Genomic DNA, 115,343 nt, shown 5'->3' on the forward strand with positions numbered 1-115,343 from the left:
GTGGTTAAAGCACCTCATAGAGCGAGCCGGAGTACGCAAAGCCGCTGTTGCACTGGCGAACAAAACTATCCGAACCGCTTGGGCAATGCTCAAACATGGAGAAGATTATCGTTCACCACTAGCAGCTTAATCGCAGTACTAGACAGATAAATTAACAACAAGTATAGGTTACACGTTTTCATTTCCTGGATGAGCGAAATATAAATAGGTAAGACCGACCTTCAAGAGCCTGATCATTACAGAGGTACTTTAATACCATTTCGCCGGAGAGGCATGAAGGAGCGAATACATCAGGGGCCAGAGTTAGCCACTCGATAAGAGCCCGAATATGCGCATGCAATCTTCCAACTTATATTAAAAATATCCTTGAAATGAACCGGGAGTCCATATATGCAATGACGTTAGCTTTTTTCGGCCTCAGTAAATACGTAGCCTTAACGCATTATTTTCGCGGTTTTATTCCCTATTATTTTTTCAACACTATCCGGCCACTGACAGTAGAAATATCCACATTAGCCGAACCGCCATTATGCGAAAATTCTAACCAGCGGCGGGGGCCATATTTTGCTTTTTTCATACGATCTGAACTGATTTTATTGTCTATACTGCCTCCCGCGTGGGCTTCAATATCGAATCGAGCAGAAACGTTTTCTTGAAAAGAGAGTTCAATACGTCCCCCTACTGAGGAAGCATTTACATCACCATTTTCTAACAGGTTCATTGAGGCTTTTATTCGCCCATTAACCGAATTAAACCGAGCCTGTCTCACCTCGTTCAATTGTAAATTTAAGTCGCCATTCACCGTATCTACCGTGATATCAGGGCTAGTAGAATTAACATCTATTTCACCGTTTACAGACTCAAAACGTGCTTCCCGAGTACCAGTATGTTTACCACCGATATCGCCATTGACAGATTCCACCCTTAACAATGCGTCAATATTCTGCAAATCAATATCGCCGTTTACTGATTCCACATCTACTTTTCCGGTTAGCTTGAATAGTTCTACGTGACCGTTTACTACCTCGACGTTGGTCTTTCCCGTTATTTCCGATACTTTAACCGAGGCATTGATGGCGGTGTAACTTACTTTACTGCCATAGGGAACGTAGATAGTTAAATCATCGCCATCAATGTTGTTATTCCATTTCCAATTATCGTGGTGCCGCTTAACCTCTACCGCGATGGTTACTTCTTTCTTGTTACCCGTGAATTCAAACTCTTCTGTTTGATCCCCAAGCTCCCCCGTCACCCTGACCTCGTTTTTATCCCAACCTTTAATAACAGCTTCTCCGTTAACATGTTCAATTTCAACGAAGGGGTGATCTGTAGTGCTAATTGCCTGATCGATGTTTTGCCCAGCAGTGGTCATACAACTCAATAGCACTAGCCCCATCCCCAGTGCCCATTTTGATTGCACGACAATGTTTATTCGATGACTATTAAAGAAACTCATTTTATTCACCTTCACCTTAAATCTTTTGCCATTTGGGCGCGTGCACTCGCTCAACTAACATCATTTGTTGCTGATAGACGTTTTGTAACATTTTAAGTAATGCTGTGTTGTTTGGATCTTCTTCCAACGCCGCTTTTATTGCGCTAGCCGCACTGTCTAATTCTTGTAACTGTTGCTTCCAATTCTGGGTCATTGCAGGCTGCCCTTCAAACTTTACCAGCAATGCATTCATTTGTTGTTGATGCTGGTTGCTTAGCGCCTGAACCAACGATTGTCCGGTCAGATTTTGTTGCGTTTCTGGTCTCATCGGCTTCAGCGTAAACCAACTTAACGTTGCTACTAATACAACCGTGGCTGCCATAGCGAGGTGTTTTGTCTGAAAACCTGAAGCGGCTCGTTCCGTTGTGTTGGTTTCAAGGCTTAGCTCTATGCCTTTCCATAAATCCCGTTGAGGCTGTTTTTCCCGGGAAAGCGAATCTAACTTTTGCTGTAACTCTTGCTCAAACTTATTCATCACCATACCCCATCCACTCTTTCATCAACTGCTTAGCGCGATGAAATTGCGACTTACTGGTTCCTAATGCTATGTTTAGCATGTCGGCTATTTCCTCATGTCGATAACCTTCAATTGCATGCAAAACAAAAACCATTCGTGCTCGCTCTGGCAGTCTCACTATATACGACTCTAAATCGACTTCTGCACTTGAAGATTCAGCCAGCTCAAATTCAGCGACCGATTCTTCGATGTTAAACATGCGTTGAAACCAACCTCTTTGTTTACGCATATACGACACAGTTACATTTGCCGTTACGCTGTGTAGCCAGGTAGTAAACCTGCTTTTACCATCAAAATTACCTAACTTCCGCCACAGTTGGATAAATACTTCCTGAGTAGCATCTTCAGCCAATGCCTGGTCACTCGTGAGCCTATAGCACAGCGCATACACCCGCTTAACATGCATTTCGTACAACGCATGGTACGCTTGCCTATCTCCTTTTTGGGCAGTCTGAATAAGCGCTTTCTCTTTTGCCTGTAAGAAAGCTTCGCTGGCATCGACTACACTCGCGTGAGCATCAATCATTTCACTTTTTTTTATTATTGGTGTATTAAAGAGTTAGTCGTAGCCTACTGCATGATGGTTTAAATTGAAAAAAAGATTTTTTACTCTATACATAAAAGCCCCAAATTTCAGGTAGCTAACGTAACACTTACCCTTCGATGCCCCCGCCCCCATTTGATGTGCTCGGTGCGTTAGGCGATTCATCTAATTTCACACGCCACTTTTTAACCAAGAGCAAGCAGAAAACAATTGTTGGGGAGCTGGGGACAAAACAAGTCCTGGAGATTCGAAATTTTTTTTATCCATCTGCCTTAGAGAAACATCATCGTAATTCACCATAGAGCGTAAACACTCATCTGTGCAAATTGGTCTCGATACTCAAACATAAGCGGATTTCGTGGATAACACCTTTTTTGATGCTAGCGAATATCGTTGTTTACCTCCTTCTGTACGTACCTATACTATTGAACATTAGTCGGTGCACCATGTCTAATGATGTATAAAGGACAACAGGCCAAAAACATCCAATATTGTATATGATAAGTAAATACCTATATCTTTATATAGCTCCTGTGTGCGCAAACTTTTAAACGGTCCATATTTGGCGCTTAAATAATTTTTATATCGATAGTGGAAGATTTTTCTCATCATGCTATTGGTTGTCACATTGATCGAGGAGAGTTATGCCTACTCAAATTCAACTTTTCGAAGTAATAGCCATTCAGCGGGATGTGGCGAAAGTTGGAATGGACCTGAGCACGGTAATGGATTTGGTGGTCAAGCGTATTCTTAATTTGCTCAAAACAGATGGGGCGGCCATCGAGTTAAAAGAAGGCCACTCTATGGTCTATCGCGCTGCTTCCGGTATCGCAGCGGACCACCTCGGCATGCATTTTGACGTTAATGCAAGTTTGTCGGGGTACTGCGTTACTACGGGGAAAGCACAGTTTTGCGACGATGCTAACGACCACCCGCTGGTGGATAAAAAATTGGTACGTGGGGTAGGTATCGCCTCTATGCTGATGGTTCCTTTAATTCACCAAACTCAAGCGGTAGGTGTATTAAAAGTCATGTCTAAACAGCCGGCGGCTTTCAAGAAAACAGATTTGGTATTGCTTAATCTTTTATCGGAACAGATTGCTGCCGTGATTTATTTCTGCGAGCAGCTTTCAAAAGATAAACTGTTACGGCTGGCAAGTCGAGATGAAATGACGGGGTTAGCCAATCGCTCCGTGTTTATGGAGCAACTACGCGCGTTAATTAGTATTAATCACGATAGTCAGACGAGATTTGGTATCTTTATTATCGATATGGATAACTTAAAATTTGTTAACGACACGTATGGCCATCGTGCGGGAGATAAATTGATTATTGAATTTGCTACTCGTCTAACGCTTGCTTTGCCCCACGTGAATATTATTGCTCGCTTAGGTGGAGATGAATTCGGTGTAATAGTGAATAGTCTTGGCAATGACGAAAAGCTTAGCAAATTACATCAACAGATTAGTGAGTATTTTTATGACGACCTCGTTTTTGAAGGTAACGTATTGCCTTTAGATGCGAGCATTGGTAGCGCCATTTTTCCAGATGATGGCCTATCGTCGGCTATTCTTATTGAGAAAGCGGATCAACGTATGTATGAAAGAAAGCGTACAAAGAAAAGAGAAGTGCGTGTAGATGTAGCCGATAGTCGGTTTGCACTAGAGGTGACACAGCGGCATACAGAAAGAAAACTGAATTAAAAAAAACCGCTCTATTGAGCGGTTTTTTAATTTTTACTTTTTGATTTTTACTTTTTACAAAGTAGGAATTTTACGCTTCAGCGATGATCTGTAGTTTGATAGTTGTCATCACATCAGAGTGAAGTTGTATATCAACTTCGTGTTCGCCAGTTTCGCGCAACGTACCAGTAGGAAGTTTAACTTCAGACTTAGCTACTTCAACGCCAGCCGCAGTGATAGCGTCAGCGATGTCGCGTGTACCGATAGATCCGAACAATTTACCTTCGTCACCAGCTGGTGCAGCAATCGTTACTTCGCCAAGTTCATTTAATTTCTCAGCGCGATCTTCAGCCGCTTTCAACTCGTCAGCAATTTTTGCTTCAAGTTCAGCACGGCGAGCTTCAAATTTTTCAACGTTAACTTTGGTTGCAGGAACCGCTTTACCCTGTGGGAAAAGAAAGTTACGCGCAAAACCAGATTTAACGTTAACCTGGTCACCTAATCCGCCAAGATTGGCGATTTTGTCTAGTAGAATGATTTCCATTTGCTAGTCCTCTTTCGCCAATTACTTATGTGAATCAGTGTAAGGAAGTAGAGCCAGGAAACGAGCACGCTTAATAGCGCTCGAAAGCTGACGCTGATACTTAGCACTGGTGCCGGTGATACGGCTAGGTACAATTTTACCGCTTTCGGTGATGTAGTTTTTCAACGTAGCGATATCTTTATAATCAATTTCAGTCACACCTTCTGCAGAAAAACGGCAGAACTTACGACGTCTGAAAAAACGAGCCATGATAGTTCTCCTTACGCGTTGTCTTCAGTGGTTTCAGATGGCTTTTCTGCACGCTCAGTACGTTCTGTGCGAGGAGCAGAATCGTCACGACGCTCACGGCGCTCTTCTTTCATCATAGGAGAAGGCTCAGTGATTGCAGACTTAGTACGCATTACCATGTTACGCAGGATAATATCGTTAAAGCGGAACGCATTTTCAAGCTCAGCAACGGCTTCAGTTGTTGCTTCTGCATTGATTAATACATAGTGTGCTTTGTGAAGCTTTTCGATTGGATAAGCCAGTTGACGACGGCCCCAATCTTCTAAACGATGGATTTGGCCATCATCTTGCTTCAGAATAGTGGTATAACGCTCGATCATACCAGGTACTTGTTCACTCTGATCAGGGTGAACCATAAATACGATTTCGTAATGACGCATTATAGCTCCTTACGGTTGTAGTCTCGACAGTACAGCCAACTGTATTGAGACAAGGAACGAAGTTGTAGTAGCTGTAAGGGCGCGCATTATATAGGTCCCCCCACAGAAGTACAAGTATTAATCAATACCGACTAACCTCGCTGGGGCTACGTCGTGTTACTCGCGCTCTACGTCAGATAACCGAGTAAGTCTCGTTTCGTTCTTACTTATTCTTTCTCCAGCAATCGGCTTCACAACCCAAGGGGTTATTTTACCGGCAAGGACTAAGGCTAGCGCAATAACCATTCTTTGTGTGGGCACCTATCAATGAACGTATTGACGACCATATGCCGCCAGCGTCATAGGGGTGAGCACTTCATGTACGGAAAAGGTGTCTTTCTGAGAAACAGTTTATATATTGCTCGGCATTCCCCCGGTCTGACAAAAGGCGGCTACTATAGCTACTACATAGTCACGTGGTTCAATTAAAAACTGTTTCAGCAGCTCAGCAATGAAGCGAAAATAAACAAGCGTCTTTTTTCTGGCCCGTTAAGGTTATACACTCTCGGCTTTGTGTTCCTCTCGCGAGACGAAATCATGCTTGCACCCTTTTATACCGTATTAGCCAGTATTAGCAGTGCACTGGTCGATTACTTCCCAGAAATGAGTGTAATGCTGATGGCCACGCTATTGGTGATTTATGGCGACGTAATAAATGGCAGACTGAAGCGCTTACTCGCGCCCTATCATTTCTTGATCAGAACGCTACTATTTGTACTGGTGTGTGCTTTTGGCTATGGCGCTTTAACGCTTTATGGCGCGCCGTTAGTGCTGCATGTAATTAAATTTCTACCATGGAACTGGCAAGGGGTAGGCTTCCTCGCTGCATTTATAGCACTCGGCGTGATGGCTGAGCGCAGGCGATATTTGTGAATATGCATTAAAGATCGACATTAGGAAAGCCTTCATTTAGCGCATCTTGTTCAACTCTGCGTTATTGTAAAGATAGTGATTTTAACCAAAACCAGCGTTTTTAAGAGAAGCGCTCGGCATAATCACCGAGCGCGCAAGGTGGTTGGTTAAGACTTCTGTAGATACTGGCGAATGACATATTGCAAAATGCCGCCATGTTCGAAGTAGGTAAATTCATTGGCCGTATCGATTCGTACATCCACTTTAAATGTTCGGGTATTGCCGTCTGATGACTCAACGGTAACGTTCACATCCTTTTGCCCCCGTTCCACTTTTTCGATACTAAAGCGTTCATCGCCTTTTATTCCTAACGAGGAAGCTGTGTCGCCCGCCTTGAATTGCAGGGGTAGAATACCCATGCCAATCAAGTTAGAACGGTGTATCCGCTCGTAACTCTCTGCCATTACCGCTTTCACGCCTAATAATGATGGCCCCTTAGCAGCCCAGTCACGGCTGGATCCTGTGCCATATTCTTTGCCGCCAATTACCACCGTGGCCACACCATCGTTTTTATAGCGCATGGCCGCATGGAAGATCGACATTTCGTCTCCGCTTGGATAATGGGTTGTAGCGCTACCCGTAGTGCCTGGTGCTAACTGGTTTTTCAGCCTTACATTAGCAAACGTGCCGCGCATCATAACTTCATGATTCCCACGTCGAGAACCGTAAGAGTTAAAGTGTTTAGGCGCTATGCCGTTTTCTTGCAGGTATTCCCCCGCAGGGCTGTCTGGCGCAATGGCACCCGCTGGCGAAATATGGTCTGTGGTTATCGAGTCGCCCACTTTAACTAAGCATCGGGCGTTATCAATTGCATGAACGGGATCTGGTTGTGGTCCCATATCAGCAAAAAATGGAGGGTGTTTAATGTACGTCGAATCGGGCCAGTCATAAACAGCAGTGCCCGATACGGCCAGTTCGTTCCATACATCGTTCCCTTTAAATACATCTGCATATTTTTGTTTGAACAAATCGGCCGAGACGAATTGCTCGATATGCTTATGGATATCTTCTTCTGAAGGCCAAATGTCTTTTAAGTACACTGGCGTACCTTCTTTGTTTTTACCCAGGGGCTCACTTGAAATATCAATATTCATGTTACCCGCCAACGCATAGGCCACAACAAGCGGCGGAGAAGCCAGATAATTTGCTGCCACATCGGGGTGAATTCTGCCTTCGAAGTTACGGTTACCAGATAAAACAGAGGTAACGGTTAGTTTAGCCTGTCGGATTGCATTTGAGATTTCGTCGGGTAGCGGCCCGGAATTACCTATACACGTGGTGCATCCATAGCCCACAAGATTAAAGCCTAGTTCTTGTAATGGCGTCATTAAACCTGCGTTTTCCAGATATTGTGTCACTACTTGCGAACCAGGTGCCAGCGACGTTTTTACCCAGGGTTTGCGTGTTAAGCCTGCCTCGCGTGCTTTTTTCGCGAGTAGACCGGCTGCCATCAATACTGAAGGATTAGACGTATTGGTGCAGCTTGTAATGGCTGCGATCACGATCGCACCATCTTCTAAATTAAATTTGTTACCCTGAAATTCAACGAAAGACGCATGGTCTTCATCGAGTTCGGGAGTTGCCCCCCCTTCTGCCACAAAGTCGGTTCTTTCGTCGAGTACTTCAACGTCTATTTGTTTGCGGTACCAGTCATGAAACGCCGTGGCCGCTTCGTCTAACTTGATCCGGTCCTGGGGACGTTTAGGGCCGGCGATTGAAGGAACGACGTCACTTAATTCTAATTCAAGTGTTTCATGGTACTGGGCATCTTTGCTGTGGTCGTCATGCCATAACCCAGCCTTTTTCGCGTAAGCTTCCACCAAATTGAGTTGCTCGTCACTGCGACCCGTTAAGCGCAAATAGTCCATGGTGACGTTATCTATGGGAAAGATACCACAGGTGGCACCATACTCTGGTGCCATGTTAGCGATAGTAGCGCGATCCGCCACCGTGAGATGATTGATACCGGGCCCATAGAACTCTACGAATTTACCCACTACCCCGTGGTTTCTGAGCTGCTCAGTAATCGTAAGCACCATATCAGTGGCAGTTACCCCTGTGGGTAAACGACCCGACAACCTGAACCCTACTACTTTTGGCACCAACATACTGACTGGTTGTCCCAGCATAGCAGCTTCAGCTTCAATACCGCCGACGCCCCAACCCAAAATACCTAATCCGTTAATCATAGTAGTGTGTGAGTCAGTACCCACCAACGTATCAGGATAAACCCAATTTTTTTCTCCTTCTGCTTTGCTAAACGCACAGCGAGCCAGATATTCGAGGTTGACCTGATGCACAATGCCCCTGCCCGGAGGAACGACCTTGAAATTATCGAAAGATAGTTGGCCCCATTTGAGGAATTGATAACGCTCGCGATTGCGCTGAATTTCGACCGAGGTATTTTTTGCCAGTGAATCCTCGGAGCCAAAATAATCGACCATTACCGAATGGTCGATTACCAATTCCACCGGACTTAACGGGTTAATGTCTTGTCCCTCGCCCCCTAACTTCTGCATAGCATCACGCATAGCCGCCAAGTCGACGATCGCGGGCACGCCCGTGAAATCTTGCAAAATCACGCGGGCAGGGACAAAAGAAATTTCCTGCGTGATATCTGTCGACGTATCCCATCTCGCTATAGCTTCAATGTCCGCCTTATCGACAAAATCGCTTTGCTCGTGTCGTAGTAAATTTTCTAACAGAATCTTGATACAAAAAGGTAATCGCTCGACATCATACTTGTCTGCAATAGTGTCGAAACTAACCATCTGATAGTCAGTATTGTTTACATTTAACGTATCGATTTTTTGATAGCTCACAGGGACTCCTTCCATAATAGTTTGCCGTGGCGACCCTAAATACATGTCGCATCATCAGAATAAGAGTTTGTGATTGGTACGTAGAGGATGACTTAAATAGTTCACCCTCTACTTGAGGTACATTATAAGGAAGGCGTTCTGCTAATTATTGAAGCCACGCATAACTGAATTTCATGAATACCGATTGTTCGTAGGCGCGCACACCATCCAACGATCGCTCATCAGTTTGTGTATCTGTGGCCGCTGTCCCCACCCCGATAAAGAACTTGGTGAGTGGGTTAATCTTATAGGAGTAAAGTAACTGAGCGCCCAAATCCCGCGAGAAAGGCTCGACGTCATCAGTATAGTTCGCCTGATTGCGATGCGTATTATTGTAAATCATTATAAGGCGCAGAAATTGTCTGGCATCGAACTGGTAGGTGAAACGTATGTCACTAATGCGAGCAATAAATAATTTGGCGTTATCCACATCCAAGTCACTGTATATATGACGCGCACTAAGCTGTGCGTGATGGCCAATATTCAGGTCCATGCGCGACTCTACAAACAATTGTTCGCCTAGTCGATTGTTAGCAAAATCGATTTGATCCCCAAACCGGGTAAAAGTACTTACAAAAAGTAGCGAATTGGGGCGTGTTTCAAAGTAAATGCTGTTTGAAGACTCATCAAATAAATCGGTATTCCCGTGCACCCTAAGCGACGTTGGGTCATGACGTAAACCAACCCGCTGACGTTCCACATAACCCACTTCGAAGTATGACTGGTAAGTCCCACGAAGACTTAAGTAAGACTCGATTTCCCTTTCAAGCAACTCACCATTATCATTGTGAGTAATATCCCAATCCCCCTTCAAGCGAATCCGGTTCCACCAGCCGTCATCATTCCACCACATATACCCACCGCCAAGAATTGATTTGTGAAAATCAACCCTCGATTCGAATCCCAGGTCTGCGCGGAAATCTTTGTCATTGGCGAAGTGATCGGCGTTAAAATACCAGTTACGCTCATGGTGACTATAGTTGACCCGCCACGATTGTCCCGAAAACTCTTCCTCGGTCTGGGTCCTTAATGCTATTTCGCTACTGTCCTCCTTTTCGAGGCAATCGTTGTCACAAAAATCCTGATACAGTGAGGTTGGGTATTGAGTATCAGATATTACGTACTGAGCGCGTAATGTGTCCTGCTCCGAAATTCGGTATTTGATATCCGCACCGTTTACGTAGTTATGGTATTCGTTCGCATCACGGATGGTGGACACCCATCCCAGCGAAAGCGCATCGTTCACATCATAGCGGTAACGCAATGCCGTATTGACGGATTCAGTTTCTATCGAAGCCACGTTTGAGCTTAAGTTTCCCGGTACAATAAATTGGGTTGTATCATCATTGGCAACAAAAACGCCGAAGGTGTGGTCGCCCGTCTGCCCCGTTAGCTTTGCGCCATAGTCAGGTTGACTGATATTTCGGGTATAAACCAATTCTTGGTTAGAGGTGAAATAGCCGGCATTTTCCACAAAAAAAGGCCGAAGCTCATCAAAATAGAGCGAAAAGGTATTGTTTACACTCACCTGAGCCCCATCAGCTTCTACTTGGGAAAAATCGGGGTTTAGTGTGGCTTGCAATGACACTTGTGGGGTTATCCCCCAGCTTACATCCATCCCTACTTCTTGGCTGTTTACCCACTGCCAGTCTTCGTTTTCCGACGTATCACGCTCGCGTCCCGCTCCGACCACTAGGGTTGGAACCACTGCAAGATTATTGCCTTGAGTGGCCTGAGCAAACCCTTCGATATCTCCCATCTGACATAGCACACATTCATTATTGCGATCGAAGGGTAAATGAGAAATTCGGTAGCGCTCTTCCCGCGGGTAAAAACGCACAAATTCAACGCCCCAAACTTTACGCTCTGCTTGTTCGTCAAAATTCATGGTGCGTAAGGGAATAGCCATTTCTACCGCATACCCGGTTTCGGTGATTTGACCTGCGGAGCTCCAAATGGCATTCCAGCTATCGCTTTCCATTTTCGTCATTTCGTTTTCGATCCCATCTGCTTGTACACCGAAAGGATTAACAAAAAATTGGTACGCTAGGCGTTCATTATTAAAGGTGTCTAATTTGATGCCAACTAAATCGTTACTCCAGATTTTATCTCTATCGCGATAAAAACCAGTGATTTCAGCGGGGTTAGTATCGTGCGCGATAAAGCCTACGTAAAGATTTTCACCGTCTTCAAATACGTATACATCGGTAGCCACAGGCGCGGCGGTATTGTCGAATGGCTGAGTAACAAAGTCTAAAGTGAAATGATTGGCCTGTTGCCACTGTGGCTCGTCAAGCTTCGCATCTACCGTTATTTCTGCTTTAAGATAAGGAATAAAGGCTTGTTTTAGCTCGTTTCTACCAAACAAATTATCTGATCTGTTTGCAGACTGATCTATATCTCTTTCATCCCTGGGTAAATCCTCACCGGGGGTCGGATCAGGCGTTTGCTCGTTAGCACTTGCGCCTACAATGAACAAAAAAAACAAAATCCCACTAAGCCTTTTAAGCATACTTCGCTTCCTCAAATTTTTAGGGCGGGCGGAGTATGCCAGAATACTAATTTAAAAACGCTTTTTCGCGACGACTATACCTCTTGGTGCGATTAGATGAGAGGAAAATGGTGGCAATCACTTGCACTTTCACATGGAAAGAAATACCTGAGTGACGCCGTTGGGTCATTCGAAGCCTGATTGTACTTCGTACTCCTCCCCACCGGCTCGGGCAAGCGGATTAAGTAAATTGTACTTTTTCAATTATTGCGCTAAACCAAATGAAGTCATCTTCAACGCAGTCTACCCAGTTTCGCATTATCTGTGAGCCGGTTCACAATATTCGTGTTTAAACAGACCGCTCACCACACACCACCACAACGGGCACAGTTAATGGGTGGATCCCACTGGTGTTCACTTGTTTCTAAGGTGAAGCGCGTAATCCACCGGCTTTAAATGGCCGCTATAGCTAACCGCGCAGATTAAAATTAAGCGTGTTATACACCTTATATTAAAAATAAAGAGGGCGGAAACAACACATATTTCCGCCCAGCGCTCCTTCTCATCTAGTTCTGTTATGCAGGTTCAGAAGCTACCTGACAAAAAAGTGAGTAATTCTGTTTCGTCTTGCTTTCCTCCGGCGGCGTTTTAAATAAGACATACCAAGAGCGCAAATCTCTAACCACCTTATACCCGCATGCTTCCTCTACAACTTTGCCACGCACGACCTTACTTTTTCCGCTACGAGGAACTAAGAAGGTTTTCGCAGACGCCTTAGGTTTAGCATAACGTCCTGACAAATCTTGTTGAATAACATAAATTGCCGATTCCAACATGCCAGATAACACCTGATTGAGCTCGTCCGTTTCTGCCGAGAGAAGTTGCGTCTTTTCATCATCCGTCAAAACACGATCATAAACTTGGATTAGGTTTTGATATAAAGGTTTCGCTTTTCTGCTTTTCTCAGATTTTTCGTCTGGCACAACTGCAATTAATTTTAATGACAGTTGGTTCATAGCGGCATTGCTGAAGAATATGGGTTTCAGCATAACGGCTTTCGAACCTTTTTCTGCGGTTGAGTCACTTTCGTTAAACCTAGTTAACAAGCTAGAAAGTGTGACGTTTTCTGTTCGGGCGATAAGCGGAGAAACAAGAAAGTTAGCAGCCGATTGAGCTTCCGCTAATTTATCGTCTCGTGCAGAATCCACCATCAAAGCATGTACCCCAATTTGCGCGAACATGCCTACAAACCCTGCTCCGCCTTGATACAAAATACTCGAGTTGGATGCGGTATCGTCCTTATCGGCGATACCACGTAGTTCAACCATTTTATTTTCGCCAAAAGAAAAGTGAAATTTCTTCTGTGAAAATTGTTCGTGATCGATTCGATTGACATGCTTGGTATAGTCATCTCGCTTGGGCGTGCCACCACACCCCGCGAGTGTTATGCAAAGTAATGCTATAAAATAACGCATAACCACTACCTAGATGGCTGCGCCGGCAATTGCCGCTTTCAATTTAGCTTTAGTATTTTCTACTGCCTGATAATAAGACGTGGTTAAATTAGGAAATGTTGGTGGCTCATCCCACTCCCCATCAGGTTGTACTTTTTCATCAAACGTAAGGTATTGAAGATACGCATTAGTGTTTAAGTCTACTGTGTATAGCATTCCGGAAACGTGGCCTTGTGGGTCCCCGTTTGGAATATAATTGCTGAAACTGCGATACGCGCCGTGTCGATCCATTTGCAGTACTACCAATACATCGACTCCTAACGTTTCTTTAAGCGAACGGAAGTCTTTTTTAGCAAAACCTAATTCGCCTTTAAATTTCGGCAATTTAGCAATAGGTTTAGATAAGGTCACAACATCGATGTTTTGATTATGTTTTTGATATTCTGCGAAAACCAAATCGCGAATATTATTCATCTCAGAACCATCCACGGTGCCTTCCAAATGACCGTCCAGGGTGCTAGTTAAAGCGGATGCAACGCCGTAACATAATAAGCACCCTGCTCCAAAAATGTGTGTGGTTGCCTTTTCTTTTGGCCCGACATAAACATACCCTAATTTAATATTTTCATCGGCAAGCGTATTGCTGGTTAGGTTCACAGTAGGCTGTGGAGTAGAGCCGCACGCACCAAGTACTAATGCTAGCAGTGCAACCAATGTAGCTTTAAAAGATATCCCTTTGATCTTCATGACTTTTCTCTTTATATTTTTTATAATTTTTATTCGTTGGTCTGATTTATTATTGCATTCCATACGAAATAACAGTTTTAAAAATAGACAACTACAGACACGTAAAAAGGCACCTTATCTATCTTTATTTCGCTAGTGTAAGAAAGGTTGTGGTTAAAAACCAGCCATTTTTGGGGTTAATTTCTGTCAGATCAGCGTTAGTTTAGTGCACAATATCGATAGATATGCGAGAAGCTTACTCATCCACAGCCAAGTGCATTGTTTCACCAATCGGCTCCTCACTTTTGAAGGTTTTAACCGGCGTTACCTTTAGCTCAACAGGTAGTTTGGGATTATCAAGTTCCTGCATTAGTGCAGGATGCAATGGCTCACCCGATAGCCACTGCGCAATAAACTCTTGGTTAAAGGGAAGGAAAAAGGGAAAAGATTTTTCGTGAAACTGACTAAAACGCTCATGCGGCGGACGCGTAATTACGGCACTGGCATAGTGACCATTTTCAAAGGGACGATATAGTGCACCTAACATAAACGCACGCTGCCCTTGCATAAAATAATGCTGTTTACTTTTACCTACTGGATTCGACTCTCCCAGGGCAGTAGCAATAACAATACCGCGATGATGATTAAGGGCGTATCGCCAAAAACCGCTGTCCAGGTTTCGCGCATTAAATGTCGTTCGCTTACCTAGCGCCAGCGTGTCGCCATCTGGCTGACAATCAAACCACCAGGTCGCATCAATAACGTTGTTCGGGCCGGCGATAATTGACGTAAGCTGACGTGCGGCATTACCCCCGAAAGCAGGATAGAAATTCAACGTTTTTGGAGGCTGTTGAGAAAAATGTGGCACCAGATCGCCCAATCCCACGTCTTCCAGTAGGTCGATGATAGTCGGGTTGTCTGTCACACGTTGAATGAATCCACACATTTATAATTGCCCTGATGCTTTTTTAAAAGCGTACCTCATTCTTCGAGTTATTTCTTCCCCTCCCGAATTAACCCAGCTTTTTATTGAAATTCACCTTCCTGATAACCCGTTAAGTACTGAGTTAAAGCTAACCAGTGGTCAAATTTTGAGCTACACTTTTGAGCAAGGATGTTTAGAAGATTAACCATCCGCGCTTTAGGTTAGTCATGGTTTCACATGTAAGGACGTTATCATGCCAAAATTAATTTTGTCTCTTGATGGCGGTGGTATTCGAGGCGCTGCCACCACTCAATTTCTGACCCTTTTAGAAAATGAACTACAACAAAAAGAAAGTAAGTCTATTCGTGACTTCGTCGACTTTTATGCGGGCACCAGCACGGGATGTATTATAGCCTTAGCCCTGGCGACCACCCAACTGTCCATGGATGAAATAAATGACTTATATAATCCCGCTACGGCCAAAAAGATATTTAAAGAAAACAAAGGATTATTTGAATTGGATGGATTAAACGCGCCAAAATTTGAAGCGGGCGGAAAAACGTCTACCTTAAAACAGAAATTTGGTTCGGCCAAGCTAAATGATGTGCCGGAGGATAAACACGTACTTGCGGTGTCATACGATATTACACGTCGCCGTCCTGTCATATTGAAATCTACCCAAGCCGAACATACATTGCTTAAGTCTTATGCGGTGGCCGATGCATCAAGTGCTGCCCCGACTTATTTTCCCACCATAGAAATGAAGATAAAAGATACTGATAGATGGTTAGTAGATGGAGGAATTACCGCGAACAACCCTACTATGTGCGCTATCGCGGAAGCAAAACGCGTATGGAAATCGGAATCTATTAGTGACCTGAGGGTACTTTCCATTGGGACAGGATATCGCACCCGTAAAATTAACGGACCTGAATCGCAGCATTGGGGCAAAATAGGATGGATCACCAAAGGCGACATCATCAACCTGCTTGCCGATGAATTGGTGGTTGGTTATCAGGCCTTTACTATCTTAGACGCAGGCAATTACATAAGAGTCAACTCAGAAATGAGAGTACAACAAGGCTTACCTCATCCACCCGATGATGCCATGGACGATATTTCAACAAGCAATATTAAAAAGTTAAAAGACATGGGGAAGTGGTGGTTCGATATTTACGGAGATTCTGCCATTGAGCTTTTGTTAAATACGTATAACGGCAACTCTCTAGAACGAATAGATCCGCAAAATGGTAAGCCAATTACGGGTTAGGGCTCGGAATTATATAAGCTAGTTCATACCTCATCTGCCATACTGGGTCAGAAGTGCCACCCTAATCTGTAGGGCAATTATGAGCAATTTGCGTTCGTCAAAAATCTAAACTCGGACGTTTGCTCTCTGCGGTCACGCTGACATTTAATAAGAGCCTAGTAAACGGCACTTAAATAATTAGTAAATTTAGATAGGATCGCTCGCAGGCATACTGTTGAGCCTCCGTTCTAGCGATTGGGAGCTTTCACCTCTGATTAAAAGCGTATTAATTTCGTTCATTTTTTTACTTAACTGTGTTTCATCAATTATTTCTTTCTGAAAAGAGATTTCTAACTTCAAAAGGTTAAGTGTTTGTTCTAGAACTTTAAGATATAAGGTTGCGTTATTATCCCTACTTCTCTTGAGGTTAATCAATAGTTCATTCAAATCACTTAAAGCTGCACCAGATAAGTTCTTACTAACAATATTTTGCATTAGAAGTGTATCTAAATATGCAGGGTATGGGGGAGGGTTTTTGGCATAGAAATCGGCTTTTGAAACATTTTCATCTGGTAACTCTTCAAAATATTCTATCAATATTTTAGTGTATTCATGACACGTCTCAACTGATGAAATTGACGATGATAAAAGTTTTATTACATCTTTTTTCTCTTTCTTTTTGTCCTCGTAATTAGTTATCGATATGGCTAATAAAACCCCGACTAAAGTTGCTATCAACGTTAGAAAGAAGTTAATTCCCAAACTATAGCGCTCTATAATCCCTTTAAATTTTGGTAAAAAAAGCGAACGCACTTAGGGAAATCAAACCAATTGTAAGCACTGTATACAACATTTAACCCTCTTTAGAGTATTAAAATACGTCAATATCGGTGTTTCACTAAGAACGGCGCTACTTTTTTAGTGGCATGTTTGTTTATCACTGCCCGTCCTTCAGTGCGAGAATACGGTATTATTCATTAACCTCGCTTGCGTGATTGTATAAGGAAATTCACCAGTAAATAATCTGTCACTTGAGCCCTACCGCTGCCCTTACAATTAAAGGCCAAGCGATAACATGAGTAATCTGCGTAACTAGCCTCACAATAGTCACTGTCTTAGCTGACAAATTCTTTAACTCCGATTGACAAAAGCTTGGCGCTAATCAATGGGTTCATGTGCTAAATCCGGATATTTTTTAATATTTAAAACAATATCAAATAACAAGTGGCTAAATTTAACGATGAGAAGGGAAAACGCCAAGTTCAATATTTCTTAATAAACTTTTCTATCATGAGTTTTTTGGAGTAACGCATTTACTTTCGATACATACGTGTCGGGGTTATTTAATAAGCCTGCCACATGTTTACCCTCAATAACCCAAAGATTTTTTCTTCCGACTGCTTTATTATAAAGTTTTTTAGCCATTTCAAATGGAACCACCTTATCTTCAGCGCTATGGATAAATAACTTATTCGTTTTAATCGCTGAAATGAGCTCCAGGGAATTATATTCGTTTGAGACAATTAGATTAATTAATGATGAAATAGGCCAAGGGACAAAAGAAGCGGCTTCTTCGCTAAAGGAGGTAAACGTTCCTTCAGTAATTAAGCCATCAACAAGGTGTTGGTTCTTATATGTCACATAAATTGCAAGCTGACCACCATAGGACTGACCCATCACCAACAGAGGCTTTGTTTTAACCTCTTTCCTACTTGCCAAATAATTCAGCGCAGCGTTCGCGTCTATGGCTATAGAATTGTGGGTAGCATCACCTTCCGAAGAACCAAAGCCACGATACTCCATCATAAAAATTTGATACCCGTCTTGAATTAACGGCCTGATCACTTTATACCAATTTGCTACTGTTGAGCCACTCCCCTGAAAAACCAATATAGTTGCTTTTGAATTTTGGCTAGTGTTGAAGAAATAGTGAAACACTCTTTTCCCATCACTCGAATCTAACTCAACCGTTTCCATGTCAGTATTAACAGAAGCAGAAGGTCTCTCATCTACAGGAAAGAAGACGCTATTAAAAGAACAAGCCGATAAAAACAAAGCCAACAACAGAATTGTGAATCTAACAAACAAACTAGTACCTCTGTAAACTAATAATCCACGTCGAATGTGCCAGCGAATCTGGCGATTATGTCCAGGCGGCACTCACTAAAAGACCCTACCTCTCCGAATCGCTATTGATTTCATTGCAATAAAAGCGTACCTAATCTGGAAAACACAGATACTATAGCCCCCAATTAATATAGTACAAACTACAAAGTACAAAGTACAAAGTCGATGCATACTGTTACTTCCTTTGTAAGCCGCTTTTAACGTAGTCACTGCATCCACTTCGCTCAATTTAGTCACGCTAAACCTTGCCCCAGTGGGTACGGAAGGATTAAATACAGCAAAGCGGAACGAGCATATATTCTTGCAGTACTGTATCCGATAGCGCTAATCGACTTCGCTGGTTACGCCCGTTTTTTCTCTTCTGTATGCATCTCTTGATATTGAGTGGGACTCAGGCCATAACGTGCTTTAAAGCGAGAAGAAAAATAGCTAGTCGAGTTAAACCCGACATCTAGCGCAATCTGCGTAACTTGTTCGCCGCTACGAAGTAGTAATTTTGATTTTTTTAATCGGTAATTTTTAAGATACTCAGTAAAATTATGTTCCATCATAGCCGCTAGCTTGCGATTTAACTGACGTTCACTAACAGCTAACTCGTTAGCGGCTTGTGCGCGGTTAAATGTTTCTTCCTTATAATTTTTTTCAATGATGGAGATAAACCGTGCGTAAAACGCCTGATCTTTGTCGCATTCATAGGTAGGAATCTTTATAGGTTCATCGCCGGACATAGAAAGGTCTGCAGTGCGAGGTATCGCATCCATCCAACGTTGCCTGAGTGCCAATAAACTTTCAATTCTTAATAAAAGCTCGTCATCCGCAATGGGTTTAATTAAGCAATAATCAATATGCGCACTTAAACTTTGGGCTTGAGTTTCCCTATCACCCCGGGCGGTTAAAAGAATAATGGGTATATGGGCAGCATCTTTTCTTTTTCTCAACCTAGAGGCTAACGTAATACCATTCATCACCGGCATCATATAATCAGTTATAATCAAAGAAGGCGTCACTGTTTTAACTATATTCAGCGCTTCGATACCATGCCTTGCGAGTAAACATGTATATGTTGGTTTTAACAGCGAGTAATAATAGGCGCGCAAATCGTCATTATCTTCGATTAATAAGATAATGGGTTTATTTTCTGGCAGCGTCGTGAGTTCAGGGACGTCAATAGTAATAGGGCTTCGTGCTTCCTGTCTAACCGAACAACTCAACAACATAGCGGTATCTACTAACGGCAAGTAAACTGTAAAAACACTGCCTTTACCTTCTTTACTGGATACATCTATCCACCCTCGGTTAGCTAAAACCAGTTCTTTCACCAACGCGAGCCCGATACCGGTGCCGACTTCCTCAGTTTCATTGTCGACACGGGAAAACCGCTTAAATATGCGATTCACTTCAGATTCTGGAATACCGCAACCCGAATCTGATACCTTGATAACCAGATGTAATTCCTGACACGTTACACCGACTTTTACTTTACCTTTAGGGTCGGTATATTTGACCGCATTTGAAATAAGGTTGTGGCAAATTTTTTCCAGTGAGTCTGCTATCAGCGAAATCTCGCCCTGGGCTTTTACCGCGCGGATAAATTCCTGTTCTTTGAAATCGGCTAGTGGTTGGACATTCGCAATAATTGCACTTAAATCGTGTTTGATATCGTAGGTTTTACGTTCGTTTTCACATAAGGTTTCTACCTGCTCAATCTCTAGGAGCTGATCAACCAGCTTTTCCAACTTATGCGCATTATCTAGCGCTAAGTGTATGCGATGAGTGTTTCCACAATCAGTCGGCTTTCTCTGGACCTGTTTGAGCGGTCCTAAAACTAATGCTAGTGGGGTTCGGAGTTCATGGGAAATATTGGTAAACAACATTTGCTTACGTTCTAACAATTTACGAATAGACAAACTGCTATCAGAGAGCGCTGTTTGTTTTTCGTCTACCACGCCACTAAGTTCGGTACCATGGAGTGACAATTTCTGCCTATAGCGTCGATACAAATGAAACATCAGCAAGCACAATAATAAACTGTAAAGAATAAATGCTTCCAAAGAGAGCCAAAAAGGGGGAAGCACGCGAATATGCAATCTTGATATTGGCTGTACGGCGCTACTTCGTGTGTCAACCACGCGCGTTTCAAAAGTATAGCTACCGAAGGATAACGAGGAATATACGATGTTTGCAGTTGAATCACTTGAACGAGTCCACTCGTCGTTTAATCCAAGCAGACGGTATTCAATTTGTAAGCGTTCCCGCTCTAAAAAGTTTGCTACGGTCAAACCAACTTCAAACATAAACTCTTCGTTTGCTAATTCAAGTTCGTCGCCAGATTTCAGTGCGTTATAAAACCGAACGCCAGTGGGTACCAGAATATTTTTTTTCTCATCAAAGGAATTAAATGATGAAATAACAGCTTGATGTACTTTCTTAGCCGACTGCTCTATGGAGCTGATTAACTTTTGGTTATCAATAATATAATTTAAATTATCGCCTGCTATAAGCGTATGTGCGGGGGAGGTATAAATTCCTTTGTAAGCAAAATCAGTATCAGGAATGCCGAACTCATTACCCAAGTGGAAAGATTTATCTTCTTTTTTATTATATAAAAAAAGGCCAATATTAGTGGTAACCAACACCCATCGTTGGTCTATCGCGGCTATTGCTCTTATATAATTCGCCGGTATAGCACTTACCCGAGTAAACTTATTTTCACCTTTTTTGAGCTTGTATGCCCCCTCTCCAGAGGTACATGCCCAAATTTCGCCATCGGGATCTTCAAAAATACACACTACATTGCTTAACTCAAAGTTTGAATCTCTTCCTATTCTCTGTACCTTATCCTTCTCTTGAATCTTATATATCCCCTCGCCTGACGCGGCCGCAAGAATATCATCTGTGGCAGACACATGTAGAGTAGAGAATGCATTCGATAGCAGCTTTTTAAAAGAGTCATTGTGTTCACTAATTAGATAATCTCGCTCCTCTCCTTCCTCAATAAATACTAATTCCCCCGCGCTATCAACCTCTAGCTCAAGTATTGTGGAAGATTTATTCGTCAATACATTATTAAATGTAAAAATGTTTCCTTCACCAAGTCTTATCGAATATCGGCTTCCAGCTTGGCTCACTATTTCAATTTCGGATTTGGAGGTTTTGCCAATGAACATTTTTTCGACCGAAGGCATAGGATAGAAATTCATTTGATTAGACGTTAGATCGTAAACCCCCACCTTTTTTTCTGAAAGAAATAACAATGTTTCTTTATCGATAAACTTCGCTGAATTTATGTGTTCTCTGAAAATTCTTAAATTTTCATTAAGGTATGAGACTGCTTTCAATTGAGGAGGAACGATAACCAGTCCTTTGCTCGTGTCTATGGCCAGTAGATTTTCCTGGGTGTCAAAATCAATCTGCAAAACAGTATCTAACTCTCCTCTTGTCAAAAAAGGATAAAGTTGAGGTGCAGATTCGAAGGTTTGTTGTTCGAAGTTCACTTTATAAAGTCTTTCCGCTGCGACCCATAGATTACCAGCCGGACTTCTCTGAATAGACCGGATAGGCTTATGTTTATCGTGAACTACCCCAGGTCTCATGCTTATTAAAATTGAACTGTCTTTTTCAGCATCCAGCTCAAAAAGTCCTATCTCCGTCCCTATAAAAACCTTCTCTTTTTCAACATATAAAGCTGATATGCTATTACTACTTTCGAAGTATTCTGTGCTCGAATATGAAGTCCAATTCTCACTTACTAGCGAGTAAGAAAACACTCCTCTTTTTTCGTCTGTCCACCATACTTTCTGGCTTTCAGACTGGAAATCTACGTTAAACACTTTACTGCCAACGTTTATCCCAATGTCTCTGAAATCAGCCTCGATATCAAAAGTATGAATGTTTAAGAGATAAATGTTTGAAATAGTTGAAACTACAAGATGATCTTCAGCAAGGGCCAGTTTCCAGACGGCATTTAAATCTACATCTGATGGATGCACAATTTTGGTGAACGAATATTCTATAGTATCGAATATAAATAATCCTTCTCCGTATACAGCTACAAGTAATTTGTTCTCTTGAAGCTTTTCCAATGAAGAAATATAGTTTTTATTCAGAGATGTTTTTTTATCATAAAAATGAAGAAATTTTTTCCCCATAACCCCAAACAGCCCATTCTCGCCGCCAAGCCAAATTGAGCCATTTTCTGCAACAACTAAGGATGTGAGAACACCGGTAGCCTTTCCGTCGAATTGATTAGTGAATTGGAGGGGAGTTGACGAAACTGCAATTGAGTCAAAGAACGATAGAAATAGAATCGTTCCAAAAATTACGGTCTTAAGTCTCATTATTAACAATCCTTGTCTTACAACTGAATGAGTACGGCTTTAAAGTTGATAAAATCAATCGCGTGATTTATTTAAATACCAAATCACATTTATCAAATCAATATTATAAGGATATTCTTATGAAGGATAGTGAAAAAATTTCTTGTGAGGTTTGTCTGTTAAATAACGCTGAATTAGATCTTGTTATCGGAGGTTCAAAATGCCTAGGAGACCCACTCCAATATCACCTCGTTGACAAAGGCATGGTAGATATAGAGCTTCGAGAACTAAGGCCGCCAAAACGGCCTGTAAATTATTAAAGCTTAAAGGGCTGCTTTGCAGCCTTTTGTTCTCATAATAAGGAACTGTTCATTACCTAAATAACTGTTTATTTATACAGCACTGTGTGCTAACCTATCACCACACTATCCAATCAAACAGGTGAATCATGGCGATTACAATCAAATACGTGGTAACACATAAAGGGGTGGAAAAGCTGGTGACGACAGATAAAAAGGAAGCGGATCAGTTTGACAAAATGCTGGATACGGCTGATAACCTGGCAGCCTTTATTGAAGCCAAGGGTATTAAGCTTGATGACGCGGTTACTGAAGAGCTGTCGATTATGCTGGCGAAAAATAAAGACAGTGTGATAAAACTGCTTAAAGGCGCTCAGGCGGAAACCGTGTTAGAAAAAGATGCGGCGGAAATTGTTAAGCTGCAGGCAAATGGTTAAGTTTTTGAAGCTGGCGTCACTATAGTGAATGAACCCGGTAAGCGCTTAATTTTAATATCCACTTCGCCAGAGATGTTACAAGTGGATTGAAATGAAAATTGGCGCTCTAAAAAACCGAGATGGCTATTCCGTGCTCGATTTCATCTGCCGGAAGCGGCAGCCACTATCCGATAAAAACCGTTACCTGCCCAACTATATTCCGGATCTATTTAGCTTAACAATATTCACTGTAATAATATAAAACCAATGTAAAATTTCGAAAACTGATAGCTATACATATACCGCATTTGAGAGGTGTAGATAAAGGCTGTTCGCAGGTCTTAGCTTTTCCACGCGAAAACATACGACGTTCGTTGGCCGGCTATTCACTATTTTGTATTTGATACTTTAACTGCAACTTTCGCTTAACCGGCTCTACTTAATGGTCACTGGCGCACACCTTTAATTCTATACGTGTGACTGCTACTGGTTTGAAAAAGGCAAGTTGACCGTGGATCTTTGGTATTCAAACTGTATTTGGATCAAAAAAAGCCCCTACGAAGAGGGGCTTAATGAAAACGAGTAGAGCCGCTTAACCTTCGTCGGCTAGTCTGTCTAATAAGGACATTACCTGAGAGCTAGCTTGCTCCATTTCTTTCAGATACTTATCTCTACTTGCAATATCATTATCCCGATCCGCTTTCATGGCTGCAACACCTGCACTATGTACATTATTGTGTGGCCGTTCTAAGCGTGAGAACGCATCCGATTTAGAAACTGGTTTGCTCGTTGCCTCTTTTAACCACTTACCTAAGCGAGATGACACTGCGTCAGCAAAATCGGCAGGCGATTTATTACTTCGGCCGTTTATTACTGCATAGACTTCAGATTTCCACACCACATGATCTAGCTTAACCGTTTGGATAAAGGTTTCGTGTGAACCGCGATGAATAGTGTCTTTCATGCTAGTGCAATGACTGACCATTTTGTCATAAGATTTATTCAGACTGCCCACACCTTCAGCCAGGTGCGTATTGTTGGTTTGTATTTCTGTTACTGAACCTACTGCTGCGCGGGTAGATTGGATAATGCCCTGTACCAGCTCTGCCACTTCATTGGCTGATTTATTGGTTTCATTTGCTAGCGCACGAACTTCGTCGGCAACCACGGAGAAACCCCGCCCTGCATCACCTGCTCGTGCGGCTTCAATAGCGGCGTTGAGGGCCAGTAGGTTTGTCTGATCAGATATGCTAGTGATAGTACTAACGAACTTATTAATATTATCTGCAGTATCGGATAAACCAGAGATACGTTCGTTCATATGGCTCATTTTGCCACTGAGCTGATCCATGTCCTTTAAAATTTGAGAAAGCGCAGTTGCGGATTCAGAGAACAAAGTATTAATGTCTTCAATTGCGTCGCTTTCGCTTTCAATATGTCGGTACGCGCCCAGTACAGTATCACGTATACCTTCTACCTGACCTAACGCATCAAGCATTGACTCAGTCAACAAAGACTGACCATCTTTACCAGTGACTGCATTTAATGCCTGATTTTCTTCAGCGAGCATTTGATTTTGCTCTTCGAGCTGTTTTACTCGATTTTGTAAATCGGACTGTTCGCGCTTCAGCGCGCTAACTTCTTCTTGTTTTTCTTCGTATGTTGACTTAAGTACGAGCATATGGACCTCTGAATTCAGGCAAAGGATTAAAGCATGGTTTTTTCATAATAACCCGATATCGGCTGAAAAGGTAAAAAGCATTAACATTTGTTGTGTATTTAATTTTCTGCGGCCTGTTTTGTAGTACCACGAGAAATCAATTTTGGTTCCAATATATGGGTTAACTCCATCTTATGATCGCCATACGCGCGGTTTAGAATCCATCGTGCGGCCATAGCCCCTATTTCTCGCATGGGATAATCGATCGTGGTTAACCCAGGAGTAAGATAGCTGGCAAAATCGACATTATCAAATCCGACGACTGAAATATCCTCTGGTACATTTTTTTTCAATTCACGCAGCGCATTGATCGCGCCAGACGCCATTTCATCGTTCGCACACGCAACTGCACTGTAGCATTGCCCTTGCTTCGCCAACGCTTTTATTCCTGCTTCGCCCGATTGCGCCTGAAAATCACCTTCATACATTAAGGTTTCATCAAAGCTGATGCCCGCCTCTGATAACGCTCGTTTATGCCCCGCTAACCGATTTAAACCGTCTGCTTTAAATAGCGAACCTGCAAGATAAGCAATTTGTGTATGGCCCTGATCAATCAAATGGCGGGTAGCTAAATAACCGCCCAACTCGTTATCTAAACTGATACAGTTTTCTTCTATCTCTTGTATGTAGCGGTTAACGATAACCAGCGGTACGTCTTGTTGAGCCAGATGAATAAGATACTCGTCACTAACGGCTTCTACATGCAGAATCAATGCATCGCAGCGACGACTTAATAAAGCTTCGATCTCCTGAGTTTCCAGTTTTTCATCAGAGTGGCCTGTCGCCACAAACATATGTTTGTTTGCTTTGCGCAGAACTTTTTCAGAACCTGCCATCATGCTGCCAAAAAACGAACCGTGCAACTCTGGCACAACATAACCGATAGTATTCGTTTTATTTGAGGCTAAAGAGGCTGCAAGAACATTATGGCGGTAACCGAGTTTCGCCATTGCCTGCATCACTTTAACGCGAGTTTTTTCTTTGACGGTGTCAGTATTATTAATAACGCGGGAGACTGTTGCAGATGACACGCCCGCCATTTCACTGACTTGTTTTATCGTTACCATGTTCTTATTCCTGATACCGTCCGTGGGCTGCATCAAGCTTGATTGTCCGTGGGCTGCATCAAGCTTGATTTTTGTCAATCTACTTTACCTAGTGATAGTGATGCCTGGACTGATTCCATTTTTTGGTGGTCTAATGTATACCACCGCATAATAATCGCAACAACTAAGGACGCCAACGCAGGGAAAATACAGAAAGAAACGACAATGCCATCGGCAACGTTTGCGTCAAATACATTTGCCTGATAACCATAAATTGCTAGTAACCACCCTGCTAAGGCGCCTCCCACAGCAAGCCCGACCTTTATGAAGAACACCACCGTTGAATAAGTGATACCTGTCATTCGTACACCGGTTTGACTCTCGCCGTAGTCCACCACGTCGGCAATTTTTGCCCATAAAAGTGGTGTAGCCATTTGTAAAAACAGACCCCATAAAAAGTGGATACCCATTGCAAGCAACCACATATTGGAAGGTACAAAATAATTAAGCAAACAAAGTACAGCGCTTATCACCTGCAACATTATATAGGCTTTTACTTTACACATCTTTTTCGCCAACGGATTTGCCAGCGCGCAACCAATAATGCTACCAATCATGCCGGCGGTCACGAAAAGTGTGACATCATCGGGTCTTTGCAGAACATATTTTACATAGTAAATAGCCAATGTATTTCGCAGTACCATGCCTGTTAGCAGTATCACCGCGACTACGCATAACACACGGCACTGGTCATTACTCCATAATGCTTGAAGCTGTTCTTTTACCGTCACCGAATTTTGTGTTGCTGGCTTAACGCGTTCCTTTGTGCCGGCAAAGCACAACAGGAATAAGACCATTCCTACCATGCTCATGGCAATCATGGTACGTTGGTAACCTAATGCCTGATCTCCCTCCCCAAAATACGCCACTAACGGTAGCGTAAAGGTGGTCACCAATAAGCCACCGACCATGGCAAATACAAAGCGATATGATTGAATCGACACTCGTTCACTGGCATCAGCGCTCATTACCCCGCCAAGTGCTGAGTAAGGGATGTTGATTGCGGTATACATCAACATCAATAACGCGTATGTAAAAAATGCATATGCCAGTTTGCCGTCTTCCGGAAGGGCGGGAGAAGTGAAAGCCAAAATACTGCAAAGCGCAAATGGCAGCGCTAGCCATAACAGGTAAGGACGGTAAGACCCCCAGCGGGTGTGGGTTTTATCCGCCAGCGCCCCCATCAATGGGTCGGTAACCGCGTCAAACACTCTCACGACTAAAAACATAGTTCCTACCGCCGCGGGAGCTAATCCGATGATGTCGGTATAGTAAAAGGTTAAAAACAACATCACAGTCTGGAAAATAAAGTTACTAGCGGTATCGCCTAAACCGTATGCTATTTTTTCGCGAGCACTTACCATAAATGTACTTCCGATACCCAGACGACTACTGACGACTTAACAATGCGTTTCTAAAGGCTATCGCACTGTTTTTTAATGTACGCTTCTGCGTTGTGTAGTCAACATACACTATGCCGAAGCGTTTTTCATATCCTAAAGCCCATTCAAAGTTATCGAGTAAGCTCCAAACAAAGTAGCCTGTTATATTGACACCTTGCGCCATAGCTTCTGCCACCGCGTCCATGTGCGACTGTAAATAACGGATACGTTGCAGATCATTAACTTCACCATCAACTAAGTGATCATCACTCGCTAGACCATTCTCGGTTATGATTATAGGCGGTAAACGGAAATCTCGTTCTAGCTGCAAAAGTAAGTCTGTTAGTCCTTGAGGATAGACTTCCCAACCCATTGCGGTTTGTTCGCTGGTTTCAGGGGCAGGTAATAGAATAGGGTCGCGAGGTGCATCACTTTTAACTCTTGCTCTGGTGTAGTAATTCACGCCGAGATAGTCGATAGGTTGCGAAATAATATCTAAATCTCCGGGCGCTATTATAGGTCGGTGAGACTCAGGGATATCGTCTATTAAGGCTGGATACTCTCCCTCTAGGATTGGACGAATATACCAATCATTAAAATGAACATGAGCTAATCGTGTAGCGTGCGCATCTTCTTCGCTATTTGAAGCCGGATAGAAAGGTGTAAAATTAAGCACAATCCCGCTTTCAGCTTTTGGAGCATGTTGCCTGAGTACTTTCATAGCTAAACCATGTGCCAGCAATAAGTGATGAATGGCTTTTTTCCCATACTCTTTTTTGGCTTTACCTGGCGCGTGAATACCTACTTCATAGCCTAAGTACGCACTACAAAAAGGTTCGTTTAACGTGGCGTAAGAGTAAACCAAATCACCAAATGCTTTTACTACTACTTCGACATACTGTTTAAATGCATAGGCGGTGTCACGGTTTAACCATCCACCTTCATCTTCCAGGTATTGGGGAAGATCCCAGTGGTAGAGGGTGACATATGCTTTTATACCTTTTGCTTTTAGTTTGCCTAATATTGCCAGATAAAAATCCAGGCCCTGTTGGTTTAGGCTGCCATCAGCTCTGATAATTCGCGGCCAGGAAATCGAGAATCGATAGGCATCAACGTGTAAACTATCGATGATATCTAGGTCTTCCTGCCAGCGGTTAACGTGATCACACGCCTCGTTGCCGTTGCTACCATCTAATATCTTACCAGGCTGCTGACAAAATCGGTCCCAGATTGACTCTTCGCGGCTCTCTACCGCTCCTTCAATTTGAAAAGACGAGGTAGCAACGCCGAAAGTAAAGGTGTTGCTCTGAAACTGTTTCTTTAGTATTAAACGATTACTCATACATCCGGCTTAAATTGACGCTGTGTTTCAGCATTGAAAAAGATTAAAGAGAAAGCACAAAACTGGTTTCCTGAATCAGCCTCCAACCTCAAAAGAAAAACTGTAAGCGCTTTCATGACAGTTTTACAATGTTTTAACACAGGTTGGCAAGTAAAATCGCGGGTAAAGAAGTAATCACTTTTCTGTCGCTTTATTTAAAACGCCATAACCTATTGTTCTTTAGTGGCTTTTATTAAATTCATTAAAGTTAGGTTGAAAGTTTAACCTCTATGAAAAATTGTTTATCGCTAAGTCTCTGCCCAGTGAAATAAACGAAACCCCACAAATGTAAGCGCTTGCATTTTTTAAAAATGACTTTATACTCGCGTAATTTGTTAATGAAATGTTTGTTGCGCCTTTTATTTATGCTAAACCTGATGAAAGTAGATGCACAGGCAAAAAACAGGACCATCAGATGACTAACTCAACCTACGTGTCACCCACGCGTACAACTCCCACGTCATTCTTCGCATTAGCGACGCTTACTTCGCTCTTTTTCATGTGGGGATTTATTACTGCATTAAACGATATTCTCATCCCTCACCTTAAAGGACTTTTTTCCCTTAGTTACACACAAGCAATGCTAGTCCAGTCTTGTTTTTTTGGCGCTTATTTTTTGATATCTGTACCAGCAGGGAAATTAGTTAATAATGTGGGCTATCAAAAGGGAATCGGTATTGGGTTAATTACTGCCGCTGTAGGGTGTTTGATGTTTATTCCTAGCGCGTTAGCTGCCCAATATTGGATGTTTTTAACCGCACTCTTTGTTCTTGCTTCTGGCATAACCATATTACAGGTAGCGGCTAATCCACTGGTTACCATAATGGGTGATCCTGCTACTGCGTCCAGTCGTTTGACGATGACCCAGGCATTTAATTCGCTGGGCACCACAATTGCGCCGTTAGTGGGCGGTATGCTGCTTTTTTCCGCCCACGGCGAAGTGAGTGCGCAAGCCGAAGCCAACTCCACCATAGTGCCCTATCTTGGCTTAGCGGTTGTACTGGGCATTATGGCCTTGATGATGATCAAAGTTCAGCTACCTAAACCAGCCGAATCAGCTAATGTACCGATTGGCGAAATAAACGGAAACGTCCTGCAACATCGCCACCTGATGTTGGGTGTAATCGGGATATTTGTCTACGTGGGCGCGGAAGTATCTATAGGTAGCTTTTTGGTTAATTATTTTATCTCTGAAGAAGTGTTGAGTTTAACGGAGCGCGAAGCTGCTAATTTTATCGCTTACTATTGGGGCGGTGCCATGGTGGGTCGCTTTATTGGCGCCGTTGTTATGCAAAAAGTCAATCCAGGTAAGTGTCTGGCCTTCAACAGCTTTTTATCTTGCGTGCTAATTATTGTCTCCGTCAACAGTACTGGTCATATTGCAATGTGGTCGATTTTAGCTGTAGGACTATGTAATTCGATTATGTTCCCTACTATTTTCAGTCTGGCATTGAATGGTTTAGGTAAACAAACCGCGCAAGGATCCGGCTTACTCTGTTTGGCTATAGTGGGCGGCGCCATTGTCCCATTACTGCAAGGGGTGTTGGCAGATAGTATCGGGTTACAAATTTCGTTCTTATTACCCGTGATTTGTTATATCTATATAGCCTACTACGGACTATCGGGTTGCAAGCCAGTCAAGCAGGAGGTTCAGGCATGAAAAAAGCGATCCTTAGCTTAACCCTTGCGCTAACCTGTTCATCAGTATTGACCGCGTGTAATAGCTCTGAACCGCAAGAATCAGCTTCACCCGTTTCACAGAAGTCCGTTCCAGATTTTTGGCCAGATACGTCTTTTAAAAAGGCTAATCATGACAGGGTTGAAAAACGTGTAGCTGCGCTCCTGGAAACGATGACTCTTGAACAAAAGGTTGCTCAAGTTATTCAACCGGAGATTCGCGATATCACCGTCGAAGATATGCGAAAATATGGCTTTGGGTCCTATTTAAATGGCGGCGGAGCGTTTCCTAATAACGACAAACATGCAACAGTACAGGATTGGGTCGCTCTGGCTGAGAAAATGTATCAGGCATCGGTTGATGACTCTCTCGATGGCTCGACCATACCCACCATGTGGGGCACCGACGCCGTTCACGGCCACAATAACGTGATCGGCGCGACGTTATTTCCCCATAATATCGGCTTGGGCGCTATGAACGATCCAAGTCTCATCACTAAAATTGCAGAAGCTACCTCGAAAGAAGTGAAAGCAACAGGTATTGATTGGATCTTCGCCCCTACCGTTGCGGTCGCGAGAAACGATCGCTGGGGCAGAACGTATGAAAGCTACTCTGAGAATCCTGAAATAGTGGGCGCGTACGCTAAGGCAATAGTGACAGGAATGCAGGGTGATATGTCTGATGGGATCATAGATGAATATCACGCTATTTCTACTGTCAAACACTTCCTTGGCGACGGTGGCACAGAAGATGGGGATGATCAAGGCGACAATATCAGTACCGAGAAGGAACTATTCGACATTCATGCCCAAGGATATGTACATGGCCTTGCGGCGGGGGCGCAAAGTGTGATGGCGTCGTTTAATAGCTGGCACGGCAAAAAGATTCACGGCAGTAAATACTTACTTACAGATGTTCTCAAAAATAAAATGGGGTTTGATGGATTTGTAGTAGGTGACTGGAACGGTCACGGTCAGATTGCAGGCTGCACTAATGAAGACTGCCCCCAGGCCATGAATGCGGGTTTGGATATTTACATGGTTCCAACGAATGCCTGGAAACCCCTGTACGAAAACGTGATTGCCCAAGTTAAAAGCGGCCAAATTGCGCAGGAACGCCTAGACGATGCCGTTCGTCGAATTTTACGCGTAAAGGTTCGCGCGGGGCTATTCGAACAACCTTCTCCTGCAAATCGCGTGCTCGCAGGCAAAGAGGAATTAATTGGTGCTGAGGAACATCGCCAATTGGCCCGTGAAGCGGTACGTAAATCACTGGTAATGCTAAAAAATAAAAATAGTATATTACCGCTCTCACCCAAACAGCGAATCGGTCTGACGGGCGACGCCGCCCATAATATTGGTAAACAGTCAGGCGGGTGGACAATCACTTGGCAGGGCACGGGCAATACTAATGGGGACTTCCCAGGTGGCAGTTCCATTTACGACGGCTTTAAAACGCAAGTTGAGCAAGCGGGCGGGCAAGTAGAATTGGCCGAAAATGGCGAGTTTAAGCAAAAACCCGACGTGGCGGTGGTTGTTTTTGGTGAAAATCCCTATGCGGAAGGCAATGGTGATATTTCTAATCTGGAATATCAACGGGGTGAAAAAACAGATCTAGCTTTATTGAAAAAGCTTCAGTCTATGGGAATTCCAGTGGTTTCTATCTTTATTACTGGTCGTCCGCTTTGGGTTAACCCAGAGCTTAACGCAAGTGATGCTTTTGTCGTAGCATGGCTACCTGGTAGTGAAGGTTCGGGCGTCGCAGATGTTCTATTGAAAAACCAACGTGGCGAAGTAAATTATGCGATGACTGGCAAACTACCATTCAGCTGGCCTGCTGACCCCTCCCAAGACGAACTAAATCTTGGTGATGGAAATGAGCCGCTGTTCCCGTTCGGCTATGGCCTTACTTTTGAAGACAAAGATAATCTAAGCAATGATTTAAACGAAACAATTAAAAACCTTAACGACGCATCATTGAGTGAGCAGCCAATATACGTGCTATCTACTCAAAAGCCGTGGCAATTAGAAATTCGTGCCGAGGGCCAGTCTCGCATAATGAACAGTAACACAGCCTCTCTTAATGGCATAAACGTGCGTACTACTGACAGAAACGTACAAGAAGATTCGCTTTTCATGACGTGGGAAAGTGCCGGCTCAATCGGCTTTTACACGCCGTTTAGCGAAGATATGCGAAGCTTTAACATGCCTCAAGGTGCGATCGTATTTGATATTAAAGGTTCGTCTATTGACGGGACTCAGGCAAGCATCTCGTGTTTAGAAGAGTGCGCTACGGAGGTTAATTTAGCACATTTTGCGAATGATACTGTCGAATGGCAGGAGGTGGTCATTCCACTTCATTGTTTTACCGACGGCGGGGTAAACTTAGGTGCCGTGCAATCAGCGTTCGCGCTGGAACGCTCGACTCCAGGCTCGTTGACCCTATCTAATCTTCGTTATACACAGTACGAAGGTGAGCTACCTTCGTGCCAATAAACTCATTACGTGCGTTCTAATGATTATGCGAATGCTCGTGAGTCGTCTCGTCTCGACAAGACTCTCCGGGCATTTCTATTTCTATTGTCGTGTGCGCGAGTTCAAAAGGTGTCAAAGCGGCATCTATTGCCTGCTTAAGTTGTTTTAATTTTTCTGGCTGTAGGTCTGCATGGGTAACTAAATGAGCAGTCAAAACGTGATGTTCTCCGTCCAGTGACCAAAAATGCAAATGATGCAGCCCCTTAACTTCTTCAAGAGATAACAACCCTGATTTGATTTTTTGTTGTAAATCATCATCGGGCGTGGCCTGCAGAAATAGCTTCAGGGTTTGGGATACGTGTCGCACCACGTTAAACAAAATAAAAAGCGTAAAACCAATACTCAAAATCGGATCAAGAATAGGGAAATGAAAAAAGTGCAGAACTATCGCCACAATCAATACCGCTACCCAACCGAACATGTCTTCTAATAAATGCCAGTTAAGCACTTTTTCATTCAGTGTTTGTCCACCATGCAATTTAAATGCGGCGGCTCCGTTAACTACCACGCCTAATATTGCCAGTACCATCATCCCTTCTGTCATAGGCATTTGAGGATCCATCAAGCGCGGTAAAGCTTCGGTCAACACCCAAATAGAACCGCCTATTAGAATGCCTCCGTTGATTAATGCGCCAAACAGACTGAGTCGTTTGAAGCCGTAAGTAAATGTTTCATCTGCTTGTTGTTTTCCCAGCTTTGCTAACACCCAAGCCATACCAATAGACAAGGTATCGCCTAAGTCATGCACGGCATCAGCCATGATAGCCACACTGTTAGTTAACCAGCCGCCAATGAATTCAATAATAGTAAAAATAAAGTTGAGCCAAAAAGCCACTCCCATACGCGATGTATCGGAATGTGCGTGATGATGATGGTGTTGATGCACGGCTACATTCTTGTAATAAAAGCTAAAAGTTAGCATTATTTAATAGCATGCTGCGACGTGCTTTTAAAGCCTGAGCCTTTCATTGAATGGTAAAATTTATTTCTTAGTAATTGGTTAATATCGCGTGAGTAAACTTATTGGGTATTCATCATTTCTTGTAAAACAGGCTGCGCAAAAGCTCTGCGGCATTTAATTCTATCCCGTTACCATGATAGCGTGAGATGTGGGTATACCGTCGCAGCGCCATACTTCTGCCGACGTCAGTGCGTGCGAAAGCCTGGTATGCGTACAAGCAACTTAAGACGTTACCCGGTGCGATGGCTTAGGTATACGACATTCATTTGAATAAAAGCATGCATAAAAAGTGAATCTCACCGATGATCCGCAATGGTATGTAGCTCAACTTTACAGGTACGGCACTTCTTATAGGCAATTGTGAGGGCACGCATTGCAGCGGAAAAAGAATCACCGTATAAATGTCGCCAAACTCGTTTATCATTTTGCGCCTCACAGGCTTTCAACCCACCTATCATTTGCTCAATACAGGAAGCACTAATGGTTGTTTATCTGCGTTTTTAAACGTTGCATTCCTTTTGAAACGCTTATCAAGTGTCAGCTTTTTTTCCATCCAATCGCCCAAATGCAATTAATTGATTTAAATAACAACAACTTACACTATGGCTTGGAAATTGCAAAATGGATTTTCAACTTGTAACAAAACGCAAACAAAAATAAGTATCCTAAGGTGGTAATTGTGTTAAAAATTCTAAACGTAAAATTAATCTCTTTTATTCTTTGCACATTTTGTTCATTAACGGTGTCCGCAGCACCAATTAAGTGGGCGATTGATATAGAATTATTCGATGGAAGCACAGTGACCGGAAACTACGTTTACGACGCTGATACTAACTTGTTCTCAAATATTAATGTTTCTGCCGTTGGACCTACTTTTCCTGCATCCTCTTTTACTTTAGATAGTCTTCTTCTCGAATGGTCAGACGAGAGTCACCTGGATTTGGTTCCAGATGTTGCGGATTTAACGGGATATCAAGATGTTTATATCGCTCTTGATGGAGAGATGACGAATGAAGGTGGAACAATACGCATCGATGAGTTAACAACTTATGAGTGTTATAACGCAGTCTGCGATGATTATAGCAAGATATTCGAATTTGATTCGTTTGTTACTGCCTCTGTTTCGGTCTCAGAACCTTCAATTTTTGCGCTGATAGCACTTGGTCTGGTTGCGTCCCTGCGTAGAAAAGTAAAATAATTCACCGCTTAACATTGTAACCCTCAGCGGTATTACGTAAGCGTTCTAAGTTTCGGGGGCGATTATCCTATTTGGTGCGGATAAGGAAACGCCTCCAACTTTTCTTGAATATGGCTTAATATTTCAGGCAGCCTTGGGGTCTGGTGACCAACAACGAAGCGGTTTTCGTCTTCTTCGAAAACAAAGATTTCTGTGTTGATACCTTCATTAAGCAACCACTTGAATCCTTTGTACTCCACATCGCTGACCGTATTCTTTCTTGCCACCAACTGTTCCAACCTTTTCTTCTGCTCTCCGATAGGGAGTTTTACGTGGGTATCCACATATAAATCCAATGCTTCTTTCATCTCCATTTTAGTTAAGCGGGAGCGGTTCGGCGGCAAACTAACCGGAAGCAATCTGGTCCTGTGTAATTGAGCGTATGTTAACGTATGTTTTGTTAAGCACTTTTTGCAAAACTTGTCGTTTTTACTACCTGGACTGTGGCATTCGCCACACACATACGTATTCGATTTGTAGTGTCGCATTTCATCCGTGACAATCAGATAGTATCCGTACAGAATATTATCGGGGTGAAGGTGCTCATGCACTACGACAAAATCTTGCAGCCGTTCTCCAGCATTAGTTGGACTGTCATGTGCCACTTCCCAGTTTTTATACAATGGCATACTGGTTTCCAGCCATACTTCGCCCGATCGAATTGGATTTTTTTTATCGAAAAAGTGTGATTCTGGATAAGTATAATGCGGCTGATGGGGGCACGCTTCTTTGGCCGCCTTAAACCCTCTGGCACCTTCAAAGGCAACTACCTGTGTGGTGATGAGCGGCCACTTTGTTCGGTGAGTAAGCACTTTTTTAATTGCACTTTCTTCCAAGCAACGCTTGGGACAAAGCGACTTGCAATTAGGACAACTAATGATCAGGGTCTGATCATGATTGGTGTCGGTCGAAAACTGATGCGAACAGTCTGGACAAAAATAGCGTTTTGCAGTCTTTACAGTCATTATTACGTCACATGCAATTCATCTATAAAATTACGTAATACTAAAGCGTAAATTTAACAGCAGATGTCGTTTTAATAATATATCGGGTAACTACGTTTACACCCTTACACCTAATTCCAGTATGAATGTTTATACATGGATGGCAAGTTTTTTATCGTACAGATTATAGTTTACGCTTATATTACAAGGAGTGCCCTTGGTCGCTTTCATTGAATGGTTGGGCGCAGGTGAAATCCCGCTTGCCGTTATACTACTGCTAGCCCTATCATCGGCGGTGACATCGTTTGTAACAGCCGCCTTTGGAATAGGCGGTGGCATATTGCTACTCGCTATCATGGCGCACTACATTCCTATAGAAGTTTTGATCCCTGTACACGGGATGGTTCAGCTTGGTTCCAATGGATATAGAACGTACAAAACCCGTATTTATTTAGATAAAAACACAGTTACTTCATTCGGACTAGGCGCAGTAGTGGGAGCCATTGTTGTTTCATTTGTACTGATTCAACTTCCCTTGCAATGGATTCAGCTTACTGTAGGACTATTTATTTTATATTTATTGTGGGGCTTCAAACCCAGCCCCCACCAGATCAGTGCCAAGGGTATGTTTTCAGTAGGCACAATTACTACCATGCTTTCAACATTTGTTGGTGCGACTGGTCCCCTTTTAGCCGCGTTTATGCATCAAAACCAAATGGGTAAAATGGTGCATACAGCTACCTTTGCTTCCTGCATGAGCGTACAAAACCTATTAAAATTAGCTGTATTTTGGATAGCAGGCGTTTATTTCTTTGCCTGGTTACCTTTGACCGCAGTAATGATTGTTACCGGCTTTATAGGAACGAAGGTAGGTTTAATGACACTCGAAGGCTTTTCGACACAGCTTTTTAAACTTCTGTATACCACTGTGGTTACCCTATTGGCATTCCATTTACTGATCAAAGCCGCTTTTCAGATTTTCTAGCGAAGATATTTAACCCACTGGTCGCAGCTAATTTCTTCATTTTGGATTACTTCAACATGCGTTGAGGGGCTCGCAAAGACAAAGCCTGATTTTTCCAATACTCGACTAGAAGCGGGGTTGTTGCGAAGAACGAGCGCGGTAAGTTGGTTTAAACCAAATTCAGATATTGCGGTGCGACTTAAATAGTCGACGCCCAGACTGGCCAAACCTTTCCCTTGCTGCAGTTGAGCAATACGGTAGCCGACTTCCCCAATACCTGTGACGGGGTCAATATTTTTAAGATTCACTCGCCCCACGATAGCATTGTGTTGAATTAAGAGTGCGGGTAATGCCATCCCACTTTTAAAATCTTCTAACAGACTGTCGATATGTTCCTGCACCCCTGATAGCGAATAAAATTGCGCGGGGCGTGGAGTAATGAGCTGCTCAAAGAACTTACGATTACTAATTTCGAACGCTAATAATTCTGCTGCATGATGCGTGGTTAACCGTTCAATTTTTATATCGTGGGTACAGCTTTCAGTTTTCATCGACTTCTTCCCTGAACACGTATTCGCTCAATCGTCGCAGTTTACGCAAAAGACTAACCAGCGGCTAACATTTTTAAGCTGTGATTGGTCCCACCTATTTTGTACCTAAACCTTAGCATTGACCACCTAACTCCCTCTCTGAGGGATATTCTCAATCCTGTCTCTGGCGTTTTCATCGCGTCCCAGCTCCTTTTACAAACGCTATTGGCTATTGTCCCCCCGACAAACCACATCTGCCGCTAAAAAAAGTACGTGCGTTACAACCCCTATTCCTTCTTGGTTAGCCGTAATAACGCGTAAAGCCAACAGCCTACTCTGATGAGCCATCACCGTAACTTAGCGTGTTTAGTTACAACCGATTACGACGTCGGCTGCTGCGTTTAAAGCTAACAAACTTGCTTGGCTTGGTATGCTGCTGAAGGTTTTAATAAAAGTGACGCTTTGAAGGGCGTGAGAATCATCCCCATTAAAATCTCAGAGGTATGAATAATTTGACCGGATACTGCACACATTTCAGACATGGTTCACACACTTTGTTCGCAGGCGTTGTAATTCTTTTCACGGCCAAAATTGTGCGTTATTGGACCTATAGTACTGTGAGTGGTAGGGATAGCGCACTTCCTTTTGTTTGTAAGGCTCTCGCGCACTTATGCTAGAACATACAACTTATCTTTCAAATTCTGAATTTCAGCTTTTAGATATTTATTAAGTAGTTATCACCATGTTAAATACTTCGCTTAGCAATTATTAGTAAAAAGTATTAGCTAGTGGTGAAGCTGTTTTTAAAACTTAAGAAGTGAATTTTTAAGCTTATAAAATAGTTACATAAGTGTATGAAAAAAACGACGTTGTGATGTGAAAAAAATACACATTTATGTAAAGTGCAATCAGCCACTTTAAACAGAGCGTCACAATAATAGTTAATTTTCAATTAGTTACTTCTTTAAGAGATATCAATGCAAGGTTGGCATGCTTATAGCTTATTAAATAGCAACGGCAATAAGCGAAGCTGATTTGGAGCAGATGTCTACAAACCACTTGCTATGGATTAGCGGCATACGCTTGAAGGACTTACGTCAGTTAAAAACAGACTGGCCGCTGTAGCACCGGACGAATTTTGCAGTGACGGACGTGCGTTCGACGATGACGAGCAGGAGGCAATAAAACTAATTGCGATTGAATCGTAATTATTATTGAGTCAGATATTACTGGTGCTGACATTGATGTCTACACCAAACAAGGGAATGTTACCTATTTTCGGTGGGGCGAAATCCTTTCGCGAACAGAATTTCGCCTCACCAATGCGAAGAACACTGATGACGTCTACGACGTAATAAGTGAACTGTCGATAGACAGTTAATCTCCCCTAGGTCTTTAGGACCTAACAATACCTCTGATTTTCACCCGCCACCTGGCGGGTGCTTTTTTCTGTAGATGAAATTGGATTATGTAAACTGTGTTAAACTACATACTCATCTTTTCTACCAATCCATCAAAAGCATTATCTGATGATTTTTAGCGTATTGTTTTTAGCGCTTTTTACTACTGCCATCGGGCAAAGCGTTGTTATAACAACTTTACCTTCGTTAGGGCGTGAGGCCGGATTAAGCGAAATTCAGGTCGCGATTATTATGTCCAGTTCTGCGGTAATGTTTGCCATTGGTACTAATTTGTGGAGTCGGGTAGCCAGGCGGAAAGGTTATAAACGCACATTAATGATTGGGCTAACGGGTTATAGCATTGGCACACTACTGTTTGCCACTATGTGGTACTTGGGTATTCATTTCATTATTAGTGGCGTCAGTTTGTTTGTGGCGCTACTGATAACCCGCACGATGCAGTCAAGCATCATGTCAGCGACCCCTCCTTCAGCCATCGGTTATGCTATCTCTGACAGCTCTTATGCTGATAGAGTAAAAGCCATAAGTAAGGTTACGTCGGCAAATAATTTAGGCCAGGTGCTCGGGCCCACCTTCGCCGGTGCTCTAGTCGGTTTTGGTATACTGACCCCTCTCTATAGTGTGATTGTGTTAACTGTGTTTGCATTAATCGTGGTCAAACGCTTTTTACCGAATCAAACAGCTCCGGCTGCGCAAATTACACCCCAAAATAGCACCGATACAAGCAATAAAATTGTATCAGTAAAGCCGATCACTGCAATGTTGGTAATATTTTCGGCTTGTGTATTTTGTTCGATGGCAATGCTACAGCAAACCCTGGGATTCTTCTTTATGGATGAATATGGGGAATCAACTATTGCCGCTGCTCAGTCGGTAGGTATAGCGATGATGATTAGTGCAGCAAGTTCCTTTATTGCGCAAATCGGTATTATTCAACGTGCAACCTTACGCCCTGAAAAGTTGGTACAAATCGCGTTACTTTTATTAGTGGTGGCTTATTTGTTGTGCTTCATTCACCAAAATAGGTTAGTCCTTTACCTCGCAATGATTTTACTCGGGGCTGGTTTGGGAATGGCTTATCCCTCTATCGCGGCCATCGCTTCCAGCCGCTGTGAACCTGAAAAACAAGCCGCTATCACGGGGCTAATTACATCTACACCCGCAATGGGCTATATTGCTGGGCCGCTAATTTCTGCTGTTTTATATAGCGTTGATCATCGTTTTCCGTTCTTATTCGCCTGCTTATTGATTCTGCTTGTCTTTACCCTGGCATTTATAAAGCTCACTCCTCGAAAATAAACCTTTTGCATTCCTGTGGCGACTTAGTAAAGAGTTACCTGTTACTCGCAAGTGAATGTCTCTATGAGAGAGCGAAAAAACAATGTCTTCGCCGGTTCCCAGCATTTCATTGTATTACCTATTTTATGTGTCTTAATTTGCTGTTTAGCCATGTTTAGTGAGCAGGTTTTTGCTTTGGGTAATGACATGGACACTGCGTTTTCAACACCTCAGGTTTGGCTATCATCAAAGAATACTGAGGCGAGATAACGTACATAGCGGTTCGAAAGAACGAAATTTATACATGCAAATAAAAAAGCAATACCGTCAATGCCGCGCTAAGTAAGGCCAGCACTATGTTGACTGCCATTCCCCAGCGGGGTTTATATCCTGGCGGAATTTCATCCTCATTTAATGTCTTAAGCACTTGGGCAAACTGATAAGAGGAAACGAGCGCGCACATTCCCCCGAACACGATAAAAGCCATACCAAGTATGAAGGCGGGAGTGACCAACGACTCATCTACTTCATCTTGAAGCAACCTGACCAATAAACCTGCACGCTCTAATATAAAGCCAAAAGCAATGAGGCCCAAACTCGTGCGATTCCACGCCAACAGCGTTCGCTCGGCAGCAAACAATACTCTTGGATCTTGTAAGTAGCCCATCCGTTTCCTATTTATTTATCAAATTGAAATTGTTTTATCTTCATAGGCTCAAATCGCCACCCCCATAAGCAGCCTGATGCTGCTCGAAGGGTTATCGACCCTGCTATTTTTTCATCGTTTTCATGAGTAAGTACAATAACATAGTTAACAAGCCCCTCAGGCTCAACCTTAGTCAATTGTACATATGCGTCAACAATTGCAATTTGTGTAAATTGACTAAGATCGGCGAATTCTTCCAGTTGCGTGTATACCGTTTTTAATGAGGAAACAGGTGTTTTATCCGCAATATCCTTACACAATAATTGATGGGCGTTGTTGAAATCGTGTTGATGTAAATACAATTCAATAAAGTTATGTGCAGGCTCTTTGGTTCTAGCTATCGCATTATCTAAATAAGCTTTAGCGTCAAAGAGTTGCGAGGCATCTACCATACAACTCATTAACATGAGCACCGTAAGCACTATCCCTTTCATATAAAAGCCTTATTAAAATTTATAGGGCAATACGCCGTTGCCCACCATCCATTGGCTTATTATTCAGGCCATTACCAACCTGAAGCATATGCAAATAGTAAAAGTAGCGTCTATTTACCTTATTTGGCAAATGATAATCTTTTAATTTTACTCACAGCAACGGTAACAGTAGCAAGGCCCAGAATGATACGAAGGGGCATGAATCTATGTGCCCCCATGTATGCAGCTACCCATAAGAAAATAGGTAGGTAGAGAGGAATATGCCTTTACCAGGTCGCTGGTAAAACTGCGTTCCATAGCCGCTAGTCTTGCGTCAATAGCAGGTCTATCAAATATCTCATTAGAAGCAAGCTTAATTCATCCAATCTCGCCTAAACCCCGTAGGTTGACCCCCTAGCTAATATTAATAGGGATCCTTTCAAAATCAATTCCCTGTCTCATGCAACGTGGAAGTTTTTGGCATATTGATTAACCACTCTCGGGCTATGTTAATGGGGTTAAATAAAGAAATTTTTGCGCAGCGTAATAACGGATAGAAGTGTATTTACATAAAGACAGAGGAAGTGATGATGAGCCCACCCGTGTTAATCACTATCTTCAAGACTTTTGCCTAGATTTAGCCAGACGAGGATACCGATGAGCTGTTTATATCGACATCATTCATAATACCTATTGGCCTGACTATTGGCGCATAAATGAGGGGTGGAAGGATGGAGTAACTGTCGTTTGTTGTATAAGACGACTTTTCCTAGCCGTTAGATTAGCCGAAAATCTCTCTAATTCCACTTTTGACTTCAAAGCCTGATTGCTTGATATATCGTCGAGCAAAAAAATAACACTCTATTACTACTGCCAACGCCACTATACTTTCCATCTCACTTCTCACTTCTCACTTCTCGCTTCCCATCTCGTCCAAAAATTAGGTTAGCTGATGTCAAAGCTATCGATACCATCTTATTTGCAATAACTTGTATGCAATAAATGGGCCTGCTTAAAATCGCGCTAACGAGTTGAATAGGTTAAGATTTTTATCGGCGTTCAAAAATCGACCAAGACTAAATATTCCCATCTCTGGGAAAATTTTACTCTTCTCAGGTAGTCGATAGTACTCATAATAAAATGGGTATCAAAAACGTTATTCTTGAAAGTACTGCTATTAATTGTTCGCATGCATCCAGTATTTTTTGCTGAAATTCATACTAAACATACAAAACGAGAATAGTTTGAGGAGGGAATACTTAAAGAAAGACTAAGACAGGATAGAAGACTAAACAATCAGGATGTTCTATTTAACCAAAATTATTTACCCGACGATATACAAGGATACTACTCAGCTTTCCCATCCAGAAAAATAGAAAAACGCAACTCAATTAACCATTTCCCAACACCACATTCACGTCCCGAGCTACTGGGAGACTGCACATAACTGGATGTCTTGATGCGAAAATTTATATCACTTATTACCTTAACTTGCTTTTACTGAGCTTTATCGATTTCGTTATTGCTTCATCGCAGGCGTAAACCAGGGAAGCAAAGGAGCCGACGTTATTTGTGTGGGCTTTCAGAATGGCTCCCGTTGGGAAAGCGTTGCCGGAACAGTATTTAACGCCTTTGCAGACATTTTGGCGTTGGTTTCAGGTTCCGACTTCTAACGTTACCCACTGACAGTATTGCGGCGTTAAACTCACTTTCTACTGCAGGTAGCGCTCAGTTCAATGCTCGTTATCCTGAAGGTTTACCTAGTGGTTGCTGTGCTAACAATGGAGGAATGCTGGAAAGCAACGGTGTTTATTATTATTCCTAGGGCGGAGGCAATGCGAATACAACCCTTCTTAATATTGTTGGTCCGTTTATGCCACTACCAGGTATGGCGTTTGGTGGAACTAACGATGGTCTAGTATCGAGTTGTAGCTCTCGCATAGGGTATGTAATTAAAGACAACTACCGAATCAATCATTTAGACGAAGTAAATCACACCCTAAGCATTCATCACTTATTCGCGACGGATCTTGTTCAAGTATTCTTTGACCAAGCCAGCCGGTCAAGGTCTATGGGCTTGTAAAGCAGAAGAGTAATAGTTTATCTGGAAAATCCCTCGCTTTTAGATGGTGATTAACCCGCGGTCCCGTCTTAACCATAGACGGTTTTGCATTTTCATTCGTGCAAACACATTAACGTTGTTTCTCGCCTAAAGTTTAAGTACTTTGGCTAAATCTGACTTTAAAGAAAATAAGCTTAGGCACGTTGTACGAAAAACCCAGGAAACCACATTTATTCGCTTGGCCTCAACTCACTATGCGACCGGCTGACCGTTGAAATTGCGTCAATTAATAGAGGTCGAAGTGGTTCTGGTGTATGAAGCTGCTGGGTTGCGATATAGTCCTTATCTTTATAAAGTGACAAAATACCGCGATTTAACTCGTTTATAAGTTCTTCGTTTTGCGGAAATTTGTTGCACATTATTTTACCACCCACTATGGGTTGAATACCTTCCACACCATAAGAATAAAAGACTTCGTCATCTTCTAAGTGATTTGTCAGATACTCGTGCGCTTCCTGAGGATAAATAAGCGCTATTTGTGCTCGGTTTCTAAAGAACATTTCAGATATTTTATTATGTCTGTCTGCACTTGCACGCCATACGATATTGCGGCTGGGAATTTGCGCTATAAACCTATCCAGTTCGTCACCATAGGATATACTGTCTGTGAGCAAGATCACGTGGCTTGGGTGCGCTTGCACCATCTCAGTAAGCGATTTAATTTCTCCTTTTTCGTTCAATAAACTCTCGCTAACGGCTGCACGGGTGTAAACACGGGGAGAGGGCAGAAACGTTAGCGGTAAAGAAAATAGATAATGATTACCTCGTTCAGCATTTTCTAGTGCATAAAAATTACAAGCCGGTGCGTTACCTTGTAGAAATCTGAGGGATCGTTTAAATGGGGAATAAACAAATTTGATGGGAAAACTAATTTTAGGTAATAACAGACGGTAAGTTTTAGGCAAAGCACTTTGGACTGAGGGGTCCGCAACCTCTTGAAGAAACGACTCCTTGCCGTAATAAATGGGCGTGACCCGACTTTCTGCCGATGCATAAGATTTCACACAAAAACTCAGAAAGATAATCAGCAAAACGTGAGGTTTCATATGCGACCACTTACATTCCGAACTTCAACTACAGACAATTTAACCGCAGTGGTAGCTGAATAGCAATCGAAAACCGTTTTATGGAACGGCTTAAACGATCTTATGCATTTTTAACAACATTATGCGTCTTCTCGCTAGCCCAATTTGTTGGCAAAGGTGAAAGCGCAAGGGTCTAACTGTTATTTGCCGTATTGTGGGTTAGTGCTAAATAGCCACTAACCCTACCCTTTGATTATAAGTTGTCAGGTATCATGAAATAGAGGTCGAACCGAATGTGGGGATATCAGGATTACTATTACCTTGGCTTTAGCTATAGATAAAAGAGAAGAACCACCGTTCAGAAAGCTTCATATCAAACACAACCGGCCCGTTATTTATTGTTTCGTCATCAGCCATTTTGATGAGTTGCTGATAGCGATGAGTGGCAGAGTGATAAGGCCTGGGCTGATGTAAATTATAGCGATATACAAATTGCGGATGTTTATTTTCTGCCTCGCCTTCCCAAACGGGCATAGTAAGCTGACATTTTCCATTTGCCTCTTTATAACGGATAGCCTGGACATTTACACGTTCTGCAAGTTCCAGTAATATTTTTTCCTCATCTGTTTCACCCCTGATGGCATAAGAAGGTAAACCTGAAGTTTGGCCGAGTTCACACGCCAGTGTAGCGATCATTGAAAATGACGGCTTATTTTCATTAAAATTATCGACCATAAAGTCGTAACTTGGTTGCTGAGAGCATCCTGCTAATAAAACTGAAATAGTCAAAATTAGGGTAATACTTAATTTCATTACTCTTACTATGCCTACATTCTTAATTTTTTATTGTTATTTGTCTAAAACGTGTGAACCGACGCCATGATGCCAAACGGACTGTACATACGTCAACCGAAGTCGGGTTAGCAAGAACCCTCGCCTACAAATGAACAAGATAAGGTACGTGTTTGGAAAAATTAAGATCGGATATCTGCCCAGTCCTAAAATTACTTATATTTAATTTACTCCTAAGGCCCAAAAATATATCAGCGAGAAATTAGGTATAAGCTGCTCCTTCCCTTGTGGCAAGCGGCTTTGCTATATTTCCCTTCAGCGAAGTGAGATAAATAGTTTTATTAGTTTCACTTATCACTTTTCACTTATCACTTATCACTTTTCATCTTCATGATAATACCTTTGGAACGTCCGTGGACTATTCCGACCGTGAAGTGTAGGTGGGGAGCGTACTCTTCATGTTTTTTCTGTCACTATAGCTTTCCTATCTATGGCCTCGATGTGGTTTTGACTAACCGAACTGGCGTTATATGTATCTTCTATTTGTAATTGTTCACTAAGACCCGGCACGAGGTTCAGATATGATTCTTTATACCTATTTCTAACGTGAAGACTAAAGAATCAACAGGTTTTTCGTATAGTAACGCCTGATTTTAAAATAGTCGTGTTGAAGGATTTAATATGAAAGCGTGGGCCAATCGGTTAATTGCGCAGATTTCCAGTCTATTTACCTTGAGTGTGCTGACTTCTCCAGCTTACGCTGGCTTCGACGAATTATACGATTTTGTTGCGCAGCGTCCCCAATTCGCTTCCTACGTAGGGATTATTACGACTGGCATACTTGCCTTTTTGGTACTTATTCTCCTGATAAAACAATTTGTTACGAAGCGGAGGCTGGCGTCGCTCGCGGCCGTATCGACGACATTGCAAGCCCAGCTGAATGCCCTTCCATCTGGAGCTTTGTTTATAAGCAAAACAGGTGATGTACTCGCTGCCAATAGAACTGCTTTATATTTGCTTGGAATTAAAGAGGAAAATGTCAATAACGTTAATCTGCTATCGTTATTACCCAATGCTGACGAACCTGCATTGAAGTGTGCTTTCGCCAGCGCTAAAGAAACCCGTATACAGTGCACAATGCCTCGCCGAGACCGCGTTTATCAAGTAAGGGTATGCCCCAACATTGATGCCAGTCTAGGGGCTCACGCCGCCGTGATGCTCGAAGATGTTCACTTGTTTCAACAAACAATTGATAATTACAAAAATCACCTTTCCCATTTAACTACTGAGATAGGCACCAGTGGCCATGGGGTGATAACCATTGATTACACTATCGGTACGGTTGAAATTAATTCGGCTGTCGCCACTTGGGTTAATGCACAGAATAGCGCAGTATTCTCCCCTGACGAAATGTCCGCGTGGTTTAGCGAGCCAAGTTGGCAATCCCTCCATTCTGCATTAATGGGATTAGGCGAATGTCAGCAATTTGAATTATTAGCGGATCTAAACGAAGCAAATGAGCCTCGACCAGTTCGCGTATTAGGCTCGGTAATTCCGGTAAAGGGAGCGGAAAACGCGTCATGTGTACAATTAATTTTAATAGACTTAAAAACCGAAAATAATTATAAAAATCAATTGCAGAGCGCCTTAAAATTACATCATCAAACTACCAGTATAGCTCCCTTTGCAATATATCGCGTGGATACGGAAGGTACATTTTTAGAAGGTAACTTAGCTTTCGGTAAATTGGTTGGCGCGGATGTAAACAAATACAAAGGTAAACCATTTTCGACCCTACCCACTGTAAATGAAGACTGGGCAAAAGCACATCAGGGGGAACTTGGTTCAATGCCCGTTAAAGTGACTCTGAATCCACAAGAGAAGGTGTTTTTGACGCTTCATATGCAAAAAATGTCTAGCCCGGGCCTCCCTGTTTCAATAATCGCCATTGTGCACAATCAGTCTGAAGAAGTCGCAGCAAATGCCGCAAAATATGACGCAGAAACCAAATTGACCAGCCTGGTAGATTGTTCTCCTTCTGGTATTGTTGTCATGGATGAGAAATTCAAGGTTGTCGAAGTTAATCAAACGCTTGTTACTCAGTTGGGATACGAAGTGACAGAATTGACAGGCGTTGCCTTTCATACCCTGTTTAATGATAAACCTTCTGCCGATCAGGTTTTATCTCGGGTAGAACGTCATGAACGCTGTCAAAACGCTCCCGTTAAGTTGCGCACTCAGGACGAACGCTCACTTGATGTGACCCTGAACATAAGCAAATTAAGTGAAGTGCCTTGTCGCTATATTGCTTGGTTGAGTGACAGAGAAGAACAGCGCTATTTGAATAGCCGCTTCGATCGCCTGGTGAATTATGCCAGCATTCCGATGGCAATAGTTGAAGACGATGCCTTCACCCGTCTTAACGCTGCTGCATGTGCCTTTTTCGATATCGACGATGAACAATCATTATTGGGCAAAACTCTACACAGTAATGATCTAAATAAAACTGATGACAACGCTAATTTTCTTCGCAACAAACTAGATGCGGCTAAAGCCCATGGTCAAGCTCTAACATTAAACTGGCAACACCATTACCAGCAAAAGGCATTACCTTGTGAAATTACGCTCATCCCTGTTTTTAAAGGTACCGAACTATCTTGTATTCTTTGTTTATGGGTAGATTTACGTGCTTTAAAAGAAGCGAATGCGGCGCGTGCTCAAGCCCAGCAATTACGAAACATGGCGCAACAGGAGGTTGAGCGCAAAGACGCTGAGCTTTCCAGCAGCCAGGACGCATTAGCGAAAAAACATCTTACACTTACCCAAACCGAGCATTATCTCGCTAAAACACAAACGGAGTTAACCGCGGTACAAGGTACGCTAACGGATAAGCTATCCACGCTTTCTGCGTTGGAAGAAGCTCATCAAACCATCCGTGCGGACTTCGCCAATCTACAACAAGAGTATAAACAAAACCAACAGTGGTTAGATGAAGCAAAAACGGCAAACCGAGAACTGGAAGACCAGCTCAACCATAGCAGTGAAAAAGTCACTCGCTTAGAAGCGCAACGTCATCAAATCGCTAACGCTCTTCAGTATAGTGAAAAACAATATCGCCAAACGCAACAACAACTTGACAACAGCCGGATGGAATCTGAAAAGTTAAAACAAGCACAAGAGCAGCAAACGCAAGTAATGGCGCAGTCGGAACAAAAAATTGCCGCCCTGAAATCATCATTAGGCGAAAAAGATACGCAGTTACAAGATATTAATGATCAAATTCAGACGTTATATTCACAATTACAAAGCTCTGTTCAGGCCAAGGATGCCCTTAGAGAGCAATTAATTAACCAACGTAAAGCGAGCGAAAAAGCTGAAAATGAGCGTCGCTCGCTACAGGAAAGTTGCGAACGGGCGCAAACAGAATTAGCCGCGAAGGCTCGGCAAATAGACCACCTGCAAAACGAAATGCAGGCATTGGAAGCAATGTCCAATCAAAGCAAAGACGAAATGGAAGCACACCAACAGCGCCTGGAAAGTGAATTATTAGCCAAAGAAGCGCAGCTGGACGCGTCCAAACAAGATCTTGCCAAACTGAAACAGCAGTCAGAAGCAGTACAGATTGAAAAACAACAAAAACAAGAGGCGTTAGACAGGTTAGTCGAAGAACTAAACACGTTACAGGCAGCTGCAGAAGAGCAACAGCACTCTAATTCTGAAGCACAACGTAAATGGCATAAACACCAGCTCTTACTACTGGAAAGCTTGCGCGCTAAAGAATCACAACTAAAAGAAAGTGAAGCAGCGTTGCATCACACTATTGCTGAGAGTGAAGCAGAAAAAGCGGAAAAAGCCCGTCAACAGCAAGAGTTAGAAGAACTACGTGCTGAATGTGAACACATGCAAGAGGCAGCGAATACTCAGCAACAATATATCGTCCAAAATGAGCAAGAGTGGAAAACTACACAACAACACCTGGCCAGGTCTTTAGAAGCTAAGCAGGCTGAGTTAAGTCAGGCACAAAAACGTCTTGAAGACCATCAGCAACAAGTTGCTGCCGAGAAACGTGCTAAAGAAGAACAACAGCAGCGACTTGCTCAGTTGGAAGCAGAGCTCGCTGATGTCGCGCAACGTGCAGAAACACAAAAAGCCATGATGGAAGGAAGCGATGAACAATGGCGTAAGCACCGCCAAGAAATAGAGGCGCAGAAGGCACAGCTTCATGCAGCGCTAGAATCAGCAAAACAAGAAAATACTCAAATGCAGGAGCAGCTGCAAACCAGTCAGTCACACTTGGTGGATGCGGAATCTAAAGTGTCGCAGACCCATAGTGAGGAACAAAAGCTCAATCAAGAATTGAACTCAATCAAAGCGGATGCTGAAGCCCTTCAACAGCAGCTTACTGACAAACAAGCGAATGAAGAGAAGCTTCAGCAGCAAATTCAGTCACAACACAACACCTTACAGCAGCGAGAAGAAAGTATCGCCACACTGAAGGAGGAACAGTCTAAGTTAGAGCGGATGTTAAAACTAGCAGAGCAAGAATGTGCGCAAGCGAAGGACTTGTTAAGCAGTGCTGACGCCGACCAGTCAGATCTCCAACGTCAGCTAGCTGCTCTGGAGCATAGTCTGGATGACAGCAAACTCCAGCTTGCCAAGAAAGAGCAAGCATTGAACGGCGCACAGCAGAAAATTCAACAACAAGAATCGCAACTGCAGCAACAAGCATCAGCACTGGTGGAAGCACAGAAAGCACAGCTTCATCATCAGCATAACGAAACCCCTGCAACTAATGCAAAGGCGCTACCCGGGTATGCCAACTTCGAGATGCCGCTAGACTCATCGGTATGGTTCGACTTGTTGCCTTATTTACAAGCAAATAAGCAAGTGGACTCATTGGCCGTGTCTCTAAAATCGTTACTATCTGACCTAGAACATGCGGTTGAGGCTACAAGTGAAGCCATTTCCAATGATGACAGAAGTAAAATGCTGGTCAATACGCGTAAATTAATCGCCCTTATTCGTCCGGTTAATTCAGCGCCGTTAAATGACATGGCAAACCGTCTTGAGGCGGATATTGAACACGGTAATCTTGATAATATTTCAATATTCTGGCCGACAGCGCGACAAAATTTAAGTAAAACAATGAGGGTTATTTATGGGCATTTGAACGACTAGCCCCCTGCATTTAGCCCGTAACGTTACGGGCTAAATTACACCTTAAACGTAAAATTTAATATTCGTAAACTAGACTACTTCTAATTGACTGTGCTATCTCTATAAAATCAGCATTTCATCGTTTAGTTGTGGAGCAATGATCCTCACCATTCGCCCTGAACACCCAGAAGATATTCCTGCTATTCGTGAAGTCATTAAAGTAGCATTCAAAGCTGTGCCCCATTCAGAAAACAACGAGCACCTTATTGTTGATGCTTTACGTGACGATGATGCGCTGACAATCACGCGAGTAGCCGAAGAAGAAGATAAAATAGTCGGCTATATTGCGGTTTCTCCAGTAACCTTATCGAATGGCGAATCCGGATGGTATGGGATTGGTCCGCTTGCCGTTTCTCCCACCGCCCAGTCCAGAGGGCTCGGTAGTAAGTTGATGCAAAGCGCCCTTTTATGGCTAAGGGAAAACGCAAAAGGATGTGTGCTGTTGGGAGAACCAGAATTTTATTCTCAGTTCGGCTTTAAGGTGACAGATGGGTTGATCTTACACGGTGCGCCCCCTGAGTATTTTATGGCGCTCTCTTTTAATCACCATTACCCCAGAGCGGACATTACGTACCACCCCAGTTTTTATCCTAGCAGTTAATAGTTTTACCTGTGTACAGCAGGTCCAGTAGTGGGAGACGTCTGGGGGGCCAGTGCAAAATTAACATCGGGTAGCGCCGAAGCACTTTGCATACCCTCTAGGTATTCATTAAGGCACAATAGTCCCTCTATATCGTTGCACATCGCTTTCGGTGTCGCCGCCAAATGAAGATTTGGTTGGGTGAACCAGATGATCATCTTTTCATTGTCACCGTCAGACAACGCATATAGCAGATGATACAAACGAATAAAAGCAAGCTGAATTTTGGCTTCTGACGATTCAATTTCAAACCCCACCAGCGCCGTTTGTAATAATCCTTGCTCGCTAACGCCAAGCATGGCCGAAGCCTCATTAGGGGATAAACCCAGCTCTTCATATGCCCATGTGAATGCTTTCATTATTACAGCGGGTTGGTAATGCGCAATTGCCATTAAAGCCACCTTCTTGAATAACCTGTTGTTAGGTACGAAGGGCTACTGCGAGAATCGTTCCACAAATGTAGGCTGAATTACACCGTGTGAAATGTGCAAAATAATTTATTTAGTGCTTTCCTTTCGATAAGACGATTCCTGCCACAGCCTTTGTTAACAAAGCATTTACAAAAATTGAGTGAAGCGGTGGGTGAGGGTTATTACACAAAATCACAAAAAAGAGCGCTTATTTCTGCCAGAGGCTATATAAGAAAATTTTTCACTCAGGGCTGAATTAAATACTCGCGGCGACCTATCTCGCCAGAAGAAGTGGAAAATACGGCTGCCTTTGTTCACAAGTCGCTCGACTATGACGGTTAACCTATTGCAATATCCTCGTTACCCTTTTCTGCCGTGTACAACCCTCCTATTGCGGATTATTATTCTACGGCTGGTCGCTGGCGTAGGCTTTGGTGGGACGAGATAGTGCTTGTTTTTTGAAGAAGTTAAGACCTAACACTCCGCAAAAACAGGGCTGGCTTTCGTTGTTACCGCTCTTGCCTGGTTAGCGCCCCATTCTTTTCTCTCGGCGAAGAAGTGACACATGCATTGACATAGTGCACCGGTACAAAACTTTATACTTTGCCTGTTATTGATTGTTTTTTGACGACCTCTTTTTATTCCCACCGATGAAACATTCTAATTTTCAGAATCATCAGTTCAACAAAATGAAGTGTTTATATAGTCTTACTTCATCTATTGTACTAAATGAGAACTCCATTACGTGAGGAAAACCAATTGAGAAAATCGAATTCTGGCTGGGGATGGGTACTTATAACCCTGCATTGGGTAACCGCTGTCACGGTTTTTAGCATGTTCGCGGTAGGATTATGGATGGTAGACCTGAACTACTATAGTGATTGGTATAAAACGGCCCCGCATTGGCACAAAAGTGTTGGCTTATTACTGGCTGGGTTAACACTGTTTAGGTTTGTCTGGCGCATGGTCAGTCCTCGTCCGAAAAGGCTTGGCGGTGACTTGGAGCGCGTAGCGGCAAGTATTGCGCATTTATCAATTTATTTAATGTTGTTCTCTCTCTTTATTAGCGGCTACCTTATTTCCACCGCAGATAATCGAGCGATTGACGTATTTAATTGGTTTACCGTGCCCTCACTCGGAGAATTATTTGATGATCAAGAAGATATAGCCGGAAGTATTCACTTTTACCTTGCATGGGCGTTAATTATTTTTATTGGCGTACATGTGCTTGCAGCACTTAAACATCATTTTTTTGATAAAGACGCTACATTAAAACGTATGTTGGGCCTGCAATAAATACCTTAACCAGGAGAAATAGATGAAAAAAATAGCATTAGCATTAACATTGGCATTTGGTGCGACTGCAGCTAGCGCAGCAGATTATATTATAGACACCAAGGGCGCTCACGCTTCGATAAATTTTAAAGTTCAACATTTGGGTTATTCTTGGCTGACGGGAAGATTTAATGAATTCGAGGGTGAATTTAGCTACGATGAAGACAAACCTAAAGTCTCTAAAGTCAATGTAACTATTCAAACAGATAGTATTGATTCTAATCACGCAGAGCGTGATAAACACTTACGTAGTGATGATTTCTTAAATGTTGAGAAGTTTCCTGAAGCGAAGTTTGTCAGTACCACGGTTACCGAAGATAGCGATGGCACGATGACCATTATTGGTGATCTAACCTTACATGGTGTAACCAAGTCAGTCTCGATTGATGCGCACAAGGTTGGTGAAGGAAAAGATCCGTGGGGAGGCTACCGCGCGGGATTTGCCGGTACAACTAAAATTGCGCTGAAAGACTTTGACATCGACTACGATTTGGGTCCGGCTTCAACCGAAGTAGAACTAATGCTGCATGTTGAAGGGGTGAAGCAGTAGTTTTGGTGCTCCCGTCCTGCGACGGGATCCCCCTTCTCATCAGAAGCCATCACCCGCCTTTTTCCTCGTCATCACCCCGTTTTCCTCGTCATCACCGCGCAAGCGGTGACCTCCTCCCTCAACAGCGATAGCGAAAAAGCCCCAAAACTTTTCGTCGTCATCACCGCGTTTTTCCTTGTCATCTCCGCGCAAGCGGTGACCTCCCCCCTCAACAGCGATAGCGTAACAACCCCACGCTTTAGCGTGAGGAGGCGGCTATTAATGCAGCTTTAGCCGCATGCCAACGATATTCCCCAGCTTGCGACTGAGCAATACTACTACCCCTCGTAAATAACCATGAATGGCGAACTGATGCATATTGTATAGCGACAAATAGACCAGCTTGGCTAAACGTCCTTCAATAAACATACTATTGTTCGACAACGTCCCCATTAAACTACCTACGGTGGTGTAGCGACTGAGGTGCACCAGCGATCCATAGTCACGGTATTTGAACGATTCCAGGGCGATGTTTTTGAACAAGTTAACTAGGTTTTTACCCGCTGTTGTTGCCATTTGGTGAGCCGACTGTGCGCGTGGGGGCACCCAGCTATCGTCACTCTGCTTGAAACCACAACAGTCACCTATAGCAAAAATGTTGTCAAAACGAGTACTTTGCAATGTAGGTTTTACCAAAATTTGGTTTGCACGATTTGTCTCAAATAAGTCTAACTCGGTTAAAAAATCAGGCGCTTTCACCCCCGCCGACCACACCAACAAATCAGCATCAATTTTTTCTCCATCTGCGGTTTCAAAACCCGTTTCAGAGGCTCGTGCCACCCGCGTATTTTCCAATACATCTACCCCGAGTTTTACTAACGCTTTGCGTGCTGAATTGGCGATACGTTCGGGTAATGCTGGCAAGATACGGTTATCCGCTTCGATAATTGAGACCTTGATACGCTTTGAAGACATCTCAGGCATGCCATAGGCGCGAGCGAGGTTAGCCACATGATAAAGTTGGGCGGCAAGTTCAGTCCCGGTAGCCCCCCCGCCGACGATAGCAACATGCAATATACGCGCAGCTGTCGCATCATTATTTATTTTAAGCAGTTGGTTTAAAAGCGCCTTATGGAAGCGCTCAGCTTGGACCAAGGAATCTAAGAAGAAACAGTTTCGTGCCACACCTGGCGTACCAAAATCATTACTTTTACTGCCCAGTGCCATGACCAGATAATCATACTTAATCTGACGTTGCGGCAAAATTTGATGGCCTTCATCATCATGCAGCGCGCTTAACGTGATAGATTGATTCTCAGCATCTACACTGCTCATCTCACCCAGCTCAAACTGATAGCCATGTTTTACTGCGTGCATTCGGTAATCCACGCCATCAGAATATTTGTCGATTACACCCGCAGCAACTTCATGCAGCAGCGGCTTCCACACATGTGTGCGGCTTTTATCCACCAATATAATTTCGGCGCGTTGTTTTTTGCCTAACGTTTTAGCTAGTTGGGTGACCAGTTCAAGTCCGCCTGCGCCGCCTCCTACGATGACTATTCGCTTCATTTTTAAGTTCTCTATGTAATTGGAATCTGGTCATCACCACGAATACTCCGCTGAAATGAGAAAATGTCTGGGTTGGCCGGGAAAATATCGCGCACCAGTGAAGCTTGTAAAGTCAGCGCGTTCGGCGTAGCGGGTATCGAACAGGTTATAGACACGAAAACGCAGTGTAGTGTGCGGGTTGAGTTGATAGTGACTGCTTAAGTGCAAAACATCGTGTCCCGAATAAGTATGCGCGTTTTCCGCATCTGTGAAGTACTTACCGATATGCTGCCATTCAAGTGTAATTTCAAGGGGGGTTGCTGGCTCCCATGTTATTTGAGAATTGGCGATAGTGCGTGGAGCAGTGTCCATTTCATTGCCTATAATGGATGCATCAGAACTTTCCGCTTGGCCGATATAGGTATGCTCCGCATAGGTCATGGCAGAGCTCAGGGACCATTGTGGATGAAGCTGCCAGCGCACCGACAATTCGATCCCTTCATGCTCTGTCTCACCATTGCTGACGTTGAAGAAGTCATCGTCACGATAAATTACGTTTTGTTTGGCTAATAAATAATAGGCAGCTTTCAGGGAAAGAGTGGGGCTATTGAAGTGGGCACCCACCTCCCTATGAAGGCCTGTCTCTGGTGATAGTTCGGCAACGGTTTGCTCCCGCTGTAAGCGAAAAAGCTCAGAGGCTTGCGGTATCCTGTAACCATCGGCGAGACTAGCGAATATGGAAAGTTCATTTGAGACAGCATACGTTACCCCGAGCTTGGGTGAAAACCTGTTAAAGTCAACACGTTTATCACTGGGCCTTGAATAGCGACACCCACCAAAACCACATTTTTCTCCATTTTCTTTCGTTCTGCCAGGAAGCAACAAGGTTCGATAATCATAAGTCATGGCTTCGTAGCGGGTACCCGCGGACAAAGTCCACCTACCCCATTGCTGTGAGACTTGCGCAAAGGAGGCGAGCATCAGGGCATCAACCTGATAATTATAGTGTTCTCCCGCGGGTATAGTTTCACGTAAAAAAGCCGAACCTTTGGTGGGCCCCTCCTGAAACTGTTTCAAGTTACCTTCAGTAAATTCGGCATCCGCTCCCACGATAACGCTCAGCCCATCCTTCCAGTATTGCCACGAAGATTGTACACCTCCCCCCTGTTGACCGTTTATTTCTATAGGCTTCCCGGGCAAAAAATGCATTACAAACTGCATATCCTGATTGCGAAAATAGGGCGTGATGGATATGCGCTGGGCATTATTTTTTTGCCATTCAAATTTCGACCACACACGCAGTGCTTTAGCCCAACGGTAAGCTTCGGGATTTTCATTGAAATTAATCAATAGGTCGCTTTTATAGCTATCTTCGCCAGATAGATACCCCGCTGTTTGTTGATCCAGGTGGATATAGGTTAATCCAGTATGGACAGAGAAATTATCAGTGTTATAACGATGACGAAGGTTCATCTTTTCCTGAAATACGGACTCCTCATCACGGAAACCATTATCACGGGTAATGCTCACATTGGCGCCGAGGCCCGTAGAACCATTGTCTAGTCCGTAACGGCCCTTGAGTCGTTTATATCCAAAAGAACCCACATCTACACCTAACCACGCACTATCTTCAGTGGTATCCGGACTGACCACGTTGATAACACCGTGCAACGCATTCGATCCGTAAACTACTGTTGCTGGACCTTTGATTACGTCAATTCGTTGTGCCATTTCAGTATGAGCTTCAAACAATTCATTATTGTTGCAAAAACCTGCTGCGCGAATCGGAATGCTGTCCTCGCTGGTAAGCACTGCTCCGCAGGCCCCAGCTCCGGTCAACACTGGCGAGCGAAGTGCAGGAAGATACTCCTGACCGCTTCCGCGTTGAATCCCTATACCGGCAATTTGTCTAAGTGCTTCTTCAATATGTATAGGTGCGATGCTAAGCAAGGACGCTTCGGATACTGTTGCAGTTGAATTAGCCGCATCCGTACCGATAAATTGGTAGCGTTGTTGAGTCGTCGTAATGTGTTCAATATCGGAATTATTTAACAACCTGCTATTTGAAAACGACAAAGAGCTGATAGTCGCGGTAACCATTAAAATCGCCAACTTCGAAATATACGTCATATAAACAACTAAAAATGTAGAAAGATTAGTGAGTGAAAGTGCTCATCTACTAGACAAGCACCTACTTAAAAACAGCTTAAACAGGGGTTCGATTTAAACTTATTTTGAGAATGAAGTAGCCTAGTACCCCGGAAAGTATTGAACCTATGACGATCCCTAATCGTTCGTCAAACAACAGGTTGACGCCTGTTTCTTCAAATGCCAGCGAGCCGATAAATAAACTCATGGTAAAACCTATTCCACACAGAGCTGAAGTGCCATATAGGGTTAACCAGGATACATTACCAGGTAATTTTGTCAGGCTCATTTTCACAGCTAACCAGCAAAAACCGAAGATGCCAATTTGCTTACCCACGAACAGGCCCAGTGTAATACCTACTGGTACGCCATGTTTAATTTGGTCGAAACTCACGCCTTGTAAATTTAGCCCTGCATTAGCGAAGGCAAACACCGGCAACACAAAGAAACCGACCACGGAATGCAAATCATGTTCTAACGATTTCAGTGGTGAGTAGTTGTCCCCTTCTTTGCTCCGCAGGGGGATAAACATAGCCAATACCACACCTGCCAATGTCGCATGAACGCCTGATTTGAGTGTAGCGATCCACATGATGATACCAATTAAGATGTATGGACTTTTCGATACGACCCCTTGTCGATTCAAAATTGTCAGTACCGGGATACAAAATGCCACAATAATGAGTGCAGTAAGTGAAATTTTTGAAGTGTAGAAAAACGCAATAATAAGAATGGCGCCGATATCGTCGAAAATAGCGAGAGAGGTTAAAAACACCTTAACAGATAGAGGTACGCGCGGACCTAGTAGCGTTAATACACCCAAGGCAAAAGCAATATCCGTGGCGGCGGGAATAGCCCAACCTTTAATCGCCACCGGGTCATCGTAATTAAAATAAGCATAAATAAGGGCAGGAACCAGCATCCCCCCTATAGCTCCTGCGCCTGGTAGAATAATATTTCGCTTATCTGCCAGTTCACCCTCCACCAGCTCTCGTTTAAGCTCAAGTCCCACTAAAAAGAAGAAAACCGCCATCAAACCATCGTTAATCCACAACAACAAGGGTTTCGCAATCTTTAACGCGCCTACACGCACTTCCACAGGTGTAGATAAAAACATATCGTAATACGTGGATAGCGGAGAATTGGCAAGAATAATGGCAAGTAGTGCAGCGATAAACAGCAAGATCCCGCCTGCCGACTGCAATTTAAAAAAGGATTGAATAAAAGATTCTTGTTGATTTTGCATTAAATGTTCCGTTTTGCGTTGCGAAACCAATATTACAGAGGAATGTCATATTGAAAAACTTATTTTGCAAACAATCTAATTGAATAAAATAGCGTTTTAGACATTTCCGATATGAATTGGAGCCGTTACCTTAAATTAACCATATACAATCTCCTCAGCAATATCTCCAGGACAATAGAATATACATTTTCGGTGGCACTTTGAGCTGACAATTTTATAATCACGTTGCTTGAAAATAGATCAGTTGACGATTTTCGGCGCTTTGATAAATGAAAAAATCATACGTATTCGCACGGACGTGTTTCTTAAACTAAAAAATCTCAGCTGTTACGACAAACTCGATAATTATTGCGACAGGCTCATCAACTAGGTTGGAAGCGGTGTTCAGGGGCTTCGCAATTTAACAAGCAAAATCGTTATAGAACTAAGGGGTTAAACCGTATGACGCTAGCATAGGACCTACACCCCCTCTGGTTTGGTTATAGACATAGAGCATTGCTCTTCTACAGACTATTGACAATACTCTGCTATAGCTCGTTAGGGTTATAAAACATGACCAGAACCTATGCGGCTCGCGTAACGTTCTAATGGTAGAACGGATATTCGCGTAGTTACACTGAAGCATAGGTATTGGATTTCGTGGTCGGGTGGCACAAGAATACGAATGAAGGAGCGCAACAGTGAATGAGCATGAACCGTTTTCATTAGTTTTGAAGCCCGCTTTAGCGTCATATGCGCTACTTACTGATGAGACATTTGAGGCCATTTGCAAGATAGCAAAAGTCACAACGGTCAGTAAACACGCAGTGATCTATCGGGCCGCAGAATTGCCCGAATCATTTGCGTTTGGGGTAAAGGGATAGGACGGATTCTAAAAGCCGTTATAGCGAGCCATTTCGGGTGGTTCAATTTGCCACAAAAATCCGTCGATAGTGTAAAGGTAGCGGGGGGCGGTCGCGCTTATTATTGGTGTAATATTGTTAAACAGGGAGCCAGCAAATGCACATTGATGATGCTAACCTTCTAAATCTGACCCGCCTGTGGAAAAGGTACGGCGCGAAATCGGTTTATATGCCCTCAGCTGAAGGGTTTTATCTCAATAATAGCTGGCCTTTTCGTGCTTGGTATGAGGATCAAGATGACACGGCTCGGTTTCACTTGCCCCACGCGGTACATTACAGTGAATGGTTAACTATGTTACCCGCGTCTGCGGTGATACCACTTTGGTCTCCGCGAACCCAAAAACAGATAGGTGCGTTTGACAAACTTGCCAAACAATTACTCCTGAGGGACTGGAGCTGCAGCACCAAGCAAGTGGCGATGTACCTCGATATTCACCAGCAACAAAAAGAGCGAAGCAAGCTGCACTCGGCTCAGTCATCTTTTCAGATGACAGTAGTGACCTGCCAAGCCGACGTGAAGCGGTGGATTGATATTGCCAGTAATGCCTTTGCCTACGCCATCGCCCCTGAGGTAATAGACGCCTTGCCCAATGACAAGGACATGACGTTGCTTTTGGGCTGGCTGGATGGGCAAGCGGTGGCAACAGTGTTGCTTTTTAAAACGGGTGAAACGATTGGCGTTCACCAGATGGGCGTTAAACAAAATGCTCAGGGAAAAGGAATTGCCAAACAGGTGATGCACACAGTAATTCAGACCTGTTCAGCCTGGCAGGCAAAGTACATCGTTTTGCAGGCATCGAAGGCGGGATTACCACTTTACGAAAAGTTAGGCTTTAAGCATCAGTTTCCCATTCAGCTTTATAAAAAAGTGACCTAAATTATCGTCGTTAAACATCTCGCTTGGAGGGATTTGGCAAACAGTTAATCAGGAGACCTGAGAAAGCAGATAACCAAGACAATAAAAAACCCAGTTAATTGCGTACTCGTAAATTATTGGGCAAGAATAAGCATTTCTCACCGATAGCGAGCGCAGGGATTAGTTCATTGTCACTGCAGTTTCTTTATCGCTCTCAGCAACCCAACAAGCCAAACTTTGAAGACACCTTCACGTCCCCGGAAGTCCGCTATGTTTGCTAGTCTGTTCCTAAAAAGACGTTTATTTCTTTCAAAAGGCGCACCATAGCTCGTGAGTTCACCAAGGCGCTTTGCAAAAAACCATCGAGGTGTCCCCTTTTCCATACCATTTATCTGGCAAAGACAGCGTCAGACCTTACTCCTCGAGGCTGATTATGGTAGCGCTTCACTTCATTTTCCGGCGCTATTAGTGCTTTTTTGAGCACTCTTTTTAATTTGCGTTTTTTGGGTTTGATATTGTCAATCCACCTGTCCATTTCCACCCCCTTTTTTAAACAGATTCATGTCTGATTTATACGGTTATAGGTAAATAGGGATTTGGCCTGGCGATAAATTTAATCTTTACCAATAGCGCGTCAATGCTGGATCTTTGTGCTCATATCAAGGATGATTAGGCCCTCGCAAATCGTAATTCAGCTGATAAGGTAACGTAAATGTATAAACTGGTACTTATCCGTCACGGGGAAAGTCAATGGAATCTTGAAAACCGGTTCACGGGGTGGCACGACGTCAACCTGACTGAAACTGGCGTCGCTCAAGCTAAAAATGCTGGCCAGATGCTAAAAGAAGCAGGCTTTGAATTCGACACCGCCTATACCTCGGTACTTTTGCGAGCTATAAAAACATTAAATATTGCGTTAGAAGAAATGGGGCAACACTACTTACCCGTTAAACGCAGCTGGCGCTTGAACGAACGTCATTATGGCGCACTAACGGGGTTAGATAAAGCCGAAACAGCCGCAAAACATGGTGAAGAGCAAGTAAAAATTTGGCGTCGCAGTTTCGATATTCCCCCTCCATTTGTTGAAATGGACGATAAATATTTTCCGGGTCATGACCGCCGCTATAGTCATATTGACCCTGTTATTTTACCTCGCGGGGAAAGTTTAGCGTTAACCATCGAGCGTGTTCTGCCCTACTGGCATGACGAAATTCGTCCGGCTATCCAACGCGGAGAAAACATTATTATTGCCGCGCACGGGAACAGCCTTCGCGCACTGGTGAAATATTTGGACGGCATGTCTGAGGAAGAAGTCCTTAGCTTAAATATCCCCACCGGTGTCCCCTTGGTTTACGAATTAGATAAAGATCTTAAGCCGATTTCAAAAGAATACTTAGGGGACCCTGAAAAAATCAAAGCCATGATGGACGCCGTTGCGAAGCAAGGCAGTGCCAAAAAATAATATAGCAGCATAAAAAAGCACAGATGTAATTAATCTGTGCTTGTTCATTTACAAATAAGCGTTAGTAGGTACGATCAATAGGCTCCAGCCCATTTGCTCGCTGTTCAATCGCTCCCGATAAATCATAGCCGGACTCGATCCAACGACGGGCTTCGTTGGGCGTAAACTGATGGTTTCGCCATTCTGCCGCTTCTCGGTAAGTTAGCCCAGCCGCGCGCCACTGTGCTGCATCAGATGCCATGTAACCTGCTTGGTGCCATTCACGCGCTTCAACTACTGTAAATGTACCGGTATTCCAGGCTTGTGCTTGCGGAACTGTGAAGCCCGCCTCACGCCAGTCTTGCGCTTGTTCAGCAGTGAAACCTGCCGCTTTCCATGATGCAATCTCAGTCTGGCTCATGCCTTCCCAGTCGTCATGAGTATGTACCACACAGCCAGCTAGCCAACCTACTAAAACAACCACTAACAAATGTCTTACCATTTTCATCTCCTCACGTGATGTTTTGTATTTCACCAGCAATAATTTTGTCTAGTGATGAATAAACGTACAGAAGAATAAAGGGTTCGGTTCTTTTTTGATTTTAAATAATTTCTAAAAATTGAGGTATCAATGTGTTCGAATACGTGCTACTGCCTCCTGCCAGTTATGGTAAGCTTGGTCACGTTCGGCTTTAGTCATGCGAGGTGTAAATGTGTGCTCTACCTGCCATTTATCAGCCAGCTCTTCCAATGACGAGTAAATACCAGCCTGAAGACCGGCCAAGTAAGCCGCCCCGAGCGCCGTGGTTTCCGTTATCACCGGACGCTGAACCTGTGCGCCTAAAATATCGGCCAGGAACCCCATAACCCAATCGTTGTTCGCCATACCTCCATCTACCCTTAAGGTATTGGGCCGGGCGCCATCACTCTCCATGGCTTTCTGCAAATCTTTTGTTTGATAACAAACCGATTGAAGGCCAGCTGCAACAATTTCACTTATCCCCGTATCTCGCGTGAGTCCTAAAATTGCTCCCCGTGCATTCGGATCCCAATAAGGCGCGCCCAGACCAGTAAATGCTGGCACAAGGAAAACCCCGTTATTTTGCCTGGCTCGCAGCGCTAAGGCTTCAGTCTCAGCCGCATTATTAATCAGGTGCAGACCATCACGTAGCCACTGCACCGTGGCCCCTGCCATAAAAATACTGCCTTCCAAACCATAGGTTACGTTCCCATCTAATCGGTATGCAATGGTAGAAAGCAATCTGTTTTCAGAAACTAAAGGCTTATCGCCGGTATTTAGGATCATAAAGCATCCTGTTCCGTAGGTGCTTTTAGCCATGCCTTTCTCGAAACAGGTTTGGCCTATAAGCGCAGCTTGTTGGTCGCCGGCTACGCCCTGTATGGGAATCTGTACACCTAAAATATCCTTATCAAGTACTCCAAAATCTGCCGCACTGTCTTTTACTTCCGGAAGCATGGATAACGGTATATCAAAGCATTTCAGTAACTTGCTGTCCCATTGCTGGGAACAAATATTGAACAACATTGTACGTGAAGCATTAGTGGCATCGGTTGCATGCGCTCGCCCTCCTGTCAGACGCCAAATTAAAAAGCTGTCTACCGTACCGAAAAGCAGCTCTTCCTTATCCGCGCTTTCGTGAGCGCCCTCTACATTATTGAGTATCCAATTAATTTTGGTGGCGGAAAAATAAGGATCGAGTAGTAATCCAGTAGTGTTTTTAACGTAGTCAGCCATAGTCGTATTCTGATTAAGTTTGCGACACTGCTCGGCGGTTCGCCTGTCTTGCCAAACAATCGCAGGATAGACAGGTTTACCAGTATGTTTATTCCACACCACTGTGGTTTCCCGCTGATTGGTAATCCCGATCGATGCTATATCTTGCGGTGTGAGCTGACATTTTTTAAAAACAGTTCTCATGGTTTCTTTCACACTTTGCCAGATAGCTTCTGGATCATGTTCTACCCAGCCATCTTTTGGATACGATTGTGCGAATTCTTTTTGTGCCATGGCTACGATATCGCCATTATCCGAAAAAATTATACTTCGTGAACTGGTAGTGCCCTGATCAATGGCAAGAATGTAACGCATGGATCACCTTTCATATTTTTAGGATTCAATAATTGCAGTGTGAATCAACACATTCAGATTCACGATATACCCGCATTTAACACATTTAATGTATCAGCATGTATTATGCTTAAAACATTACTATAGCGTTTAGGCCTATAAAATCACGTGCGTAATTCTAATGCACCTGCACATTTTGATTTGCTCGTAGTTGGCGGCGGAATTAACGGCGCTGGTATAGCGGCTGATGCTGCTGGACGTGGACTCTCGGTTGTCCTATGTGAAAAAGGTGACCTTGGCGGTGCAACCTCCTCCTCCTCCAGCAAACTTATTCACGGTGGCTTGCGCTATTTGGAACAGCGCGAATTCAAGCTCGTTCATGCTGCTCTAAAAGAACGGGAAGTCTTGCTCGGTAACGCTCCTCATATCATGCGTCCATTACGCTTTCGTTTGCCCCATCAACCCCACTTGCGTCCTGTTTGGATGATAAGGATGGGTTTATTCCTTTATGACAGGCTAGCTAAGCGAAATCACTTACCTTCATCAAAACGTATAACCTGTGATGAAACGAGTCCGCTTGTTCCAACTATCACGACCTGTTTTGAATATTCGGATGGTTGGGTAGATGATGCGCGATTAGTTATCTTGAATGCTTTGGCCGCCAGCCAGAACGGTGCCCGAATATTACCCAGAACGCCTTTCTTAGGCGCAAAAAAACTACAAGATCATTGGCTGGTCACTATTAGACGACCTCAGACCGGTGAAGAAAAATTCATTACCCGAGCAATAGTTAATGCAGCTGGCCCGTGGGTACTTCCCACGTTAGACAGTTTGGAGGGTACATCAAAAAAGAAAACGATTCGTCTAGTAAAAGGAAGTCATATTGTGGTGCCGAAGCTTTATGCCTCAGACGAAGCATATATTTTGCAAAATGAAGACCAGCGAATTGTATTCGCTATCCCGTTCGAAAATGCATTTTCGTTAATTGGCACTACCGATGTGGATTATACGGGGGACCCCGCTGATGCACGTATTTCGGAGGCAGAGAAAGATTACCTGATCAATATTATTAACCACTATTTCCGTTCAAAAATCTCAAAACAAGATATCGTCCATACTTTTAGCGGTGTACGTCCATTATTAGAGGAAGAAAATTCCTCAGCACAGACAGTGACGAGAGATTATAGGCTCGAACTTAAAGGATCACGTAATCACCCCCTGCTACTTAATGTTTTTGGCGGGAAAATAACCACCTATAGACGGCTAGCGGAACAAGCGGTTAACAAACTCTCCAAGCATTTCGAAAATATAGGCTCGGCATGGACCGCATCAGCCCCCCTTCCAGGGGGAGATTTTAAAGACAAAGCGGCCTTGCAGGCTGAATATAGGCAACGTTACCCTTGGCTTCCTGGCGCCCTTAGCAAAGAGTATGTGTGCCGCTACGGCAGGCTATGCGAGACGTTTCTTAACCATGCATCATCACTCCAGGATTTAGGCGTACATTTTGGACACCAGTTATATCAGGCCGAAGTGAACTATCTTTGCCAATCGGAATGGGCACAAACAGCGGATGACGTTTTATGGAGAAGAACAAAAAAAGGTCTGCTATTCACTAAACAAGAGGTGGCGAGACTTAATACTTATCTTGCGACCCTGATGAATTATGTCAATCACTAATAAATGCAGTAAACTACTGCATTTGTTAGTACGGTGAGGAAAATTACGGTGGCATTACAGTGGTTCCCAGGGCACATGCACAAAGCCCTAAAAGAAATTAAAGAATCCCTCAGTCAGGTTGATATATTGATTGAAGTGCTTGATGCTCGTATTCCTTACTCGAGTGAAAATCCAGAAATTGCTAAGATACGGGGCGACAAACCCTGTATCAAAATCTTGAATAAATTCGACTTAGCAGATCCGGACATTACTGCCGATTGGCAAGCCTACCTTGAATCTGAACGTCACGTAAAAACCATCACGACCTCGAGCGATAATCCTGCAAACAGTAAACAGATTATCAATTTGATTCGTACTATTTGCGCGCACAAAGACGCTTCAGCTAAGCACATTAATGCCATGATCACCGGTATCCCTAATGTGGGTAAATCCACGCTGATAAATATCCTGGCCGAACGCACTATTGCAAAAACAGGCAATGAACCTGCCGTAACAAAAAGTCAGCAACGGATTAATTTAGGTAGTGGAATAGTGCTTTATGATACACCCGGTGTATTGTGGCCAAAACTAGAAAACCCTCATTCTATCTACCGGTTAGCTTCGTCGGGCGCGGTGAAAAACACGGCAATGGAATATGACGATGTCGGTTTTTTTGCCGCCGATTATTTAATTAAAGCTTACCCTGAACGCATGCAAGAACGCTATAAACTCGATACATTGCCACCGACAGAAATAGAGTTTTTGGAGGCCGCTGCGAAAAAACGGGGTGCAATAATGGCTGGCGGCCGTGTGAATCTACATAAAATCTGCGAAGTGCTACTCAACGAATTACAATCGGGTAAGTTAGGTCGAGTTAGTCTTGAAACGCCAGCAATGCTGGAGAAAGAGAAAATTGAGATGGCGGAAGCCGCCGCAGCAAAAGCGGCCGCAAAAGCAAAGCGTAAACAGAAATTCAAAGAAGGCTCACTGACGCCGGATAAACAAGACCGCAAGGAAAAGCGCAACGAAAAACGTGAGGCGCAAAGTCAACGAATGAAAAAGCGCCGTAACTGAAAAGTCTAAATCGCTTCCTAACCCAATGCTTCAATCCGTTTTTCAAGTGGAGGATGGCTTGAAAACAATGCCTGCACTTTACCTGCACTAATGGCGAAAGCGGCCATTTCATCAGGCAGTTTCGGGGAGTCCTGATGTTGTTTGAGGCGCATCAGCGCCGCCGCCATATCTTGTTTGCTGGTAAGCGCTGCGCCTCCCGCATCCGCTCTGAACTCTCGATGACGCGAAAACCACATTACAATCATCATCGCCAGGAAGCCTAGCACTACTTCAGCAATAATCGACACAATCCAGAACGCAGGGCCGTGTCCTCGTTCAACTTTAAACACCACACGATCCACAATGTGGCCAATAACGCGTGATAAAAACACAACAAAGGTATTCACCACACCTTGCAGCAAGGTCATAGTTACCATATCGCCATTTGCTACGTGACTTACTTCATGCGCTAACACCGCTTCCACTTCATTTTCGCGCATTCCTTGGAGTAAACCTGTGCTGACGGCAACTAATGCATTGTTCTTATTCCAACCAGTGGCGAATGCATTTAACGACGGGTGCTCGAAAATACCTACTTCGGGCATGCCAATACCCGCTTGTTTAGCTTGCCGCTCGACTGTACGTAAAAGCCATTGTTCAGAAGCATTCCTTGGCTGGTCTATAACGTGGACCCCCATACTCTTTTTCGCCATAAATTTTGACAAAAAGAGTGAGATAAATGCGCCGCTAAACCCTATTACTGCAGAATAGATGAGCAGCGCAGTCAGGTCCAAATCGACGCCGTTTTCTGCCAACAATCCCTGAAAACCAAACAGGCTAAAGGTAATGCTTAGTAATGCCATGATGGCAATATTAGTACCGATAAAAAGTGCAATGCGTAACATGGATAAATCCTAAAATGCGTTCACGCCCATAATATGGTTACGGAAGCGAAAAAGCTCAAGTATGAGGATTAAAAATTGTTTTGACGGTAGGTAATGAGCAATCGGGTTAAACTATCTGATTAAAAAAGACCCGCTAAAAATCGCCATTTGGGCTTAAACAGTAAAGGTCCACCGAGTAAAGGTACGTTCAACTCATTCTAATTCTCACTCTCAGGTGATATATTAATTTAACTAAATCATTATAATAAAAGAATAATTTTGAAACTTCCTACTCTATTCATCTTTATAACAATCATTGTGAACACTCTATTTGCTTCATTATCCGTAATAGGTCAAACATCTAATAAAGCTGATTCTGGTTCTTACACCTTGCATACTGAACGTATCCAATCTGAAGTACTCAACGAGGAAAGGACGGTCACTGTGCAGTTGCCCAAGAGCTACGATAAAAATCCTGATAAGAAGTATCCGGTTATTTATCGCCTCGATGGCGCTACCAATCTGGTTATGATGAATGCGGTTTTAGAGAGCTTACAAGCGCAAAGCGCGGCGCCGGAAGTCATTATTGTTGCCATAGAAAACACAGAGCGTCTGCGCGACTTATATCCCACAGTAAATCGCGATCCTAATGGTCCGGTCGGTATTGGCGGTGGCGGCGCTAACTTTCTTAACTTTATCACTACAGAGCTTATGCCTGTGATTGAAAGTAAGTACCGTGTGCACGATTTTCGCGTTATCGCGGGGGCGTCAGCTGCTGGCGTATTCTCTTTATATGCGGTACAGAAAAATCCAGCATTATTTGACGCCGCATTAGCTTACAGTCCAGCGGTGTGGTGGAACTATGGTGCAACGGGAAAGACTACCGTTGCATTCTTAAAGAACGCCACAGCCCTCGATCACTTTATCTATACTGCCATTGGAAACGAAGCAGCTCCAATGCGTTCCTATTACGACAATATGATTGTTGGAATTAAAGAAAACCAACCGAAAGGATTACGTTGGGTTAACGAAACCTTCGAGAATGTCCCGCATAATCTTGTTAGTAGCGCGGCAGGTTTCAGTGCCTATCACAACTTATTCTATTCCGAGTTTATGCAACCACACCACTACGATGGCAGCTTATCGTCTATTGAAGAATATTATAAAAATGTATCCAACCAGCGCGGCGAACACATTGAAGCTGCAGAGTGGATAATTCGCGAACTTGGCTATTACTATGTCAACCAACAAAATTTTGAAGAAGCCACCAAATTATTTAAATATGGCATTGAGCATTATCCCAATTCTCCCGATGCCTATAACGGCTTAGCGTATGGCTACGAACAATCAGGTCAATATCGGAAATCACTTGAGCAGGTAAATAAAGCATTGTCACTCGCATCAGAGGATTATGACGGCTATGGGGTTTATGTGGCAAGAAAAGACCGTCTGACAAAACTTCTGCAAAAATAGCGTTACCTGAGGTAGCTAAATACTTCACTACCATTCTCGCATTAAACACAAGAATGGTAGTGCTATTTTGATACTATTGCTTAGGTTTCACCAAATATTCTTCAAAGAACATCACAACAGCCTGCTGATAAACGTCGCGATTCTCTTTCTTGCGGTATCCATGCCCTTCGTTTAACGCGTTCATGTACCACACTTCTTTACCTTCATCGCGTAAGGCTTTAACGATTTGCTCAGCTTCACTCACAGGCACGCGCGGATCATTCTCGCCCTGAATAACAAACATCGGTACGTCAATTTTATCAACGCTGTTACTAGGGCTGATTTTTTGTAAGAAATCGTGCATTTTTTGGTCGCGCTCATCACCGTACTCAACACGGCGAAGGTCGCGGCGATAGTCTTTGGTGTTTTTCAAAAAAGTCACAAAGTTAGAAATACCAACAATGTCTACCGCTGCACTTAGTCTGTCGCTGTAGTGAACGGCACTGGCTAGAACCATATAACCGCCATAACTGCCACCAAACACAGCAACGCGGTTTTCATCTAAATCCGGTTGAGTGGCGATCCAATCTAACAATGCGCCAATATCTTTAACCGAATCTTCGCGATTAAAGCCATTGTCCAGATTGATATACTCTTTCCCATAACCTGATGACCCTCTTACGTTAGGCACAACCACTGCCGCGCCAAGCGTATCCATCCAAAGTTGGTAAGTACTAGCAAACGAAGGCCGAGATTGCCCCTCTGGACCCCCATGTATGGATATAATTACCGGACGTGGACCGTCAGCTTCAGGTTTGTAAACAAACGCCGGGATCTGACGGTCATCAAAGGTGGGGTAACGTACCAGCTCAGGTAACACAAAATTATCCGTGTTTAAGCCGCCCACTTCACTAAAGGTCCAGCGAGTCAGTTTACCGTAACTGGTAGGTTGACGCTTCAGATCCAGTACGAATGTATCACTCGGCGTTTGCGCAGTATTTAAGGTCATTGCTAATTTGCTGTCATCCGGGCTAAATTCAATGCTACCTACCAGCCCAACCGGGATAGAGCTAACAGGTTCGTATCTAAAATTCTTTGTGTCCAGTAAATATAATTTACTAATACCATCTTCGTTAGTGGTGAAGGCCGCGCGTTCACCATTGTGACTAATAGCGAAGCCTTGAACATCCCAATTTATTTTATCAGTGATAATTTCCAACGTATCCTTTGTAATATCCCGATAGGCCAACTGGGTGAATTCACTTTTTTGATTTGTGGATAGAAAATAACCATTATTATCTTTGCCAAATGCCCAAGCGTAATTGACTGATGGCGACTGTTCACTTCCGTCAATTAACGTTTGCTCACCGGATTCAACATCGAGTAGGAAGATGCGCGAGTCGCTTGCACTGATGTATTGCTGAGCTAGAATTTTAGTATCCTTATCATTCCAATCTATAGGTCCCCACCAGCTACCATCTTGGGATTCAAGTACCACTCTACGCTTATCAGGTGATTGCGGGTTCATTATCCATATGTCATTGGCACTGCCATTACGTTCTGTGCTTTGATAAGCCAACCACTTGCCCGACTCACTCCATTCAAGCGCGCTATTACGAGATTTTCCGTCGGTCAGCATGGAACTTTTGCCCGTATTGGGGTCGAGTAAAAATATCTGGGAATACTCGCTGCCTCCAGCATCCATTGTAAACGCAATTTTGTCGGTACCAGGCTGGCGAACTACAGAGCCTATCGGCTCTTTGAAGAATGTGATTTGATGACGGGCACCTTTAGGCATATCAACACGATGTAATTGACTAACTTCGCCAAAACGAGTTGTTATAAAAATGCTTTCTCCGTCTTTGCTAAACGTCTCAAAGGGTGCTGAACGGATGTTCTGGTACTGATTCAAGTCTGAAACAACTTGCTCAGAAATCTCAGGAATATTCTGTAGAACCAAATTTCCGTTGTTAACAACTCGCTCTTCTACAGCATGCGAAAAGAACGGCACGAATAAAAGCGTTACCAGGGTGGTTTTTATTTTCATCAAACAATTCCATTTCTATTCAATTGGTTATTAGTCTTAATTAGGTCAGGCGTTTTAGCAAGGCCCTTGCGGTGGATAACATGTTGCGCTGTGCCATACCAAAGTGTCTGGTATTAATTTTCGCCATAACAGTTTTAAAAAACCAAATGTGAGATGAATGTAAACGTAGTAGATCTCGCTGCGAATACGCTACAGGACATATTTATATACACTTTCTCGCTTTGTAAACGCCCTAAACACTCATATCATGCGCGCGATGGAAACCAACTAGTTAAGGAAGTTCATGAATAAAAACATATCTGCTGTGGCTTTTTCTATATTAGCGTTGAGTGCGTCGACCGTGAATGCAGGCGAGTACAACTCATTTCTTTCCACCTCTTACGCAAACGTAGAAGGTCCAGGAAGTATTGATTTCACTACCTACTCGTTTTTCGCCACGCATTATTTTTCAGCGCGCACAACTACAGGCCCTTATGCTGAATTTGACTATATGGTCAATGAGGCATTTTTAAGTGGGGGCTATACCCACCCTGAACACGGTGCTGCGTTCAAATTGGTATCAGGTGAGACATTCATCGGCGACATTATTGTAGGTGGCAACTACATTGATGTACACGGCACAGGAAACGATTTTAAATCTTTCTTACTCGGCTATCGAATCAATAATAATCTACATGTTAAAGCAAGATTGTTAGACACCGATGATAATAACGTAGAACTGAGTGTTAACTATAAACACGAGTTAGATCAAGGTAGCTATTTGGGTGTGACTGCAAGCACCGTTACCGATACTGACGCTTATTCGTTTAATAGCAAATACTTTACGCAACTATCAAATGAAACTTATCTTGCAGTGAATGCAGGGGTCAATATTTACGATGGTATGGATAACACGTGGGTTTCTGGAGTAGATTATTATTTCAATCAGAACGTAAGTGTAGGGGGAATGGTCGGGAGTGATTCACTGGTAGGCGTAAAGGCAAACTATTATGTCAATCCAAACCTGTCATTGAGCGCAGGTTATAGCGAAAACGACATAGAAATTAAACAGTGGCAGGTTAACCTAGGCTATCAATTCTAAACACTTGCAATGGTAAACTGGATTAGGGTGATTACCAAGGGATTATGTCGGCCTAATTACCGAGCGACTTTGTCGTAAATAGCATATCAGCCAGTTGTTAAACTGGCTACTTTCTTTGTTAAGCGCTTTCAGCACTTCTTGCGCGTTGAACACACAGAGCCATGGTGTTCACGTCCTCACTCAACCAGATGTAGCGAACCCCAGCAGAACTCACATCAACGTTTTTCTTGGCTTTCAATTGCAGTGATACTTGCTGTTGACCAAGGTGCGGAGTTTCAAGTGAGAAGTCGATGACAATTTGTTCAAGCTCAGCATCTGAACGGTTTTTATGTCGTAGGTTGGGTGTTTCTTGACGTTTTAGCGCATCTGGGCCACCTTGCTTGACCAATTTTAAGTGGCGATAAATAGTATCGCGAGATACACCACTTTGGCGTGAGGCTGCACTTACATTTCCGAGTTTACCGACCAAGGCCAACACCGCTAGTTTCTTATGAATTTCCAACTCTTGTATTGTGACTTTGTTTGGCTCAATGACCTCAGATACTTTGAGCTGTCGTCCAGCGAAATGAGCCGTAAACCCTTTTTTACTCGTGTTCCTTATCTCGATTTTCTGATTGGCAATGGAGTGCTTGAGCGGCGAATCAATAAGACAGAATTTATTGCCATAGCTAAAGGTATGATCGTTACGGATTTTGCGGTGATCTTTCATGACGCAGATATCGTCTAAGTTGGTGTGTTTAGATAGCGGCGTAAATTCAGGCGTTTGTTTTGATTTTACTTGGATTTTCGCCTGCCAGAACTGCGTTATGAATATGTGGCGTTTCTAGTAGCGTGTATGGTTGAAGCAATTTTCGTTAAACTACCCTGACTGAGAAATAAACTACTACTAGTAAAAAGGAATTGACTAATGCAATCTACTCGAGCAAGAACAGTTGTTATTATTCTAATTAGTATTTTTGTAGCTGGATGCAGCACCAGTACAACCGAGTTAAGTGAAATAATCAACAAACAGCTCAAAGAAAACTCAAAAGAGCATGGAATTCCTGCGCAAGCGTTAATGATAATGCACAATCAAACAGTTATGTTTCGTAATAATCTCGGTATCAGCGATGTAAATAGCGCAAAGCCCATTAGCAACGAAGCAGTTTTTCCCATCTACTCAATAACTAAGCTTTTTGCTAGCACGATAGTTATGCAACTCCACGAAGATGGAAAATTAGAATTATCCGATTACGTATCTAGATATGTTACTGATTTACCTGTTAATTGGCAGAAGATCCGAGTCCAGCAATTGTTAAACCATACGTCCGGTTTACCAGAGTATTACAACTGTAAAAAAAAGGAGTGTAAATTTCCTGTTTCGTTTGAAACTGCTATTAGTCGCTTAAAAGATGCTCCCATGTAGTTTGAGCCTGATGCTCAAATGCAGTATAACCAGACTAACTATCTCTTACTTAAGTCTGTTATAGAGTGCGTTACTAAAACTTCATATCGTAAGTTAGTGTATAGCCGAATTTTTAAACCTCTAAACCTTCAAAATACGTGGCTTGGGTTAGAAAGTGTCCCTAAGCAAAGGCTCGTTACCGCTTATCACACAATGAGTGGTAGCTCTCTTAAAGAAAATGAAGCCACCTTTCCAGATTATTCAATTTCACAGATGCGTATTCAACATTAGGTGATCTGAGTAAGTTTTTGTCGGCGATAGCCCAAGGACAATTAATATCTAAGCAATCGTTGATGGATTACTGGCAACCATACCGGTTATCCAATGGTGATGAGGGATACTTTTCATCTGGTTGGGATTATAACAAGGCTGGGAGCTGGCAAGAGCTAGGGCACGATGGCGGGGGCCTCGTGAGAGTGAGAATATTATTTAAAGAAAATCTAGATGACCACTATGTAATAGTGTACTTAACGAATGGCAATAAAGATGGTGTGTGGTCTCGTGATTTGGTTGATTCTGTACAATATTTGGTGATGCCTGATTTGTTTTCACGCATTGTTATGCGCTGGTAGATAATCTGTTGAGAAAGCACGAACGTATGTCCGCTCCTTATCTGTGGCCGCCTGTCAGATGATGTCACAACCAGCTTATAATAATGTAAGATCAGATATGAGCTACTACAGGTAAACGTATGGAGCTATTTAAATTCAGCTCCATCATCGGAGTCCTCGTCGATTCCATAACGCAGTATTTTTCACCTCGCGGCCTTTTATGAGGCCTACTACGCGTGTTTATAGCTCTTCCCTACTATGTAAACCTCTCTTGAGCGTGGACGAGATGCAGCAGGTTTGCGTACCACTACGTTGGAAAATGAACGTCGCACCTCTTTGATAAATTCATCGTAGCCTACACCCTGAAAAACTTTTGCACAAAAGCTTCCACCGGGCTTCAGAACATTCCGCGCCATATCTAATGCTAACTCAACCAGATACATAGATGCATATTGATCGGTAGTATTGACGCCACTCATATTGGGTGCCATATCGGAAATTACCGCGTCGGCCTTCGCTCCATCTAAAGTTTGCAGAATAGTGTCGTAGACTGCTTCTTCGGTAAAATCACCCTGAATAAAATCCACTCCGATAATGCTATCCATTGGTAGAATATCGGAAGCGATTACACGGCCAGATTGCCCTACAATAGGGGCTACAATTTGCGACCAGCCGCCAGGCGCTGCCCCTAAATCCATGACCACATCGCCCGGGCGAATAAGCTTGTCTTTTTCATTTATCTCTATCAGTTTATAGCTTGCCCGCGAACGATAACCGTCAATCTGAGCCTTTTTCACGTACGGATCATTAACGTGTTCATCCATCCATTTTTTACTGGTTTTTGACCTTGCCATAAACTCTATCTGCTTTGTGCTACATAAAACGCTGCATATTGTAGTCCTACACGGGTTGATTTACCAATCCACCTGACTTTATGCGCGGTTAACGATACAATTCGCTCCAATATGCCATCCTGTTTATTTGCGTAGAGCGGCAACATGAAATTAGACGATGTGAAAAAACTACATCATAAAAAATATCGGAACCAATTCGGCTATTTTCTTGTTGAGGGTGAACATCTCATCCTGGAATTATTTAAGGCGGTTAAAGCACCCGCGCAAAGGCGTGCTACACGATTATTTATTACTGAAGACTACCAAAACTGGGCAGAAAGCCACGCCAGTCATTGGCCTATCACTCTTGTTTCGAAAAAACAGATGTCTCAGCTCAGCGATACCAAAACCCCCCAGGGGATCGTTGCTTGTGTTCCGTTCTCCGCGCTGGATTCACCAATACGAAAAGCTCAACACACCAAAAAATACATTTACTTACACGAAATACAAGACCCAGGGAATTTGGGTACGATCATGCGTACTCTGGCCTGGTTTGGGAATTTTAGCCTGCTACTTAGCCCAAACAGTGTTGATCCGCATAATTCAAAGGTGATTAGAGCCAGCATGGGCGCCATTTTCCATTTACCTATGGAACAAGAAGTCCCCCTTCATGCGCTCCCTGAACGATTTGATAACTTCGCCTATCTGGATTTACGTGGCAAACCCGTTACCCACCCTGATTTCAATAACTATTCATGTTATTTGTTTGGAAATGAGGCAAGAGGCGTTCCCCAGGAAACGCTATCAGCCTTCGATGCCAAAGCATTTACCATTCCCGGGAAAGGCGAGATCGAATCCCTAAACGTAGCTAGCGCACTTGGCATTTGTGCATTCCAATTGTCTTTAGAGTAAAAGCACTTTGTGTTTACTAAGCAAGGTACATCACTGCCTAATGCAGTGAGAGTTACCCGTCGACTGTATCGCTGCATTAACGCTGACAATCTCAGTGGATGGTAAGCTCTATACGAGCAACCTCGCATCTTTGTACCAATATTCATGTTCTGACAAGTGCTAGGTAACAGATACGGATTGAAGAATTAAGATTAAGTAGGCTCGTCTTCTGCGTTAAATGTGGCTAGGCTAACTGAAAGTTCACTTTTTTATTACGGCCGCCCCCTTTAGCTTCATATAGCGCTTCATCGGCACGCTGAAGCAGTTTAATAGCGGATATTTCATTTGTATGTGAGGGCCACGCGGTAATTGAACCCAAACTTACCGTGACATACTGAGAAATAGGGCTTTTTGAATGCGGTATGGCGAGCTGGCGAACAGTCTCTAATAGGGTAGTAGAAACAACTGCTGCTCCTTCATAATCGGTATCCGACAGAATACAAACAAATTCTTCCCCCCCATAACGAGCGATAAAATCCTGATCGCGCCTCATCACGTTCTTTACTGCGGATGCTAATTTTCTTAGGCATTCATCCCCCACCGCATGACCATATGAGTCGTTGTAGAGTTTAAAATAATCAACGTCAAACAAAATTACGGAGAGGGGCCACTTATGTCGCACTGCGAGCTGAATATCATGGTCAATTCTTTTATCAAATGCACGTCGATTCGCAATACCTGTCAGACCATCCGATAGTGACATATCTTCAAGAATTTGATTTTGTTCTTCGATGGTGAGGGCGAAAGTTTCGAAGGATCGTGCAATATCAGAAATTTCGTCATTGCCTGATATTCTAAACGGGATTTCACGCCCTGCTAGTCTATCATTAACAAATTGATTTAATCGCTCTAGCCGGTTGACCATTCTAGACTGAATAATGTAAAGCACGGCTATCAAAATCAGGATAGCTATCGCGCTGACGGTGGCCAGAATATTAATCTGTCTTTTTACCTGTTCAGTTGTAAGCACCGTTCTGGCTAGCGTTTCTTCATTTAGTTGATGTGCGCGATACTCAGACATACTTGCATAATCGAGGATAAAGTTGCGTACAAAATTACCTCGCCCGGTGGCGCGCCCACGAGTGCGTAGATGGTCAATCTTTTGTTCAACCAAACCCGCTTTATCGATAATCAGCTCTCTGAGCGCACTCAATTGCGCTGATGCTAACGCTTCTTGCTCGTCAGGGAGGGTCTGCGCCAATTCACCTAATTTTTCTAATTGATCTTCTAAGCCCCGTTCTATTTGCCGTATCTCGGTAAGTCTGTCCAAGGTTGCCACTCTGGATGACATAGCGACAATATCAGCAAAAATTATTTTCCAATTGATGTCCTCAATCCCCCCGCTTGCCTCTTCCTGCTCTGCTTGAGTACTCATTACTTCACTATAAAGCTTGTATATTGCTTCCAGTCTGGTTTGAACTACTGACTCAATATCTAGGCGGCTTTTTACTAATTGATTTAACTCACTAATCTCTAAATCCAAGCCTTGAATATGTCCTAGCAAGCCTGGATCCGCGGCGGGCTCGACCGCCAACATCTGTAAATCGGCAATCTGGGACTGCAACTGGGTAAACAATACTCTTCTGACGACTTCATTTTGTGCCCGTGTTAACCCTTCTGTCAGATATGTCAATTGATTTACTTTTCCGTAAATACGCCCTGAAATAGCCAAAGCAGGTACAGACTCTTCAGTAAGCTCGGTAAGAATATCACTGAAACTTTGCAACCGAAAAAACGCAAGGATAGAAATCAGAAAGAAAAGAAAAATAATGGTAGAAATGGAAAATAGAAACACCTTGGAAAGCGGTACCCTTTTATCCTGTAAATAGGAAAGTTTTACTTCATTTAGCTGAGAAGTTTCATGCTTATTCACTGGGATTCCCGCTACTTATGTCGGTCATTCTATTTTTAACTACAGGACTGATCTGATTTTGTTTCCTGATTCTTGAGATCACGATATCTGATAGCAGTGGGGGTGATTTATTACTTAATGACTCTGAGGCGCTTTCCGTGAACATACGGTATCCATCACCGCCATTTGCCAGATATTGTGTAGTCGCTAACGTATAGTTTGCGTTGGGATCAAGCGGTTTGCCATCAACTTCCACAGTTAATACCCGTTGTCCCGCGGGTAAGGTACTATCGTATGTGACTTGCATGCCAGAAACATGTGGAAACCGTCCTTCTAATGATTCCAGTAGGCTTAGCCCGTTTTCAAGCGCCTGAATTACGGCCTTGCCTGAAATAGTTAAAGTCGCCACTTTGTTGCGAAAAGGTAACTCTTCAAAAATATCGCCGCGAGTGATAAATGTGCCCACTTCATATTGTTTTTCGGCTCGGATAATACCGCCATTTAATAACGCAATATCTGTTTGCGTAAAACTACGAATGGCATCGGTTAATAAATTTGCAAAGGCATTTTCTCCTGACCGAACAGCTTTCCTACTAGTATCCATTGTTGTTTGTAGCTGCCCGATGCGCTCGTCTAGTAACCGATTTAACCGCATAGTGTAACCCGTCGTTTGAGAAGCGACTTCTGGGTCGGGCGCATAATCGGCCAGGTTTAGCAAATCCCAGCTAGTGGTTAAAATTTCTTTTCCATTTTCATGCAGCGTGCACGTCACGATTGCCGCCTGAGAATACTGCGTCAGTGAAATGTTTCGTGGGTGAGTCCACATATCCCCTTCGTTGCGTATATCCAAATCTGGGTCTGTCATAAACGCCAGGTCCACAACGCCGTTCTCAAGCTGCGCTTTAACAAACTCAGATGTATGGGAATAGAGCAAAACAATTATATGCGCGCCGGAAGATCGTAATTGCTGAGCTTTAGCATTGACTTCTTCTCGTGGACTTGTAATTTGCACCCGTTGCAAAGGATATTCATCCGTGACCGAAGGATGGACGATGCTAACCACGCCAATGGTTAAGCTCCCTTTTTCAATAAGGAAGCTGTCTACCAGGCCCGTAGGCGTACCCTGTATAAGAGGGTCGAATAGGTTGCTGGCGACCATGGGAAAACCCGCTTCGTAAGCTCGTAGTGAAAGCTCATCTTCATAGTAGCTGAATTCACGCTTAGTTACCCCCATGGCGTCCGGCTCCAGACTATTGAGAACATCAATAATATGGGCACCACGGTCAAAACCAGACATGGTACTTGGCCCCAAGCTGGCCCCGCCAAACAAAAATACCGTTTCTGGTCGTGCTGCACGCACCTCATCGAGTAGGGTAGCCAATCTCGCATAAGCCCCCTTTCGTTCATCGCCTACCACTGGCATATCAGCAGTGAAAATAAACGTTGCGCGTCTTTCTTCCGCCCACACGTCCAGGATGAAAAAAGTTAACAGTAAAAGTAACCTAAGGTTTGAAGAGAGAAGCCTTATTTTCAATGGCCTGCCTTTGATCAAAATTGATAAACGTAAGTATTAGCGTCTATTGGCAATGTTGCAAAGAATAGGCAGACATTTGACAATATTTAATAGTTGCGTTTTGAATAGGAATATCAGTTATATAAGCCAAAATGCTATGGCCGAATTTATGCTATCCTATTCAACGCTATATACATTTTCATTTCCCTTACGCGTTTAAACTACCCGCCCAGCTTCAGTTATCACGATATTGTCTGCTGCACATTCACGATGACTAATACAAGCCTTACTGCCACTCGTTTATTATATAGAACAATATCTCGCTACCGAAGGAAGTTCATATAAGACACAAAAAAGCCCTGGTGATAAAGACCAAGGCTTTTTACGTATTGCACAATCGCGGATTTACCTAGTGACTTCCATTTTTATTTAGCGTTTTCTAACGTTATGTAGAATGTTCTTGATGTATTTGCATATTAGTTTGGGTTCCGAAGAGTATATTATATATGGTTTAATGCGGAGCTGAAAGCTTGTAGTCATGGACATAAATTTAAAATATGGTAATTTATCCTATAAAAAAATTATGATAAGCAAGGGAATCAATGCACTCCGTAGCTCCTTATCTCATGCGCTGTTACAACAAGAGCCTAGAAGGTAAACAAGACCAGAGATATCACACTCTTGATAAAATAGGTCAGCACGACCTCTTTTATTTACTAAACGATTTCATTTCTCGAAATAGTAACGATTACAAAATTGTAGAAGAAACAAAGCAGGTTTATCAATTTAGTGATCTGGTAATTGATGAGACCACGAGAGAAATTTCCGCTTGGTTTAATGTTGGAAGTTATGGAATTAAAAGTGACATAATTAATATTGAAACAGGTTCGGTTGATTTTGAAAAGGCGCAAAATAATGCGGAAATTATTAAGCATTTCGTTTATTTTTTTGTGCCGAAGGGATTCAATGAGTCCATAGCTTTTATGCATGCCTATCGAGGGATTGGAGTTAAAACTCTATTTCTAAAATTATTTGGAGACTTCTTCCAAACGGCTACGAATTTAGTAATTCAAATGAATCCACTTTCCTACGATAATGCCGTTAAGGCGTGGTTAGATGCCACAGCAAAAGAGGTCAGATTGACTAAGTTTGTTGGAGTAAATGATATTGCTGACGAAGTGAAAATGTTAGGCCACCATGAGCAAGAATTGGTTATTAAACCGCCAAGGAATAATGGGCTTGGAAAGTTACGTGATTATTTAGACCGAAATTCAGATCATTTTAAAGCTGTTGAAATAATAGGTGAATACGGTGCGCAGATTAAGACTGTAGTAGAGATGAACGGCAAGCAGAAGACTTTTAATATTGGTCGCAATGTCTCTACACCTCTATGTGAGATAGAAGTTGGTGAAGAAGTAAACTTAATTGATGGCGTCCCTGACTTTAAATCTATACAGAAATGGATACGGGAAATTGTCAATGAATACGCTGCAACAATGTACCCGGGTCTAAATATTAGGACTAGTATATGAGTTCAAAAGTTAATGTTAATGAGATTATAAGAGGTCACTACAATACCTTAAAAAACGCCTCTACAGGTAAGCTAAGCTTGTCGGACTGGATAACATTCGTAATATTACCTCTAGTGGTTGCCATTCTTACGGTCATTTTTGGTTTCAAACAGACCAATGAAATATCGTCCCTACTAGTAAATTTTGGTGCTATCTTTACCGCGCTCTTACTTAGTGTTCTTGTATTAGTATATGACCAAGGTATCAAAATTTCTGACAAAATAGAGTTAAAAGAAAATGGAAATAACGCATTATTAAAAAGAAAGCGTTGTCTGTTAGACGAGCTTTATTACAACATCTGCTACTCGATCGTCATTTCAGTTTCTCTTGTGTTTTTTTGCTTAATAGAGAGCGTGGCGAGAGGATGGAGTTATTCTTTTGCACATGGAGAGATTTCAATGAATATACAGCCAGATGTTTATTTCTTATCTCCGTTTATAGTTTTTCTAACTCTAAATCTGATGGTTACTATTTTAATGATAGTAAAGAGGATGCATACATTGTTAACGAGTAATTAGTTTTACAGGGTCATCACCGTAAAATTTTAATTCCCAATGCTGGGTCTAATTCCAGCGCCTCACAATACTGCACGTACTCGTGCACCGACAAGTTTCGCTGGCCATTCTCAATCTTGCTCACAAACTGAAAAGGCTCATCAAGTAACTCGCCTAACTGCCGAACTGTCAGACCTTTTTCAAGGCGCGACTTTTTAAGCCAAGCAATCAGCTTTTGGTAATCCTGATGATTCGTCGATTTGATCATTTGTCCCCAAAAGCGTGACAAAGTGTTATGTCCCCATTATGATGACAAAACCTTTTGTCCCGAAATTGGGGAATTGTGGTCACGTTACCTTTCTTCCCTCAGCTATATCCAAATGAGCTTTTTTATAGTGCATTAGCTCGCTACAAGGTTAGGTGCGGAATCCTTCCCGATAAGCTTTTAGCCAAGGATGTGTTTCAAGTACGGACAGTGATTGCGTCAGCAGAAGTACCAAATTGCATAAGCGTTGCTCACACAAACATTCTGCCAGACCTATCAATAAGTGCAGAAGAACTGGTACTTAAACACACGTTATATTCGCTTTATGCCGCATTTTCCGATCAAAGGATAAAACGTAAGATCTTAAAGCAAATGCTTAATACTGGCGCTAACACCTATACAACAAGTCTAGGGCTTGCCACTTGTGTACTAAGGAAGAATAACTTTTTTAGGTTTTGTCCATTATGCGTTCTTGAGCAGATAAACACCTATGGCGAAATGTTTTGGGACCGGAGATGGTTTGGGGTGTATACCAACTGCTGCCCCATGCATGGCATAACGCTGCACGAAACTGACATAGCAATACATAATCCAGCTCGTCATGCGTATATTCCGCTAATCGATGTAATTCATTCAATTGACTCAAATACGGCGACAATACGTAGAGCGAGTGTGCAGGATGGCTTAGTGGCGAAAGCCGCGATGAATATCTTGGAAAATCTTGATTGGCCTACTTTAACGCTTGATCAGTTAACTCTGTTTTATCGGGGGTTGGCAATTGATAGACAATACAATCGCGGACAATATATTTGCCAAGCTGAAGTTGCCAATTTTATTCAACGGTTTTGGTCATGGAGATGGCTGGAATCCTGTGGTTTTAATAAGAAGACCTTTGATCAGGCAATGGCCGCTTTATTCAGAAAGCACAGAAAACAGCAAACTTATCTCATTCATTTAGTTGGTGCTCTACCTTTTTTTGATGGAGACATAAACTCGTGGATCAATGCAGTCGTGAGCTTGCCACCTACTCAACGCCTCCTTGCAACACCGTCAACGCATGGTTCCTCTCAAGAGGATAGGGCTAAATTAGCAAAATGGAAAAACGCGTGGCTCGCTATGGTAAAGTCAGACGGCCCCAAGCAAGCTCGAACCAACACCACGGATGGAAAAAAGCTTTACGCGGCCCTATATCGTGCAGACAAATATTGGCTACTAGATACCAACAGTAAATATCGAGTAGACAGAACGAGTAAGAATGACCGGGTAAATTGGGGGAAACGTGATCACGTTACGTGCAAGGCGCTATTCGCATGTTTGTATTTAACGAATGATGTTAGCTCAGAAAGGCGCTCAAAACGTTGGTTTATGCTACAGCTTAATAATTCAGCCACAATTGAGCATAACCTTTATAGGTTACCGTTAACCGCAAGATTTTTAGAGCGTTACAGCGAAAGCGTTGAAGACTATCAATGCCGACGATTAACACAAGCCACCGCTTTTTTTGCAAAGCAAAATATACGTGCCCAGCCATGGCAACTTTATCGAAGGGCTAGAATCAACACCCAAAGGCAAATATCATCTATGGTTTGTAAAACCTGTGAGTGGTGTGTTGATTGGCTGGCACAAAATATAAAATAAAAGGGGTCGAAGACAACGACACGCTTCTCTATATAGGCTCTCTGTTTCGTAACGCATATAGTGCCGACTGGCATATTCAGGTTAGATTTAAAAAATCTCAGAAGAGGTCTGTACTCGCCTCGCTTATCTCCGATCTTGTGGTTGGTCACACATACAATGCAACAGGCACAGAATCTGTAGAAAAGAAACTTAAGTCACTAAGCTGGAGCAAAGTCATAGCTGATTTATCTGGGCATGGTCTTGGTCTTAACAGTCTAAATATAGATAATCGCTTTGAACGCTATTTCGTGCTTGAAAAGAAAGGTTCATTTGTAGCAATCCCACAATTAGAGCTGGCTCGTGCGTTATTTCTGCAAAACAGCAAGATGTTTCATTACGCCCTTGAACCACTCTCTCTTGGCATAGACTTCAATTCGTACCAACCCAATATAAACTGTCTATACATTGAAGTTAACGCCAGCGCTCAACTTTCGAGAAGCCGTTTTACGCAAATTTTCAATCAGGGAAAGCTAGCCTATACATTGTGCGATAAAGCAGGGAATAATGCTTTTTTATCGATTCATGAGAACCACCTTAAATATCGAAAAGGTAAAAAATATAAGGACGGCAATACAACCACATGGTGGTCTTTTGCATTTAACCCACCCGATTTAACCGGAGCCAAGCTCAAGGTTGTCTGTGGCAATACCAAGAGAAACTATAAGAACAAGCCATTAGTAGTGGTGACCGAGATTGTTGGCCTAACTGATGTGCCCAATTCGTTACCTAACAATATTCGGTTCCTCAGTAAAGATTGGCTAAAAGCATCAGCTCATAAGGCTAAAGGTGAGTCTGAAAAGCCTGATAAAACTCCCAGCTTTTTCGAAATAGATGACGAGACTTCTGCAAGCAGCTTTCTGCCAGAGAGAACAGTTAATGCACAAGGACTAAGCGAATTTTCCCTAAATCCGAAAAGGCATTCGGAGACGCTCACCACTAACAAAAAGATTGTTGTAGGAGTTGACGGAGATCAGCGTGAGTTAGCTGGCAGCGAACTTGCCAGCACAGACTTATCCTCATTGTTGGGAGAAGCTACTCCTGTCGTAACATCGAGCAACACCGATGATCAACTTGATCAATCAGTATTTGATGCGTTTAAGGCAATGGTGGAAGAGGTTGGCAGGTCGCCGAATCTAGACTTTATAAGTTACGAGATAAGGACCCTGCATAAAGTTGGCGCATCCAGAAGTCATAACAAAAAAATTAGCGGTATTCCACGATGTGCTGCGGTGGCGCACTTTAAAACCACGAGTTCGCTAAATTCATTAACGTTGATAGAGTTAGACTTGACCGATTTCGATGACAATAAACGGCTCTCAACGCTGTTATTCCACTATGATTGCTTGGACGAAGCACGTGGTCGTGTAGATCCTATTTTGTCCGCTCTAGTAGCGAAATCGCTGAGTTGGCCACGTAAATACCTTGAGCATACTGGGATCAAAGCAAAATTTATAAGCCACATCCCGGGCCACCCAGTTAATAACTCTGTGTTCAGTGAAGAGCAAACTCAAAGCTGGGCAAGAGCAATCTTAGAAAAGATATAAAGACTGAGCGAACTGAACAGAAAGTACGACAGCGCAACTAAGATAGGGCAAGGCTTAAAAGCCAGTACTCTAGGCCTTTAGTTACTTAGGCATTCCCTTGTGATCAACTGCGACAAGGGTGCATTCATCGCTATGGCGGCTACCAAAGTCAGCGAGTTTCGCTTCAACCTTGGCAACATCCTTTTGGTAACGGCAGAACAAGCAAATCAACTGCTCATCGCTATTCACTATAGCGCGAACATCATTTAGCCCGGCATCAATGTTGTAGGAGTCGCCATCCAGAAGATGCACAGTCTCAGCGTTAAACATCTCTTTGCCGATGGCCGCTAAGGCTTTTTCAACAGACCAATCGCATTCGTCCCTTAATTTTATTGCTGTAGAGCAGTAAGGCATTGGCGTTACCTCGACTTAGTAGATTGATACGAAAGTATGAACTCTTTACAACCGTACCAAAATAAACCACACTAGCAAGTTCTTAAGGTGAATTTATTAGAATAATGTTGGAAAACATCGGCTACGCACAGAAGCAGCGCCTTGCATACATCGACTTTTCGTTGATGTTTAAGGGGGCGATATTTAGGCAGGATTTAATCAACCGCTTTCAGGTTGGTTTATCGGCAGGCTCTCGTGACTTTAATTTATACAAAGAATTAGCGCCGAATAATCTTGAGTACAGCACCAAAGATAAGCGCTACTTCCAAACCGAGCACTTTAAACCTGTATTCACTCACGACGCCCACCGCACGTTAATAAAGCTGGCGAATGACATTAGCGATGGATTTGATGCTATTGGTGATGTGCATTTTCCGGTGGAATCGCCTTCTAGCCTGAACATTCCCGATATCGCCATAGTGGCCAAGCTGGTGCAGGCAATTTTTAACAACAAAGCGGTAAACATTATCTATACGTCGTTATCTAGTGGCTCAGCCGCCCGAGAAATAGTGCCGCACAGCGTTGTCGATAACGGGCTTCGCTGGCATGTGCGTGGTTATGACAGAAAAACCAAAAGCTTCCGCGACTTCGTATTAACCCGAATCAGCAAAGTAACAATTAAAGAAGCCGCTAAGCCAAACGAATTACCAGAAGCAGATTCCGAATGGCAACGGCTAATCCCTTTGCAACTGGTGCCGCATCCTAAAAACGTGCAGCACCCTACAGCCATTGCACTAGATTACGCCATGGTAGATAACCAGCGCATTGTCGAAGTGCGTGCTGCCATGGCAGGCTACCTACTAAGGCGTTGGAATGTGGATTGTACCGAGCGTGGTACGTTAAAGGGGCCGGAATACCAGCTTTGGCTGCAAAACAGGTTTGCGTTAAACAAGGTGGTTAATTTAGCGATAGCACCGGGATACACACAAGGAAGTGAAAGTTGAGCGACATTAAATTATTTCAGTTAGGCCAAAACGCCGTGACTGAACTTACAAGCCAAGCTGCTAAATATGAAAAAGACTTGCAGCAACTGGTTGAACAGCAGATGGAAACCTTTCTAGGTGTGTCGTTTTTAGCATCTGAGTTTACTACCTCAAACGGGGGGCGTATTGACTCGCTGGGGCTAGATGAAAACCGATGTCCGGTGATCATCGAATACAAACGCCACACCAATGAAAACGTCATAAACCAAGGCTTGTTCTATTACGACTGGCTGCTAGATCACAAGGCAGAATTTCAGTTATTGGTGATGAAAGCGTTAGGCGCTAAAGCCGCCGAAGAAATCGAATGGAACGGCGCTCGTCTTGTATGTATTGCCAGCGACTTCACCAAATACGATGAACACGCCATAAAGCAAATTGATAAGAACATAGAGCTTATGCGCTATAAGTACTTTGGCGATAATCTGCTTATGCTTGAACTGGTAAACACCCAATCAACCAAAACCAACCAAGCCGTTGCCAATACCAAAGCATCAGGTGTTAAAAAGTCATCGCAGGATAAAACCCATCAGCAGGCGCTGAGCAATGCCAGCGCTAACCTGCTGAAGCTTTACAATGAAATTTGCGACTTCTGTGAGTCGCTAGGCGATGACTCTCAGCGCAAAGAGCTAAAGCTATACACCGCGTTTAAACGCATCAAAAACTTCGCCAGCGTTCTTGTATTACCCCAGAAAAAAGACGAGCGTATATTGATTTACTTAAAGGTTGATGTAAACAACATAGCGCTAGAAGACGGATTCACTCACGATGTTACCAATAAAGGGCATTGGGGCACGGGCAACTTAGAAGTTGTTATCCGTAATCAGCAAGATATCGAAAAAGCAAAGCCACTTATTCAGCAAAGCTTTGAAAATAATTAAAAGGGAAGTCATACCAACATGGTAGAGCAACACAAAAAAGCACTAGAAAAACAACTGTGGAACATTGCCAACTCACTGCGCGGCAACATGAGTGCCGACGAGTTTCGCGATTACATACTTGGCTTTATTTTTTATAAGTACCTGTCAGAGCGCATGGATATTTATGCCGATGACCTGCTAAAAGAAGATAGCATCAAGTTCGATGCCATTGATGAATCGAGCACGCAAGGCCAAGAATACCTAGATGCCATTAAAGTAGAGGCCATCGACCAACTTGGTTACTTCTTAAAACCCAGTGAGCTGTTCCATGTACTGGCACAAAAAGGCGAGGCTGGTGAGTTTATCCTTGAGCCACTTACCGATGTGCTGAACCACATTGAACAAAGCACCATGGGCACCGCCGCCGAAGACGACTTTAATGGCCTGTTCGATGACATCGACCTTACCTCGAACAAACTGGGTAAAACCGAAAAAGCAAAAAACGAGTTAGTTTCAAAAATACTGGCCCACTTAGATGCCATCGACTTTTTACACCACGAAACCGATATCGATGTACTCGGCGATGCTTACGAATACCTGATAGGTCAGTTTGCCTCAGGTGCGGGTAAAAAGGCGGGTGAGTTCTATACGCCACCCATGGTGTCTAAGCTTTTGGCCAAGCTGGTGACCATAGGTAAAACCAAGCTTAAAAGCGTGTACGACCCTACCTGCGGCTCAGGCTCTTTGTTGTTGCGGGTAGCCAAAGAGGTGAAAGAAGTCGGTAAGTATTGCGGGCAAGAGTCCAACCCCAGTACCTATAACCTCGCCCGAATGAATATGATTTTGCACGGCGTGCATTACCGCCAGTTTGATATTCAGCAAGACGATACTTTAGAAACCCCACACCATATAGAAGAGCGCTTTGAAGCTGTGGTAGCCAACCCGCCGTTTTCGGCAAACTGGAGTGCCAGCCAAGGCTTTTTAACCGACGAACGCTTTCAGGATTACGGCAAGCTTGCGCCTAAATCTAAGGCCGACTTTGCCTTTGTGCAGCACATGGTGCATCAGTTAGATGAAAAGGGCACCATGGCGGTGGTGTTGCCACACGGCGTATTGTTCCGGGGTGCCGCCGAGGCACATATTCGCAAGCACCTGATTAAGGATAAAAACTACCTCGATGCCGTTATCGGGCTGCCAGCCAACGTGTTTTACGGCACCTCTATTCCTACCTGCATTCTGGTACTCAAAAAACACCGCCAGCATAAAGACAATATTCTGTTTGTTGATGCCAGCCAGCACTTTGGCAAAGCCACGAATCAAAACTACTTAAGGGATGAAGACTTAGCTCGCATCTTAGAGGCAGTTGAAAAACGCAGTCAGCTTGAGCCAGAAAAGGCCGACAAGTTTGCCTATGTGGCAAGTATCAAAGAAATAGCCGAAGACAATGACTACAACCTGAATATTCCTAGGTATGTGGATACGTTTGAGGAAGAGGAGTCTATAGACTTAAGTAATATTACTAAAAGGCTGGAAAAAGTTGATGAAGAATTATCAACTGCGGATGACTTGCTTACTAGCCTTTGTAAAGAGTTAAGTATCACATCTCCATTTGGGGGTTGTCGTGAAGAAAGATGATGTATTAACTCCAATGTTAAGGTTTGGAAGCTTTAATGGCGCTTGGAAGAAAAGACAAATTGTTAATGTTTGTGAGTTAATTTCAGGGCAACATTTATCTCCTGATGAGTATGTTAATTCGCCAACTGATACTCCTTATTTTACCGGCCCATCAGATTTTACTAACTCTGAGAGTGAGCTTAGTAAATGGTCGTTGGTCCACGCAAAGGTTGCGATAAATAACGACATTTTGATTACTGTCAAAGGAAGTGGAGTCGGTGAAATGATGCTGCTCAAGCTACCCAAAGTAGCGATGGGTAGACAATTAATGGCGATCAGAAGTAAAGCCGTTAATGACATTAGGTTCATCTATTTCAGACTGTCAAAAAATAAGAAGCTGTATGAAGCTTTAGCGTCTGGCAATATGATCCCCGGCTTATCTCGCCAAGATATCTTACAAACCAAGTTATTTATTCCCTGCCACCAAGAACAACAAAAAATCGCGGACTTTCTGTCGGCGGTAGATGAAAAAATTCGTCTCCTCAAAGAAAAGCATGCGTTACTCCAGCAATACAAAAAAGGCGTGATGCAAAAGCTGTTCAGCCAAGAAATCCGCTTTAAAGACGACAACGGCCAAGCCTTTCCTGATTGGGAAATGAGGACGCTATCAGATATCGCAGAACCAATAAAAAGAAGAGCACCCGAAGCTATCGATTGTGTGATGACGATATCTGCTGGGCAAGGGTTCCTTCATCAGAAAGACCGCTTTAGCCAAGTAATTGCTGGTACTTCACTCGATAAATATACGCATATTAGGAAGGGTGAGTTCTCTTACAACCGAGGCAACTCGAAATCTTACACTTATGGCTGTATCTACAAATTAGATACAGAAGAAGAAGCTTTGGTTCCTTATGTTTATCGTAGTTTCAGACTTAAGGAGGGTAATGCCGATTTTTATGCTCAATTGTTCGCATTTAAGTATCTAGATAAGCAGTTGAGGCGATTAATTTCCTCTTCAGCGAGGATGGATGGGTTACTTAACATTGGAGAGAAGGATTTTTACCAAGTGAGAGTACCTTTCCCATGTTTAGAAGAACAAACAAAAATTGCTGATTTCTTGCAAGCATTAGACAAAAAACTAAACGCAGTACAACAACAAATCGACCTGACCCAAACCTTTAAAAAAGGTCTGTTGCAGCAGATGTTTGTGTAGCCATTAGCAAGAAAGGAATCTATGTGAGCTATCAGTCAGAACAACAATTAGAAGATAACCTCATTGCTCAGTTGCAGGGGCAACACTTTGAGCGTATTCAGCTAAATGATGCCCAGAGCCTTAAAGACAACCTGCGCATGCAACTGTCTAAGCTAAACAAACTTGAAATAAGCGGAACCGAGTTTAGGCAGGTGCGCAATGCCTTAATGAAAGGCAATGTATTTGATAAGGCTAAGCTATTGCGAGACCGCATTAGCATTACCCGCGATGATGGCAGCACCGCTTATATTCGTTTTTTGGCCGAAAGCCATGAAGAGAACATCTTTCAGGTAACCAATCAGGTCACCATAAAGGGCAGATATAAAAACCGCTACGACGTAACGGTTTTGGTAAATGGCTTGCCGCTGATTCAAATTGAACTAAAACGCCGTGGCCTTGAGCTTAAAGAGGCGTTTAATCAGGTAAACCGTTACCAGCGCCATTCGTACTGGGCGGAAGACGGTATTTTTCAGTTTGTGCAAATATTTGTGATATCCAATGGGGTGAATACTAAGTATTACGCCAACTTCCCAAGCAATCGTAAGCCTAGCTACAAGCAGACCTTCTTTTGGGCAGATGTTGATAACAACCGCTATGCAAAACTAACGCAGTTCGCCACGCAGTTTTTAACCCCAGCGCACGTGACCGACATGATCACCAAATACGTGGTGATCAACGAAACCGACCGCATGCTCATGGTGATGCGCCCCTACCAAATTTATGCCACCGAAGCGATTATTGCGCGGGTAGGCGAACGCGCTGCATTGCCACCTGCGCAAAAAGCCACTGAAAAGCTTAACGGCTATATTTGGCATACTACAGGCTCTGGTAAAACCTTAACCTCGTTTAAAACGGCGCAGCTACTTACCAAAGACCCCAGCATAGACCGGGTAGTATTTGTGGTAGACCGCAAAGACTTGGATTACCAAACCGCCAAAGAATTTAACAACTTTAAGAAAGGCTGTGTGGATGGCACGGATAAAACCAATGTACTGGTAAAACAGTTTTTGGGTAAAGAGGTGTATTACGTTGAAGAAGATGGCGTAAGAAAGTCGGCAAGCCAAACCGACGGCGGCAAGCTAAACGAGTTGCGCAATGAAAAACTGATAGTAACGACGATTCAAAAGCTTAACCACGCCATTAGCCGCAAGCGCCATAAAGCGCAGATGGAACGAATACGTGAACAGAACATCGTGTTCATCTTTGATGAATGCCACCGCAGCCAGTTTGGTGAAACCCATCACCGTATTTGTGAGTTTTTTACTAATCACCAAATGTTTGGCTTTACTGGCACGCCCATTATGGCTGAGAACGCGGTGTCTAAGTCGGGCCGCAAATACACCACCACAGACCTATTCCACAAGCCACTGCATAAATACACCATTGTGGATGCCATCAAAGATGAAAACGTGCTGCGGTTTGGGGTGGAATACGTAGGCCGTTATCGCAAAAAAGACAGCGCCAATGAAGTAGACATAGAAGTTGAGAACATTGATACCCAAGAGCTGATGGAATCGGATGCGCGGCTAGAAAAGATAGTGGATTACATTATTGCCCAGCATGGCCGTAAAACCCATGGCAAAGCCTTTACCGGGATGTTTTGTGTATCCAGTGTACCTGCGCTGATTAAATATTATGAGCTGTTTGCCAAGAAAAAGGCCGAAGGGCTGCATGACCTGCGCATTGCCACCATATTCTCATACAGCGACAACGAAGAAGATCCAGACGCCGACGGCGTATTCGACTTTGAGCAACCAGACGATGACGCGCTTCCAAAGGTGGCAGAAGAGCGTGCCCTGTACACTCATAGCAGAGACAAGCTAGAAAGCTATATTGGCGACTACAACGCCATGTTTGGCTGCAATTACACCACTAAAGACAGCGAGTCGTACTACAACTATTACAACGACATTTCTAAAAAGGTGCGTGAGCGCAAAATTGATTTACTGCTTGTGGTGAACATGTTCCTGACCGGGTTTGACAGCAAAACCCTCAACACCTTATTCGTTGATAAAAACCTGAAATATCATGGGTTAGTTCAGGCTTATTCGCGTACCAACCGCATTCTTAACGAGCAAAAATCGCAGGGCAATATTGTTTGCTTCCGTAACCTTAAAAAGCGCACTGATGATGCACTGGCGTTGTTCTCAAATAAAGACGCCAAAGACACGGTGATCATGCCGCCCTACGAAGAGTTCGTGAAGCTCTTCGACGAGGCGCTGACAAAACTGCAAGATATCGCCCCGGATATCGACAGCGTTGATTCTCTTGTAGATGAAGAAGCTGAACTTGAGTTTATAAAAGCATTTCGAGAGCTAATGCGCCTGCGCAATGTGCTGTCGACATTTGCTGACTTTGATTTTGATGACGTTGGCATCGAAGAGCAGACATTTGAGGATTATAAGAGTAAGTACTTAGACCTGTACGACAAGGTGAAAACAACTACTGGCGGCGATAAGGAATCTATTCTAGAAGAGGTTGATTTTGAGCTAGAGCTGCTGGCCATGGATGTGATCAATGTAGCATACATCTTAAACTTACTTGCCAAGCTCAAAGATGCAGACAGCGAAGAGCAATATCAATACCAGTACAAAGCCTTGATGCAGGCCATTGGCGGCGATCCAGAACTGCGCAGTAAGCAAGAACTCATCGATAAGTTTATTCAAGAAAACCTGCCAGAGGTTAAAAATGCCGAAGACATAGGCGAAGCGTTTAGCGCCTATTGGGAGGTTGAGAAAGACAAAGCCATCAAGCAACTGGCGAGTGAAGAAGACCTAGATGAAGAAGCCGTGGTTGATGTGGTAGAGCGAATTGAATATACCAATCAAGAACCACTGCGCGAAGACGTGGTGCGCACTATGCGCAGGCCGCCAAGCGTGCTCCAACGCCGCACCGTGATTCCGCGAATTGCCGATAAGTTTAAACAGTTCGTGAATACGTTTTATAAGGGAATGTAATGACAGTAGCCATGGAATGGTGGGGATATGACACACAACGTAAAACGTGGGTTTATTTAGACAGAACTCATGCCAATAACGCACCTGACAGCAGTAACAAACCACTCGTTTTTGTGGATTGCGATAACCTCTCTCTTTTTGAAGTACAGCGCAAAGACTGGAATCCCCCTAGATTTATTTATGAAGGGGCAGTGCCTGAAGAATTGTCTGATGTAGATCTGAGTCAGCTCACTGCTTTTAAAAATAACATTAGTGCGATTAAGGCATGCCTGAGCCAGCGGACTTCTTATCAATCGCCCCCTACACCAATAACACCACCTCGAACTCACACTGAGTCGATAAGGCTCACTCCAGAACAAATTCGCGCTAGATATGCCCAAGGTTATTGCGACCAAGCATGGTCTGAAATAATCAGCTACGTGGCCTTAATGAAAAGACTAGGAATTCGAGATCAGGGAAAGTGTAACGAATACATAACTAGGGCTGACCTGTGGGATGAATATTCCAATATTAGAGCTATGAACGACCATGGTTATGGGCGAGAGCTTGAAGGAATAACTCGTTCAGCGTATGCCTTGGTATGCAAATTAATTAACTTACAAAACGGATTTGGAGCACCTCTGCTGCATTCGAGAAAATACTAAAAGGACTAAAATGAGCTTCAAAGCATTTCGAGGACAACCATTTACTCATAGCCACGAAAATCATGCATTTAATACGCTGTACGACATGTTAAGTAGCGAATGGGAGCACCGCGACGAAGAGCTTTTCTTATTTGGTAATTTCTTTGTTGCAGGTAAAGAGTTTGATGCACTCATTATAAAAAATAATGCAATCATCGTTATCGACTTTAAAAACTTTGGTGGAGCAGTCACCTTTTCCGAGAACGGGCCATGGTATTGCGACAATATAGTTGTTAAAGGTGGTAATAGCAGAAACCCTTTTATACAAATAAGAAACAACAAGTTTGCTTTGTTAGATTACATTAAAGGTGGTCACTTTGACTTCCCATCAAAGCCAAACCTTGGGCACATAGCGGGATTGGTATTATTTCAAGGAGACATAACGTTCGATGATAGCCAGATCCCACAACAGATAAAAAGTTGGTTTCATGTATGCGACTCAAACAAGGCGATAAGAACTATTGATGGTATTGCGAGTGCAGGTATCAATTTATCGGCGCGAGAAATTGAATTATTTGCTGAAAAAATCAATGCTCCAGAATATTTCCCAGATGGACAACCTATCGTAAAAGAGATGCAGCAAAACAGTGGATCTCCGAGTGCATCCTTTATTCCAGCAGGATCGCAAAAGAATGCCCTGCTTCGAGTTGATGATTGGATTGAATCTGAATCATGTGCTTTTGTTTTAAAGGGAATGTCCAGTACTGGTAAAAAAACCTTATTACGAGAAATTCTCCAACAATTTAGTACACTCAACAAAAGTACATTGCTTGTTGCACCTAACGCCAGATTAGCTGCAAGATACACATCTTTAGGACTGGGAGAATTTTGTTCAATCTATCAGACCCTCTACAGCACCAAAAGTGATGGCGTGGTTAAAAAGTCTAATGGCGTAGAACTGGCTAGACATCCAATAGTACTTACGAGCGAACAGATAAGAGACAAAATTGTTGTAATTGTCGAAGCCCATCTTATCAGCAATAGCTACTTTGATATGGAAAGTGCAGTGTTTGGTACTGGCCATATGGTCAATGACCTTCTATCCGTTATTGGTAGTGAACCATGCAAATTTTTTATTGTCGGCGACCCATACCAACTCTCCCGTGGCGATCTTGAGCAATGTTTATTGTCTGGTCAGGCATTCAGAGATAAAGAACTAGCTATCGACGAGATTGAGTTAGATCAACAAATAGAGTCTGAGCCAAAAGAATTGCATGAGTTTCAATTCGAGTTAGCACAGCAAATGCAGTTAAAGCAATTTACTAGTTTGCCAGAAGCAAATAATGATATTGTCTCGCAAATCGAGAATAGCCCTTCCATCGGTGTTGAGATTTCTTCTGGACCTCATTACGCGGTATATCTCACAGCACTCAATAGTGTCGCTCATAAGGTTAACTTAGCCGTTAAGAAAAAAGTATTGCGACAAAAAAATCCACTAGCGTTAAATGCTGGTGATTTGATTGATTTTCATACGAGTTCTCCCGTCCTCAATAATAAAAGCGCCTATGAAATAGAAACTAATAACGAGTGGATTCACTCTGGCCAAATAGCCACTGTCACTGACGTAGACGAGCACATAGATACATTTGAGCTTACTCTGAAGGGGCGTGATGTGCCAACTGTTGTAAGGATTGGCGCGTTGACTTGCAAGATCCCGACCTTAGGGGATGTGAGGATTGCTTACGTTGTTGACTATTTGCATGCGGAAAAACCTGAACTCACTCAAGACCAGCTGCTAGTGCTCAATATCATGGCGCGAGAAAATGCCACACAATCTTATGAAGGCGTAAAAAGTCAACTTGAAAAAATTACTGATAAACGGTCTGTTCAGTATAAATCCGAAAAGAAGAGATACAATGAGCTAATTCAAAATCATATCGCATGTAGTCCGCTCTTAAACGCGGCCAGAATAAGGTATGCATATGCGATGACAGTCCACCGGGCGCAAGGTAGACAATGGAGCAAAGTATTTCTAGATGCGAGCAGGGGACCGAGTGGTGAGGCAATCACCAATGACGGTTATTTTAGGTTCTTGTATACCGCCAGCATGAGTGCAGAGCATTCTGTAATGCTTTTGAGGTATCCAAAATTGACTCCCTTGTACAACACGCAGTTTATACCTAATAAAAACTGTGTGATCGGTCCTATTTCTTTATCTAAAGGATTTGCTTACCAGATGCCTGAGAAGCAGGTGTTAGAGTCATTTGAGTATCCTGTTGGCTTCAGCTCTGATATCAGTGAACTCAGGGCTATTTGTTTCAACGTCGTTAAACGACTCGAGCAGTCCGACTGGCGAATAAGTGAAATAAAGCATCACAGTTATCAGGAACTGTATACCTTTGAACACAGTGCAGGCGAAAAGCTTAAAGTTCGTTTTACATATGATAAAAACATTACTGTTAAGACCCTTGCATTCCCAGATACTGATATTGATAGTAAGTTGGTTGAAGAATTAAAGTCTCTACTGGAGGCTAAAATATCGCTACCTGACAAAAGACTTAATTGCGCCCTCCAAGCAATTGGCGCATTCGTAGAGCCAACGGCGTTCAACTTAGTTACTGCCCAAAGCCGTTCTGAATGGGAAATGTTAGTTGGATTAACTAATAGCGAAGATTCGGTTACATTAAAGGTTTATGTCGGCAAAGACGGTTTGATTTCCAAGATAATGCCGGAAAAAGCGAGTTCGGAAGCAGCAATACACTTTTTCAGGGAGAGATTAAATGAGCAGTGAAGTCTTTGCTCAAATCAGAGAGCTTAAACAAAAAGGTCAGTTCGTTGATGCATGGAACTGTGGCTTCAGTGTCTTTCAAAAGGAACCTGATAATACCTTTTTAAGAACTTCGTTATTTTGGGTCTGTTATGCAGGGATCAAGGCGGTTCAAGAGACAGTTTTAGCAAGACCGGGAAAAATCCCAAACGCTACAGAGCATGAAATTGTAAATTCGTGGATTAATTGTATTGCTGAGTTGAACCTGCCTGTACCCTGTGACGAACTTGATTTTAGATTTTTCAATCTATTTAAAGGGTGCGGCCAACACTATCTAGCCTACATACAAATGCTTACCTTTTACGGCTCTCGCTTGTATCGAAGTGATGACCTAAAGCCATTTAAAACAGATAAGGGGGAGTATCCCAGCCTCCTCGTTAGACTCGCACGCCAAACGAGTAAGGCATGGTTACAAAGTCACAAGCATTGGGAGTTAGATCTTTCTCGTATTCTAAGTTTGTTGAATTATGCGCTTGAAAATGCGCTCGACAAAAATAAGACTTGGCTACAATTCGATATCTCAAAGTGTTTGGTAAGTGCAGGAAAATACGATGAAGCTAGAGAAGCGGCAATTGTTGTACTTCGCAAAAAAATGTCTGAATCGTGGGCGTGGGGGGCGCTAGCTGACACTTATATCGAGAACGATGAGGATGCAGCAATCGCTTGTTACTCGAAAGGGATAATTGAGGCTCATGAACCGCCATTTTGCATCCCAATGTATTTTGGACTCGCCCAGATCTTTGCAAAGAAACAGAGCACTGAACAAGCATCTGCTGCGCTATGTAGACTGATTGAAATATACAATGCCAATGGTTGGAAGCTAAAACCTGAGCACGAAGAGTTAGTCCAACAGTCATGGTTTGATGCATCTGCTCCTGAGTCGGTAGATTTAGATGCTGTAATTAAGGAATACGCAGATCAAGCTTTAAAGTATGCTACGGAAAGTTTGAAGACGATTATAGGTATCGTCGATGCTCATCATAGGTCAGGCAAAGGTTTCAGTGTTTACGTCGACTTAGGAAAAAAATTCAGCGCTCGAAAAGGTGTATTTTTTGGAAAAGGCCTCCCAGAAATTGGCACATGGCTTGAATTAAAATTGGCTCAAGATGGCGAAGATGAAGATATCTTGGAAGCGCATAAAATTTCGCAGCAACAACACGAAAAAGTTTCTAACTTTGAAGGCGAATTAAGGCTAAATCCCAAAGGTTTTGGCTTTATCGATGATGTTTTTTGTCCCCCCTATCTTGTTAGTGGATTTGAAAATGGGGAATTGGTTAGCGCAATAAAAATCTTAGACTACGATCCTAAAAAAGATAAGCCCGGCTGGAGAGCAATAAAAATCCAAAAAAATAGCATCAACGCTTAGATTACTCCCATCAGTCGATTATTTGTACAACTGAGGAGTTTGTGACTGAAGTTTATGCAGGGGTGTAAAAAAGAGCGCTTTCACAATTATTTCGATGTGTTAGCGTGATTTAGAAGGCTTGAGGTGTACTAGTCCATTCTTTAATCTGACTGTCGCAAAGACTCATCCCTGCTCTATGGTGAACTGGTCATCCTTAAAAAAACCTTCAGCTATTTCACCATTGGCTCTAATACGTCTCAGTTTTCCGCTTGTCTGAGAAGGTTCATACAAATCATTCCCATTCCTTATACAGGGAGAATGTATTCTTAGTGAGAGAGAGGAGCGCTGATTAGCGGGTGACTCCCAAATCATACTCAACCTCAGGTTTAAAATAGCTCTAAAACATCAGAAAGCCAATTAAGTCATGTGCTGGTATCTTTAAGTTCAACATCTTTCGCAGCACGCAAGGCTCATGACAGCGAGGCTATCAAACCCATATTTACCAGATTGGAATGCATCTCAGATTCCGTTTTAGACTGGGAAAGGATGTAACGTAAATCGTCATGGTCGAGCTTATTCCATTTCGATAATGGGATAATGTCAGGCTTTTTGCCTTTCTCTTTAACTTTTATTGATTGTATATTCCGCGAGCTAGCTTCTACTTGCGCGATAAGTTTTCTTGCCAGTGTCATGTCATCAATGCCGGGAAATTCATCTTTCAATAGAGCGATTTCAGTGATGTGCTCCTTATAATCAAGTTTGAATACCTGAAGAAGCAGCTTAAGTTCGCTGTCTTCAGGCTCAGTACTATCTGAAACAGGTTCGTTATCGAGACGTTGTGGCATGCCACTCACTATTTTTTCAATATCCACTTTGGGCAAGGTCAAGTCAGAGTATTTCTCTATTTGGCTGATGTTACATGAACGGAGTGCTCCTAGCATGGGGTGAACACTCTTCATCTCTTCCGCATACACCGTATCAAAAAGAGGAATCGTTAATTCTTCTGCCTTGGATACAATGGCTCGTATTTGCGCAATCACAAATAGCTTAACGGTGATATCGATAATTCCCTGAGATAGCATAAATAAATGTTCGAGAACGTCCGCAGAAGGCTCCTGTGTGCGTTTCTTCACCCATTGGAAGCGCCATAAGCGCTTAACAAATCGATTCCAATGCTGAATGTCTTGTTGAGTTTTCGAGATACCCCACTCCAAACTGCCGAAACCTATTTCTCGCCTACCGCCGCGTAGGTCTTTCGAAATACCTTTTGCTTTTGGTGTACCAATCAAAAGAATCGGAATGCCAATGGTATTGGTAAGCTCGGTAAAAAAATTGAGTAACTCATCACGTTTAGCCTTGGTGTCTTGTAAGTGCTGAATTTCATCTATTACAAGCAATCCGAGCGAATGCTCGATAGCAATTTGGGTCATAGCCTGCAACATGGTTTTTTCACCAATACGAATTTGCTGACTGTAGCGTTGATGGTAGGTTGTTCCCAGAACTTCATCGATCGCATGAAAGAAATTGCTACATAGGTTGGCTAGGTCTCCATTAAACGGGCACTCAACAATTACGTAAGTAAGCTGCCTATGCATATTGTAATCAGGATGCTCAATCAGTTGAGGATAGGTAGATAGCACTTTTTTAACGGCGGTCGATTTGCCACTACCCGAACAGCCGATGAGGGTGGTACTTTGAACTGAGCGGTCGGTTGTCGGAAAAATCTCTATGCTCCCTTCCTTTCCCTGTGTTCTCAAATAGTTCTCTTGAATGAGCTGCTTGTCGAGATTTTTCGCGGGGTTTCTTTTGACGTATCCGCTACGGATCATTAGCGATAACTTTTTCTCTAAATTTAAATGGCTAGGCAGCGGATGAAAAAACTCTCCGTTTACTAGTCGAGCAATGGCGTGCAGTCTGAGCCGAGGGTGCAAATTAAGGTCATCTTCGCTGTGTGTTGGGCGCGACGCCAACGCTTTGGCTAAAGCGATATCATCGTGGCAAATTTGAGGTAAAGCCTCGATGAGTGGATTGCCTCGATATTCCGCTAACCCCGGATCGACATAGTTTGCTGTTACAGCTACATGATTAATTTTCAATCTTCGTCTCCGTAAATATCATCTGGAATATCGGGGTGTGAAAAGTCGTCAGTCTTTACAATTGGCGCTACATTGTCAGGTACTTGAGCATCAGCTTTTCGAGTTTCAGCACCAACCGAACGATTTTTCCGCTCTTCGGCGATAGCTTCTTTTTTGTTACCTTTTATTGCGCTTAACTTAGCGCGAGCTGACGTATTATCGGTAGATAAGCGCCCTTGTTTTTTGGCTGCTTCAATACGTTTTTCAATGGCCTGCTCTGCATCAAGTAATTTGTCCTTATTGGCTTTTACCTCAGCATCCCCAGACAACTTAATTTTTCGAATTGTTTGCTTAGCTTCGTAAAATGTCATGTTCTGAAAAGCGCGGCTGCGGTCGGTAAGATTGGCAACCCAGTACACCTGCTTTTGACCTTCTGGAAAAATGTATATGCTATTTGTTGTGCGAGGATCGTAGCCAATCTCTACTTTTTGAGGCCTTGTGCGGTGCTTATCTCTTAGGAACCAACCCAGTTTAAAGGCTTCAGGACAGCTATAGGTTAGGGATTGGAATTTTATCCCTTCGTTGGAAACAGTGGCCATTTCTCTCGGCAAAGTGTGAATCTTGAAGTCCTCAAGGCTGGCATTCTTTAATGCTCCTGAACGATTCTCTATTCCCCACTGCCATAGATTTTTCGGAGTACGAGGGAGGCTTTCAGGGATACCACTGTCAGCGTCGTATTTACTCATCACGTTTAGGTTGTGCTTGTAGATGAGTAAAACAAGAATTTCTTCCAATTGTCGAAGTGTTAATTGGGCATCAAGACGGTAGTCTTTTCCACCACGTTTTTTGACCGTTTCTGTGGTTACGGCTCCGGGTGTATACGGAATAAAGTCTGCTTGAATGGTTCTGAATCTTTGCTCAACGATGCCTTTTGCGTCTCCTCGTCGCGCTTTAGCATTCTCAATACGAACGTTATAAGTATTTACTAAAGATTCGGCCTGATGAGTGAGTAGCTCACCTTTGTCCGCTAAAATTGCAGTTGGTAATCCAATTGCAGGCCAATCTTCGAAATCAATCGAAATACCCAATCTACGACACACATCAACTTTATTTTCCAAGCAGTTAGCTATGCTCATCATAGCAAGCACATAGGAAGCTGGCTCAAACGTTAAGTAGTATCCTGTAACTAGCCGAGAAAATACGTCAATTACCAGCAAGAGGGTTGGTCGACCGATAATTTTTGTCGGGTCTATTTCGCTGACGAGATATAAATCAATAATAGTCGCATCGAATTCGTATCTATCTCCGGGACCAAGCACCTGAGCGGTGGCTGTGCTTGTTAATTGCCTAACGTCCTTCTCGTAAGTTATTTGCGAGCTTCTCGCTTTGGCGGTGTCAGCAGCTTTATATTCCATTGAGAACAGATGCTTAAGCTGCGTAATGGTTGGATAATCTCTGCTTGAAACATTGGGAAACTGTTGTCTAAATTTCAATTCTACTTTTTTAAGGATTTTGCTCCATGGCATTCGTGTTGAATTTAGATAATATGAATCGATTGCATTCCTAAAAATAACTTTTATTTCTTCGGTAATAGGAATACCCGTACCAACCGTAACCGTGCGTGTTCGTCCCACTTTTTTAGTGCTTATCTTCCGAGGCTTATTTGGTGCACCTTGTTTATTAAAGTCCGGCAACAACGCATTTTTGTTCTGGCCGCGTTGCAAGAACTTACGTAGCAAGGTGTAGAAGTGCTTTTTGGTATAAGTGATTTCGCTATTTTCGATTACTTCTCGATACAAATTAGGCCATGCATGCCGATATAGTCGCAAAGGGTGGTTGTTGACCTTTTGCATCACCTGCCATATTTCTTCTAGACGCTGCTGTTGAGAGTCAGACGGCTTCTGTGACGCAGCTTCACTAAAAGGGTCTTCGACGATTTCAGCTTTTTTAGTGGACAGGGCCTTCGCTATTTCGTGCTTTTCAAATGGCTCTGGGTCAGCGTATTTTTCGTGAATATCTATCCAAAAGCAATGCTCAGTACGTACGTCTAAAACGCGGAAATGCCGTCCAAGATGCTTGATAACAACGTTAACCAATAGCATACAAGCCACCAGTACTTACTTTTGGGGAAATGGAAATTAAATCTCCACAAACGAGATTTTGATATGGCAGGCTTATATCGAATATTAAAATTCGGCAGGCAAAAGCATTACGAACTAGCCTTAGCGACTCACCAGAGGGTTGACCGTGCCGCTTATCATAATCAGCACAAGCCTTGGCAAGCTTCAATTCTGGTCTTGTTGATATCTCGCACCAGATGTCCATTACTCCTGTCTCGAAGTCCTCTTCTAAGTGAAGGTCTTTGCCTCCCAATATCCAATCGACGTTGGCTTGATGAATACGCGGAATATCCAACTCTGTGATCAGCTGCCATTCGATTCCTTTTGCCATGCAGCATCGCCTTTCTATTTCAAGTTTGGCGACGGTTTCCCTATCCATTAGATCTTTAACATATTTGACTTGTATGGCGGTTCTTTTGTTGTCCAGAGGGTCCCAATTGAGTAGAAGATCTGTAGTAAAAACGTGGAATTTATTGCCTTTTTGGGGATGCTTTATGCCCGCCTTTTCAGCAACTTCAAGAGAAGTTTCAAGATCAAATGGGTACTGCTCACGAATGTCGCAGATGTTCTCATTCCAGTCGCAAAGCGAAAATGTGAGAAATTCAAGTTTAGAAAGTAGGTGAACAACCCTTCCTGAAGTGTGCGAGAGCGCTCGATAACTTGTACCGTCGCTGGATATTTCTTGGATTCGAATCCAAGGTTGATAGTCGAGGCCGCGACCAACTCCTCTGCCGCTGTCGAACCGCTTTTTTACCTCTGCTTTCGTTAGCCATCCCATTTTAGTCATAGTTTACGCTCATCACCTACATAGATAATGAGCATAAACCATTATTTTTTAAGAACCAAATTTAGAGCTAATTATTTAAACAGAACCAAATATATGGCTAATTATTCAGACTGAACCAAATATAATATACATTGAACCAAATATAATATGCTCTAACACTTGATGTCACTAATTTAACCACCGTTATTCCACCGTAACCGATTTAGCTAAATTACGCGGTTGATCCACGTCTGTTCCTTTAATCAAAGCTACATAATAAGAAAGTAGTTGCAAAGGGATCGTATAGATAATCGGTGCTATAGGCGCTTCACAGTGTGGGACGTTGATTACGCGCATTGTTTCGTCAGAAGCGAAATGCGCATCCTTATCAGCGAATACATACATGATTCCACCACGGGCGCGCACTTCTTCAACATTCGATTTAAGCTTCTCTAATAGTTCGTTATTTGGCGCAACCACGATTACAGGCATTTCTTCGTCAATTAATGCCAGCGGGCCGTGCTTCAATTCGCCTGAAGCATACGCCTCTGCGTGAATATACGAGATTTCTTTTAATTTAAGCGCACCTTCCATCGCGATGGGGTATTGGTCACCGCGACCTAAAAACAAACTATGATGCTTATCGGCAAATTCTTCGGCTAAATCTTCGATACCTTGGGTAATAGCCAGGGTTTCTTCAAGTTTAGAGGGTAAACTATGTAACGCTGAAATAATGTTTTCTTTGTTCTCTGGACTCAATCCATTGTGTTTACCCAATGCAATTGTGAGCATCAAGAAAGCCGTTAGCTGGGTAGTAAACGCTTTAGTTGAAGCTACCCCTATTTCGGCACCGGCCTTGGTCATAAAAGCTAAATCTGATTCACGCACCAAAGAAGAACCTGGTACGTTACAGATGGTCAAACTTGACATATACCCAAGCTCTTTCGCCAAGCGCAGTGCCGCTAGCGTGTCTGCGGTTTCTCCAGATTGAGAGATAGTCACTAACAGGCTGTTTTCATGCACAACGGATTTACGATAACGGAATTCGGACGCTATCTCGATACCGCACGATACGTTTGCATACTGTTCAAGCCAATAACGGGCTGTCATCCCAGCATGATAGCTGGTACCGCAAGCGATAATCTGGACGTGCTTAACTTTAGCAAAAATGTCTTCGGCATCAGCGCCAAAAATAGCATCGGCAATATCGTTCTCACCCAGACGATCTTTTAAAGCATTTCGGACAACGGTAGGCTGTTCGTGGATCTCTTTAAGCATATAATGACGATAACCCGCCTTATCACCAGCATCGTGCTCGATATTCGATTCAATCACTTCACGTTCGACAGGCTGACCCTCTTTGTCGAACACGTTTACTTCTCGACGGGTAATTTCTGCAACATCACCTTCTTCAAGGAAAATAAAGCGACGAGTCACTGGTAAAAGCGCCATTTGGTCAGAGGCGATGAAGTTTTCCCCTAACCCTAAACCGATGACGAGTGGACTACCCGAACGAGCCACAACGAGACGAGACGGATCTTTCTTATCGACAATGACAGTGCCGTATGCACCATGAAATTGCTTCACTGCATTTTGTACCGCTTTAAGTAATGATACGCCGGTGTTTAATTCTTCGTGAACTGTATGTGCTATCGTTTCGGTGTCGGTGTCACTGGTAAAGGAATACCCTTTTTCTTTTAACGAAGTGCGCAAATTCTGATAATTTTCGATGATACCGTTATGCACTACAGCCACACGGTCATTCGAAAAGTGAGGATGTGCATTTGCTTCGGTTACACCACCATGGGTAGCCCACCGAGTATGTGCAATACCCGTGCTTCCAAGCGCTTCATTTTGTGCGACCGCATCAGCAAGCTCCTGTACTTTGCCGGTGCGCCGGATACGATTTAATGAGCCATCGGCCTGTAATAGGGCGATACCCGCCGAATCATATCCTCTATATTCAAGGCGCTTTAAGCCTTCCAGTAAAATTTCTACTACGTTACGTTCGGCGACTGCGCCCACTATTCCGCACATATATGACTCCTAATTATTGGCGGCGGCGCAGATAACATCCACACCGTATGCTTCAATTTGTGTAATTGCTTCGTTATTTATTTCGCTGTCGGTCACCAATGTAGTTATTGAAGACCAGGGTAATTCTACATTCGGAATCTTGCGGGTCAGCTTTTCAGATTCGGCCATCACTACTACTTGAGATGACACCTCAGCCATAACACGACTTAATGACGTTAGCTCATTAAACGTGGTTGTACCCCTTTTGAGATCAAGTCCCGCGGCGCCTAAAAAGGCAATATCAAAATTATATGCTTGCAGCATGGATTCAGCCATTTGCCCTTGAAAGGAATGAGAAAGCGAATCCCACGTACCACCGGTCATTAATACCTGCGGTTCATTTTCCAGCTCTAAAAGCGTATGTGCCACATGCAGCGAATTGGTCATTACCACCAATCCCCGTTTACTGGCTAATAATGGCATTAGTGCAGCTGTAGTGCTTCCGCTGTCGATGATAATACGCTGATGGTCTTTAATCAGTTGAGCGGCGGCGATAGCTATATCGAATTTTCGTTTCGAAACTTCATTGTCACATACAGCTTCATTTTCTGCCGGTACACGCACCGCGCCGCCGAAACGACGTAACAACAATCCGTTACTTTCTAGTTCAGTCAGGTCTTTGCGGATGGTTACTTCTGAAGTTGAGAAGAGCTGCGCAAGCTCATCCACCGCTACGTCGCCGTTGACACGAAGGCGTTCTACTATTGCGCGACGGCGTTGTTGGGTATTCCGTTTAAGCATGACTTAAATATAAAGTTTCGATTTGAAAGATATCGTAAGCTTTAATTTTCGAATTGCAAGTAAAATTGCTCTTTTTTCGGGTATGTTTTTTTATTACTGCTTATAAATTGAGCGAAACATGACCGTGGTTAGCTTCCGCTGCCTCAGCTACAGATGCTAATATTTTTATCGTTGTAAGTATTTCGTCTGCACTAATTGGCGGTGGTTGGGAACCCAGAATAGATTGTGCCACTCGCGAATAGAATTGCACGTATTGTCCAGCTTCAATTGCCACAGCTTCGCATTTATCCAGCGTACATAGCTGTCCCTCATTTGCTCCCAAACCGAACCTCTGCTCTGAGGGGGACGTACCTCTTTTTAACTGTTCTTCCTGAGGATCCAACCCAAATTGTCGGTAACTCGCTTTCGTTCCTTGTAATTCGAAACGTAATGTTTCATTTGCTTGAAAAGGCGAACTTCCTACATGATAGTTTAGTCCCTCGTAGTGAAGAGTTAGCTCAAAATTGTCTACTGCTTTACTATTTTCACGCAATATTTGTAAATACCCACTTACACTAACTGGTTTGCCGAATAACGCGATGGCTTGATCGATAAGATGCGGCCCGAGATCCCAGAAAATACCGCTTCCTTTTTCAGTACTTTCTCGCCATCGATCTTTAGGTTGAGGCCGAAACCGATCAAAGCGCGAGGTGATACGCTTTATGTCACCTAGCTTTTTGTTTTCTATCAGCTTGCTAACGCTGAGAAAATCGCCGTCAAATCGGCGATTGTGAAACGCGCAGAGGGCCAATTTATTGTGTTCAGCTAACCCAAATAATTCACTTGCCTCTGAAACTGATAGCGTAAAGGGTTTTTCTACTAAAACATGACTTTTGGCCAACAATGCTTTTTTGGCTTGTGAGCTGTGTAATTGATTTGGCGTAGTCACAACTACCAAATTAAACGACTGACTAACCAAAGCTTCATCAAGCGATGCATAGACTCTACATTCAGGTAGCAGAGTATGAACTTTACCAGCGTCAGATGAAACTACGCCCGATATTTCAAATTCGTTTAAAGTTTGTAGAAAAGGAAGGTGAAAGGTAGTCGCAGCATAGCCGAAACCTACTAGTAAAGTTTCTATTACCATGCTGCGTTTTTCCTTTAGCTGGATTTTTTAGTGGGCCGTTTCCAACCCTCAATGTTGCGTTGCTTACCACGAGCGACGGCAAGCGAATCGCTACTGACTTCTGACGTAATAACAGAACCCGCGCCTACCGTGGCGCCATCGCCGATTTTCACCGGTGCAACCAACGAAGAATTAGAACCGATAAACGCATTTTCACCAATGATGGTTTTGGACTTGTTTACGCCATCATAATTGCAGGTGATTGTACCGGCCCCAATATTCGCTTTTGCTCCTACTTCTGCATCGCCGAGATAGGTTAAATGATTGACTTTTGCACCTTCTCCGAGAATGGACTTTTTCATTTCTACAAAGTTGCCCACCTTCGCGTTTGGCTTCATTACTGCTCCAGGACGAAGACGCGCAAACGGCCCTATCACACAGTTTTCACTTACCTTAGCCCCTTCAATAACTGAATGGGAGTCTACTACTACGTTGTCGCCTATTTCACAGTCAATCAGCACACAATTTGCGCCAATAGACGTGTTGTTACCAATTTTAACGGTACCTTGCATAACAACGTTAATGTCAATAAACACATCCTGCCCGGTAGTCACGTTGCCGCGCACATCGATTCGCGCAGGGTCAGCCAGGGTTGCCCCGTTAGTCATTAACGTCACGGCTTCTCTGTGCTGTAAAGCACGTTCAATGCCAGCAAGGTGAATACGATTGTTAACGCCTTCAACCTCTACTGCTGAATCAGGCTGAGCCGCTTTAATCACTTTGCCTTCTTTAGCGGCCATTTCGATTACATCAGTCAAATAGTATTCACCTTGCGCATTACTGTTCCCGAGCAACTTCAGCCAGCGCTTTAGGTCGGCCCCTCCCATGATCATCATACCGGTGTTAATTTCACGTATAAGACGCTGTGCTTCCGTGGCATCTTTATGTTCTACAATGGCACTAATCTGTTCACCATTGCGGACAATTCGGCCCATACCTGTTGGATCGTCTAATTCAACGGTTAACAGCGCCAGATCGCATTCAGCTTTCACCGCTACCAAACGTTCGAGTGTTTGTTGTTGAATCAAGGGGGCATCACCTACCAGAATCATGACATCTTCGTCGTCTTTTATATGGTCTGCGGCCTGTTGCACTGCGTGACCGGTTCCCAACTGCTCGGCTTGTAAACACCAATTCAAACGTTTACCTTCAATACTCGTTTTCAGTTGATCACCGCCGTGACCGTATACCAGATGCACATTGTGGGCTGCCATTGCTTCAACCGTATTGATAATGCGCTGAACCATGGGGATGCCACCCACTTTGTGTAAAACTTTGGGTAAAGATGACTTCATACGAGTCCCTTTACCTGCAGCCAAGATGACTACTGAAAACGCCATAATTTGTCCTGTGAATAATTTCTGATTGTGTAAATGCTTCTAGTTTAACGAAGGCAGCTGATTAAGTCAGCGATTGTATGGATTATTTGTGCATACCAAACCAAAAGATCATCACGCCAATCTGGAAGATTAAATTTTGAGCCGGTATACTAATGCAAAAGACTATAATAAAGTCTTAGTTGCTTTTAACGTTACCCAGGGAGCGAGCGTAGCTTGTGAAGGCCTTTAGGATGTTGCACAGAAGTTTTCTGTTGCTGTTTGCCGTTGTTATTATTTCCATTGTTACGCTAGTACATGTCAGTATTTCCAATATTGTTGCTGAACAAAGCCGTGCGCAACAACAATCTCTTTCTCCCGCTATTTCATTAATAGTTGAGCAACTTCTTAAACCTTTGCATGTATCCGAGGTGTTAGGTAAGTCTCAGGAAGTAGAACTACTGTTAAATGCTGAGGAAATCGATGAAGAAGCGGTGTTTAAGACACTTCAACGATTGCAAAATGAATTTGATTTATTCTTCTTCTTAGCGAGCGAAAAAGCGAGAATGCAATACGACGCAGATGGAAGTAAACGCTCACTTACAGAGGGCGACGTTAGTTGGTACTTTAAGTATAAAGATATGCCGGAAGATAAAGTCGCCGACATTGGAAAATGGGAAAATCCGCACTTTTTCATCGATATCAAAATTTTTAATGACTTTGGGGAATTCCTCGGTTTTTTTGGAATTGGCAAAAGCCTGCGTAGTTTTGTGGATATTTTTGATACCTACAAACAACAATTCGGCTATGATTTTTTATTTGTCGATAATAAAGGGGACATTATGTTGTCCTCGGATGCCGATTTAATGGCGGATAACTCAAATTTTACTAATTTATCTGAATTAGCCTGGTTTGCCAGTCTTCCCAAGGACGTGCAGCTACAACGTGATCTTAACAATAAATTGATCAGCATCGAGCACGAAGATTACCTGATAGCGGAAGTAAAACTAAATCAATTTAACTGGACAGTGTATCTACTGAGTCCATTGCAAAAGCGGCAATCTGAAATTTCACAGGGGTTTATCTTCAGTGTCGTGACGCTGCTAGTGGTAGTATTCTCATTGTTCATGATGGTTTACCACCTGATGTACTATTTTCGCCGCGATATCAATGCTGATTTGGTGATACGCCACAATTACAGCTTGCCCCCACGGGAGGAGATGGAATCGTACTATCAGAAATTACTCGAGCGAGATCAATCGCTCAGTATTATTCTTGTTGATGTAGATAATTTTCCGCAGCTAAGCGATACCTATGGGCGCAATGTAGCGGATGAAGTCTTAGACAAAGTATCCAGCTACCTGTCTAGCCAGCTAAAAGACAACGATGTGTTAGGGCGCTGGAGCAGTGAAGAATTTATTATTCTACGACCTCGTTTGGGCCCCCATGAAGCTTACGATTTTGCCAACCAGCTTCGCTATGGGATTGCTACGATGCCAGGGCCTGACAGCCAACCAAACTTAAGGATTACGGCTTCATTTGGTGTATCGTTCACAGCCACCCCGCGGCCAATGGGCGAAGTGACGATTAATGCAGAAGATGCGCTTTATCAAGCACGGCGAGATGGCTGCAATCTAGTGCGAATGCAGTTAATAGAATGAAGGAAAAGCGATACAAAAGCGTCAGCATCTATAAGCTAGTTATCTGGCGCTGACTCTTTTTCTCATTGCGAGCGGTCTTAACGGGGGTTGCTTTTATGCGGGGGCTCGGCGGCGCTTGAACAGCGATACCGATACACCCGTCGTCATTGCAACGCCTATTAAAATTAACCCCCCGCCCATGAGCGTTGGCAGCGAGAGTTTTTCGCTCAAAAATACTAATCCCCACACTATCCCGAATAATGGTACTAAGTAGGCAACCGTTATCGCTTTGGCGGGCCCGATATTCGCAATTAAGCTAAAGTAAAGAATATAGGCGATGCCGGTACCTAATACAGCTAATGCAATTGCATTATTCCATGCCACCACCGACGGCATCGTTTCAGGCATGGTATAAATTGCAAACGGCATTAATAATAGGGACGCAGAAGCCTGGCTGCCCGTGGCAACCGCTAATGGTTTCACCCCCTGTAGATACTTTTTCATCATACTGGCAGCTAAGCCGTAACAAGTCGTCGCGAGTAACGCGGTAATGATTGGAATAATTGTCACGCCCTGCTCACCCATTTTTTGCAGACTAATCATTATCACACCAGCAAACCCGAGCAATAATCCTAACACTGCTTTTTTAGATAGTTTATCGCATAGCCAAAGAAAGGCGATTACGGCGCCAAACATAGGCGCGGTAGCGTTTAAAATTGCATTCACTCCCGCTTCTAAATACAAACTGCTGTAATTGAATAGCACAAACGGAATAGCGGTATTTACTGCGCCTATCAGCGCTATGGCCTTCCAATGAGTGAACATATCCCGCATGCCGCTTCTAAACACTAATACCGCCAACAAAACGATGGTCGCTAGCAAAGTACGCACTTCAACTAATGCAAATACACCAAATTCTGGTACCGCCACGCGCATAAAAATAAAAGATGCTCCCCAGATAGCCCCCAGAAGCAGGAGCGCGGCCAAATCTTTTACCGGCATTATTGCTCCTTCTTTTCCATTTTTAATAAGTACGCTTTGCGCTCTAATCCACCCGCATAACCGGTCAGTGACCCGTTACTGCCTATGATGCGATGACACGGAACGATAATAGCAATCGGATTACGGCCATTCGCCATGCCAACCGCTCTCACCGCTTTCGTATTTTGGATACGGCGAGCAATATCGGCATAACTGGCGGTCTGGCCATAACAAACTTGTTGAAGCGCTTGCCAAACCTGCTGCTGAAAGGGGGTGCCACGTGGACAGAGCGGCAGCGAAAATGCGGTTAATTTATTGGCAAAATAGGCCGACAGTTGTTCACATCCCTGTTGAGTATGGGAGTTAGGTCTCTGCTCAGCTTTCGTTTCACAGAATTTTACTGCTGTAATGCCATCGTTACAGGCCGTCACCTCGAGCACACCAAGGGGGCTCTCGAGAAACTGGTTAAAGTGATTCAGCATTTTTTCATTTCCTGTGTTGCAAGATACCACATGTTAAGTGTCAGATAACTTCGCCAGGGCGACGCGTCATTAACTTTTGTCGAAAGTTTTTTAGCCATATTTCTGGCAATCAAGTCTCCTTCTAGAAAGATATCTGGTGCACCGCATCCTCGGATTAAAAAGTAGTTTAGGGTCCACTCGCCAATGCCTTTCACCGCTAATATTGCTTCATTACTTGGACGGTTTCCTTTCGCTTCACAAAATAGCTCTGAAAACTGCCTCAATGCTATTTTCCGCTGCTGTGGCATACGTAAAAAGGTTAAATCACTCGATGCAATTTGTAAGGGAGTGGGGAACGCTAATCCGTATGGTGACGGTTGAGATAAGTTCGCCACCAGATTGTTTAATTGTTTGGTTGCCGCGTTTAGCGTTACCTGCTGTCCTAAAATTGCTCTACACCCGGCCTCAAACTCGTTAAAAGCGCCGGGAAGACGAAGGCCTTCGCAAACCTGCTTGGCGGTCAAGCCGCTATTCCTTAGTGCATTTTCAATTAGATCGGGATCTGCTTCAACGTCTAATACGCGGCTAATTATTCGAATAACTTTTTGCAGATACGTTAAGTCTTCAAGTTTTATCTCTACATCAAATACAAATCGTTCAGCATTATGTGTTGCCGTAACCTGCCCGTGTCTACCGTTAATCTCAAAAACACGTGTATAAGCATTTTCTGTAATTATTTCTACACCTACAATCGTTCGTTGTGAAAGAAAATTTCGGACCCACTCCCAATTATAAGGGGGGCGATAGGCAAGCTCGAATTTCACTGCTGCCGTGTGCAGTTGACATACTTCCTTCTGCGACTTCTTTCTAATTGCAGAAGGAGTAAGTTGCCAATGTTGTTTTATTAGACTTTGCAGCCGTCTAGTAGAGGAAAAGCCAGCCGCTTCAGCAATCATTTCTATAGGAAGCATAGTATCTTGCAACAGTCGCTTGGCCAACATCAGTTGATTAGAAAGTTGAAATCGCTTGGGACTAACCCCTAAATTTTCAATAAATAGCTTATTTAGATAACGAGAACTAATACCTAGTCTAGCGGCAATGTGCTCTACAGGTTCAATTGGGATTTCGCTTAGCAGGCTTTGTGCGCGTTGAATAGTGGTGTTCACGCCCTGCCAGGCACACGAACCCGGCGCACTGTCAGGTCGACACCGCAGACAGGGACGATAGCCGTGTTCCATAGCCTGAGCAGCTAAATCATAGTATTCGACGTTTTTTTCAGCAGGAAGTCGAGCGGGACAAATTGGACGACAGAAAATACCCGTAGTTTTCACTGCCACAAAAAATTTACCGTCAAAACGTCTATCCCGGCTGGCCCGCGCTATCTGGTAAGTTTGCAAAGTGCTCTCTGTCATGGTCGTTTCGATTCGCTCGTTTTAAACAAGTTACAGTGTAATCTGATTTCATACTTTAAATGCGACGAATTCGGAACTGAATAGTCGCTTTTTAGCAGTGGTGGCCGGACGTTTTCAGCGGCTTAAATAAATCAGCAGTTGATCCTCATATCACAGCCCAGCATAATAGCTCGATTAGAACCCTTACATCGCGCTAAAGAACAATCAATTTTGGGGTGGCATTGCACAGTCATATGCGGTTTATATCGCACTTTTTCATTATATTTTGCATTCTAGCAAGCATCACCACCGTGCATGCGGCAGAGCAGTGGCTGCAAAGTTATGCTAATCATGTAAAGCGTGAAGCACGCAAATATAAAATCCCCGGGTATGCGTTTGTTTATTATCAGCAAGGCGAGACCCCCAAAATATTTGTTCATGGTAAAACCCATGCCAAAGGAAAAGCAGTAGGTAAGGACACGGTGTTTCGATTGGCGTCAGTGTCAAAAACTTTTACCGGCCTACTTATGGCCAAATTGATTGAGCAGGGTGAGTTGAGATGGGATACCAAAATTCATGAACTGGTTCCCCAGCAAAATTTCGCTGGTAAAGGAATGAATGCTCTGGCGCTTGAGCACATTGTCGGACAGTCCAGCGGATTTATGCCCAATGCTTACGATAATTTAATCGAAGCTGACTATTCGTTAGATCGCGTACTGTCTTACTTAGCCAAACTTGAACCTATTTGCTCGCCCGGCGATTGCTATACCTATCAAAATGCGCTCTTCGGCGCGATAGAAAATTATTTAATCAACCACGAAACATCTTATCACCGTCAACTTCAGGAACAATTGTTTCTACCTTTAGGCATGGAAAACGCCAGTGCGGGAAAGGGAGGATTACTGAACTCTGAACAATGGGCGCGGCCGCATATTGCCATTGCTCGTAATCGATGGAGAGAAGGGGAAATCGAAAGTAATTATTACCGTTTCGCCCCCGCGGCAGGTGTTAATGCAAGCATCAGTGATATGACAATTTACCTACAAGCCTTACTCGGTGAATTTCCCACTGTTTTACCGCCTGAAATTATCGAAACGGTTTCCGCCCCGCGCGTGAAAACTAAACGAGAAACGTATCGCAGAGGGTGGCGTGGTGATCTCCAAGACGCCCACTATGGGCTAGGTTGGCGTGTGTATGACTTTAACGGTCACCGCATTATTTACCATGGCGGTTGGGTAAAGGGATATCGCGCCGATGTCGCCTTCGCACCTGATTTTAAATCTGGTTATGTCATGTTAATGAATGCCGAATCAAATTTAATCAATACCACCACGGCTGAATTTTGGAAGCGTTATTTCAAACACAAAGCCAAGGCGGCAAATTAAATTCGCCGCCATGGGTGAGCTATCAGGTTTTAAGATAGGTATATCCACTTAAACAGCTTTCATAAAAATCAGTCCATTTCACCCCTTCCCGAGGATTAATTTTTCCAGAAGAAATCTGCTTATCAATCATGCGCTTAACATCTGATGCCATAGCTCGTGGATTGTATTGCATTATATTAAGTACATCTTCTACCGAAGAGCCTTTCACTACTTCTTCGATATAAAAATCCTGTGGATCATCATCGTAACTGAAAATATGTACTTCATTTAAGCGACCAAACAAATTATGCATATCCCCCATCACATCCTGGTATGCACCAGTTAAGAATAACCCTATATAGTATTCTTCGTCTTTTTTAAGTTTATGCATCGGCATAATATCGGTAATTTCACGCCCGATAGTGAACTGATCAATTTTGCCGTCGCTGTCACAGGTGATATCTACCAAAGAGCAGTTTACCGTAGGCTTTTCGTTCATCCGAGTAAGTGGCACTACGGGTAGAAGCTGATCAATCGCCCAGGTATCGGCGGCCGACTGAAACACGGAAAAGTTACATAAATATTGCGAAGATAAGCTATAAGCTAATTCCTGTAACTCTTCCGGAACATATTCCTGGGTAGCGTAGTAAGCGTGAAGTTTGGCCATAATTTGCCAGTACAGCGTTTCGATTTTACCCAGCTCTTCTAACGTCAATACGCGAAGCTTAAACGCATCTAAGGCTTGCTCTTTCCATTGTGAAGCATCATTAAACACTTCCTGCATATTAGTTTGTTGGTCGAATGACTCAGCCAATTCACGAATATTCTTAACAAAGATGTGCTCCCCTTCCACTTCGTCTGTGACCATTTGTGCGCTATCTGAGCGAATTTCTCCGACAATTTGTGTCACCACGCAGCTGTGATGCGCGGTGATAGCTCTGCCGCTCTCACTCACCAAATTTGGATGAGGGACGCCTTCCATGTCGCACACCTCCTTCATCCCGTACACCACGTCAGCTACATATTCCTGCATATTGTAATTGCGAGAAGACTCATTAGTGGATTTAGTGCCATCATAGTCGATACCTAGTCCGCCCCCGACATCTACATAATCCAGATGGAAGCCCATCTTATGTAACTCGGCGTAAATTCGCGCCCCTTCAGTCATGGCCTCTTTAACGGCACGGATGTCGGTAAGTTGGCTACCAATGTGGAAATGAAGAAGTTTGAGGCAATGGCTCATACCTTGTTCTTCTAGATAGCGTGCGGTATTTATGATCTCAGTAATGGTTAAACCAAACTTGGCCCGCTCACCTCCTGAACTCTCCCATTTCCCCCTTCCCTTTACGGTCATTTTTGCACGTACGCCAATTATCGGTTCGATGCCGAGCTCTTTCGATGTTTTCACCAATAACAGCAACTCAGAATACTTTTCTACCACCACCACCATGCGCCGTCCCAGCTTCCTACCCAATAGCGCAAGACGCATAAACTCTTCATCTTTGTAGCCATTAAGAATAGTAAGTGAGCCTTCATTTGTGTTCATCGCCAGTACGGTAAGCAGCTCTGCTTTAGACCCTGCTTCAAGACCATAATTAAAGGGCTGGCCGGCTTCGACAATTTCTTCTACTACTTCCCGCATCTGATTAACTTTTACAGGATA

General features: G+C 43.3%; 87 protein-coding genes and 3 pseudogenes (1 of these 90 running past the window's edge). 38 read left to right on the forward strand and 52 right to left on the reverse strand.

The features are described from left to right. Positions 1–130 (forward strand): annotated as a pseudogene (locus tag OPS28_RS15210) (IS110 family transposase); the annotation flags it as partial. A gap of 336 nt (positions 131–466) precedes the next feature. Here OPS28_RS15210 and OPS28_RS15215 read toward each other — a convergent pair. Genes OPS28_RS15215 through OPS28_RS15225 form a run of 3 tightly spaced genes read right to left on the reverse strand, consistent with a single transcriptional unit; the run spans position 467 to position 2,538 of the window. Further along, complete coding sequence (locus OPS28_RS15215; RefSeq protein WP_265610320.1) at positions 467–1,456, reverse strand: DUF4097 family beta strand repeat-containing protein; 990 nt, start codon at positions 1,454–1,456, stop codon at positions 467–469. A 16-nt stretch (positions 1,457–1,472) separates the two neighbouring features. Then, positions 1,473–1,976, reverse strand: a complete 504-nt coding sequence (locus OPS28_RS15220) for a hypothetical protein (protein WP_332017976.1) — start codon at positions 1,974–1,976, stop codon at positions 1,473–1,475. Further along, positions 1,963–2,538, reverse strand: coding sequence for an RNA polymerase sigma factor (locus tag OPS28_RS15225; protein ID WP_269468718.1), 576 nt, complete (start codon positions 2,536–2,538; stop codon positions 1,963–1,965). The genes OPS28_RS15220 and OPS28_RS15225 overlap by 14 nt, the downstream gene beginning before the upstream one ends. 662 nt (positions 2,539–3,200) lie before the next feature. Here OPS28_RS15225 and OPS28_RS15230 point away from each other — a divergent pair. Further along, the gene (locus OPS28_RS15230; RefSeq protein ID WP_265610321.1) at positions 3,201–4,259 is read left to right on the forward strand and encodes a sensor domain-containing diguanylate cyclase; all 1,059 of its coding nucleotides are present in this window, start codon (positions 3,201–3,203) and stop codon (positions 4,257–4,259) included. 70 nt (positions 4,260–4,329) lie between these two features. On the opposite strand, the gene rplI is transcribed toward OPS28_RS15230, so the two are convergent. The 3 genes from rplI to rpsF are packed head-to-tail and all read right to left on the reverse strand — an operon-like array spanning position 4,330 to position 5,450. Beyond that, the gene (gene rplI / locus OPS28_RS15235; RefSeq protein WP_265610322.1) at positions 4,330–4,782 is read right to left on the reverse strand and encodes a 50S ribosomal protein L9; all 453 of its coding nucleotides are present in this window, start codon (positions 4,780–4,782) and stop codon (positions 4,330–4,332) included. Between the two features lie 21 nt (positions 4,783–4,803). Continuing rightward, positions 4,804–5,031 (reverse strand): 30S ribosomal protein S18, encoded by a 228-nt coding sequence (gene rpsR / locus OPS28_RS15240; protein WP_073316739.1) that lies wholly within the window; start codon positions 5,029–5,031, stop codon positions 4,804–4,806. 11 nt (positions 5,032–5,042) lie between these two features. Continuing rightward, positions 5,043–5,450 (reverse strand): 30S ribosomal protein S6, encoded by a 408-nt coding sequence (rpsF, locus tag OPS28_RS15245; protein ID WP_265610323.1) that lies wholly within the window; start codon positions 5,448–5,450, stop codon positions 5,043–5,045. 576 nt (positions 5,451–6,026) lie between these two features. Here rpsF and OPS28_RS15250 point away from each other — a divergent pair. Further along, the gene (locus tag OPS28_RS15250; protein WP_265610324.1) at positions 6,027–6,362 is read left to right on the forward strand and encodes a DUF3392 family protein; all 336 of its coding nucleotides are present in this window, start codon (positions 6,027–6,029) and stop codon (positions 6,360–6,362) included. Positions 6,363–6,508: 146 nt separating this feature from the next. Here OPS28_RS15250 and acnA read toward each other — a convergent pair whose 3' ends face one another. The 5 genes from acnA to OPS28_RS15275 all read right to left on the reverse strand — a co-directional run bounded on the left by acnA (position 6,509) and on the right by OPS28_RS15275 (position 14,879). Further along, positions 6,509–9,223 (reverse strand): aconitate hydratase AcnA, encoded by a 2,715-nt coding sequence (acnA, locus tag OPS28_RS15255; protein WP_265610325.1) that lies wholly within the window; start codon positions 9,221–9,223, stop codon positions 6,509–6,511. Between the two features lie 145 nt (positions 9,224–9,368). Then, on the reverse strand, positions 9,369–11,774 hold the full coding sequence (locus OPS28_RS15260) for a carbohydrate binding family 9 domain-containing protein (protein WP_265610326.1): 2,406 nt from the start codon (positions 11,772–11,774) through the stop codon (positions 9,369–9,371). 554 nt (positions 11,775–12,328) lie between these two features. Continuing rightward, positions 12,329–13,228, reverse strand: a complete 900-nt coding sequence (locus OPS28_RS15265) for a hypothetical protein (protein WP_265610327.1) — start codon at positions 13,226–13,228, stop codon at positions 12,329–12,331. A 9-nt stretch (positions 13,229–13,237) separates the two neighbouring features. Then, a complete protein-coding gene (locus OPS28_RS15270; RefSeq protein ID WP_265610328.1) occupies positions 13,238–13,954 on the reverse strand; it encodes a hypothetical protein in 717 nt (238 codons plus the stop codon). Positions 13,955–14,189: 235 nt separating this feature from the next. Next, complete coding sequence (locus tag OPS28_RS15275) at positions 14,190–14,879, reverse strand: SOS response-associated peptidase family protein (protein WP_265610329.1); 690 nt, start codon at positions 14,877–14,879, stop codon at positions 14,190–14,192. A gap of 232 nt (positions 14,880–15,111) precedes the next feature. Here OPS28_RS15275 and OPS28_RS15280 point away from each other — a divergent pair, with 232 nt between their 5' ends. Further along, positions 15,112–16,128 carry a patatin-like phospholipase family protein gene (locus tag OPS28_RS15280; protein WP_265610330.1) on the forward strand — a complete coding sequence of 339 codons (1,017 nt, stop codon included), beginning with the start codon at positions 15,112–15,114 and terminating at the stop codon, positions 16,126–16,128. A 186-nt stretch (positions 16,129–16,314) separates the two neighbouring features. Here the strand turns inward: OPS28_RS15280 and OPS28_RS15285 are convergent, their stop codons facing one another. The 3 genes from OPS28_RS15285 to OPS28_RS15295 form a co-directional block, all read right to left on the reverse strand. Further along, the gene (locus OPS28_RS15285) at positions 16,315–16,920 is read right to left on the reverse strand and encodes a hypothetical protein (RefSeq protein ID WP_265610331.1); all 606 of its coding nucleotides are present in this window, start codon (positions 16,918–16,920) and stop codon (positions 16,315–16,317) included. 459 nt (positions 16,921–17,379) lie between these two features. Continuing rightward, a complete protein-coding gene (locus tag OPS28_RS15290; RefSeq protein ID WP_265610332.1) occupies positions 17,380–18,168 on the reverse strand; it encodes an alpha/beta hydrolase in 789 nt (262 codons plus the stop codon). A 407-nt stretch (positions 18,169–18,575) separates the two neighbouring features. Continuing rightward, entirely contained in the window at positions 18,576–22,571 is a 3,996-nt protein-coding gene (locus tag OPS28_RS15295; protein WP_265610333.1) for a hybrid sensor histidine kinase/response regulator transcription factor, read from the reverse strand. A gap of 427 nt (positions 22,572–22,998) precedes the next feature. Between OPS28_RS15295 and OPS28_RS15300 the strand changes: the two genes are divergently transcribed. After that, a complete protein-coding gene (locus OPS28_RS15300) occupies positions 22,999–23,286 on the forward strand; it encodes a YebG family protein (protein WP_265610334.1) in 288 nt (95 codons plus the stop codon). A 571-nt stretch (positions 23,287–23,857) separates the two neighbouring features. Here the strand turns inward: OPS28_RS15300 and OPS28_RS15305 are convergent. The 4 genes from OPS28_RS15305 to OPS28_RS15320 form a co-directional block, all read right to left on the reverse strand. Continuing rightward, complete coding sequence (locus OPS28_RS15305) at positions 23,858–24,946, reverse strand: methyl-accepting chemotaxis protein (RefSeq protein WP_265610335.1); 1,089 nt, start codon at positions 24,944–24,946, stop codon at positions 23,858–23,860. A 98-nt stretch (positions 24,947–25,044) separates the two neighbouring features. Further along, positions 25,045–26,052 carry a LacI family DNA-binding transcriptional regulator gene (locus tag OPS28_RS15310; RefSeq protein ID WP_265610642.1) on the reverse strand — a complete coding sequence of 336 codons (1,008 nt, stop codon included), beginning with the start codon at positions 26,050–26,052 and terminating at the stop codon, positions 25,045–25,047. A 74-nt stretch (positions 26,053–26,126) separates the two neighbouring features. Beyond that, on the reverse strand, positions 26,127–27,455 hold the full coding sequence (locus tag OPS28_RS15315; protein WP_265610336.1) for a glycoside-pentoside-hexuronide (GPH):cation symporter: 1,329 nt from the start codon (positions 27,453–27,455) through the stop codon (positions 26,127–26,129). A gap of 25 nt (positions 27,456–27,480) precedes the next feature. Next, positions 27,481–28,815, reverse strand: coding sequence for a GH1 family beta-glucosidase (locus tag OPS28_RS15320; RefSeq protein ID WP_265610337.1), 1,335 nt, complete (start codon positions 28,813–28,815; stop codon positions 27,481–27,483). Between the two features lie 454 nt (positions 28,816–29,269). Here OPS28_RS15320 and OPS28_RS15325 point away from each other — a divergent pair, with 454 nt between their 5' ends. Further along, positions 29,270–30,514, forward strand: coding sequence for a sugar MFS transporter (locus OPS28_RS15325; protein WP_265610338.1), 1,245 nt, complete (start codon positions 29,270–29,272; stop codon positions 30,512–30,514). Beyond that, positions 30,511–33,027 (forward strand): glycoside hydrolase family 3 protein, encoded by a 2,517-nt coding sequence (locus tag OPS28_RS15330; protein WP_265610339.1) that lies wholly within the window; start codon positions 30,511–30,513, stop codon positions 33,025–33,027. The genes OPS28_RS15325 and OPS28_RS15330 overlap by 4 nt, the downstream gene beginning before the upstream one ends. A 16-nt stretch (positions 33,028–33,043) precedes the next feature. On the opposite strand, the gene OPS28_RS15335 is transcribed toward OPS28_RS15330, so the two are convergent. Beyond that, entirely contained in the window at positions 33,044–33,907 is an 864-nt protein-coding gene (locus OPS28_RS15335) for a cation diffusion facilitator family transporter (protein WP_269468725.1), read from the reverse strand. A 919-nt stretch (positions 33,908–34,826) separates the two neighbouring features. Between OPS28_RS15335 and OPS28_RS15340 the strand changes: the two genes are divergently transcribed. After that, positions 34,827–35,225: a hypothetical protein gene (locus OPS28_RS15340; RefSeq protein WP_265610341.1), complete on the forward strand. Its 399-nt coding sequence runs from the start codon at positions 34,827–34,829 to the stop codon at positions 35,223–35,225. Positions 35,226–35,287: 62 nt separating this feature from the next. Here OPS28_RS15340 and OPS28_RS15345 read toward each other — a convergent pair whose 3' ends face one another. Further along, positions 35,288–36,229, reverse strand: coding sequence for a hypothetical protein (locus OPS28_RS15345; protein ID WP_265610342.1), 942 nt, complete (start codon positions 36,227–36,229; stop codon positions 35,288–35,290). Between the two features lie 196 nt (positions 36,230–36,425). Between OPS28_RS15345 and OPS28_RS15350 the strand changes: the two genes are divergently transcribed. Then, positions 36,426–37,193 (forward strand): sulfite exporter TauE/SafE family protein, encoded by a 768-nt coding sequence (locus OPS28_RS15350; RefSeq protein ID WP_265610343.1) that lies wholly within the window; start codon positions 36,426–36,428, stop codon positions 37,191–37,193. On the opposite strand, the gene OPS28_RS15355 is transcribed toward OPS28_RS15350, so the two are convergent. Beyond that, a complete protein-coding gene (locus tag OPS28_RS15355) occupies positions 37,190–37,723 on the reverse strand; it encodes a GNAT family N-acetyltransferase (protein ID WP_265610344.1) in 534 nt (177 codons plus the stop codon). The two genes, OPS28_RS15350 and OPS28_RS15355, sit on opposite strands and share 4 nt — an antisense overlap. Positions 37,724–39,231: 1,508 nt before the next feature. Between OPS28_RS15355 and OPS28_RS15360 the strand changes: the two genes are divergently transcribed. After that, a complete protein-coding gene (locus OPS28_RS15360; RefSeq protein WP_265610345.1) occupies positions 39,232–40,422 on the forward strand; it encodes an MFS transporter in 1,191 nt (396 codons plus the stop codon). Between the two features lie 277 nt (positions 40,423–40,699). Here OPS28_RS15360 and OPS28_RS15365 read toward each other — a convergent pair whose 3' ends face one another. The 4 genes from OPS28_RS15365 to OPS28_RS15380 all read right to left on the reverse strand — a co-directional run bounded on the left by OPS28_RS15365 (position 40,700) and on the right by OPS28_RS15380 (position 45,480). Next, on the reverse strand, positions 40,700–41,068 hold the full coding sequence (locus OPS28_RS15365) for a YidH family protein (RefSeq protein WP_265610346.1): 369 nt from the start codon (positions 41,066–41,068) through the stop codon (positions 40,700–40,702). Positions 41,069–41,079: 11 nt separating this feature from the next. Then, positions 41,080–41,541 (reverse strand): hypothetical protein, encoded by a 462-nt coding sequence (locus tag OPS28_RS15370; RefSeq protein ID WP_265610347.1) that lies wholly within the window; start codon positions 41,539–41,541, stop codon positions 41,080–41,082. 2,271 nt (positions 41,542–43,812) lie between these two features. Then, positions 43,813–44,688 carry a hypothetical protein gene (locus OPS28_RS15375; protein ID WP_265610348.1) on the reverse strand — a complete coding sequence of 292 codons (876 nt, stop codon included), beginning with the start codon at positions 44,686–44,688 and terminating at the stop codon, positions 43,813–43,815. Between the two features lie 306 nt (positions 44,689–44,994). Beyond that, complete coding sequence (locus tag OPS28_RS15380) at positions 44,995–45,480, reverse strand: hypothetical protein (protein ID WP_265610349.1); 486 nt, start codon at positions 45,478–45,480, stop codon at positions 44,995–44,997. 660 nt (positions 45,481–46,140) lie between these two features. On the opposite strand from OPS28_RS15380, the gene OPS28_RS15385 reads away from it, so the two are divergent. After that, positions 46,141–50,637, forward strand: coding sequence for a PAS domain-containing protein (locus OPS28_RS15385; protein WP_265610350.1), 4,497 nt, complete (start codon positions 46,141–46,143; stop codon positions 50,635–50,637). Between the two features lie 136 nt (positions 50,638–50,773). Then, positions 50,774–51,277 (forward strand): GNAT family N-acetyltransferase, encoded by a 504-nt coding sequence (locus tag OPS28_RS15390; protein ID WP_265610351.1) that lies wholly within the window; start codon positions 50,774–50,776, stop codon positions 51,275–51,277. Between the two features lie 5 nt (positions 51,278–51,282). Here the strand turns inward: OPS28_RS15390 and OPS28_RS15395 are convergent, their stop codons facing one another. Then, the gene (locus OPS28_RS15395; RefSeq protein ID WP_265610352.1) at positions 51,283–51,708 is read right to left on the reverse strand and encodes an antitoxin Xre/MbcA/ParS toxin-binding domain-containing protein; all 426 of its coding nucleotides are present in this window, start codon (positions 51,706–51,708) and stop codon (positions 51,283–51,285) included. A 747-nt stretch (positions 51,709–52,455) separates the two neighbouring features. On the opposite strand from OPS28_RS15395, the gene OPS28_RS15400 reads away from it, so the two are divergent. Further along, entirely contained in the window at positions 52,456–53,022 is a 567-nt protein-coding gene (locus OPS28_RS15400; protein WP_442864012.1) for a cytochrome b, read from the forward strand. A gap of 22 nt (positions 53,023–53,044) precedes the next feature. Further along, positions 53,045–53,611 (forward strand): YceI family protein, encoded by a 567-nt coding sequence (locus OPS28_RS15405; protein WP_265610354.1) that lies wholly within the window; start codon positions 53,045–53,047, stop codon positions 53,609–53,611. A gap of 39 nt (positions 53,612–53,650) precedes the next feature. Here OPS28_RS15405 and OPS28_RS15410 read toward each other — a convergent pair whose 3' ends face one another. From OPS28_RS15410 to nhaA, 4 genes are all read right to left on the reverse strand, one after another. Next, entirely contained in the window at positions 53,651–53,803 is a 153-nt protein-coding gene (locus OPS28_RS15410) for a hypothetical protein (RefSeq protein WP_265610355.1), read from the reverse strand. A 66-nt stretch (positions 53,804–53,869) separates the two neighbouring features. Then, positions 53,870–55,162, reverse strand: coding sequence for an NAD(P)/FAD-dependent oxidoreductase (locus tag OPS28_RS15415; protein ID WP_265610356.1), 1,293 nt, complete (start codon positions 55,160–55,162; stop codon positions 53,870–53,872). A 33-nt stretch (positions 55,163–55,195) separates the two neighbouring features. After that, the gene (locus OPS28_RS15420; RefSeq protein WP_265610357.1) at positions 55,196–57,271 is read right to left on the reverse strand and encodes a TonB-dependent receptor family protein; all 2,076 of its coding nucleotides are present in this window, start codon (positions 57,269–57,271) and stop codon (positions 55,196–55,198) included. A gap of 76 nt (positions 57,272–57,347) precedes the next feature. Further along, a complete protein-coding gene (gene nhaA, locus OPS28_RS15425; RefSeq protein ID WP_265610358.1) occupies positions 57,348–58,535 on the reverse strand; it encodes a Na+/H+ antiporter NhaA in 1,188 nt (395 codons plus the stop codon). A gap of 680 nt (positions 58,536–59,215) precedes the next feature. Between nhaA and OPS28_RS15430 the strand changes: the two genes are divergently transcribed. Together OPS28_RS15430 and OPS28_RS15435 are read left to right on the forward strand one after the other, a co-directional pair. Further along, on the forward strand, positions 59,216–59,398 hold the full coding sequence (locus OPS28_RS15430; RefSeq protein ID WP_265610359.1) for a hypothetical protein: 183 nt from the start codon (positions 59,216–59,218) through the stop codon (positions 59,396–59,398). A 136-nt stretch (positions 59,399–59,534) separates the two neighbouring features. Then, on the forward strand, positions 59,535–60,314 hold the full coding sequence (locus OPS28_RS15435; protein ID WP_265610360.1) for a GNAT family N-acetyltransferase: 780 nt from the start codon (positions 59,535–59,537) through the stop codon (positions 60,312–60,314). Positions 60,315–60,681: 367 nt separating this feature from the next. Here the strand turns inward: OPS28_RS15435 and OPS28_RS15440 are convergent, their stop codons facing one another. Then, the gene (locus OPS28_RS15440) at positions 60,682–60,828 is read right to left on the reverse strand and encodes a hypothetical protein (RefSeq protein WP_265610361.1); all 147 of its coding nucleotides are present in this window, start codon (positions 60,826–60,828) and stop codon (positions 60,682–60,684) included. Positions 60,829–61,005: 177 nt separating this feature from the next. Here OPS28_RS15440 and gpmA point away from each other — a divergent pair, with 177 nt between their 5' ends. Continuing rightward, positions 61,006–61,755, forward strand: a complete 750-nt coding sequence (gpmA, locus tag OPS28_RS15445) for a 2,3-diphosphoglycerate-dependent phosphoglycerate mutase (protein WP_265610362.1) — start codon at positions 61,006–61,008, stop codon at positions 61,753–61,755. 61 nt (positions 61,756–61,816) lie between these two features. Here gpmA and OPS28_RS15450 read toward each other — a convergent pair whose 3' ends face one another. Together OPS28_RS15450 and glpK are read right to left on the reverse strand one after the other, a co-directional pair. Beyond that, on the reverse strand, positions 61,817–62,236 hold the full coding sequence (locus OPS28_RS15450; RefSeq protein ID WP_265610363.1) for a hypothetical protein: 420 nt from the start codon (positions 62,234–62,236) through the stop codon (positions 61,817–61,819). 126 nt (positions 62,237–62,362) lie between these two features. Then, on the reverse strand, positions 62,363–63,844 hold the full coding sequence (gene glpK, locus OPS28_RS15455) for a glycerol kinase GlpK (RefSeq protein WP_265610364.1): 1,482 nt from the start codon (positions 63,842–63,844) through the stop codon (positions 62,363–62,365). A gap of 147 nt (positions 63,845–63,991) precedes the next feature. Here glpK and glpD point away from each other — a divergent pair, with 147 nt between their 5' ends. Further along, the gene (glpD, locus tag OPS28_RS15460; protein WP_265610365.1) at positions 63,992–65,500 is read left to right on the forward strand and encodes a glycerol-3-phosphate dehydrogenase; all 1,509 of its coding nucleotides are present in this window, start codon (positions 63,992–63,994) and stop codon (positions 65,498–65,500) included. Positions 65,501–65,548: 48 nt separating this feature from the next. Next, positions 65,549–66,553 carry a ribosome biogenesis GTPase YlqF gene (gene ylqF / locus OPS28_RS15465; RefSeq protein ID WP_265610366.1) on the forward strand — a complete coding sequence of 335 codons (1,005 nt, stop codon included), beginning with the start codon at positions 65,549–65,551 and terminating at the stop codon, positions 66,551–66,553. 17 nt (positions 66,554–66,570) lie between these two features. Here the strand turns inward: ylqF and htpX are convergent, their stop codons facing one another. Continuing rightward, a complete protein-coding gene (gene htpX / locus OPS28_RS15470) occupies positions 66,571–67,437 on the reverse strand; it encodes a protease HtpX (RefSeq protein WP_265610367.1) in 867 nt (288 codons plus the stop codon). Positions 67,438–67,734: 297 nt separating this feature from the next. Between htpX and OPS28_RS15475 the strand changes: the two genes are divergently transcribed. Beyond that, positions 67,735–68,889 (forward strand): alpha/beta hydrolase-fold protein, encoded by a 1,155-nt coding sequence (locus OPS28_RS15475; RefSeq protein WP_265610368.1) that lies wholly within the window; start codon positions 67,735–67,737, stop codon positions 68,887–68,889. 73 nt (positions 68,890–68,962) lie between these two features. Here OPS28_RS15475 and OPS28_RS15480 read toward each other — a convergent pair whose 3' ends face one another. Next, positions 68,963–70,915 (reverse strand): S9 family peptidase, encoded by a 1,953-nt coding sequence (locus OPS28_RS15480; RefSeq protein WP_265610369.1) that lies wholly within the window; start codon positions 70,913–70,915, stop codon positions 68,963–68,965. A 283-nt stretch (positions 70,916–71,198) separates the two neighbouring features. Between OPS28_RS15480 and OPS28_RS15485 the strand changes: the two genes are divergently transcribed. Continuing rightward, a complete protein-coding gene (locus OPS28_RS15485) occupies positions 71,199–71,996 on the forward strand; it encodes a putative porin (protein WP_265610370.1) in 798 nt (265 codons plus the stop codon). Between the two features lie 118 nt (positions 71,997–72,114). Here OPS28_RS15485 and OPS28_RS15490 read toward each other — a convergent pair. Continuing rightward, positions 72,115–72,816 (reverse strand): annotated as a pseudogene (locus tag OPS28_RS15490) (helix-turn-helix domain-containing protein); the annotation flags it as partial. An 87-nt stretch (positions 72,817–72,903) separates the two neighbouring features. Here OPS28_RS15490 and OPS28_RS15495 point away from each other — a divergent pair. Beyond that, positions 72,904–73,671 (forward strand): annotated as a pseudogene (locus OPS28_RS15495) (serine hydrolase domain-containing protein). 62 nt (positions 73,672–73,733) lie between these two features. Further along, the gene (locus OPS28_RS15500; protein WP_332017990.1) at positions 73,734–74,012 is read left to right on the forward strand and encodes a hypothetical protein; all 279 of its coding nucleotides are present in this window, start codon (positions 73,734–73,736) and stop codon (positions 74,010–74,012) included. Positions 74,013–74,221: 209 nt separating this feature from the next. On the opposite strand, the gene rlmE is transcribed toward OPS28_RS15500, so the two are convergent. Beyond that, on the reverse strand, positions 74,222–74,845 hold the full coding sequence (gene rlmE, locus OPS28_RS15505; protein ID WP_265610371.1) for a 23S rRNA (uridine(2552)-2'-O)-methyltransferase RlmE: 624 nt from the start codon (positions 74,843–74,845) through the stop codon (positions 74,222–74,224). A gap of 144 nt (positions 74,846–74,989) precedes the next feature. Between rlmE and OPS28_RS15510 the strand changes: the two genes are divergently transcribed. Further along, positions 74,990–75,736: a TrmH family RNA methyltransferase gene (locus OPS28_RS15510; RefSeq protein WP_265610372.1), complete on the forward strand. Its 747-nt coding sequence runs from the start codon at positions 74,990–74,992 to the stop codon at positions 75,734–75,736. 223 nt (positions 75,737–75,959) lie between these two features. On the opposite strand, the gene OPS28_RS17105 is transcribed toward OPS28_RS15510, so the two are convergent. Together OPS28_RS17105 and OPS28_RS15520 are read right to left on the reverse strand one after the other, a co-directional pair. After that, entirely contained in the window at positions 75,960–77,648 is a 1,689-nt protein-coding gene (locus OPS28_RS17105; RefSeq protein WP_265610373.1) for a GGDEF domain-containing protein, read from the reverse strand. Next, positions 77,641–79,161 carry a bifunctional metallophosphatase/5'-nucleotidase gene (locus tag OPS28_RS15520; protein ID WP_265610374.1) on the reverse strand — a complete coding sequence of 507 codons (1,521 nt, stop codon included), beginning with the start codon at positions 79,159–79,161 and terminating at the stop codon, positions 77,641–77,643. The genes OPS28_RS17105 and OPS28_RS15520 overlap by 8 nt, the downstream gene beginning before the upstream one ends. Positions 79,162–79,742: 581 nt before the next feature. Between OPS28_RS15520 and OPS28_RS15525 the strand changes: the two genes are divergently transcribed. Together OPS28_RS15525 and OPS28_RS15530 are read left to right on the forward strand one after the other, a co-directional pair. Then, positions 79,743–80,672 carry a hypothetical protein gene (locus OPS28_RS15525; RefSeq protein ID WP_265610375.1) on the forward strand — a complete coding sequence of 310 codons (930 nt, stop codon included), beginning with the start codon at positions 79,743–79,745 and terminating at the stop codon, positions 80,670–80,672. Beyond that, a complete protein-coding gene (locus OPS28_RS15530) occupies positions 80,669–81,229 on the forward strand; it encodes a hypothetical protein (protein WP_265610376.1) in 561 nt (186 codons plus the stop codon). The genes OPS28_RS15525 and OPS28_RS15530 overlap by 4 nt, the downstream gene beginning before the upstream one ends. A 13-nt stretch (positions 81,230–81,242) precedes the next feature. Here the strand turns inward: OPS28_RS15530 and OPS28_RS15535 are convergent, their stop codons facing one another. Then, positions 81,243–81,473 carry a helix-turn-helix domain-containing protein gene (locus OPS28_RS15535; protein WP_265610377.1) on the reverse strand — a complete coding sequence of 77 codons (231 nt, stop codon included), beginning with the start codon at positions 81,471–81,473 and terminating at the stop codon, positions 81,243–81,245. A gap of 54 nt (positions 81,474–81,527) precedes the next feature. Here OPS28_RS15535 and OPS28_RS15540 point away from each other — a divergent pair, with 54 nt between their 5' ends. Next, entirely contained in the window at positions 81,528–83,108 is a 1,581-nt protein-coding gene (locus OPS28_RS15540; RefSeq protein WP_265610378.1) for a TnsD family Tn7-like transposition protein, read from the forward strand. Further along, positions 83,084–84,691 (forward strand): Tn7-like element transposition protein TnsE, encoded by a 1,608-nt coding sequence (locus tag OPS28_RS15545; RefSeq protein ID WP_265610379.1) that lies wholly within the window; start codon positions 83,084–83,086, stop codon positions 84,689–84,691. Before OPS28_RS15540 ends, OPS28_RS15545 begins: the two co-directional genes overlap by 25 nt. Before the next feature lie 81 nt (positions 84,692–84,772). Here OPS28_RS15545 and OPS28_RS15550 read toward each other — a convergent pair whose 3' ends face one another. Beyond that, positions 84,773–85,084 (reverse strand): hypothetical protein, encoded by a 312-nt coding sequence (locus tag OPS28_RS15550; RefSeq protein WP_265610380.1) that lies wholly within the window; start codon positions 85,082–85,084, stop codon positions 84,773–84,775. A 104-nt stretch (positions 85,085–85,188) separates the two neighbouring features. Between OPS28_RS15550 and OPS28_RS15555 the strand changes: the two genes are divergently transcribed. From OPS28_RS15555 to OPS28_RS15590, 8 genes are read left to right on the forward strand one after another with little or no spacing between them, the layout of a single operon-like run. Then, entirely contained in the window at positions 85,189–86,067 is an 879-nt protein-coding gene (locus OPS28_RS15555) for a WYL domain-containing protein (protein WP_265610381.1), read from the forward strand. Continuing rightward, a complete protein-coding gene (locus tag OPS28_RS15560; protein ID WP_265610382.1) occupies positions 86,064–86,984 on the forward strand; it encodes a DUF5655 domain-containing protein in 921 nt (306 codons plus the stop codon). Before OPS28_RS15555 ends, OPS28_RS15560 begins: the two co-directional genes overlap by 4 nt. Positions 86,985–87,002: 18 nt before the next feature. Continuing rightward, positions 87,003–88,598 (forward strand): type I restriction-modification system subunit M, encoded by a 1,596-nt coding sequence (locus tag OPS28_RS15565; RefSeq protein ID WP_265610383.1) that lies wholly within the window; start codon positions 87,003–87,005, stop codon positions 88,596–88,598. Beyond that, complete coding sequence (locus tag OPS28_RS15570) at positions 88,585–89,790, forward strand: restriction endonuclease subunit S (RefSeq protein WP_265610384.1); 1,206 nt, start codon at positions 88,585–88,587, stop codon at positions 89,788–89,790. Before OPS28_RS15565 ends, OPS28_RS15570 begins: the two co-directional genes overlap by 14 nt. A 23-nt stretch (positions 89,791–89,813) precedes the next feature. Beyond that, positions 89,814–92,786: a type I restriction endonuclease subunit R gene (locus OPS28_RS15575; protein ID WP_265610385.1), complete on the forward strand. Its 2,973-nt coding sequence runs from the start codon at positions 89,814–89,816 to the stop codon at positions 92,784–92,786. Continuing rightward, positions 92,786–93,430: a hypothetical protein gene (locus OPS28_RS15580; protein WP_265610386.1), complete on the forward strand. Its 645-nt coding sequence runs from the start codon at positions 92,786–92,788 to the stop codon at positions 93,428–93,430. The genes OPS28_RS15575 and OPS28_RS15580 overlap by 1 nt, the downstream gene beginning before the upstream one ends. A gap of 10 nt (positions 93,431–93,440) precedes the next feature. Beyond that, the gene (locus tag OPS28_RS15585; protein ID WP_265610387.1) at positions 93,441–96,200 is read left to right on the forward strand and encodes an NERD domain-containing protein/DEAD/DEAH box helicase; all 2,760 of its coding nucleotides are present in this window, start codon (positions 93,441–93,443) and stop codon (positions 96,198–96,200) included. Further along, complete coding sequence (locus OPS28_RS15590) at positions 96,190–97,602, forward strand: tetratricopeptide repeat protein (RefSeq protein WP_265610388.1); 1,413 nt, start codon at positions 96,190–96,192, stop codon at positions 97,600–97,602. Before OPS28_RS15585 ends, OPS28_RS15590 begins: the two co-directional genes overlap by 11 nt. 449 nt (positions 97,603–98,051) lie before the next feature. Here OPS28_RS15590 and OPS28_RS15595 read toward each other — a convergent pair whose 3' ends face one another. From OPS28_RS15595 to glmU, 7 genes are all read right to left on the reverse strand, one after another. Further along, positions 98,052–99,677, reverse strand: a complete 1,626-nt coding sequence (locus tag OPS28_RS15595) for an ATP-binding protein (protein ID WP_265610389.1) — start codon at positions 99,675–99,677, stop codon at positions 98,052–98,054. Next, positions 99,674–101,758: a Mu transposase C-terminal domain-containing protein gene (locus OPS28_RS15600; protein ID WP_265610390.1), complete on the reverse strand. Its 2,085-nt coding sequence runs from the start codon at positions 101,756–101,758 to the stop codon at positions 99,674–99,676. The genes OPS28_RS15595 and OPS28_RS15600 overlap by 4 nt, the downstream gene beginning before the upstream one ends. Beyond that, on the reverse strand, positions 101,745–102,563 hold the full coding sequence (locus OPS28_RS15605; RefSeq protein WP_265610391.1) for a TnsA endonuclease N-terminal domain-containing protein: 819 nt from the start codon (positions 102,561–102,563) through the stop codon (positions 101,745–101,747). The genes OPS28_RS15600 and OPS28_RS15605 overlap by 14 nt, the downstream gene beginning before the upstream one ends. Positions 102,564–102,746: 183 nt before the next feature. Next, positions 102,747–104,579, reverse strand: a complete 1,833-nt coding sequence (gene glmS / locus OPS28_RS15610; RefSeq protein ID WP_265610392.1) for a glutamine--fructose-6-phosphate transaminase (isomerizing) — start codon at positions 104,577–104,579, stop codon at positions 102,747–102,749. 9 nt (positions 104,580–104,588) lie between these two features. Continuing rightward, positions 104,589–105,359, reverse strand: coding sequence for a DeoR/GlpR family DNA-binding transcription regulator (locus OPS28_RS15615; protein WP_265610393.1), 771 nt, complete (start codon positions 105,357–105,359; stop codon positions 104,589–104,591). Positions 105,360–105,459: 100 nt separating this feature from the next. Further along, positions 105,460–106,488: a Gfo/Idh/MocA family oxidoreductase gene (locus tag OPS28_RS15620; protein ID WP_265610394.1), complete on the reverse strand. Its 1,029-nt coding sequence runs from the start codon at positions 106,486–106,488 to the stop codon at positions 105,460–105,462. Between the two features lie 14 nt (positions 106,489–106,502). Then, positions 106,503–107,867, reverse strand: coding sequence for a bifunctional UDP-N-acetylglucosamine diphosphorylase/glucosamine-1-phosphate N-acetyltransferase GlmU (gene glmU, locus OPS28_RS15625; RefSeq protein ID WP_265610395.1), 1,365 nt, complete (start codon positions 107,865–107,867; stop codon positions 106,503–106,505). Positions 107,868–108,082: 215 nt separating this feature from the next. Between glmU and OPS28_RS15630 the strand changes: the two genes are divergently transcribed. Beyond that, complete coding sequence (locus OPS28_RS15630) at positions 108,083–109,504, forward strand: sensor domain-containing diguanylate cyclase (protein WP_265610396.1); 1,422 nt, start codon at positions 108,083–108,085, stop codon at positions 109,502–109,504. 93 nt (positions 109,505–109,597) lie between these two features. Here OPS28_RS15630 and OPS28_RS15635 read toward each other — a convergent pair whose 3' ends face one another. From OPS28_RS15635 to OPS28_RS15645, 3 genes are read right to left on the reverse strand one after another with little or no spacing between them, the layout of a single operon-like run. Continuing rightward, entirely contained in the window at positions 109,598–110,485 is an 888-nt protein-coding gene (locus OPS28_RS15635) for a DMT family transporter (RefSeq protein ID WP_265610397.1), read from the reverse strand. Next, positions 110,485–110,946, reverse strand: coding sequence for a methylated-DNA--[protein]-cysteine S-methyltransferase (locus OPS28_RS15640; RefSeq protein WP_269468722.1), 462 nt, complete (start codon positions 110,944–110,946; stop codon positions 110,485–110,487). The genes OPS28_RS15635 and OPS28_RS15640 overlap by 1 nt, the downstream gene beginning before the upstream one ends. Then, positions 110,940–112,337 (reverse strand): DNA-3-methyladenine glycosylase 2 family protein, encoded by a 1,398-nt coding sequence (locus tag OPS28_RS15645; RefSeq protein WP_265610398.1) that lies wholly within the window; start codon positions 112,335–112,337, stop codon positions 110,940–110,942. Before OPS28_RS15645 ends, OPS28_RS15640 begins: the two co-directional genes overlap by 7 nt. 233 nt (positions 112,338–112,570) lie before the next feature. Between OPS28_RS15645 and OPS28_RS15650 the strand changes: the two genes are divergently transcribed. Continuing rightward, positions 112,571–113,701 carry a serine hydrolase domain-containing protein gene (locus OPS28_RS15650; protein ID WP_265610399.1) on the forward strand — a complete coding sequence of 377 codons (1,131 nt, stop codon included), beginning with the start codon at positions 112,571–112,573 and terminating at the stop codon, positions 113,699–113,701. Positions 113,702–113,723: 22 nt separating this feature from the next. On the opposite strand, the gene speA is transcribed toward OPS28_RS15650, so the two are convergent. Then, positions 113,724–115,343, reverse strand: partial view of a biosynthetic arginine decarboxylase gene (gene speA, locus OPS28_RS15655; protein ID WP_265610400.1) — the 3' portion only. It continues 291 nt past the right edge of the window; the window shows 1,620 of its 1,911 coding nt (coding positions 292–1,911); its start codon lies off the right edge, out of view — the gene reads right to left on this strand; its stop codon occupies positions 113,724–113,726.

Origin of the sequence: Alteromonas sp. ASW11-130, from assembly GCF_026183735.1 — a bacterium.
Classification (GTDB): domain Bacteria; phylum Pseudomonadota; class Gammaproteobacteria; order Enterobacterales; family Alteromonadaceae; genus Alteromonas.

Bases quoted from the DNA above. Each gene is read 5' to 3' on its own strand.
- OPS28_RS15590 (WP_265610388.1), top strand. From the start codon at position 96,190: ATGAGCAGTGAAGTCTTTGCTCAAATCAGAGAGCTTAAACAAAAAGGT.
- OPS28_RS15435 (WP_265610360.1), top strand. From the start codon at position 59,535: ATGCACATTGATGATGCTAACCTTCTAAATCTGACCCGCCTGTGGAAA.
- OPS28_RS15450 (WP_265610363.1), bottom strand. From the start codon at position 62,236: ATGGTAAGACATTTGTTAGTGGTTGTTTTAGTAGGTTGGCTAGCTGGC.
- OPS28_RS15215 (WP_265610320.1), bottom strand. From the start codon at position 1,456: ATGAGTTTCTTTAATAGTCATCGAATAAACATTGTCGTGCAATCAAAA.
- OPS28_RS15225 (WP_269468718.1), bottom strand. From the start codon at position 2,538: ATGATTGATGCTCACGCGAGTGTAGTCGATGCCAGCGAAGCTTTCTTA.
- rlmE (WP_265610371.1), bottom strand. From the start codon at position 74,845: ATGGCAAGGTCAAAAACCAGTAAAAAATGGATGGATGAACACGTTAAT.
- OPS28_RS15400 (WP_442864012.1), top strand. From the start codon at position 52,456: ATGAGAACTCCATTACGTGAGGAAAACCAATTGAGAAAATCGAATTCT.
- OPS28_RS15305 (WP_265610335.1), bottom strand. From the start codon at position 24,946: ATGCTCGTACTTAAGTCAACATACGAAGAAAAACAAGAAGAAGTTAGC.
- OPS28_RS15385 (WP_265610350.1), top strand. From the start codon at position 46,141: ATGAAAGCGTGGGCCAATCGGTTAATTGCGCAGATTTCCAGTCTATTT.
- OPS28_RS15260 (WP_265610326.1), bottom strand. From the start codon at position 11,774: ATGCTTAAAAGGCTTAGTGGGATTTTGTTTTTTTTGTTCATTGTAGGC.
- OPS28_RS15230 (WP_265610321.1), top strand. From the start codon at position 3,201: ATGCCTACTCAAATTCAACTTTTCGAAGTAATAGCCATTCAGCGGGAT.
- OPS28_RS15525 (WP_265610375.1), top strand. From the start codon at position 79,743: ATGCACTCCGTAGCTCCTTATCTCATGCGCTGTTACAACAAGAGCCTA.
- OPS28_RS15640 (WP_269468722.1), bottom strand. From the start codon at position 110,946: ATGCTGAATCACTTTAACCAGTTTCTCGAGAGCCCCCTTGGTGTGCTC.
- OPS28_RS15580 (WP_265610386.1), top strand. From the start codon at position 92,786: ATGACAGTAGCCATGGAATGGTGGGGATATGACACACAACGTAAAACG.
- OPS28_RS15275 (WP_265610329.1), bottom strand. From the start codon at position 14,879: ATGTGTGGATTCATTCAACGTGTGACAGACAACCCGACTATCATCGAC.
- OPS28_RS15415 (WP_265610356.1), bottom strand. From the start codon at position 55,162: ATGAAGCGAATAGTCATCGTAGGAGGCGGCGCAGGCGGACTTGAACTG.
- OPS28_RS15635 (WP_265610397.1), bottom strand. From the start codon at position 110,485: ATGCCGGTAAAAGATTTGGCCGCGCTCCTGCTTCTGGGGGCTATCTGG.
- OPS28_RS15375 (WP_265610348.1), bottom strand. From the start codon at position 44,688: ATGAAACCTCACGTTTTGCTGATTATCTTTCTGAGTTTTTGTGTGAAA.
- OPS28_RS15325 (WP_265610338.1), top strand. From the start codon at position 29,270: ATGACTAACTCAACCTACGTGTCACCCACGCGTACAACTCCCACGTCA.
- OPS28_RS15320 (WP_265610337.1), bottom strand. From the start codon at position 28,815: ATGAGTAATCGTTTAATACTAAAGAAACAGTTTCAGAGCAACACCTTT.
- OPS28_RS15620 (WP_265610394.1), bottom strand. From the start codon at position 106,488: ATGGTAATAGAAACTTTACTAGTAGGTTTCGGCTATGCTGCGACTACC.
- gpmA (WP_265610362.1), top strand. From the start codon at position 61,006: ATGTATAAACTGGTACTTATCCGTCACGGGGAAAGTCAATGGAATCTT.
- glpK (WP_265610364.1), bottom strand. From the start codon at position 63,844: ATGCGTTACATTCTTGCCATTGATCAGGGCACTACCAGTTCACGAAGT.
- OPS28_RS15265 (WP_265610327.1), bottom strand. From the start codon at position 13,228: ATGCGTTATTTTATAGCATTACTTTGCATAACACTCGCGGGGTGTGGT.
- OPS28_RS15380 (WP_265610349.1), bottom strand. From the start codon at position 45,480: ATGAAATTAAGTATTACCCTAATTTTGACTATTTCAGTTTTATTAGCA.
- OPS28_RS15220 (WP_332017976.1), bottom strand. From the start codon at position 1,976: ATGGTGATGAATAAGTTTGAGCAAGAGTTACAGCAAAAGTTAGATTCG.
- OPS28_RS15645 (WP_265610398.1), bottom strand. From the start codon at position 112,337: ATGACAGAGAGCACTTTGCAAACTTACCAGATAGCGCGGGCCAGCCGG.
- OPS28_RS15370 (WP_265610347.1), bottom strand. From the start codon at position 41,541: ATGAAAGGGATAGTGCTTACGGTGCTCATGTTAATGAGTTGTATGGTA.
- OPS28_RS15485 (WP_265610370.1), top strand. From the start codon at position 71,199: ATGAATAAAAACATATCTGCTGTGGCTTTTTCTATATTAGCGTTGAGT.
- OPS28_RS15360 (WP_265610345.1), top strand. From the start codon at position 39,232: ATGATTTTTAGCGTATTGTTTTTAGCGCTTTTTACTACTGCCATCGGG.
- OPS28_RS15555 (WP_265610381.1), top strand. From the start codon at position 85,189: ATGTTGGAAAACATCGGCTACGCACAGAAGCAGCGCCTTGCATACATC.
- OPS28_RS15480 (WP_265610369.1), bottom strand. From the start codon at position 70,915: ATGAAAATAAAAACCACCCTGGTAACGCTTTTATTCGTGCCGTTCTTT.
- OPS28_RS15585 (WP_265610387.1), top strand. From the start codon at position 93,441: ATGAGCTTCAAAGCATTTCGAGGACAACCATTTACTCATAGCCACGAA.
- OPS28_RS15650 (WP_265610399.1), top strand. From the start codon at position 112,571: ATGCGGTTTATATCGCACTTTTTCATTATATTTTGCATTCTAGCAAGC.
- rpsR (WP_073316739.1), bottom strand. From the start codon at position 5,031: ATGGCTCGTTTTTTCAGACGTCGTAAGTTCTGCCGTTTTTCTGCAGAA.
- OPS28_RS15300 (WP_265610334.1), top strand. From the start codon at position 22,999: ATGGCGATTACAATCAAATACGTGGTAACACATAAAGGGGTGGAAAAG.
- nhaA (WP_265610358.1), bottom strand. From the start codon at position 58,535: ATGCAAAATCAACAAGAATCTTTTATTCAATCCTTTTTTAAATTGCAG.
- glmU (WP_265610395.1), bottom strand. From the start codon at position 107,867: ATGGCGTTTTCAGTAGTCATCTTGGCTGCAGGTAAAGGGACTCGTATG.
- glmS (WP_265610392.1), bottom strand. From the start codon at position 104,579: ATGTGCGGAATAGTGGGCGCAGTCGCCGAACGTAACGTAGTAGAAATT.
- OPS28_RS15615 (WP_265610393.1), bottom strand. From the start codon at position 105,359: ATGCTTAAACGGAATACCCAACAACGCCGTCGCGCAATAGTAGAACGC.
- OPS28_RS15335 (WP_269468725.1), bottom strand. From the start codon at position 33,907: ATGGGAGTGGCTTTTTGGCTCAACTTTATTTTTACTATTATTGAATTC.
- rpsF (WP_265610323.1), bottom strand. From the start codon at position 5,450: ATGCGTCATTACGAAATCGTATTTATGGTTCACCCTGATCAGAGTGAA.
- OPS28_RS15310 (WP_265610642.1), bottom strand. From the start codon at position 26,052: ATGGTAACGATAAAACAAGTCAGTGAAATGGCGGGCGTGTCATCTGCA.
- OPS28_RS15405 (WP_265610354.1), top strand. From the start codon at position 53,045: ATGAAAAAAATAGCATTAGCATTAACATTGGCATTTGGTGCGACTGCA.
- OPS28_RS15550 (WP_265610380.1), bottom strand. From the start codon at position 85,084: ATGCCTTACTGCTCTACAGCAATAAAATTAAGGGACGAATGCGATTGG.
- OPS28_RS15510 (WP_265610372.1), top strand. From the start codon at position 74,990: ATGAAATTAGACGATGTGAAAAAACTACATCATAAAAAATATCGGAAC.
- OPS28_RS15530 (WP_265610376.1), top strand. From the start codon at position 80,669: ATGAGTTCAAAAGTTAATGTTAATGAGATTATAAGAGGTCACTACAAT.
- OPS28_RS15330 (WP_265610339.1), top strand. From the start codon at position 30,511: ATGAAAAAAGCGATCCTTAGCTTAACCCTTGCGCTAACCTGTTCATCA.
- OPS28_RS15565 (WP_265610383.1), top strand. From the start codon at position 87,003: ATGGTAGAGCAACACAAAAAAGCACTAGAAAAACAACTGTGGAACATT.
- OPS28_RS15605 (WP_265610391.1), bottom strand. From the start codon at position 102,563: ATGACTAAAATGGGATGGCTAACGAAAGCAGAGGTAAAAAAGCGGTTC.
- OPS28_RS15390 (WP_265610351.1), top strand. From the start codon at position 50,774: ATGATCCTCACCATTCGCCCTGAACACCCAGAAGATATTCCTGCTATT.
- OPS28_RS15600 (WP_265610390.1), bottom strand. From the start codon at position 101,758: ATGCTATTGGTTAACGTTGTTATCAAGCATCTTGGACGGCATTTCCGC.
- OPS28_RS15315 (WP_265610336.1), bottom strand. From the start codon at position 27,455: ATGGTAAGTGCTCGCGAAAAAATAGCATACGGTTTAGGCGATACCGCT.
- OPS28_RS15355 (WP_265610344.1), bottom strand. From the start codon at position 37,723: ATGAAAACTGAAAGCTGTACCCACGATATAAAAATTGAACGGTTAACC.
- OPS28_RS15420 (WP_265610357.1), bottom strand. From the start codon at position 57,271: ATGACGTATATTTCGAAGTTGGCGATTTTAATGGTTACCGCGACTATC.
- OPS28_RS15295 (WP_265610333.1), bottom strand. From the start codon at position 22,571: ATGAGACTTAAGACCGTAATTTTTGGAACGATTCTATTTCTATCGTTC.
- OPS28_RS15270 (WP_265610328.1), bottom strand. From the start codon at position 13,954: ATGAAGATCAAAGGGATATCTTTTAAAGCTACATTGGTTGCACTGCTA.
- OPS28_RS15440 (WP_265610361.1), bottom strand. From the start codon at position 60,828: ATGGACAGGTGGATTGACAATATCAAACCCAAAAAACGCAAATTAAAA.
- OPS28_RS15345 (WP_265610342.1), bottom strand. From the start codon at position 36,229: ATGACTGTAAAGACTGCAAAACGCTATTTTTGTCCAGACTGTTCGCAT.
- OPS28_RS15250 (WP_265610324.1), top strand. From the start codon at position 6,027: ATGCTTGCACCCTTTTATACCGTATTAGCCAGTATTAGCAGTGCACTG.
- OPS28_RS15500 (WP_332017990.1), top strand. From the start codon at position 73,734: ATGGATTACTGGCAACCATACCGGTTATCCAATGGTGATGAGGGATAC.
- OPS28_RS15365 (WP_265610346.1), bottom strand. From the start codon at position 41,068: ATGGGCTACTTACAAGATCCAAGAGTATTGTTTGCTGCCGAGCGAACG.
- htpX (WP_265610367.1), bottom strand. From the start codon at position 67,437: ATGTTACGCATTGCACTTTTTATCGGTACTAATATTGCCATCATGGCA.
- OPS28_RS15395 (WP_265610352.1), bottom strand. From the start codon at position 51,708: ATGGCAATTGCGCATTACCAACCCGCTGTAATAATGAAAGCATTCACA.
- OPS28_RS15535 (WP_265610377.1), bottom strand. From the start codon at position 81,473: ATGATCAAATCGACGAATCATCAGGATTACCAAAAGCTGATTGCTTGG.
- OPS28_RS15280 (WP_265610330.1), top strand. From the start codon at position 15,112: ATGCCAAAATTAATTTTGTCTCTTGATGGCGGTGGTATTCGAGGCGCT.
- rplI (WP_265610322.1), bottom strand. From the start codon at position 4,782: ATGGAAATCATTCTACTAGACAAAATCGCCAATCTTGGCGGATTAGGT.